This is a genomic window from Arenibacter sp. ARW7G5Y1, assembly GCF_003201775.1.
In the GTDB taxonomy this organism is placed as follows: Bacteria; Bacteroidota; Bacteroidia; order Flavobacteriales; family Flavobacteriaceae; genus Arenibacter.
This window is the reverse complement of sequence record NZ_QJJZ01000008.1, coordinates 108425-223767: the sequence shown is the minus strand read 5'-3', so window position 1 is coordinate 223767 and position 115343 is coordinate 108425. Positions and strand designations below refer to the sequence as shown.

Genomic DNA, 115343 nt, shown 5'->3' with positions numbered 1-115343 from the left:
ATCCACATTATATCCGTCGTCCACTGCATCGATTGCATTGTCCATATCGGGGCCTACCTGAATGCTTACCGTGGCCGTATCACAATTGTCCGTATTGGCCGCTTCACAGATCGTATATTCTATTGTGTAGGTGCCGTCGGCCGTTCCCGGGGCCACACTAACACTTCCATCTTCATTGATCGTAAGTTCATCCGTTGGTGTAGATGTAAGTATTACCTCCTCTGCAGTTACCAGCTCGCCGTTGATGGTATCGTTGTCCAGTACGTTGCTTCCCGGAACCACACCACTTACACCCGTATCCACACTATATCCGTCGTCCACCGCATCGATTGCATTGTCCAAATCGGGACCTACCTGAATGCTTACCGTGGCCGATGCGCAAACACTGGGATCGGGAATAACATTACATACCTGATAAACTATAGTAACAGTTGTGTTGGATTCGGATTCCACTGGAGTGTATGTCAAAAAGCCAGTTTCTTCATCAAAAGATACAATTCCCAAAGCGCTACCACCAATCATGGATAGATTTGTAATTCCCAAATTATCAGGGTCATTATTGGGCAAGTAATCATCATTCTCCAAAATATTGATTGCCACCTCTGTCAAGGCAGGGGTCGACCCTGAGTCATCCCTTGCAGTCGCTACAAGTGGATCCGGATCGGTTCCATTCGGATTTCCATCATTATCACAATCAAGAACCTCCCAATCAACAGTAGGGGTTAACGTAACACTTTCTGGATTATAATCGCAGGGATCCAATGGATCTGTGCCGTCTTCTTTCTCATCCCCGTTGGTTACCCCATCCCCGTCACAGTCCGCTTCGTCCCAACTATTGGAAGGAGCTACAGTTTGGTGGGCCAATACAAAATCGCAGGAATCCAATGGATCCGTACCATCTTCCTTCTCATCCCCATTGGTTACTCCGTCCCCATCACAGTCAACTGTTAAATAGTCGCCGCTCTGGGCCAAGGTAATATGTTCAGGGCTGTAATCGCAAGGGTCCAATGGATCCGTACCATCTTCTTTCTCATCCTCGTTGTTTACCCCATCCCCGTCACAGTCCGCTTCGTCCCAACTATTGGAAGGAGCTACAGTTTGGTGGGCCAATACAAAATCGCAGGAATCCAATGGATCCGTACCGTCTTCCTTCTCATCCCCATTGGTTACTCCGTCCCCGTCACAATCAACTGTTAAATAGTCGCCGCTCTGGGCCAAGGTAATATGTTCAGGGTTGTAATCGCAAGGGGCCAATGGATCCGTGCCATCTTCTTTCTCATCCTCGTTGGTTACCCCATCCCCGTCACAGTCCGCATTCTTCCATTCCGTTGATGGTGAGCAGTTCTGGTGGGCCAAAATAAAATCACAGGGGTCCAATGGATCCGTACCGTCTTCCTTTTCCTTTTCATTGGTTACGCCATCACCGTCACAATCCGCATTCTTCCATTCCGTTGATGGTGAGCAGTTCTGGTGGGCCAAAATAAAATCACAGGGGTCCAATAAATCCGTACCGTCTTCCTTTTCCTTTTCATTGGTTACGCCATCACCGTCACAATCCGCATTCTTCCAAGCAGTAGACGGCGCACAGTTCTGATGGGCCAAAATAAAATCACAGGGATCCAATGGATCCGTGCCATCCAACTTTTCTTTTTTATTCGTTACTCCGTCACCGTCGCAATCGGCATTCTTCCAAGCAGTGGACGGCGCACAGTTCTGATGGGCCAAAATAAAATCGCAAGGATTATTCGGATCCGTACCATCCTCATTTTCCTTATCATTGGTCACACCATCCCCATCTGAATCCACAGCTGTAGCCGATGATGAACCTATTATTGTAGTGGAAAGAGGACTACCAGGATTTAAAGCAAATGCTGAAGCCATGCCATTACCAGACAAATCAATATTACCGATAGCAAAAAGATCCCAAAATCCATTCAAAGAATTTTCCTTGATATCTGATGTTTCTTTATCATCGTCTTCATGCAATACGGGTTCCCCATGAATAGAATTAAAATTATATACATAGGTATTCCCATAGGAGGAAGAACTTCCAAAAACAAAAATAACAGCGATAAGTGAAAAATAGCGGGCTAAAGTGCTCCTATATTTCACAAAAGTAATATTCTCCATAAATGATAGTTTTATATCAACTGATCACCATGGCATAATAGGTAAAAACAAATGTAAGAAGTTGGGGCCAACTCCAAAATTACATGCAAGATATATCTAAAAAATCAATACTCATAAGGTTTTCAATCTGTAAATTATATAAAATCTGCCAATAACCGTATTACTCGACAAAGTGTTAATTATTTACAAAAATAACTTTGAAAAAAATATGTTTAACCTGTAAAAAATATTATTTGAACAACACTTGACCTAAACTTTTTCATTGGTGAAAAATACATTACAGACCTATCATTTAACAAAACCCGACGAATGGTTTTATCTATTTTGATTAAAATATACTCACTTTAATACCTAAAAAAAGGTATACAAAAATTAAGAATATTCCCAAAAATAATATGTGAATCACAAAAGGCACTGGACGGGCAAGGCAACCGTATTCAAATGTCATATAGACTTCAAGAATAAAATCGATACCACAAGAACCAAAGCCACACAAGACTCCAATTGTTACCTATACATTCAAAATATCCGCCAATTAATAATTCTTTGTTGCATTAACCCATATTTGCTGGTTGAAAAAAATTAATTTGACTTATTTTTGCCGAAATCAAAAGATCAATGAGTTTTAGGGAACAAATTGAAAGAAGAAGGACTTTCGGAATTATATCGCATCCCGATGCGGGAAAAACTACACTTACTGAAAAACTACTCCTTTTCGGGGGTGCCATTCAGGAGGCCGGAGCTGTTAAAAACAATAAGATAAAGAAAACTGCTACCAGTGACTTTATGGAAATTGAAAAACAAAGAGGTATTTCAGTTGCCACCTCTGTTCTTGCCTTTCTCTACAAGGACAAAAAAATAAATATACTGGACACTCCAGGCCACAAGGATTTTGCGGAAGATACTTTTAGAACCCTAACTGCCGTTGACAGCGTAATCGTTGTTGTTGATGTTGCAAAAGGTGTAGAGGAGCAAACTGAAAAATTAGTGGAAGTTTGTAGAATGCGGAACATTCCAATGATCGTATTCATCAACAAATTGGACCGTGAAGGAAAAGATGCCTTCGATTTATTGGACGAAGTTGAGCAAAAATTGGGACTTTCCGTTACCCCATTAAGTTTCCCGATCGGCATGGGTTATGATTTTAAAGGAATCTATAATATTTATGAAAAAAACATCAATCTTTTTAGTGGGGACAATAAGAAAAATATTGAGGACACTATAGCTTTCGACGATATTAACAACCCACAGTTAGAAGAAATTATAGGTACAAAAGCAGCCACTGAGCTCAGGGACAACCTGGAATTGGTCAACGGTGTATATCCCCCCTTCAACAAGGAAAGTTATCTCCAGGGAACGCAGCAACCCGTTTTTTTTGGTTCTGCCCTGAACAATTTTGGAGTGCGTGAACTGTTGGATTGTTTTATAGATATTGCCCCCTCGCCCCGGGCCAAAATGGCCGAAGAGCGCCTTGTAGAGGCCAATGAAAAGGAATTAACTGGTTTTGTATTTAAGATACACGCCAATATGGACCCAAAGCACAGGGATCGTCTTGCATTCATAAAAATAGTTTCGGGTACTTTTGAAAGGAACAAACCCTATTTACATGTCCGACAAAACAAAAATTTGAAGTTCTCCAGTCCCAATGCATTTTTCGCCGAGAAAAAAGAAATTGTGGATATTTCCTATCCTGGGGATATTGTTGGATTACATGATACCGGAAATTTCAAAATTGGAGATACCTTGACGGAAGGTGAAGTTCTACACTACAAAGGTATCCCCAGCTTTTCCCCGGAACACTTTAGATATATCAATAATGCAGATCCCATGAAAGCCAAACAGCTCAACAAGGGAATTGACCAATTAATGGATGAAGGGGTTGCCCAGTTATTCACCTTGGAAATGAACAACAGAAAAGTTATAGGTACTGTGGGAGCCTTACAATTTGAAGTAATACAATATCGTTTGGAGCACGAATATGCCGCCAAATGCACTTATGAAAATTTCCCGGTTTACAAAGCTTGTTGGGTAGACCCCAAGGACAGGAACAGTGAGGAATTTAAGGAATTTAAACGGGTAAAGCAGAAGTTTTTGGCCATGGACAAACGCAAGCAACTTGTTTTTCTTGCGGATTCCCAGTTTTCACTGCAGATGACCCAGCAGAAATACCCTAACGTAAAACTTCATTTTACTTCAGAATTCAATTAAATCACATATAGATTCCCGTAAAACAAAAAACCTTCTGCTAATACAGAAGGTTTTTTTATTGCTTTTAAGCTTCACCCGTTGGTCCAAAATTCAATGGAATGGGAGGCTGCTCATAATCCTTTATTGTTCCATGTGCCTTTTCGAAGCGACTCACATTATCACCAAGCGCCTTTAAGAATTTCTTGGCATGCTGGGGGGTAAGCACAATCCTACTTTTCACCTTTGCCTTGGGAGCCCCGGGCATCATGCTTATAAAATCCACTACAAACTCTGAAACGGAATGATTGATTATAGCCAAATTGGAATATATTCCCTCAGCCGTTTTCTCATCCAGCTCTATGTTGATCTGTTTTTGATTTTGATCCTTATCACTCATTATAAAAAATGATTATCTATTACTATTTAACTAAAAGCTAATGAACAAGTAACAAACAAATTGTCAATTGTCCAAAAAAAAACCCCGGTGAATAACACCGAGGTTCTTATTATTTAGAATTTCAATTCCTCTTTTCGGGCCATGATTTCATCGTATTCCTCCTTGGAACCTACAATGATATTTTCATAATCCCTCATTCCCGTACCTGCTGGTATTTTATGACCAACAATTACGTTTTCTTTCAATCCTTCCAGCGTATCTACCTTACCGCTTACAGCAGCTTCGTTAAGTACTTTGGTCGTTTCCTGGAAAGAAGCGGCAGAAATAAATGATTTGGTCTGTAAGGAAGCACGTGTAATTCCTTGTAGGATTGGTGTAGCTGTTGCCGCTACAGCGTCCCTTGCAGTAACCAAATTCTTATCGTTACGTTTAAGAATCGAATTCTCATCCCTTAATTCACGGGCACTAACAATCTGACCCGGCTTTAAGTTTTCGGAATCACCCGCATCTTCTACCACTTTCTGTCCGAAAATCTCATCGTTCTCTTGGATGAAATCATCCTTGTGAACCAATTGATTTTCCAAGAAGATAGTATCTCCCGGATCCTCTATACGCACTTTACGCATCATTTGACGAACTACTACCTCAAAGTGCTTATCATTGATCTTCACCCCTTGCAATCGATATACTTCCTGAACTTCGTTCACCAAGTATTGTTGCACCGCTGAAGGTCCTTTGATGGCCAAGATATCCTCTGGAGTGATTGATCCATCGGACAATGGCATTCCTGCACGTACGTAATCATTTTCTTGTACAAGAATTTGATTGGACAATTTAACCAAGTATTTCTTGACCTCACCTAATTTGGATTCGATAATGATCTCGCGGTTACCTCTTTTGATCTTACCAAAGGAAACAACACCATCAATCTCGGAAACAACAGCAGGGTTGGATGGGTTACGGGCTTCGAACAATTCGGTAACTCTTGGAAGACCACCCGTAATATCCCCAGCCTTAGCTGATTTACGCGGTATCTTAACCAAAATTTTACCTTCATTGATCTTGTCTCCATCATCTACCATAATATGCGATCCAACCGGAAGGTTGTAAGAACGCAATACTTCATCCTTATTGTTTTTGATCAATAGGGTAGGTATTAATTTCTTGTTCCTTGATTCTGAAATTACTTTCTCTTGGAATCCAGTCTGTTCATCAATCTCTACCTGATACGTAATACCTTGTTCAATATTCTCATATGCAATTTGTCCCGGGAATTCTGAAACAATAACTCCGTTGTAAGGATCCCAAGAACAAATAACCTGACCTTTCTCTATTTTTTCACCATTCTTAATGAACAACTGTGAACCGTAAGGAATGTTGTTGGTACTTAGTGTTATTCCAGATTTTGCATCCACAACCTTAATCTCTGATGTCCTAGAAATTACAATCTCTGATTTTTTACCATCTCCATCCTGACTGGAAACTGTCCTTAAATCTTCAATCTCAGCGACACCGGCAAATCTGGCCTCCAATTTATTTTCTTCAGAGATGTTACCTGCAATACCTCCCACGTGGAAAGTACGCAATGTTAACTGTGTTCCTGGCTCACCGATAGACTGTGCAGCTACTACACCAACAGCCTCACCACGTTGTACCATTTTATTGGTAGACAAGTTTCTTCCGTAACATTTACCACAGATACCTTTCTGCGCCTCACATGTAAGAGCAGAACGCACTTCTACTTTTTCAACTGGGGATGCTTCTATTTTCTTCACATCCGATTCCATAATTTCCTGACCTGCCTTTAAAAGCAATTCTTCAGAAATAGGATCATAAACATCATGTAAAGAAACCCTTCCAAGGATACGTTCCCCTAAAGTTTCAACAATCTCTTCATTTTTCTTAAGGGCCTCAACCTGAACCCCTCTTAGTGTTTCACAATCCTCAATATTGATAATTACATCTTGTGAAACATCCACCAAACGACGTGTAAGATAACCTGCATCCGCCGTTTTCAACGCCGTATCCGCAAGACCTTTACGTGCACCGTGAGTAGATATAAAGTATTCAAGAATGGAAAGACCCTCTTTAAAGTTGGATAAAATGGGGTTTTCAATGATCTCCCCACCTCCAGCAGTAGATTTTTTTGGTTTTGCCATTAATCCACGCATACCGGTCAACTGGCGAATCTGCTCCTTGGAGCCCCTTGCACCAGAATCCAACATCATATACACAGAGTTAAATCCTTGCTGATCCTCACGGATACGCTTCATAGCCAATTCCGTCAACATGGCATTGGTAGATGTCCAAACGTCAATTACCTGATTGTAACGCTCGTTATTGGTTATAAGCCCCATGTTATAGTTGGCCATAATACCATCTACCTGTGTATTGGCATCCGCAATCATTTCATGCTTCTCAGGCGGAATAATAATATCTCCCAAACTAAAGGACAATCCACCTTTAAAAGCGAATTCATATCCCATAGTTTTTATTTTATCCAAGAAATCGGCTGTTGTTGGAACATCGGTAACACTTAATATATTACCAATGATATCCCTAAGCGATTTTTTGTTCAATACCTCGTTAATGTATCCTGCCTGCTCTGGAACTACCATGTTGAACAATACCCTACCAACTGTTGTTGGAATGATTTGATTGACCAATTCACCAGCCTCATTAAAATCTTTGGCACGTACCTTTATACCGGCATTAAGATCTAGCCTACCTTCATTAAAGGCGATAACCACCTCTTCATAGGAATAGAACGTTAAACCTTCTCCTTTTACCGCTACCTCTGGAGTTGACTTTCTTTCTTTGGTCATATAATAAAGTCCCAAGACCATATCCTGTGATGGTACGGTAATAGGAGAACCATTTGCAGGGTTCAAAATATTATGTGATGCCAACATTAAAAGTTGTGCCTCCAAAATAGCTTCAGGTCCCAAAGGCAAGTGAACTGCCATTTGATCCCCATCAAAATCCGCATTAAATGCAGTACACACCAAGGGGTGCAAACGTATAGCCTTACCTTCAATAAGCTTTGGCTGGAACGCCTGAATACCTAGTCTGTGCAATGTAGGGGCACGATTCAACAATACTGGGTGTCCTTTTAAAACATTTTCAAGAATATCCCAAACTACAGGTTCTTTCTTATCAATGATCTTCTTGGCAGATTTCACCGTTTTTACAATACCCCTTTCGATCAACTTTCGGATAACAAAAGGCTTGTAAAGTTCAGCTGCCATATCTTTGGGCAAACCACATTCAAACAATTGCATTTCAGGTCCAACGACGATTACCGAACGAGCGGAATAATCCACACGTTTACCCAAAAGGTTTTGACGGAAACGACCTTGTTTTCCTTTCAGTGAATCTGAAAGTGACTTTAGTGGCCTATTGGATTCTGTTTTAACTGCAGATGCCTTACGTGTGTTGTCAAATAAAGAATCAACTGCCTCCTGAAGCATACGCTTCTCATTTCTAAGAATCACCTCTGGCGCCTTGATCTCGACCAATCTTTTAAGACGGTTGTTCCTTATAATAACCCTTCTGTAAAGGTCATTTAAATCCGAGGTTGCAAAACGGCCACCATCAAGCGGTACTAAAGGACGTAGTTCCGGTGGAATAACAGGAATCACCTTCATGATCATCCAATCCGGCCTGTTCTCCCTATTTTCCTGAGACTCCCTTAAGGCTTCCACTACTTGAAGTCTTTTCAAGGCTTCGGTCTTACGCTGTTTGGAAGTTTCGGTATTGGCCTTATGTCTTAATTCATAGGACAATTGGCTCAAGTCTATTCTCGCCAAAAGATCAATTAAGCATTCCGCACCCATTTTAGCGATAAACTTGTTCGGGTCAGTATCTTCCAAGTACTGATTCTCTTGTGGAATGGACTCCAATATATTCAAATATTCCTCTTCGCTCAAGAAATCCATTTTTTGGATTTCCTCACCGTCCGGTCCCTTGGCAATACCCGGCTGAATTACTACATAACGTTCGTAGTAAATAATCATATCCAATTTCTTGGAAGGCAAACCCAATAGGTAACCAATTTTATTGGGCAAGGAACGGAAATACCAGATATGGGCAACAGGAACAACCAAATTAATGTGTCCTACCCTATCTCTACGTACCTTTTTCTCCGTGACCTCTACCCCACAACGATCACAAACAATACCACGGTAACGAATCCTCTTATATTTCCCACAGGCACATTCATAATCCTTTACAGGACCAAAAATACGCTCACAGAATAGACCGTCCCGCTCAGGCTTGTGCGTTCTATAGTTAATAGTTTCAGGTTTTAAAACCTCACCTCTTGACTCTGCCAAAATAGCTTCTGGAGATGCCAAACCGATTGAAATTTTATCGAACCTTTTAATGGTATTATTATCTTTTAGTCTAGCCATAACTATAATCTGATACTAATTTAATTCTTGTTATTAGGAATAGTGTTTAAAACCAATCCTTGTTATTCTTCCAATCTAATATCCAAACCTAATCCCTTAAGTTCGTGCATTAATACGTTGAAAGATTCTGGCAAACCAGGTTCTGGCATGGTCTCTCCTTTTACGATCGCCTCGTAAGTCTTGGCCCTACCTATAACATCATCCGACTTAACGGTCAGTATTTCCCGTAATGTAGCAGAGGCTCCATAAGCTTCCAGTGCCCAAACTTCCATCTCTCCAAAACGCTGTCCACCAAATTGTGCTTTACCACCCAATGGCTGCTGCGTAATAAGTGAGTATGGTCCAATGGAACGAGCATGCATTTTATCGTCTACCATATGTCCTAATTTCAACATATAGATAACCCCAACGGTTGCAGGCTGGTCAAAACGTTGACCCGTACCGCCATCGTAAAGATACGTATGTCCAAATCTAGGAATTCCTGCTTCATCGGTATAGGCATTGATTTGCTCCAAGGTAGCACCATCAAAAATTGGGGTCGCATATTTCTTCCCTAATTTTAATCCGGCCCATCCTAAAACAGTTTCATATATCTGTCCAATGTTCATACGGGAAGGCACCCCTAATGGATTCAATACTATATCCACCGGTGTTCCATCCTCTAGGAACGGCATGTCCTCGTGACGTACAATTCTGGAAACGATACCTTTGTTTCCGTGACGGCCCGCCATTTTATCCCCAACCTTCAGTTTACGCTTTTTCGCTATGTAAACTTTGGCCAATTTCATAATACCGGCTGGCAATTCATCACCAACGGAAATAGTGAACTTGTCCCTTCTAAGGTTACCTTGAAGATCGTTCAACTTTATCTTATAGTTATGCAAAAGATCGGTTACCAAGGTGTTGCTTTCCTTATCCGTAGTCCAACTTCCACCAACCAAATGGGCAAAATCATCAACGGCATTCAACATTTTCATGGTATACTTCTTTCCTTTTGGCAAGACTTCTTCCCCAAGGTCGTTCAATACCCCTTGGGAAGTTTTGCCATTGACCAATGTAAATAGTTTTTCGACCAATACATCTTTCAATTGCTGGAATTTTACTTCGTATTCCAACTCTAATTTGGAAAGTTCTTCCTTATCCTCGGAACGCTTACGCTTATCCTTAACAGATCTTGAGAATAATTTCTTGTCTATAACAACCCCTCTAAGTGATGGGGATGCCTTTAAGGAAGCATCTTTTACATCACCGGCTTTATCACCAAAAATGGCGCGTAATAATTTTTCTTCCGGGGTAGGATCGGACTCACCTTTAGGAGTGATCTTACCGATCAAAATATCCCCAGGCTTAACTTCCGCTCCAATACGGATCATTCCGTATTCATCCAAATCCTTGGTAGCTTCTTCAGAAACGTTGGGAATATCATTGGTCAACTCTTCAGCTCCCAATTTGGTATCCCTTACCTCCAAAGCGTACTCATCAACATGGATAGATGTAAAAATGTCCTCACGAACTACTTTTTCAGAAATAACGATCGCATCCTCAAAGTTGTAACCTTTCCATGGCATAAACGCCACTACCAGGTTTCTTCCCAATGCCAATTCGCCACTTTCCGTAGCGTAGCCTTCACAAAGAACCTGTCCTTTTTTAACCTTGTAACCCTTTTTTACAATAGGTTTAAGGTTGATACTTGTTCCTTGGTTTGTCTTTCTAAACTTGACCAATTCATAAGTTTTGGAATCTTCTTCAAAGCTAACCAATCTTTGCTCTTCGGTACGGTCGTACTTAATGGTGATTTTCTGGGAATCAACATATTCTATAACCCCATCTCCTTCTGCATTTATCAATACCCTTGAATCCGACGCTACTTGACGTTCCAAACCTGTACCCACAATAGGTGATTCCGGCTTCAATAATGGAACGGCCTGACGCATCATGTTAGATCCCATCAAGGCCCTGTTGGCATCATCATGTTCCAAAAATGGGATCAAGGATGCCGAAATGGAAGCTATCTGGTTGGGTGCAACATCGGTATATTGAATTTCAGCAGGATCCACCACTGGAAAATCCCCTTCTTCCCTTGCAATTACCTTCTCTGCAGTAATGTTTCCTTTTTCATCCATAGGAATGTTTGCCTGGGCAATTTTCATTCCTTCTTCCTCTTCTGCACTTAGGTAAGTAAAGTCGTTAATGTTTACTGTACCATTGTCAACCTTACGATACGGTGTTTCCAAGAAGCCCATTGGGTTTACTTTGGCAAATACCGATAGTGAGGATATCAATCCAATGTTCGGTCCTTCCGGAGTTTCAATAGGACAAAGTCTACCGTAATGCGTATAGTGCACATCACGTACCTCAAACCCTGCTCTTTCCCTTGAAAGTCCGCCTGGCCCCAATGCCGACAATCTTCTCTTGTGCGTAATTTCGGCCAATGGATTGGTTTGATCCATAAACTGTGATAACTGGTTGGTACCAAAGAAAGAGTTGATCACCGAAGACAGGGTCTTGGCATTGATCAAATCTATTGGGGTAAACACCTCATTATCACGTACGTTCATACGCTCGCGAATTGTTCTGGCCATACGTGCCAGACCAACACCAAATTGCTGTGACAATTGTTCACCAACAGTCCTTACCCTACGGTTGGAAAGGTGATCAATATCATCGATCTCAGCTTTGGAGTTGATAAGCTCTATCAAATATTTAATAATGGTAATGATATCTTCCTTGGTCAAGACCTGCTTGTCCATTCCAATATCCAATCCCAATTTTTTGTTCATTCTATAACGTCCTACCTCACCAAGGTTGTAACGTTGATCGGAGAAAAACAATTTATCTATAATACCACGTGCTGTTTCCTCATCGGGCGGTTCAGCATTACGCAATTGACGATAGATATGTTCAACAGCCTCTTTTTCAGAATTCGTCGGATCCTTCTGTAGGGTGTTATGGATAATGGCATAATCGCTTTGTGCATTATTCTCTTTGTGCAAAAGAATAGTCTTCACATCAGCTTCCAATATCTCATTTATGTGATCTTTTTCTAAAATAGTATCACGGTCAAGGATAATCTCATTTCTCTCAATAGATACCACTTCGCCCGTATCCTCGTCCACAAAATCCTCATGCCATGTATTCAATACTCTAGCCGCCAATTTTCGGCCCAATACTTTCTTTAATCCGGCATTGGAAACTTTCACTTCCTCAGAAAGGTCGAAAATTTCCAAAATATCCTTATCCCTTTCAAAACCAATGGCCCTGAACAAGGTGGTAACCGGTAATTTTTTCTTTCTATCAATATAGGCGTACATAACACCATTGATATCCGTTGCAAACTCTATCCAGGAACCTTTAAAAGGAATCACCCTTGCAGAGTACAACTTTGTTCCATTTGCATGGAAAGATTGACCAAAGAAAACCCCTGGAGAACGGTGTAACTGGGAAACAACAACGCGTTCTGCTCCATTGATCACGAAGGTACCGCTAGGAGTCATATAAGGAATAGTTCCTAAGTACACATCTTGTACAATGGTCTCGAAATCCTCATGCTCGGGATCTGTACAATATAATTTTAATCTTGCTTTTAATGGAACACTATAAGTAAGTCCACGCTCAATACATTCTTGAATGGAATATCTAGGTGGATCAATGAAATAATCTAAAAATTCTAATACGAACTGGTTCCTTGTGTCTGTAATTGGAAAGTTTTCCATGAAGGTGTTGTACAACCCTTCATTGCCCCTTTCGTCAGATTTAGTTTCAAGTTGAAAAAAATCTTGAAATGATTTAATCTGAATGTCCAAGAAATCCGGATAATTCGGCGTGTTCTTAGCGGATGCGAAACTTATTCTTTCAGTCTGATTTGTGAACATCTATGGACAAAATTTTGATCGTGAATACTATAATTGGGTAGTGTACGCCACTATACACGGTATGTATAAAAAGGCTTAGGTCTAGCCACAAAAAGCGGAAAGACCTAAACCAAAATATTAATGGTTGTCGTTGCTATTATTTAAGCTCAACTTCCGCTCCTGCTTCTTCCAAAGATTTTTTAATTCCTTCTGCTTCGTCTTTAGAAACACCTTCCTTAACGGCTTTTGGTGCGCTATCAACGATGTCCTTAGCATCTTTCAATCCTAAACCAGTTAATTCCTTAACCAATTTAACTACTGCTAATTTAGAAGCACCAGCTGCTTTCAATATAACATCAAATTCCGATTTTTCCTCAGCAGCATCACCACCATCGGCAGCACCGCCACCAGCAGCAACAGCAACTGCAGCAGCTGCAGGCTCTATACCGTATTCATCTTTTAATATATTAGCCAACTCATTTACTTCCTTTACTGTAAGGTTAACCAATTGTTCTGCGAAATCTTTTAAATCTGCCATTTTTCTATCGTTTAATAAAATTTTAAAATATAATTGTTTTTAGTGCGTACGTATTATCTTTCTGATAATGTCTTAAGGATTCCAGCAAGTTTACCTCCACCGGATTTAAGTCCAGAAATAACATTTTTGGCTGGGGATTGTAACAATCCAATAATTTCTCCAACCATTTCCTCTTTGGACTTAATGCTTTCCAAAGCATCCAATTGATCATCACCAACATAAATTGCCTCGGCAATATATGCTCCCTTCAACAAAGGCTTATTAGACTTCTTTCTAAAAGTCTTAATCAGCTTTGCGGGTGCATTTCCGGTTTCCGAAAACATTAAAGAGGTATTCCCCTTCAACACTGTTGGAAGTTCACCGAAATCCTTATCCGAAGCCTCCATTGCTTTTGCAAGCAAGGTATTCTTAACTACAGCAAGTTTTATATCAGCCTTGTAACAAGCCCTTCTCAATGCCGAAGTAGTTTCAGCATTTAATCCGGAAATATCGGCTAAATATATAGTGGAGCTATCCCCTAACTGCGCAGTTAAATCTTGTATAACATTTAATTTCTCTTCTCTTGTCATAATAAAAATTTTTAACTACCAGTTAAACTGCTTTTGGATCCAATGCAACACTAGGACTCATAGTACTGGACATATATATAGTCTTCACATATATTCCTTTGGCTGCAGTTGGCTTTAATTTTACCAGTGTATCCAACAGCTCGTTGGCATTGTCCGCAATTTTATCAGCTGAGAAAGAAACTTTCCCGATTGCAGCATGCACAATTCCTGTTTTATCCACCTTAAAATCGATCTTACCGGCTTTTACCTCAGCAACTGCTTTGGCAACATCCATAGTAACCGTACCTGTTTTTGGGTTCGGCATAAGACCTCTTGGTCCCAAGACCCTACCTAAAGGACCTAGCTTACCCATAACACTTGGCATCGTGATGATTACATCAACATCGGTCCAACCGCTTTTAATTTTATCCAAATATTCGTCCAATCCTACGAAATCAGCACCAGCTTCCTTAGCCTCCGCTTCTTTGTCCGGTGTTACCAAAGCCAAAACCTTAACATCCTTACCAGTACCGTGGGGAAGTGTAACAACACCACGAACCATTTGATTGGCCTTTCTTGGATCAACGCCCAAACGTACCGCCAATTCAACAGATGCATCGAATTTTGTATTGGTTATTTCTTTTACTAAAGCAGATGCCTCTTCAACAGAATAGAGTTTATTCTTATCTATTTTGCTGTGGGCTTCTTTTTGCTTCTTTGTTAATTTTGCCATTCTAAATTGCTTTTAAGATTTTAAAAAGGTCTGTTGCCTGCAACTTTTAAACCCATAGACCTTGCTGTACCTGCAACCATACTCATTGCCGATTCTACCGTAAAGGCATTAAGATCTACCATTTTGTCTTCAGCGATCAACTTGATCTGGTCCCAAGATACACTTGCAACCTTGTTTCTGTTAGGCTCGCCAGATCCTTTTTTAATCTTAGCCGCTTCCATTAATTGAACTGCCGCCGGCGGTGTCTTTACGACGAAGTCGAACGACTTGTCTTTATAAACCGTGATCGCCACTGGCAATACTTTGCCTGGTTTGTCCTGCGTACGAGCATTGAATTGCTTACAGAACTCCATAATGTTGACCCCGGCAGCACCTAAAGCGGGTCCAACCGGTGGCGATGGATTCGCTGCACCTCCCCTAACTTGTAGTTTAACTACTTTACTTACTTCTTTTGCCATTGTTTAAAATTAAATTTAAAGAGTGTTAATTTGGAAGCAACACTACTTTTATCTATGTAACAGTTCTTATTAAACTTTTTCTACTTGCATATAACTGAGCTCCAATGGTGTTTTTCTTCCAAAAATTTTCACCATTACCTCCAGCTTGCGCTTTTCTTCATTAATCTTTTCTACGGTTCCATTAAAACCATTGAACGGCCCATCAATAACCTTTACAGTTTCACCGAATACAAACGGGATGGCAACACTATCGGTCTTAATAGCCAATTCATCAACTTTTCCAAGCATTCTATTCACTTCGGATTTCCTCAAAGGAACAGGATCCCCCCCTTTGGTCTCACCCAAAAATCCAATGACATTGGTAATAGAACGGATAATATGAATCATTTCACCCCCTAGGTTGGCTTTGATCATAATATATCCCGGAAAATAAACACGTTCTTTGTTTATCTTTTTTCCGTTTCTTATTTGCACCACTTTCTCAGTAGGAACAAGAACTTCTTCCAAATAGTCACCAAAACCAAGCCTAGCGACTTCCGCCTCTATATAGCCTTTAATTTTGTTTTCCTGACCACTTACGGCTCTTACAACATACCATTTCTTATCCAATACTTCTGACATACAGTACTTCTTAATTGATTATGTTATTGAAATACAGTTGTATCAACTTACCAAACAAACTATCAACACCCCAAGTCGCAAGCGCAAAAATTATAGAGAACACCGCTACGATCACCATCAAGTTGGAAGACTCCTCCCTTGTTGGCAAAGTAACATTGTTCCTAAGTTCGTCTATAGATTCCTTTATATATGTAAACATGCTGCGATATATTTATTTTCCAAACTACAAAACAAGGCCTTAAAAAAAACTGACGACACCATCCAAATCAGAAAAGAACCCATTGTATTCTGCACGGGCGGAGAGGCTCGAACTCCCGACACCTGGTTTTGGAGACCAGTGCTCTACCAACTGAGCTACACCCGTTTATATTTACATTGAAAGGTATCCCGCTTTAGCAAGACACCCTCAATGTAAAAAATACTATACTAAAATATTAATCTAATATCTTGGTAACCTGTCCTGCACCAACTGTTCTACCACCTTCACGGATAGCAAAACGCAAACCTTCACTAAGTGCGATTGGAGACAACAAGTCAACAATAATAGTAAGGTTATCCCCTGGCATAACCATCTCAACTCCACTAGGAAGATTGATAGTACCGGTAACATCAGTAGTTCTTACATAGAACTGAGGACGGTAGTTATTATGGAATGGAGTGTGACGTCCACCTTCTTCTTTTTTAAGGATATAAACCTCAGCTTCAAATTTAGCGTGTGGCTTAACAGAACCTGGCTTACAGATTACCATTCCTCTTTTTATTTGAGCTTTTTCAATACCTCTCAAAAGAATACCAACGTTATCACCAGCTTCACCTCTATCCAATATCTTACGGAACATCTCAACCCCAGTAATGGTAGAATTCAATTTTTCAGCACCCATACCAATGATCTCAACAGGATCCCCTGTGTTTGCAACTCCTGTTTCAATACGTCCAGTAGCAACAGTTCCACGACCTGTAATAGTAAATACATCTTCAACAGGCATCAAGAAAGGCTTATCAACATCCCTTGTTGGCAATTCGATCCAGCTATCAACAGCTTCCATCAATTCCATTACAGTATCAACCCATTTTTGCTCACCGTTAAGTGCACCCAAAGCCGATCCGGAAATAACAGGACCATTGTCACCATCATACTCATAGAAAGAAAGCAATTCCCTTACTTCCATTTCAACCAACTCCAAAAGCTCCTCATCATCAACCATATCCACTTTGTTCAAGAAAACAACAATTCTTGGAATACCAACCTGACGACCTAAAAGGATGTGCTCCCTAGTCTGTGGCATTGGACCATCAGTAGCAGCAACAACCAATATGGCACCGTCCATTTGAGCAGCACCAGTAACCATGTTCTTTACGTAATCCGCGTGACCTGGACAATCCACGTGAGCATAGTGACGGTTCGCGGTAGAATATTCTACGTGTGAAGTATTAATTGTAATACCTCTTTCTTTTTCCTCAGGAGCGTTGTCGATAGAATCGAAACTTCTCATTTCAGAAAGTCCTGCGTTTGCCAATACTGTAGTAATCGCAGCAGTCAATGTAGTTTTACCGTGATCCACGTGTCCAATAGTACCTATATTCAAATGCGGTTTGGAACGATCAAATGTTGCCTTTGCCATGTGTGTTAATTTTAATTCTTAGTTTATATTAGTGTACAAATAATGCCTTAATTGAGCCAATGATGAGATTTGAACTCATGACCTCTTCCTTACCAAGGAAACGCTCTACCCCTGAGCTACACCGGCATCTTTAATTTTAACCATTGGGCCAGGCCCAATCTAAAACTACAACCCTATACCCAAAGTTTAAGAGCGTTGACGAAGTTTACCCTCGGCGTCGCTCAGGACAGGATACCAAAATCTTGTCCATTTAATTTTAATTGCGCAAAGCCCCATCAAAGGAGCTTTTGCTTTTAAAATTAGAGCGGGAGACCGGGTTCGAACCGGCGACATTCAGCTTGGAAGGCTGACGCTCTACCAACTGAGCTACTCCCGCTTTTTATAATTTTTAGGCAAACCTAAAAATTAATTTCATTATTTCAAAAAAAACTTTCTGTATTCTCATACAAAGACCTTTTAAAGCCTTTTTGTGGGGAGAGCAGGATTCGAACCTGCGAAGACGTAGTCAGCAGATTTACAGTCTGCCCTCGTTGGCCGCTTGAGTATCTCCCCAAACCATATATTTTAAAGAACCCGGAAAACTAATTTTCCTTTTTTTTTGAGCCGATAGAGGGACTCGAACCCACGACCTGCTGATTACAAATCAGCTGCTCTAGCCAGCTGAGCTACATCGGCTTTTATTACTTTTTTCCTCAAAAAAAAGTCCGCTATTTCTAACGGACTGCAAATGTAGATATTTATTTATTTAATCAAAACATTTTTTGATAATTTTTTTATGCATTTAATCTTATTTTTTCTTTTCGCTTTACCAACTTCCTTTCCAAGGAACTACATGCCGTGTCCACGGCCTCTTCAAAGGACTTACATTGCTTTTTAACCACAAACTTATCTTTGGGGACCAACACCTTGATTTCCACAATTTTATTCTCCTTTGCACTTGTGTTCTCGACCTTTAGGTATACATCGGAACTAATTACCTTGTCATAAAACAGTTCCATTTTATTTAACCTTGCCTGAATAAAGTCAATTAGCTTTCCGTCTGCAGTGAAATTAACCGATTGTGCATTTACTTTCATAGAATGAAGTTTTAATAGAGTTAAACAATAAATTTAGCTAAAGACCGCACTATTTCTTACTTCTAGGATGAGCCGCCAAGTGCACCTTCTTTAATTCCGCAATACTGTTGTGCGTATAAACCTGTGTTGATGCCAAACTCGAATGCCCCAATAACTCTTTTACAGAATTTAAATCCGCGCCCTTATTTAGCAAATGGGTGGCAAAGGTATGTCTTAAAATATGCGGACTCTTTTTTACCTTGGCCGACACTAAACTAAAGTACTTATTTATAATTCTATAAACAAGGGTTTCATACATTTTATTGCCTTTGGCAGAGAGAAGAATATAGGCCTTATCCTTAATTGCTTCCAACGCGCTCCGCTCGAGATTATATTCCAAAAACAATTCCTTGGTCGCCTCTAGTAGTGGAATGATCCTTTCCTTATTTCGCTTCCCCAATACCTTTATTGTCATGGCCCCATAATCCACATCCCCAACCTTAAGCCCTATCAATTCAGCACGTCTTATCCCAGTGGTATACAGCAATTCGATTATCAACTTATCGCGCTTGCCCTCAAAATTATCTTCGAAGGGAATTTGGGAAAGAACATCATCCATCTCAGTTTCCGAAAATGGAATCTCAATTTTCTTTGAAGTCTTAAGTGCTTTGTGTTTTGCCAAGGGGTTAACCGTCAATACACCAGCCCCCAAAAGATACTTATAATAAGCCTTTAAGGACGCTATTTTGCGATTTACGGATCTATTGGACACCCCTGATTCCACCAAGGAAACTATCCAGCTCCTGATCAGGTTGTAGGATATCTGCGCTATATCCTCAATGCCAAACTGCTGCCTGCAAAAATCTTGAAATTCCAGTATATCGTTCCGATATGCTTTTGTTGTATGGGGAGAATAGTTCTTCTCCAACCCCAAATAAGAAATAAATGATTCTAAGGACATAACCCAAAGTTACGAAGATATACATCCAATATAGTACGGCACAAAAAAAAAGTCCCACTAAAAGTGGAACTTTTTAAACTATTATAAATTCAAGTGGAACTAGATTTCCTCTTTATCCCTTAGACCTTGAATATATTGAGCTTTCTGAATCTTCGCTCTGTTCTCTACAGATGGCTTAGTAAACTGCTGACGTTTTCTCAACTGTCGCATTGTACCTGTCTTGTCGAACTTACGCTTAAAACGCTTTAAAGCTCTATCGATGTTTTCTCCTTCTTTTATTGGTATTATTAACATGGGCAATAACCTCCTCTCTTTTGTGATTAAGGCTGCAAATATATACCTTAAAAATGAATTACAAATATTTATTTTAAAATTTTTCTGGCAATAACCACTTTCTGTATCTCGGTAGTACCTTCCCCAATAGTACACAACTTGGAATCCCTATAGAATTTTTCCACGGGAAAATCTTTGGTAAACCCATATCCACCGTGTATTTGCACTGCCTCATTTGCTACTTTTACACATACTTCCGAAGCATACATTTTGGCCATAGCTCCCAATTTGGTAACATTACGCCCTTCATTTTTAAGAAATGCAGCCTTGTGCAAAAGTAATTCCGAAGCTTCGATTTCGGTGGCCATATCCGCTAATTTAAAGGAAATACCTTGAAATTGGCTAATAGGCTTACCAAACTGCACCCTCTCCTTCGAGTATTTTAAAGCCGCCTGATAAGCTCCTTTGGAAATTCCCAGGGACAAAGCCCCAATGGAAATTCTTCCACCGTCCAAGATCTTCATAGACTGAACAAATCCTTCTCCGATTCCCCCCAATCTATTTGCGTCCGGAATTTTGCACTTATCAAATACCAATTCGGCCGTTTCACTGGCCCTCATTCCCAGTTTGTTCTCCTTCTTTCCACTGCTAAAGCCAGGTGTACCCTTTTCCACTACAAAGGCAGTCATACCATGGCTATCCCCTTTTTCTCCGGTTCTTGCCACCACAACCGCAATATCCCCACTCTTGCCATGGGTAATAAAATTTTTGGCTCCGTTCAAAACCCAAAAGTCCCCATCCTTGACCGCTGTGGTACTCATACCTCCTGCATCGGAACCGGTATTGTGTTCCGTAAGGCCCCAAGCCCCGATCCATTCTGCGGTAGCCAATCTTGGAATCCATTTTTTCTTTTGAACCTCATTCCCAAAACTTAGGATATGATTGGTACATAATGAATTATGTGCCGCCAGTGATAATCCTATGGAAGGATCCACTTTGGAAATCTCTTCAATAATAGCTACATATTCGTGATAACCCAGGCCTGACCCTCCTAGCTCCACAGGAACCAAAACCCCCATAAAACCCATCTCCCCAGCTTTCTTAAAAACCTCAACGGGAAAGGTTTGGGCCTCGTCCCATTCCATTACATAGGGCCTAATATATTGTTCAGCAAACTCCCTGGCTGAGGCAGCTACCATTTGTTGAGTTTCAGAGTAGTCAAAACTCATTGTAGTAGGGGTATCGATTACCATTATTAGCAATTTTTTTTATAATTGCAAATATAACTTAATTATATCTAATTTTTCCGAAGGAAAATCTTCGATTTCCATTAATTCATCAAATGAAGCTATACCACCGTTCGCCTCCCTAAAAGCCACCATACGTGCTGCCACTTCATATTTTATATAAACAAGTTTGGAGATATCCCTTGGGGACGCTTGATTGATATTGATTTTTGTAATTTGCGGCCTTTGCAAAATCTTGAAGTGCTCCAAAATCCTCGCAGTCACCTTCGGCTTCAGACCATAGACATGTCCTAACTGCTCCTCGGACAAAAAACCACCCAGGAGGTCCCTAAATTTTACAATGCGCCGGGACAACTTCTCCCCTATTCCATTAATAATCCTTAATTCTTCCGCCGTAGCAGTATTAAGATCTTTGACCTTTACATTCTTAAAGCGTTCAGGGCCCGAACTGGATCCCCAATTTCCAGGGGAAGAAGAACTATTACCAACCACCAACCCCACTCTTCTTTTATCCGTCCATTCCGGAAACTTAAAATAAGGCTGCAAACTCTCCAAAAGGGAATCCGATATCAATGTTACCTTTTGAAACTCCTCTCCAGAATTAACAAATTGGTTCCCAGCCCTAAAAGCATGAAGCCGATCTATTTCCTCTGTAGACATCCCTAAAATGTAACCCTTGTAATCTGTTATAAAATTGGGATTAAATGGATAATGACTGATAGAATCCTCCGTTTGGCTATGACATTTCAGCTCCTCTATTTTAGCTTGGTATTCCTCATCGACCAATAAGGAATTGGTATTTTCAGTTATAGGATACCATTTAAAAATAAAATACACTATTTGGAACATAACGATGAGAAACAGTAAGAAGAAAATCCCGTTTCGTTCCTGCTTATTGAACCTAAAATGGGATTTTAACGATTCTCTGTTCACGACTCAAACTTTTTGTCCTAAAAATACTTTAACATTTCTTGGATAATGCTATAGGGGGGATTACAAATCCCTATATAAAAAGCATCGCTGCAAAAGCGGCTAAGTTCAAAATGCCACCCACCCCGAATCCAGGTTGGTTATAACCTAAATATAGTAAAAATGTAATAGATTTAAAAAGTTGGCACAACCTCAATCTCCAGCCAAATCTTGGGCAATGTTCCTCCGACGGTATCAATAATTAAAAAATCCCACCTTATTCCCTATGATGGAATTTAAGGTGGGATTTGTATTTATTATCCTAAGTATTTAATTATGCCTTCCCCTTTTTTTTGTAAAGCAGATTTGCCTTAAGTTTTATCAAATAATCATCAAGATCCTTTTTCACCTCACCGGACATCAGATAAAGTCCAATAATATTCGGGAAGGACATGGCCAAAATCATCATATCCGAAAAATCCAATACCGCTCCCAAGCTCACCGATGCACCAACCACCACAAATACTAGGAATAACATCTTATATACAAATTCCACTTTTTTACTTTTCCCAAAAAGGTAGGTCCAAGCCCGCATCCCATAGTATGACCAAGAAATCATGGTTGAAAAAGCAAACAGGAACACTGCTAAGGCCAAAACATATGGAAACCAAGAAAGCACACTTCCAAAGGCATCCGAAGTTAATTGGGCTCCTGCCATTCCCTCTACTTCATGCATCCCTGTAAAGATCAAAACCAAGGCAGTCAATGTACATACCACAACCGTATCTATAAAGGGTTCCAAGAGGGCTACAAAACCTTCAGAGGGCGGATGGTTAGTCTTTGCCGTACTATGTGCAATTGCCGCTGAACCAACTCCGGCTTCATTGGAGAACGCCGCCCGCTGAAAGCCAACGATCAAAACTCCAATAACCCCCCCTTTAAGCGCACTGGGACTAAAAGCACCTTCCACAATGGCCGCAAAGGCTGGTCCTATATTTTGAATATTGATTATGATTACCGTAAGGGCGGCCAGAATATAAATGGAGGCCATGATAGGAACTACCCTCCCGGTTACATTGGCTATACTATTTATTCCACCAATTATTACCACACCAACCAAAATTGCTGTAATTATTCCAAAATAAAACCCATTGCCCTGTAAAGCAGGAAACTGTCCGGAAAGTTGTTCAAAGGATTGATTGGCCTGGAACATATTTCCACCACCAAAAGAAGCTCCCACTGCCAAAACCGCAAATAGACCGGCCAGCACTTTTCCAACCCCCTTTAAATTCCTTTTCTCAAGGCCATAGCGCAAATAGTTCATCGGACCTCCAAAAACCCGGCCGTCCGGAAGTATATTACGGTACTTAACCCCCAAAGTACACTCCACAAATTTGGAAGACATCCCAAGCAAGCCACATACAATCATCCAAAACGTTGCACCAGCGCCTCCCAAAGAAACGGCCACACCTACCCCGGCAATATTCCCAAGTCCGACCGTACCCGAAACGGCAGTTGCCAACGCTTGAAAATGGGTAACCTGGCCTGGGGCATCCGGATCGTCGTATTTACCCTTGGCCAAATCAATGGAATGCCTAAAGCCCCTTATATTGATAAAGCCCATTCTAAGTGTAAAAAAAACAGCCCCAATAACCAACCAAATCACAATAAACGGTATTGCCTTTTGCTGTGGATCCCCATTTGGATGGGTTATAACTATTGGTTCATCATATTTGACCTCTGCCAAAAAATGTGCCCCTTGCTCTATTACGTGCTCCAGGTTCTCGGAATTGTATATTACTCCTCCCTCCTTGGCCAAATGCTTTAATACTCCGTTGACGGGAGAGGTTATTGTTTCGGTAGTTCCATTACTTTTGGAAATAATTGCAATATCATCCCCCTTTTTTACTTTTTGTCCTTCCGGCTTCAACCACTGCTTTAAAATAAATTTATCCTTCAACTCTGGAGACCAACCTGGAATTCCAATACGTTTCACATCGGCATATACCACAGGATCATAAATGCCGATGGCAGCAAAAGGGTCCCAGAAAAGAACAGAGCCCAAAGCACTAACGGCAGGTGTCATTACCCCATTAAAAAATTCGGTAATGGCTTCGGCCGGCACCTTGAACTCCTTAGTAACCTGTACCCCTTTTGCATCGGTAACGGTAACCGTATAGGCAAGGCCTTCCACCAAATTAGTGGCCTGATTGGAAGTCAATGCCGTATTTTGATTACTCCATTTATACTGATAAGGAGGGGTACCTCCGTCAACCTCCAGCTTTATAACACCGTCATTGATGTTCTTGGAAGGATTGTAAATAGATTCCTTTACAACCAGTTCTTGTGAAAATAACACAAATGAAAACAGTAAAAAAATGGAAGATATATATTTCTTCATAAGTAGCTTGAAAAGATTAATTTTAGTTGGTTTAGCTTCAAATATCCCGGCAATATCCTAAAAATAATGCTCGGAATCAAATATAATTGTTTAATAACTTAATCTATATGGAACATCTCATTTAATTTTTTTATCTGTTCGGGCCTGCCCAAAACTATGACCTTCCCCTGCGGCTGCAATTTTATATCGGCCTCTGGGTTAATAATATAATTGCCATTTGGGTCTATATAACCAATGATTGTACAACCTGTCTTCTTTCTCAAATCCAGATCGCGCAGGGAATGGTTGTCAATTTTATCCATAAAACTTTCTATGGTCACCTCTTCCAAGTTGGTGGTATGTTCGCCTTCGGTTGAAAGTTTATCCATGAAAGTAATCAAATCGGGCATAACTACTAAGGAGGCCATATGATCCCCTCCTATCTTATCGGGCATAATCACTTTGTCCGCCCCCGCAAGTCTCAATTTCTTTTCGGAAGTTAATTGGGAAGCCCTGCTGATAATGAACAGTTTTTTGTTCAATTGTCTGGCCGAGAGCACCACAAAGAGGTTTGCTGCATCATCGGGCAGGGCAGTAATAAGGTATTGCGCCCTATCTATCCCAGCTTCTTCCAAAGTATCATCTTCATTGGCATCACCTTCAATAAACAAGATCTCTTCTTCGAATTTCTCAATGACTTCCCTATTTCTTTCTATGACCACAAAGGATCTATTGTATGCCTTTAACCTTTCTGCCGCCTGATTTCCATTGCGACCAAAACCGCAAATTATAACGTGGTTACTTAAATTCTTAATTTTATTTTTCACCCTTTTTTTCTTTAAAAGTTGAAGCGAATTTCGACTTAGGATATACTCGGTTATTACTGAAATTGCAAATGCAAATATAAATACACTGGTCACTATTAAAATTACGGTAAAGATTTTTGCCTCGGCATCCAAAGGCCTTACCTCTGAAAAACCCACGGTAGTTACCGTAATGATTGTCATATAAAAGGCATCGATCCAAGTATAGTCGGACAGGAACCTATATCCAAAAACTCCGAACAACAAGACCATGACCAATAGCGTCAGCGCCAAATACATTCGGGAGCGAAAAAGTCTTATCATACTTAAAGATCAAAAACAGAGGTTCTTTTGGTGTATAGCAAGTCCTTTATCCTTAACCAAAAGGCCATAAACAAATAAAGGGCAAAGCCGAAGCCCAAGGTAACGAAAGTAAGATAAATAAAGGATGTACGAACCACTCTGGTACGTATGCCCAAACGCTCAGCTATTCGCCTACAAACCTCAAATCCTCTTTTCTGAAAATAATAAAGTACTTTGTAGAAAATGTTCATGCCTTAAAATTAAGGTTTTCTATTCAATAATTGATGGCCCACAGCACATTGCAAACATTTATTTTTTATGCAATACTCATTGTACAGTTGTAAAGCGGCCTGACTCTCCTTGGCTGACGGAAATTGCAAATTAAGCATCTTGAACTTGGAAATAACGTTATTGCTTTCCGCGCCTATATTGGAAATAATAGGTAATATCTCCTCGGGCACCTCCCTTCCCATATGCTTTGCATAGCTTAATTTTATAGGAAGAACGGTATTGACAATTAATAAATCCACAAACTTCCTATTTAGTTTCTTGCCATTGCTCTTGGAGATTTTTCCAAAGTTATAATGGTTGTCCCAATATTTACTGGCAGAAACATTGAAAACCGAATAGATTTCCCCAACACTTTTGGCATTTACAACCCTACTGAACAGGTTTTGGTGCAACGCATACAAATTGGCCAATTGGGAAAGTCGTATAGTCGGGAAATTGGAAGGGCGCAGTTTAAAGAACTCTGGTTTTTGATATGGTGGATCCAGGAAATCGAACTTGGCCATAAGAAAAGCATACTCCCTTTGTAAGCTATCATAATAATTATCACCGATGATATCATTGTCCAAAAATCCGGCAAACCCGAAGAGCAAACTTTCCAATTGCAGTGTATTGGCCTGTATTTTGCGCACCACAGGGTAAGGTAGCCTACTGGCAATTTCAAAAAAGGGCCCACTATTTATTTTTAGTCCAAAATTTTTGGAAAGCAATACAAAAAATACACGCTCCCAATCGTTGTTGGAGTCTATTAAAAGTTGGGAAACCAAATCGGTTTTCCTTTCCAAACGCTCAAAAAAGAGCACCTCCAACCAATGCTGTAAAACAAAATCGGAAATATGGCCAATCTCACTTCCACAATTTATAAAGGAGCTATTTTTCCGGGAGAACAATTTTTGGTACTCCCTTAGAATATCCAACGATATATAATCCTTGAGCACCAAGGTTGGAATTATAGTGCTATCGCTCCTGAAAACATCACAATCGTGCTCCCAAACTACATGTAGTATTACATTTTGGTAATGGGGATCTATTTCGTGATTGTGGGCATACCAATCGGAAGATTTAATATGCATTTCAACCGTACCCGCCCACAACTGACCATCTATTATAATCTTGGCGTTAAAAAAATCGGGGCCGGCCAGTAGGTTGTGCGATCCTACCTCCAATATTTGGATGTTTTCGCTTTTGGACCCTACCAAACTTTCCAGCTGAAGTTTTTTGTACTTCCAAATAAAATGCAAAAGATCTTCCCGCATAAACCAATGTATAGAATAACTACTAGACCTTAAGGTTACTATGGGAACGGGTACGCACTACTGGGATTCTTCTAGGTTCTTCACCAAAAAGAATGGTTTTACAAGTAGCTTACTCTACGATCTCACCTTCCCAATTCATAAATCCACCTTCCAAATTGTAGGCGTTTTCAAAACCAAGCTTGTTCATAATGGCACAGGCCTGACCGCTTCTTTGGCCAGATCTACAATAAACGTAATAGTTTTTTGTTTTATCCAATTTCTCCAATTCGGCCACGAACTCCTGTCCCATATAAATATCAATATTGGTAGCGTTAGGGATATAACCGTCCTCCACCTCTTCCGGAGTCCTAACGTCCAATATGAAAGCATTCCCGTCGCTTTCCAATTGTGCACTCCATTCCTCTTGTGATAAATCTGCCATTTGTTTTATTATTTAAACCCCAAAAATAATGTTTTATAAAAATTCATCCAATAATTAAGGTCAAATATATAATGAAGCAGACAGCCCCAATAAACCAGGCCATTGTTGCACCTTCAATAACAAATTAAATTTTTAACAAATTTTTGGCAACGGCATTGTTGGAATACAGCATTAAAATCATACATTTGTATATACAATTGTTGTAACGACATGAATGTAGAAAAAATAATTAAAACCGAGAAACAAATTCCTTTAGCGAGCAGGACCCTCATACATTTAAGTCTAGTGGAAAGCAAGATTAATGAAATCATGACCACAGCACTTAAACCACATGGTGTCTCCCTTCAGCAATTTAATGTGCTGAGAATTTTAAGGGGACAAAAGGGCAGACCCGCCAATCTTTCCACCTTGAACGAAAGGATGGTAACCAAAATGAGCAACACCACTAGATTGGTGGACAAGTTGATCTTAAAGGGGTATGTAGACCGCATGGTGTGTCCCAGCAATCGTAGAAAGGTGGAAATAAATATCACTGTCCAAGGCGAAACCGCATTGACTGAAATGGATTTTGCCATGAAAGAGGCAGAAGAAAAATTATTAAAAAACTTTACAGTGGAGGATTTAACCACATTAAATGCCCTACTGGACAAATTTTAAAAGCAAGTATAAATAATTATAAAATTCAAAATATGAATTCCTATATCAAAAATTTGAACTGGCGTTATGCCACCAAAAAATTCGATGCTTCCAAAAAAGTGTCGCAAAAAGATTTAGACAACTTACTGGAGGCCACCTCCCTTAGTGCATCTTCTTACGGATTACAGCCCTACGAGATACTGGTTATAGAAGATGCTGCATTGAGAAAAAAATTACAGCCAGCAGCTTGGGGACAGTCACAAATAACCGAAGCCTCCCACTTAATAGTACTGGCCAACCAGTCTACTTTTGGGGAAGAATTGGTAGATGATTACTTGGACAATGTAAGTGAAACACGTGGTATTCCGTCCAATGATCTACAAGCTTATTCAGATTTTATGAAATCCAAATTAATGCCATTATCCGAATCCGCAAAAGCCACCTGGACGGCAAGACAGACCTATATCGCCCTGGGCAACCTTTTATCGGCGGCAGCGGACCTTAAAATAGACACCTGTCCTATGGAGGGTTTTGACAATGCCCAATTCAATGAAATCCTTGGACTTAAAGGGAAAGGACTTAACGCAGCAGTTCTAATCGCCGTGGGCTATAGGTCCGAGGAGGATAAAACACAACATTACAAAAAAGTGCGCAAAGCCAAAGAAAATTTAATTACACATATATAAACAGAAACAGTAACATTAACAAACATTATCTAAAATTGAAACTATGAAAAAAAATGCATTGAGTTTAGTATTGTCCGTATTTACAGGTTTAACCGCCCTTGCATCCACTCCTGTGGATAACGAAGTTAAACAAGTTAAAACATCGGAAAGCACCGTAACTTGGAAAGGATATAAGGTTACCGGTTCCCACCATGGAACCATTGCCCTAAAAGAAGGCTCCTTAATATTTGACGGTGATAAATTAACCGGGGGCGAATTTGTAGTGGATATGCCAACTTTGGTTTCAAACGACCTGCAGGGGGAATACAAAGGAAAGTTGGAAAATCACTTGAAATCCGATGATTTTTTCGGAGTTGAGGCACATCCTACCTCCAAATTGGTCTTCACTACCGTAAAGTCCACCGGAAAAAATTCCTATGAAGTAACCGGAGACCTTACCATAAAAGGGAAAACCAATCCCGTTACCTTCGATATTTCCGTCTATGGAAACAAGGCCACTGCCACAATGAAGGTAGACCGTTCGTTATATGACGTGAAGTACGGATCTGGTAGTTTCTTTGATAATTTAGGGGACAAAACCATTTATGACGAATTTGATCTGGTAGTGGATTTGGTATTCTAAACCCAACCAATTCAAGATTTTTAAAACCTCACAATTGTGGGGTTTTTTATTTTTTACGTAACACAGGTTTGTAAATTTAAAATTCCTTCTTATATTTGGCATTCAATGAAGAACATGGTATCAAATACTTGGTGGTGGAGCAACTTACGAAAAACATCGTGAGCAAAGCATCATTGTAGTATAACTATATAAAAGGCTTGTCATCACGACAAGCCTTTTTTTCGTTTATCATAGAAATTAAAGAACCCATTGGCAGAGAGTAGCAATTAAAAGAACAAACATGAAATACCAGCTAATATCACATCATAAAAAAATACTTGCGGACACCATTACCCCCGTAAGTGTCTATTTAAAAATAAGGGATCGTTTCCCCAACAGTATCCTGTTGGAAAGTAGTGACTATCATGCCAACGACAATAGTTTTTCCTATATCTGCTGCAATCCCATTGCTTCCATAAAAGTGGAAAACGAAACCATTACGAAACAATTTCCAGATGGGTCCATAGAAGAGATCAGTGTGGGCGAACAAACGGACATCCCAAGTATTTTACATGATTTTGGTCAAAAATTTGATTCCCAAAACAACAACTTTAAATTTATCAACAATGGCCTGTTCGGGTATATGGCCTATGACGCAGTAAAGTATTTTGAGGACATAGACATTTCCAAGAAAAATAACAGTATCTCCATTCCCGATATCTATTACGCCATTTATCAAAATATAGTGGCCATTAACCATTTTAAAAACGAAGCTTATATTTTTGCGCACTGTTATGAATCCCAAAATAACATTGGGGAAATAGAACAGATCCTCAACGCCAAAAACTTTGCCTCCTACAATTTCTCCAAAGAAGGAAACCCCATTTCCAATCTAAAGGATGAGGAATACAAACAGCACGTAGAGCTGGCAAAAAAGCATTGCAATAGGGGCGATGTTTTTCAATTGGTATTGTCCAGAAGGTTCTCGCAGGAATTTAAGGGCGACGAATTTAACGTCTATAGGGCGCTCAGGTCCATAAACCCTTCTCCCTATTTATTTTATTTTGACTATGGGGATTTCAAAATTTTCGGAAGTTCTCCAGAAGCCCAATTAATAGTAAAAGATGGCAAAGCCGAAATTCATCCAATTGCAGGGACCTTCAAAAGAACAGGGAATGATGAACAGGATGCCGAATTGGCCAAAAAATTAAAAATAGATGACAAGGAGAACAGTGAACACGTTATGCTGGTTGATCTGGCAAGAAACGACTTGAGCCGAAACGGCACTATGGTTAAAGTGGAAAATTACAGGGAAGTACAATTCTTTTCACACGTAATACATTTGGTCTCCAAAGTAACGGGACTAAAGAAAAAGAACATCCCTACCATGAAAGTTGTCGCCGACACCTTTCCTGCGGGTACCCTAAGCGGTGCCCCCAAACACATGGCCATGCAACTCATTGAGAAATACGAAAAAACAAGTAGGGGCTATTACGGTGGGGCCATTGGGTTTATGGATTTCAACGGGAACTTCAACCATGCAATTATGATCCGTACCTTCTTAAGTAAAAATCATCAATTGCACTACCAGGCCGGAGCCGGTTTGGTAGCAGCTTCAAATCCAGAAAATGAACTACAGGAGACTTACAATAAATTGGGGGCTCTGACCAAAGCCTTGGAAATAGCGGAAACCATATAAAAAAACTCCCATCAAATTTGCCTTGAACTTTATTGTTTAGGAAAATGCAAGAACCATTTAAGATGTTCCAAAGTGGACAACAATAGTATGAAACAGAAGACAGACAAAATAGCGAATACCAACCCCTCGACCAATCTCCAGGGAACCTCCATATTGGTTATAGACAATTACGACAGTTTTACTTATAACCTGGTCCACTATTTGGAGGATTTGGATTGCAGTGTAACCGTCAAAAGAAATGACCAAATTGATCTTGAGGAAATCGAAGCCTTTGACAAGATCGTTCTTTCCCCAGGGCCTGGAATACCCGATGAGGCCGGTTTGCTGAAAGCAATCATTTCAAAGTATGCACCAACAAAAAGTATCTTTGGTGTATGCCTTGGACAGCAAGCTATAGCTGAAGTTTTCGGAGGGTCTTTGGTCAATATAGACCAGGTCTATCACGGAATAGCTACCAAAATAAATATTGTAAAAGACGATATCCTTTTTAAAGGATTGCCTAAAGAAATAGAGGTGGGGCGCTATCATTCGTGGGTAGTGGACCCTGCACTACCAGAAGTGTTGGTAGCCACCTCCTTTGATGAAAATGGACAGGTCATGTCTTTACGCCATAAGGTATATAATGTATGTGCCGTACAATTTCACCCCGAATCCGTATTGACCCCCCATGGGAAGAAAATATTGGAGAATTGGGTAAAAAACTAGAAGTAATTAATGAGTATCAACTATTAATTTTCCTTATCGCACCCAACAATAACAACATATAGTAACAGAGAATTCCAAGTACATGGTACTTATATCTCAACACCATAGAAATAATGAAAGATATTCTAAACAAACTGATCAATCACGATGTACTTCCAAAAGAGGATGCAAAACAGGTTTTGGTCAATATTGCCAAAGGAGATTACAATACAAGCCAGATTGCCGCTTTTTTAACCGTTTATATGATGCGTAGCGTCACCATAGAGGAGTTGGAAGGCTTTAGGGACGCCTTATTGGAACTTTGTTTGGCGGTGGATCTATCTCAATACAACCCCATAGATCTATGTGGTACCGGAGGCGATGGGAAAGACACCTTCAATATTTCCACCTTGGCCAGCTTTGTAACGGCCGGAGCCGGTGTTAAGGTAACCAAACACGGCAACTATGGAGTATCCTCAAAATGTGGCAGTAGCAATGTCATGGAGTTTTTGGGTATTAAATTCAGTAATGAGGCCGGATTTCTTGAAAAATGTATAGACGAGGCAGGTATCTGTGTATTACATGCCCCCTTATTTCACCCGGCCATGAAAAATGTAGCCCCTATACGCAGGGAATTGGGAGTTAAAACCTTCTTTAATATGTTGGGCCCAATGGTGAACCCGGCCTTCCCCAAAAATCAAATGGTCGGCGTATTTAATTTGGAACTTGCCAGGATGTACGGTTATCTATACCAAAAGACCGATAAAAACTTTACAGTCCTTCATGCCTTGGATGGTTACGACGAAATTTCATTGACAGGTAATACCAAAACAATTACCAACAAATCGGAGGGAATGTTAAAGCCTTCGGATTTTGGTGTTGAAACCATCTCCGCATTGGATATTGCGGGAGGAGATAGTATAGAAAAATCTGCCCAGGTTTTTCTTAATGTACTACAGGGAAAAGGTACTGCACCGCAAAATAATGTGGTCTGTGCCAATGCTGGAATTGCCATTGCCACTGTTAAGGGAATAAGCCCTAGGGAAGGCTTTGAGGAAGCCAAAGAATCCCTGGTCAGCGGAAGAGGGTTGGCTGCATTAAAAAAATTACAGGCCTTAAGTCAATAAAAAATAAAAAATAAAGGGCCTTGCACAAGCGGGCCTTACAGTACCTATGAATATACTGGACAAAATAGTTTTGGATAAGAGAAAGGAAGTGGATCTAAAAAAATCGATTATTCCGGTTGCCCAATTGGAAGCTTCCATATTGTTCAACAGACCTACAGTTTCTTTGGCAAATACCTTGAGAAATAGCAATACTGGGATAATCGCTGAACACAAAAGGCGCTCCCCTTCCAAATCGGTCATCAACCAAAACAACAGTGTCTCCGATGTAGCGGTCGGCTATGAAAAAGCCGGCGCCTGTGGCATGTCGGTTTTAACGGATGGAAAATATTTTGGCGGATCCTTGGACGATCTATTATTGGCCAGGGCATCCGTACAAATGCCATTGCTTCGCAAAGAATTTATCATAGACCAATATCAAATATTGGAGGCCAAGGCCCATGGTGCAGATGTGATATTGTTGATTGCGGCCATATTGAGCAGGAAGGAAATTAAAACTCTATCCGAATTGTCCAAACAATTGCAATTGGATGTATTGTTGGAAGTTCACAACGAAGAAGAACTACAAAAGTCCATTATGCCCAGTTTGGACATGTTGGGAGTGAACAATCGGAATTTAAAGACTTTTGAAGTAAGCCTGGAAACCAGTAAAAACCTATCCAAATTAATCCCGGACGATTTTGTGAAGGTTTCCGAGAGCGGCATAAGTTCCGTTGAAGCCATACAAGAATTACAACCTTACGGATATCAAGGGTTCCTTATTGGGGAGAATTTTATGAAAACGGATAACCCAGGAGAGAGCGCCCTACAATTTATTAAATCGATTAAGTAACAGCATGGCCATGAAACTGAAAGTGTGTGGAATGAAATTGAATACCCAGGAAGTGGCCACCCTTCATCCGGATTATCTGGGTTTTATATTTTGGGAACCCTCCAAAAGATTTTTTAAAGGAAACATCCCCCAATTACCACCTTCCATTGAAAAAGTAGGTGTTTTTGTTGATGCCACTATTGAGGAAGTCTTGGAAAAAATTGAAACCTATAGTTTGGATGCCGTTCAATTGCACGGTAAGGAAAACCCGGAATTTTGTAGGAAGCTCAAAATAGCCAATATAGACCGTACAAATGCTATAGGTACGGCAAGCCTAAAAATCATAAAAGTGTTTTCTATTAAGGACGATTTTGATTTTGGTGTTTTAACTCCCTACGAGGAGATATGCGATTTTTTTCTTTTCGACACCAAAGGCAAATTACCTGGTGGAAATGGATTTACCTTCAGCTGGGAAGTGCTAAAGAACTATCCCTCTACCAAACCCTATTTTTTAAGTGGTGGCATTGGATTGGAGGAGGTTGAAAAAATAAGGGAATTTCAACAAAGGCCGGAATCAAAATATTGCCATGCCATTGATGTCAATAGTAAATTTGAATCGGAACCAGGATTAAAGGATATTAAAAAATTGAAGGAATTTAAAGAAGTACTGGGCAATGGGTAACCAATACTCAGTACTGAATACTATACTATAAAAACATGAATTACAACGTAGACGAAAAGGGTTATTATGGTGAATTTGGAGGAGCTTTTATTCCGGAAATGCTCTATCCAAATGTTGAAAACCTTAGACAGCAGTATCTAAAAATAATGGCGGAACCCTCCTTTAAAAAGGAATTTGATCAATTATTGAAGGATTATGTGGGTAGACCTTCGCCCCTTTATTTTGCAAAAAGGTTGTCCGAAAAGTACAACACCAAAGTATATTTAAAGCGCGAAGACCTCAATCATACCGGCGCCCATAAAGTAAACAATACCATCGGACAGATCTTAATGGCCAAGCGACTTGGCAAGACAAGGATCATTGCCGAAACAGGTGCAGGCCAGCATGGCGTAGCAACGGCCACGGTATGCGCCCTTATGGGAATGGAGTGCATTGTGTATATGGGCGAGATAGATATTGCCAGGCAGGCTCCCAATGTTGCTCGTATGAAAATGCTGGGAGCCAAAGTACGACCTGCCCTTTCCGGAAGTAGAACGCTAAAGGATGCTACCAATGAGGCCATTAGGGATTGGATCAATAACCCCGTGGATACCCATTACATAATTGGATCGGCCATAGGACCACATCCCTACCCGGATATGGTTACCAGATTTCAATCCGTTATTTCCGAAGAAATAAAATGGCAATTAAAAGAAAAGGAAGGCAGGGAAAACCCGGATTACGTAGTGGCCTGTATTGGTGGGGGAAGCAATGCGGCCGGTACCTTCTACCATTTCCTTCATGAAAAGGAAGTGGGCATTATTGCTGTAGAAGCGGCAGGACTGGGCGTGGATAGCGGCGAAAGTGCCGCCACCTCCGTTCTTGGGAAAATGGGGATCATCCATGGTTGCAAAACTTTATTGATGCAAACTGCCGATGGGCAGATTACGGAACCCTACTCCATTTCTGCGGGACTCGATTATCCAGGGGTTGGCCCCATGCACGCACATCTATACAAAACCGGCAGGGCAGAATTTATTGCGGTAACGGACGATGAGGCCATGCAGGCGGGAATGGTATTGTCCAAGTTGGAAGGGATTATCCCTGCTATTGAGTCCTCACATGCGTTTGCCATCTTGGAAACCAGAAAATTCCGACCAGAGGAGATAGTGGTCTTTAATCTATCGGGGCGCGGAGATAAGGATTTGGATACCTATATAAAATATTTCAAACTGTAAGCTATATGTACATTGCCACCCTAGTGACAATGCAAAAAATAATTTTAGAATGAACAGAATACATCAAAAATTACAAGAAGGCAAGAAAATATTGTCCCTATATTTTACCGCGGGCTACCCCACATTGAACGATACGGTAAAAATAATTCAAGATCTGGAAAAAAATGGTGTGGATATGATTGAGATCGGATTGCCCTTCAGCGATCCCTTGGCCGATGGCCCAACCATTCAGGCCAGTTCTACCCAGGCACTGAAGAATGGCATGACCACCTCGCTATTGTTTCAACAGCTAAAAGATATCCGCAAATCGGTTTCCATACCCTTGATCCTTATGGGATATTTCAATCCCGTTCTTCAATATGGCGTTGAGGAATTTTGCAAAAAATGTCAGGAAATAGGAATAGACGGACTTATTCTGCCCGATCTGCCTTTGGATGTGTATCAGGAAAATTACGAAGCCATTTTTAAAAAATATGGTCTTGTGAATATTTTCTTGATAACCCCACAAACCAGTGATGACCGTATCCGTCAAATAGATGCTGCTTCGGACGGGTTCATTTATATGGTAAGTTCTGCAAGTGTTACCGGTTCCCAAGATGGTTTCGGAAACAATCAAGAAGCCTACTTTGAGCGCATTTCGGATATGAGGTTGAAGAACCCACAGATTGTTGGTTTTGGCATAAGCAATTCAGAGACCTTTCAACAGGCCACCAAACATGCCAAGGGAGCCATAATTGGATCGGCATTTATTAAATTTCTGACACAAAAAGGGGTAGATAAAGTTGGGGAGTTCGTAAAGGGAATCCAAAAATAAATTACAACAATGGAGATTATCAATAATTGGAAAATAATTCTGCTCTTGTGCCTAACCCTTGGCTTGGCTCCTTATTTTCCTGAACCCCATATTCTGGGCAAATTGAAATGGATATCCGGTGGTGCAACGGGAATGGGACCCATGGACTGGTTCGATGTTCTTTTACATGGGTTTCCGTTTGTTCTACTCATTAGGATATTGGTCTTAAAAGCCTTAAAAAGGTAAATTTATGAAGGATATATGGATTCCTGCTTTTACAGAAATCCATTTATTCAAACCCATTTCGCCCGCCTAACATTCCCTTACAAAGGTTTAATTTGGCTGTAACTGCATTTTGCAAATTGTTTTTAAGTTGGGATAAACCATAAAACTTAATAGGAATGGGAATTAAAAACAATAAGGAAAATTTAAAGGAAAAGTGCAATAATCCTATCCTAACAATCCCTCTGGGAACTCCAATGTAGATACTAAAAAAAGAAACCATAAAAAATAGGCTCAACAAACGCCAATAATTATATGTCTGCATATGTACTGAAGTACTGTAAGATACTTTTAGAAAAATTCCCTATACTGTAAGACCCTGAAATCGATCGTATTGAATTCAGGGTTCTTGTCTTTTATCCTTTTATATTTCTCCAAGCTTCCAACCGCCCTATTGGCAGCTCCCGAAGGTGCTGTTAAGGACACTGTCTTAATTATTCTCTCCCTGCGTACCATAGTCTTTCCCCTCTTTTTCCAAGAATTATCCAACTTGGCAAAGGGAAGAACAAAGCGATGTACACGGGGCACCTCCGCAGAAACCAATTCCAGGCCAATGTCATGTTCCTTGAGATACTTTCTAAAAAAATACTCAGGACCATTTTTACTATTTCCCCCTGTAAACAATAAGGTATCCACTTTGGGACATTGTTGAATATAAGCCAACATATCCCTTAATACAATGTTTTCCATCCCCAGATCCGAAGCATCGATCTTGGAACGTTCTGCACTTTGTACTATATCACAAATCCCTATTTTTCGTTCCTTCAGAAAATCCACACGCTGCCCTATGGCCCTTTCCGTAGTTTCAAAATCCAAATTAAGTCCGAAAATTCGATCCAATATGGGCCACAATTGGCCATCCCGACTACCGTAGCAGAAATCAACGTCCCCCTCCTTTAAATCACCCGTAGTAAATCTGGGCGGCGGTAGGGTCCCTACTATTAGCTTGGTGGCATCCTCGAATATAAAGGGCTCGTACGGATGTGTATGTAAGAACATATTGGAAGACTTCATGTATTTAAAGAGCTTTGTCCTTACAAAGGTAATGCGTCTAAAAACAAAAGTTGCAGGGATATGCCCAAATATTGGCAAGTTCCCTGCAACTACATTATGTATTGTGCAATGCCAATTATTTTAACACCACCACCAAATCTTCGGAATTTACCAGGGAACCACCACTTAATTGCACCCTATCCACAATACCCTCTTCCGTGGCAGTAACGGTTGTTTCCATTTTCATGGCTTCAATAACAAACAAAGGCTGGTTCTTTTTCACCTCTTGGTTCTTGTTTACCAATACACTGGATAACAATCCCTGCAAAGGGGCACCTATCTGCTTAGGGTCTGAAGAATCCGCCTTAACATTTTCTACCTTGTCTACCTTAACGGATTTATCCTTAACAATTACGTTTCGCAATTGACCGTTTACCTTGAAGTATATACTAACATTTCCTGCCTCATCGGGTTCTCCCTTGAGCATAAGGGAAACCAGTATGTTTTTACCCCTGTCCAGCTCCACAATGATCTCTTCCCCTATTTCCATCCCATAAAAGAAATTCTTGGTCGGGATATTAACCACATTGCCATATTTTACATGGTGGTTATAGGCGTCCGTGAAAACTTTTGGATATAATTTATAGGAAAGGAAATCGGTTATAAGTAGCTCGCGTCCCATTCCTGAACTGAATTTTCTTTTGAAGGCATTAAATTCCTTATCAAAATCTATAGGCTCCAAATGTGCATTGGGCCTATCCGTAAACGGTTTTTCATCCTTCAGAACAATTTTCTGTAGCTTAGTGGGGAAACCACCAACAGGTTGGCCCAGATCCCCTTTAAAGAACCCTATAACAGATTGTGGAAAGTTAATGCTATCCCCTCTTTCAAGAACGTCCTCTGCCGTAAGTCCGTTACTGATCATATATTGTGCCATATCCCCTACCACTTTGGAACTAGGGGTTACTTTAACAATATCCCCGAACAGTTTATTTACTTCACCGTACATTTTGGTTACCTCGGGAAATTTGTCTTCCAATCCCAAAGCTATGGCCTGCCCTTTTAGGTTGGAGTACTGTCCGCCAGGTATTTCATGATTGTATACCTCTCCGGTACCCGACTTCAATCCGGATTCAAAGGTATAATAGTAATTACGGACCGTTTCCCAATAATTGGAATACTCGGCCAATTTATCGGTATTTAAAATATTCTGACGCTCGTTAAAACGCAACATCTCCACCACCGAATTGAAATTGGGCTGGGAAGTAAGCCCGGACAATCCGCCCAGGGCAACATCCACTACATCCACGCCGGCCTCTATAGCTTTAAGGTACATGGCCGATTGGGTAGAGGAGGTATCGTGGGTATGCAAATGAATAGGGATGTTGATTTCCGATTTTAAAGCAGAAATCAATTCATAAGCGGCATAGGGTTTTAGCAAACCTGCCATATCCTTTACTCCCAAAATATGGGCACCCGCATTTTCAATATCCTTGGCTAATTGCACGTAATACTTTAGGTCATACTTCGTTTTTGTAGGGTCTAAAATGTCCCCGGTATAACAAATGGAGCCTTCGGCCAGGCCGGCAGTCTTGGTTCGTACATATTCAATACATGGGGCAAGGGATTTCATCCAGTTGAGCGAATCAAATATTCGAAATACATCTACTCCAGACTTAAAGGACTCCTCTACAAACCGCTCTATCAAATTATCCGGATAAGCGGTATAACCAACTCCGTTGGAACCCCTGATCAACATCTGCAATAGTACATTGGGCATCGCTTTACGCAATAGTTCCAACCGCTCCCATGGATTTTCCTGTAGAAAACGAAGGCAGACGTCAAAGGTGGCCCCTCCCCAAACTTCCATACTAAATATCTCTGGGTGGTTCTTGGCATAGCCCTCGGCCACTTTTAACATATCTATTGTTCGCATACGCGTGGCCAGCAAACTTTGATGGGCATCGCGCATGGTAGTATCGGTAAAATGGACCTTTTTTTCATTCTTCAGCCATTGTGCAAATTGTTCAGGGCCCAATTCCGTCAACAGATCCTTTGTGCCCTTTGGAAAACCTTCCAATTTGGGAAAGGAAGGAACTTTCGGTTTGGAAAAAATATGATCCTTATCCAATTTCTTAACATCGGGATTACCGTTTACAATAGTTTCCCCCAGAAACTCGACCAATTTATTGGCTCGGTTCCTTGGTTCCACAAACTTGAAGAGTTCTGGTTCATTCTTAATAAAATTAACGGTCACCTTGCCTTCCCTAAAAGTAGGATGCTTCAAGATGTTGTCCAGGAAGGCCATATTTGTCTTAACTCCACGGATTCGAAATTCAGCCAATGCCCTGCGCATTTTTCTACACGAGCCGTCCAAAGTTCTACTAATTGCCGATACCTTGACCAGCATGGAATCGAAAAAGGGAGATATGGCCACCCCCTGATAAATACTACCGGCATCCAGCCTAATACCCAATCCGGAGGCACTCCTATAAGTAGTAACAACGCCATAATCCGGCTTAAAATCATTACCTGGGTCCTCGGTGGTTATCCTACATTGCAATGCATAGCCCGTAACCACTACGGAAGCTTGGTCTTGGATCTTAATTTGCTTATCGGAAAGCTTATACCCACCCGCTATAAACAGTTGGGCCTTGACCAGATCTATATTGGTAATCATTTCGGTCACCGTATGCTCAACCTGAATTCGTGGGTTTACTTCAATAAAATAGATACTACCGTCATCATCCACCAAAAATTCTACCGTTCCTATATTGTTATAATCAACGGCTCTACAAATGTCGATAGCATACTTGTATAAATTATTTTTTGTCTCCTGTGGCAGACCAATGGAAGGAGCAAACTCTATTACCTTCTGGTAACGGCGTTGCACCGAACAATCGCGCTCATATAAGTGCACAATATTACCGTGGGTATCCGCAACGATCTGAATTTCTATATGCTTGGGGTTTTCCACAAATTTCTCAAGGAAAACAGTATCGTCGCCAAATGCATTCAGGGATTCCCTCTTGGCCTCTGGAAATCCTTTTTTAAGTTCATCTTCCGTACGGATCACCCTCATTCCGCGACCACCACCCCCGGAAGCGGCTTTAAGCATTAATGGATAACCTATTTCCTTTGCTTCTGAAAGTGCAATATCAATAGTGGTCAAATCCTTATCACTACTTCTAATAATAGGTATATTATTGGCAACAGCAACATCCTTGGCCGTTATCTTATCGCCCAATGCCTTTAGGACTGCCACCTTAGGGCCAACGAAAATAATACCGTTGTCGTCACATTTTTGGGCAAATTTGGCATTTTCGGAAAGAAAACCATATCCTGGATGTATGGCGTCCACGTTATTGTCCTTTGCAACCTTGATAAGGGCGTCCATATCCAAGTAGGGTTTCAAGGGCTCTGTGTCCTCTCCTATTTGATAACTTTCATCGGCTTTATATCGGTGTAGGGAATATCGGTCTTCGTAAGTATATACCCCTACTGTTTTAATTCCTATTTCAACACATGCCCTGAATATACGTATTGCTATCTCTCCCCTATTTGCTACTAATACCTTTTTTATTTTCAACCTATTACGTTTTTGGAATTGCTCAATTTAACATAATTTTATAATAGTGCAAACTTAGCATATTAGGGCTAGGTCGCCAATATGTTAAAAGTAAATCTTTCAATAAATTTGTTACAAATAAAAATCATGGATCAAAACTGTTTCCATTTGAAACTTGCCAATAAGGTATTAATAAATTAACTTTAAAAAAGATAAAATACAGAGAAAATGGGAAAAGGTGATAAAAAATCGAAAAGAGGAAAAATTATTAACGGCACATATGGCACAAGACGCAAACGAAAAATTAAGAAAAGACCCAATGTGGAAGAAAAAATAAGTCCTGACAAAAAAAAATAATGACAAAATCTTATGGCAGGTTAATCCTCCATAAAGCTCAGGATAACGTCGCCCTCCTCTGAAAGATTTAACACGTAGGTGTAAAATCCATTTTCCAGTGGTGTTTCACCTACGAAATCTATAGGCTGCAAAACGTAAGTCTCCCCAGCTACCATTATATTAATGTAGGCATAGGAATAAGCAGTCTCATATTCCAGATAACCGGAATATTCTTCCGGTGCTATATTTTCATGAATCATATCGTCACTTCCTACCTGTACGGTATCAAAAGTAACACTGCTTTCATTTTTAATCCTGATGTTCACTCCTTCCAGGTCATCATCCCTATCCGTACAACCAATAAACACAGTAACAATCAAAAACAATAAAGCGAGTCGTTTCATATCAATCCCAATTAAGCAGTAGTACTTATTTGAAAATAACGCTTTTTTTTCAGAAATATTCTATCGGATAAACACGGGTTGATTTTCCTTCAGGGTATGTTCCTTACTGTACAGATATCCATCTCTGTCAAACCTCATAACATCGTCCAAGGTTTTGGCATCGGTATCCAAAATATAACGCACCATGGAACCCCTAGCTTTTTTGGCGAAAAAACTTATTATCTTTAAATTATCATTCTTCCAATCCTTGAATATTGGGGTAATTACAGGTACCTTTAGGTGCTTTTCGTCCACTGCATTAAAATATTCATTGCTTGCCAGGTTAAGAAAAAGCTCCTTGTCCTGCAATTCTGAATTTAGATAATCGGTAATTTGCTTTTTCCAAAATTCGTACAGATTCTTTTTACGTCCTATCTTTAATTGGGTTCCCATTTCCAACCTGTAGGGCTGCATAAGGTCCAAGGGTTTCAAAACGCCGTACAATCCCGATAATATCCTTAGCTTCCCCTGAAGGTTTTCCAAGGTGTTGGGTGCCAAGGTATAGGCATCGAGGCCTTGGTAAACATCCCCGTTAAAAGCATAAATCGCAGGCCTCGCATTTTCTTCTGTAAAGGGAACAGTGAACTGCTGGTTCCTTTCCCAGTTCAGTTCAGCGAGATTGGCCGAAATGCCCATTAATTTTGACAGGGCCTTTGGATTCTTTTTTGCCAAAACCTTGTTCAACTGTTCCGCCTCTTTGATAAAATAAGGCTGGGAAAATTCCTTGGTGGGTAATGGGCTTTCAAAATCCAAAGATTTTGCAGGTGATATCACTATTTTCATACTCGTTGGAATATTGTTAAGAATTAGGTCAAAAATAATGGCTGTACCTTAAATTACCTAGCCCTTTAAAATCTTGTTATCAATATTGGTATAAACGAAACCTATTCAGCTTGACTGTGCTTGGCGTAGTGCTTCCATTTTTCAATGCAGTTGGCCATATCCTCCGGTATTTCGGAATCGAACCTCATAAAATTCCCGGAAGTGGGATGCACAAACCCCAAGGTCTTCGCATGCAGTGCCTGCCTGGGTAGAATTTTAAAGGCATTATCCACAAATTGCTTGTATTTAGTAAAGGTGGTTCCCTTTAAAACTTTTTCCCCTCCATACCGCTCATCGTTGAACAAGGTATGGCCAATGTGTTTAAGATGCACCCGAATCTGATGTGTTCTTCCTGTTTCCAAGGTACAGGAAAGCAAGGTTACATATCCATAGCGCTCCAGTACCCTGTAGTGGGTAACCGCCTCCTTGCCCTGCTCCCCTTCCGGAAACACATGCATCTGCAATCTGTTTTTAGGATTCCTGCCTATATGGCCCTCAATGGTACCTGTTTCCTCCTCCACATTTCCCCATACCAATGCTATGTACTCGCGTTCGCTGGTTTTATCGAAAAACTGTTTGGCCAAATGGGTCATTGCAGCTTCTGTTTTTGCCACGACCAACAGGCCAGAGGTATCCTTATCTATACGGTGCACAAGTCCGGGACGTTCATCACTGTTCTTTGGCAAATTTTCAAAATGATAGATCAAGGCATTGATCAAGGTTCCCGAATAATTTCCATGGCCAGGATGCACAACCATCCCTGCTGGTTTATTTACCACCAAAAGCACATCGTCTTCATATACAATGTCCAAAGGTATGTTCTCCGGTATAAGTAAATTTTCGTGGGGAGGATGCGCAAACATGACCCGGATATGGTCACCTGCCTTTACCTTGTAATTTTGTTTTACCGTTGCACCGTTTACCCATACATTTCCATCCCTTGCGGCCTGTTGAATTTTATTTCGGGTGGCGTTTTCAATAAAATTCATTAAAAACTTATCGATCCTTAATGGATCCTGCCCTTTGGAAGCCTTAAAACTATGATGCTCAAAAAGTTCCTCTTCATTTATTTCAAACTCGTCCTGTGCTTCCATAATTATTCGGACCCCGCCTTTACTTCTGCTCTTGAGGTAATATTACCGTTGCCACATATCAACTCTATCTTTGATGTTTTTGGCAGTTTGTCCCCTGGGACAATATATTTTCCTTTATACTTAATGTTGTAGACCATATCCTTTCCCAATTCATCCACATAGGTAACCCTTTCCACATCCAAGCCCACCGCTTTGAGCATAGAGCTGGCATTTCTTTGTGTTACCTGAATAATATTGGGTATAGTAACCTTTTTATACCCGGATGGGTTAACAGTAATATAAATTTTCCTGTTCTCCTTAACCTTGCTCCCGGCACGGGGCGTCTGATCTATGATTGAAAATCTGGGATAAGTTGGATTGTAGTTGGCCGAATCCAATACCTCATATCTCAATTTTGATCGATCGATAAGGGATCTCATCTCAGTTACCGATAATTTGGATAGATCCGGAACTTCAACAAACTTACCGTGATTGGTAGTGGCCTTTAGATATTGCATTGCCCCAACTACCAACAAAATGGAAACCAACAAGGCCAATACCAACTGAATCAAAAATGATTTACTTGTTAAAAAATTAAAAAAATTTCGCATAGTATAATTTCTTGTGTCGCAAAGATAGAAAACCGAACGCTTTTTCTTTACTTTGAATGCATGATATTTATTTATTGATTTTGACCCGTGGAATGCCCAATGGAATTTTCACTTAAAAATTGGGGAATACCATAAAACCTCTTGTAGGACAATGACTTAAATAATTATCCAAAGAACCAATTATTAAAAATTAGATATATCCAATGAAAAAAAATATTGCAATTATAATGGGCGGTTACTCTAGCGAGTATAAGATCTCCTTGACTAGCGGAGGGGTGGTATACGATTATTTGGACAAGGAAAAATTCAACGCCTATAGAATACATATTTTCAAGGACAAATGGGTCTATGTAGACCCAGACCAAAAGGAGTACCCTGTTAACAGGCATGATTTCACCATTGAATTGGTCTCTGAGATCATAAAATTCGACTGCGTATTTAATGCGATTCACGGCTCACCTGGTGAAGACGGCCTTATGCAGGCCTATTTTGAACTTTTGGGAATTCCGCAAACATCCTGCGATTACTACCAGGCCTCTTTGACCTTTAACAAACGAGACCTACTGAGTGTTCTGAAACCATATGGTATTAAATCGGCCCCTTCATACTATATCAACTTGGGAGACCCTATTGACGAAGATGGAATTATAGCAAAAGTAGGATTGCCCTGTTTTGTAAAAGCCAACAAAGCTGGCAGCAGTTTTGGTATTTCCAAGGTCTATACAAAGGAAGAATTGCCGAAGGCCATAGAAAATGCCTTTAAAGAGGACAATGAAATACTTATAGAATCCTTTTTAAACGGAACCGAAGTATCGGTCGGGGTCATAAAATACGAAGGGAAGACAAAAGTATTACCGATCACCGAAATTGTATCGGAGAACGATTTTTTTGATTATGAAGCCAAATACGAAGGTAAATCCCAAGAAATAACACCAGCAAGAATTACAAAGGCACAAGAGAAAAAGGTGGGCCAAATAGCGCAGAAAGCCTATGAAGTGCTGAAAATGAAAGGATTTTCAAGAAGTGAATTCATATTTGTAGATGACGAACCGTTTATGCTGGAAATGAACACCACACCTGGCCTTACCACAGAAAGTATATTGCCACAGCAGGCAAAAATAGCAGGCATTTCGCTTTCTGAACTCTTTGAAAGTGCCATTTGGGAGGCTTTGGGAGAAAATAAGTAATTTTAGACCCATACCCAATTACAACAGAATGGGTATTTTAGCCAACATTATATTTCCGGCCACATTTTTGGACCCCCGGGGATTGACAACTTTAATTTTGCAATAATGAAAACAAGACGCGCTATATTTCCAGGTTCTTTTGATCCATTGACCTTAGGGCATTATGACATTATTAAAAGGGGAATAACCCTTTTTGATGAACTAATTATAGCCATAGGGGTAAATACAGATAAAAAATACATGTTCAGTCTCGAGGAGCGCAAAAGATTTATTTCCGATTCATTTAAGAATGAACCGCAAATAACCGTCCTTACCTATCAGGGATTAACCGTTGATTTTTGCAAAAAAGTTAACGCAGCCTTTATTTTGAGGGGTTTAAGAAACCCTGGGGACTTCGAATTTGAAAAGGCCATAGCCCATACCAATCGCAAGCTTTCCGAAATAGAAACGGTATTCCTGCTTACCTCTTCGGGCAAATCATACATTAGTTCCTCCATTGTTAGGGATGTTATTAGAAACGGTGGCGATTACTCCGGCCTGGTTCCCGATTCCGTCAGAACAAAATAAAACATATTCCCTGTCTTGAACCTTCAAAAAATCCAACGCAAATATGGCCTTGGACACCAATTGCTGCCAAAGGTCCACTACATTTTCCCAGTTGAATAATACCAAACAAATGGGAAAATGACCTAAAATTTCCTTATATTACAGTTACACAACTAATTTTGTCCAATTCACAACAATCTATTCGTTGTATTAAATAATCGGACTACTATTGTAGGAAAATGCGACAGATGATTATGAATACCCCCATCATATCAAACCAATTCCTGATAAAACAGTTGCCAAAACCAACTGTTTTTATTAATAAGGAATTTAAGGTGGTGCTCGCGTCGGACAAGTGGGCTGAAGATTTTGGTTTCCAAGGTCAGGATTATATTGGAAAATCCATTTATGACCTATTGGATAAAACAAGTACTAAATGGTCCAACAACTTGTTGGCCTGTTTTGATGGTAAATTCCCGGAGTCGGAATTACAGGCCTATCTGGATAAAGACTCTAAAGAGAAGTGGTTCGAATGGACAAATATTCCATGGTACGATGAACAGGAAAACATAGTAGGGGCAATCCTCCAAACCGAAGATGTATCGGAAAAGGTTAAAAAAGAATTAAAAATCGAGAAACTGGAATTCCTGCAAAAGGAAACAGGACAGCATGGAAAAATAGGGAATTGGGAATATCAAAAATCGAAAGATAAGTTTACTTGCTGTGAAATGATCAGGCGTATTTTTGAGGTCGATGACGATTTCGAGATCAACATAGACAACTCTGTAAATTTCTACAAGACCGGTTATAGCAGGAACACCATTTCCATGGCCATTTTTTCCGCCAACCAGAAAAAAACTCCTTGGAACGAAAAATTGCAGATCATTACCGCCAAAGGAAATGAAAAGTGGGTGAATGTTTCCGGAAAGCCATTATATAAGAATGGCGAATACGTGGGGCTCATAGGAATTGTACAGGACATTACGGATTTTGTAGAGAAAGAACAAAAGACCAAAGACAACGAACATTTATTAAAGACCCTGATAAACAACCTACCCTTACAGATTTATATTAAGGATACCCAATCCAGGAAGTTGCTCGCAAATAAATCCGAACTTCAATTTCTTGGTATTGAAAACGAGAGGGATATTATCGGCAAGGATGATTTTGACCTATACGACAGGGACACGGCCCAGAAATTCAGGGATGAGGACATTGAAGTCATGATCTCTCAAATTCCTATGCTGAACAAGGAATTAACGCGCACCAACACCAATGGTTCGGTTATTACATTTCTATCTTCCAAAATCCCTCTAATAGGGGAGAATGGGGAGGTTACAGGACTTGTAGGAATTAGCATGGACATTTCCGAACAAAAGCAAAAGCAAAAAGAACTTAAAAATCTTATATCAGTAACCTCGTCCCAGAATAAAAAACTGATTAATTTTGCACATATTGTTTCGCACAATTTAAGGTCCCATTCTGCCAATTTTGCCATGCTCTTGGATTTCTTGGGCAACGAAAAGGATGAAAATGAAAGACTAAAAATAATGGGAATGCTTATGGATTCCTCTAAAAACCTTATGGAAACACTTCATAATTTAAATGATATCGTGGCCATCAATACCGAGTCCAACATTATTAAGAAAGAGGTCAACTTCAACAAAAAGTTAAACTCCGTACTTAAACAAATCAATCCCCAGCTTAACAAGGCCAAGGCCACAGTAATTAGTGAGGTATCCGATGATCTTAACATAAACGTAGTACCTGCCTACTTAAAAAACATATTGACAAATATTATTACCAATGCCCTAAAGTATAAAAAACCGAATGTTGACCCAATAATAAAGATAAGCGTAAACTATGTTCAAAATTATACGGTCATAAGTATCGAAGACAACGGCGTAGGGCTGGATTTAAAAAAATACGGAACCAAGTTATTCGGAATGTACAAAACCTTTCATGGCAATTCGGACGCAAAAGGTCTAGGGCTGTATATTACAAAAAATCAAATTGAGGCCATGCATGGTAAAATAAGTGCTACAAGCCAAGTAGGTATAGGAAGCACTTTTAATTTATATTTTAATGACAAAAATTAATTCAATTTTTATTGTCGATGATGACACTATAACGATTTACGAAATTAAAAAAATATTAACTTCTGTTGCCTCCTGTAAGGACATTTTTGAATTTAAAAATGGTCAAATAGCAATGGACCGTATAAAGAAAATGATAATTGAAAAATCGGAACTGCCCGATTTAATTTTTCTGGACATCAACATGCCAATAATGGATGGATGGGAATTCTTGGAAGAATTCATAAAATTGCCCATTCACAAAAAAGTCAATATAAACATTGTAACCTCCTCCATTGACCAATTTGACATGGACAAGGCCGAGAATTTCAGATCCCTGACACATCACACCGTTATTTACAATAGCAAACCTATCAGAAAGGCCGACATAGAAAAAATTACCGCAGCCATTGCCGTGTAATACCCAAGTTTTAGCTAACTTTGATTTCTAGAAGATGATTTTGAACCTCTATTTAAAAAGTTCAAAACCTATTTATATCTCATTTTCCAATTGGACTTCAAGGTCTTTTTTTTGAGTTTTAAACAAATTATAACCTAGCATGAAACTTCTGGTAAGACTTTTTTTACTGCTTTGTCTTATTTCTTGCGAGACCGAAAAAGAAAGAAAAATTGAAAACATTAAAACTGTTTTTGAGCGCAGTAACGGGGAAGAAACGGCAACCTATCTCCAAATCATAGATTTCTACATTCAACTTGCCAAGGAATTTCCAGAAATAAATATACAGATCATTGGCAATACCGATAGCGGTAACCCCCTACATGTTGTAACCTACAACCCGGACGCCGATTTTAATTTTCAAAAAATTGGCAGGGATAAGAGTATTTTATTAATAAATAATGGCATACATCCAGGAGAAAGCGATGGCATTGATGCCACCATGCTATTATTTAGGGATTTGGTACTAAAAAATATAGAAGCCCCCAAAAACACGGTTGTGGTTACCATACCCGTTTACAATGTTGGCGGAGCCTTGAACAGAAATTCAACATCCAGGGTAAATCAAAATGGTCCTAAATCCCATGGTTTTAGAGGCAACGCGAAAAATTATGACCTTAATCGCGACTTTATAAAAGTAGATACAAAGAACGCCCACACTTTTTCCAAAATTTTCCACTTGATAAAACCGGATATCTTTATAGACAACCATGTTAGCAATGGAGCGGATTATCAATACACCCTTACCCACCTGTTTACCCAGCACAACAAATTGGGAGGTGAATTGGGCCAATACCTTCACGAAGAGATGGTTCCCGCACTTGAAAATTCGCTCAAGGAGGCGGACTGGGATATTACGCCCTATGTGAATGTTTTTAATCAAGTACCCGAAAAAGGCTTTTCCCAATTTATGGATTACCCCAGATACTCCACAGGATATACCACTCTTTGGAACACCCTGGGCCTAATGGTGGAAACACATATGCTTAAGCCATACAAACAAAGGGTAGAAGGCGTATACGCCTTAATGACCAAGATTTTGGATATTTCAGAGAAAGATTACAAGAAGATTAAAAATTTAAGGGAGAATGCTTTTGAAGTTTACCTAGAGAAACAAAACTACCCCCTACAATGGGCCATCGATACAACCAAAAGTACTATCCTGGAATTCAAAGGATATGAAGCCGATGAATTTAACAGTGAAATAACAGGGCTTCCCAGGCTTAAATATGATAGAAACAGACCGTTTACCAAAGAAGTGGAGTACCAAAATTTTTTTAAACCAACACACGAGGTGGAAATTCCCAAAGCATATGTCATAAAGAAGGGTTGGGACAGAATAATAGATTTATTATCCGTAAACCAGATAAGCTTTAAAACCTTAAAACAAGACACTTCCATAGCGGTGGAGACATATAAAATAGACAGCTACAGTACTGCCGAAAATTCGTATGAGGGACACTACCCACATTATAATACCAAAGTAAAGCGCAGTAACCAAAAAGTTGATTTTACGGCGGGGGATATCTTGGTACCAACCAATCAAAAGGGCTTGCGCTATTTATTGGAAACCTTGGAACCGGAGGCTACGGACTCTTTCTTTAACTGGAATTATTTTGATGCTATTTTACAACAAAAGGAAGGTTTCTCTCCTTATGTTTTTGAAGATATCGCTTTGGAAATCCTTCAGGACAGTCTGGAAATGAAGACCCAGTTCAATCTTAAAAAAGAAATCGACAGTACTTTTGCAAGCGATTGGTATGCCCAGCTGGATTGGATTTACAAACGGTCCAAATACTATGAACCGGAACATTTGCAATATCCCGTTTATAGAATCCTAAAGGAATAATCCCTCAATCTTCAAACAGAATTCTAATATTGGCATAGGAATTTTCCAATGCTTTTTTGATTTTTTCCGGACCTTTCCATTTTACTTTTTCTATTCCTTCAGAGGTTTCGCCCACTAAAACTCCCTTATAATTGGTTTTCATGGCAAACCAATGCACTTCCTTTAATTTATAGGTCCCATTCCTCTTAAAGAGATGGTAGGTAGTCCTTAAAAAATTTTCGATCTTCAGCCCCTTTACCCCTGTTTCCTCTTCCACTTCGCGCAGTGCACATTCCTCAATGCTCTCCCCTTTGTCCAATTTTCCTTTTGGAAGGTCCCATTTATCATTGCGGTAAATAAAAAGTACCTTCCCTTCCTTGTTGGTAACCACTCCACCAGCAGCGACAACTAGTGGTATTTTTTTCGAAAATTTCTTTAATATCTCTTCACTATTCGGGTGATAAATAAAAGCTTCACTAAGTTTTTTGCTTGCCAAAGCGTCTATGGCCTCATTAATGGCAGACCCGTTCAACAAAAAATATTTATTATTTGCCGTATCCGATAATTTATTTGTCAAAATCAGAGGTGACTCATTAACAAAAACTTTATACATTTGCGTCATGGTTTTAGACAAAGACACTGCCAAAAGAACTGCAGAGCTTCTGCTGCAAATTAATGCAATTAAGTTGAAACCTGAAAATCCATTTACATGGGCTTCAGGGTGGAAATCTCCAATTTATTGCGATAATAGGATAATACTCTCATACCCAAGCATTAGAAATTATGTTCGGGAACAAATGGGAAAGCAAGTGGAAAGCCTTTACGGGAAACCGGATGTAATAGCCGGAGTGGCCACAGGGGCCATTGGTATAGGTATGCTGGTTGCCGAGTATTTGGGACTTCCCTTTATTTATGTACGGCCCGAAGCCAAGTCCCACGGGCGGCAGAACCAGATAGAGGGCCGTTTGGAGGCCAATCAGAGCGTAGTCGTCATTGAAGACTTGATCAGTACCGGTAAAAGCAGTTTAAATGCTGTGGATGCTTTAAAAAACAATGGTGCAAACGTAAAGGGAATGCTGGCCATCTTTACTTATGGCTTTGATGTAGCCAATGAAAATTTTAAGAAATACGGTTTGGATCTACATACTTTGAGCAATTACGATTTTTTAATTCAGCAAGCTTCTGATACCAATTATATAAAAGAGAATCAATTAAAAACCTTACTAGAGTGGAAAAGTAGTCCCTCTACCTGGCAATCTTAAATTATGTATTTAGAAACACCTAAGAAAAAAGTTAACAAAAGCAGTAAGGAAGTTTTTGATTTTCTGAACGATGTGAAGAATTTTAAAATCTTAATGCCCGAAAACATTAGTAAGTTCGAACTTATTAATGAGGATAGATTTTTGTTTGCACTTAAAGGAATGCCCGAAATTGTATTGCAAAAAAAACAGCAAACTCCACATTCGCAATTAATTCTGGGAGCGGCAAGTGATAAATTACCCTTTACCCTCACTGCCGATATTGTAGCAATAAATGAGAATGAAAGCGAGGTAACCTTAAGCTTTGAAGGGGAGTTTAACGCCATGATGGCCATGATGATAAAATCGCCGATCAATAATTTTATAGGTACACTGTCCGAGAATCTTTCCAAAATATAGGTTTAGGCTATTTTTCGGATATAATGTTCAATACAGTAGCTTCACCTCTTTTAGGTTGAATTCCTGTAATATGTCGTCTTCCATTAAAATCTTTAGTTTTCCGGCGCTGGAAACGCCTTTTATAAAGCCCATGAACATTTCGTCGTCACGGTTTTTAAAGGTAGACGGCTTATCCTTTCTAAAAAGGGCAGACTCGTAACGTCCAAAAAGATTTCCCCTATCCGCCTTCCCCTTGTTCCCTATCAACTTTTTTAAATTTTCAACAACACTGTATAGCAATTCATCCAGATCCACCGATCTACCTAAAATTAGCTTTAAGGAGGACACATTGGGAAGCTTATTGAAACCCAATTGATTTACATTTAAGCCAATTCCAACAACGGAGGCCTGAATATGTTGTCCGGATAAAATATTTTCAATGAGAATTCCACAAATTTTGGAATGTCCTGACATAATGTCGTTAGGCCATTTAATCTTTAAATCAGGTACTTGAAGTTGGGTTAAAGTGTCATAGATTGCCAGAGAAACATAAATATTCAAAAGAAACTGATCCGAGACCTGACATTCCAAAGATTTCACTAAAATACTAAAAGTCAAGTTCTTACCAGGCTCGGAGAACCAACTTGTCCCCATTTGACCCCGTCCCTTCAATTGGGTATGGGCCATTACCACTGTAAAATCGTCCAGCTTATTATGGAACATCAATTCCTTTAAATAGGCATTTGTTGAGTCCGTGGCACTAAGTTTGATTAATTGCATTTACAATCTTATGATTAATATATAATGTATTGTTAAAAACAATAGTTAAAAAAACAAAAAAATAATAACTTTGTAAAAATTTAAAATTTTTGAATGCAGAAAAGGAAAAGTAGCGCAGATGAGTTAATTGCCTTAATTTTAAGTGGAATAGAAGAGGTTAAAGGACATGACATAAATTTACTTGATCTTAGAGACATTGAGAATACTGTTTGTGACTACTTTATTATTTGTAATGGTACTTCCAACACACATGTAAACGCCATTGTAGGCTCCATCCAAAAAACCGTAAGTAAGGCAATTCAAGACAAACCTTGGCATGTTGAAGGTTCCGATAACGCGGAATGGGTTTTAATGGACTACGTAAACGTAGTAGTACATGTATTTCAAAAACAAGTTAGAGAATATTATGATATAGAAGGACTTTGGGGAGACGCCAAAGTAACTTCAGTTGAAAGTAGCTTCAATCAGTAAAAAAAAATAATGGCAAAAGAAAATAATACAGGTCCCAAAAAACCCAAATTCAATACTTGGTGGATATATGGCGTAATAGCAATATTATTAATTGGTTTTCAATTTTTCGGTAGCGGAAACTTCGCGAATACCAAAAAAGCCAGTACCTCCGAGCTTCAAGAGTATTTAAGAAATGGGGATATCCGAAAAATATTGGTCATAACCAATACCAGACAGGCAAAAATATTCCTTACCGAAGAGGCCTTAAAAAAGGAGGTCCACAAGGATGTATCGGACCAGCCCTTTTCCTTGACGGCCACTGCTACGCCACAGTACGTAGTAAACTATGGGGATCAGCAGAACTTTGAAAACGAGATCAATGACATTAAAAAGGAAAACAATTTAGACACGGAACTTACGTACGACCAAGAATCGAATGTACTCACCGAACTCCTGTTGACCTTATTGCCATTTGTACTCATCATAGGTATATGGATCTATTTAATGCGCCGTATGTCTGGTGGGGCCGGTGGTGGGGCCGGTGGTCAGATTTTCAATATTGGAAAGTCCAAAGCCAAATTATTCGACGAAAAAACCGATACAAGAACCTCGTTCAAGGATGTTGCCGGTTTGGAAGGCGCCAAGGAAGAAGTGGAGGAGATTGTGGAATTCTTGAGAAATCCGGACAAGTACACCTCATTGGGTGGAAAAATTCCTAAAGGAGCCTTATTGGTAGGACCTCCGGGAACTGGCAAAACCTTATTGGCCAAGGCTGTTGCCGGCGAAGCGAAAGTTCCATTCTTTTCACTTTCCGGTTCGGATTTTGTGGAGATGTTCGTAGGGGTAGGAGCTTCCAGGGTAAGGGATTTATTTAAACAGGCCAAAGACAAATCACCTGCCATTATTTTTATTGATGAGATCGATGCCATTGGTAGGGCCAGGGGCAAAAATAATTTTACGGGATCCAATGACGAGAGGGAAAATACCTTGAACCAGTTATTGACCGAAATGGATGGTTTTGGTACCAATACCAACGTTATTGTCTTGGCAGCGACCAACCGTGCCGATGTTTTGGACAAAGCATTAATGAGAGCGGGGCGATTTGACAGACAGATATACGTGGATCTTCCGGACATCAGAGAGAGAAAAGAAATTTTCGAAGTCCACCTAAGACCTATAAAAACGGCCGAAACATTGGATTTGGATTTCCTGGCCAAACAAACTCCTGGTTTTTCGGGTGCCGATATTGCCAATGTCTGTAATGAGGCGGCATTGATTGCTGCCCGTAAGGAGAAAAAAGCTGTTACCAAGCAAGACTTCTTGGATGCGGTAGACAGAATTGTTGGAGGTCTTGAGAAAAAGAATAAAATAATTACTCCTGGGGAAAAGGAAACCATTGCATATCACGAAGCCGGACATGCCACCGTAAGTTGGATGTTGGAACACGCCGCACCCTTGGTGAAAGTAACTATAGTACCCAGAGGGCAATCGTTGGGTGCCGCATGGTATTTACCGGAAGAACGCCTCATTGTTCGCCCGGAACAAATGAAGGATGAAATGTGTGCTACCCTTGGCGGTAGGGCTGCCGAAAAAGTTATCTTCAACAAGATATCCACTGGTGCACTAAGCGATTTGGAAAAGGTAACCAAACAGGCCAGGGCCATGGTAACCATTTATGGCCTGAACGAAGAGATTGGCAATATTACCTATTACGACTCATCCGGTCAAAATGAATATGGTTTTTCCAAACCCTATAGCGAACAGACCGCATTGACCATAGACAAGGAGATTTCCAAGCTCATTGAGGAGCAGTATAGAAGAGCCGTTGAATTATTGTCCAACAACAAAGATAAACTTACAGAATTAGCTGAACGTTTATTGGAAAAAGAAGTTATATTTAAGGACGATTTGGAAAAGATTTTCGGCAAGCGTCCTTTTGACAAAGACAAAAGACTTGAAGCTGAGGAAGCAGCGGAAAAAGAGGAAAAAGCCAAGAAAGATCTTCCAAAATCAGAAACAGAAAAATAAAACAATAAATAATTCGTTGTTCCTAAACAACTAGGGGCTTAAAGACTCCATTTAGATATTAATGGGATTATTTGATAAACTTTTCGGGGGAGGAAAAAGAAAGGTTTCCAAGGAAACTGTGGAAACGAGAGGGCAACATATGCCCGACTTAAACATTCCTGTTGACGAAAAGTTTACCATTAATTTTAAACATAATGGTGGCAAGTTCCTATATTGTGATTCCATAAATGAGGTGTTCAACAATTTGGACAATATTATCATTGAAAATCAATGGCAGGACCAAACCTTTTTTTCAATGGATAAAAGATTGGAGGAAAAATTCTCCAAACAAGAGATAAATTTCACCAACCTACCCAATAATAGCGAAATATTTTTCACCACCTGTGAACATTTAGTTGCACAAAATGGTTCCATATTGGTTTGCTCCAATCAATTGAAGGAAAGAAAACTACACGAATTACCTTCAAATGTTATTGTTTTTGCCACTACCAGCCAAATGGTCGAATCTATTGGAGAGGGATTAAAGACAATTAAAAAGAAGTATAAAAATGTAATTCCGGCCAACATTACTACCATAAAACATTTCCAACCAACGGCTGAAAATTCAGACGATTTCTTAACTTACGGAAGTAGTTCTAAAAATCTTTATCTTTTACTTCTGGAAGACTTATAACATGAAAGAAATTTTAAGGCGCTTACTTACAGGTGCGGTATATGTAATTCTGTTACTTTCCGCCGTATTCCTAAGTTCCGATGCGTTTGATTTTTTATTTATGACCTTTGGACTCGCCTGCCTTTACGAGTACAAACGCATGATAAAACTTCCTGGCTACCATATTTTTATAGCCTACTTGGCGCTGTGGTGGGCATTTATTTACCTTATTGATGATAAGGTTCTCATCAATATTCTAATGTTCATTACCATATCGATTAATTTTATATTGCTGTATTACCTCTTTTCAGGAAAAGAAAAACCGTTCAACAATTTGCAAAAGTTTATTATTGGCTTATTTTATATAGGCGGAGGGTGTATTTTCCTTACTATGATACCTTATAAGGACAATGAATTTGCAAAACTGCTGATCATGGGGATATTTATCCTTATTTGGGTAAACGATACCTTTGCATATTTGGTAGGAAAAAGTATTGGCCGTCATAAATTGTTCCCCTCCATTTCCCCGAAAAAAACAATAGAGGGAGCCGTTGGAGGTTTTGTTTTTGCCTTGGCTGCGTCCTATTTTTTATCGAAATATGAGACCAATATCTCTTTGGGACAATGGTTGATACTGGCCACTGTGATAGTAATTACAGGAAGTTTGGGCGATCTTATAGAATCAAAATTTAAAAGGGCCGCCGGTGTTAAGGATAGTGGAGCTATTTTACCAGGGCACGGTGGCATGCTGGACAGATTGGACAGTTTGGTTTTTGCCGCACCTTTCGCATATTTAACTTTAATTATTTTTTCCCATGTTTCATAAAGAAGGACAAAAAATTATTATAACAACCTTTATTATAGTTTGTTCCATTGTGGTATTGGCCAATTATTTTATAGATATAACTTGGCTTAAATTTGGACTTCAAATAGTTTCCTTGCTTATCCTTATTTTGATCCTACAATTTTTTAGAAATCCCAAAAGGAAGGTTTCCAAGAATTTTGATGAAATATTGGCTCCGGTAGATGGTAAGGTAGTAGTTATTGAGGAAGTGGAGGAAACGGAATATTTTAAGGCAAAGCGGATCCAAGTGTCCATTTTCATGTCTCCCATAAATGTACACGTAACAAGATACCCCGCCAGTGGACTGGTTAAGTTTTCAAAATACCATCCCGGAAAATATCTAGTGGCATGGCATCCCAAATCCAGTGAAGAGAATGAAAGAACCACTGTAGTTATAAACACTCCCAAGTTTGGCGACATCCTCTACCGACAGGTGGCTGGGGCCATGGCACGTCGTATCGTAAATTACGCCGAAGTTGGTGAAAGTGTACAACAGGGAGAAGATGCAGGATTTATTAAATTTGGCTCTAGAGTAGATTTGTTCTTACCTTTGGATAGTGCAATTACAGTAAAATTGCACCAAAAAGTAACTGGGGCAAAAACATGTATTGCAACTACAAGGGTTAAAAAAGAAAATGAAGACTGATAAACTAAAACAAGATTTTATAGCTGCGGTCGATTTTGTCAATGATTATACAGACCCTTTGCCTGCGGATCTTTTATTAAAACTATATGCCTATTTTAAAATTGCGAACCGCAATTTTAGCCATCCGGGAAGCAGGACCCCTTTAATAAATGCCTTTAAGGCCAACGCCCTTATCCAAGCTAAAAACGTAAGCATTGAAGAAGCTATGCAGCGATATATAGCTTTGGTAGACAAAGAAATTAGGAACCACAAATAGTTTTTTGTACAAATCTGCCCTGATTTGCTTTTCAAAGTTTAAATGGCCCCATAAGCAGACCGGACTAAAAACTTATATTTTCCATGCTCCCCTTTTCCTAATGAATGCCAATCCAAAATATTTTAGTTGAAAACTTAATACTTATGAAGCCAATCGCAGTCCGGTTTCCCCATTTTCAAAATAAGTAAAATATATACTGGCAAAAATGGTAATTAGGAAATAGGCCACAATCCATAGATCGGCCTGGGGAAGGTACGCATTGAGGCCAAACCAGTCTCCTAAATAAACTATCCATATTATTCCGGCCACCCCCCTGACAACCTCTATCCCCACAGCATATTTTTTCCTATCCATCAAAGTGGTATATCCAAAGATGCCAATAAAAATAAATCCACTAAATATAAGTAGACCCTCAAAACCAATTTGAGTATAGTTGTAGAACATAAACATCATTAATCCCAAACTTATGAGCATTTGAAAAACCACATAAAGTTTCAGACCCTTGGTGGCGCTAGGTGCATATCTTTTAAAATTGTAAACATCCCCAATAATAGCAATAGGATACTTTTCCTTAACATCATCGGGCCTCCAGCCCGTAGGCATAAACCAAATGCGTATTTTATCCCAAAAACTCCTGGTTCGCCAGGCGTCCTGCAATAACCGCCATAAATGCTGAAAATTAATAATTATCGGATTCCAGCTACCCGCAGGCTTCAACACCCCATATTGTGGAGGAACCTGATCCAATTCTTCCTGAAATGTACCAAACATGCGATCCCAAACGCACAATATTTGTCCTAGGTTTTTATCTATGTATTCCGGATTTATGGCATGGTGTACCCGGTGCTGGGATGGGGTGACCAAAATATATTCCAACCAACCCATCTTTCCTATATGTCTGGTATGGTACCAGAATTGTGCAAACAAATGTATGGGGGCCAAAACAGCTATTACCTTGTGGGGCACTCCCAAAACCGCTGCTGGGAGCAGGAATAGGGAAAAATAACCCACTAGGTTGCTGATGGGCTGCCTAAGGGCACAGGCAAGATTAAATTCTTCACTGCTATGGTGGATTACATGCTGATTCCAAAAAATATTTATTTTATGGCTGAGCCTATGGTTCCAATATCCCGCAAAGTCCAGAACAACAAAGGCAACGCCCCATACCAACCAATTGGCTTTAATTTCCGTTATAGCCAAATGTTCCAACAGAAAAGGATAGGAAATTACGATCACTGCCAGCCCCAAGGTATCCTTAATTATATTGGTCAACCCAGAACTTATACTGGAAACCGTATCCATAACCTTATGCATTTGTTTTTTTACAAAATAGCCATAGGTTATTTCTATAGTTAAAAGGATTACAAAAAATGGGATGGCATATAAAAGCGCTGTAGCGTAGGTCTCCATAAAGCAAAGTAAATTCTGAAGTCTGTAACAAATATAATGAAATTCGTTATTTTTTCATTACCACCTGTTTTAAAACCAAAACCATACCCACCTTAAGTAGTCAATAACAAAATCCAAATATGTGGAAAACAATTGGATTCTTGTATTAAAACCGTATTGGCATTCCGATAAAGCTTTGCTTTCAATTTAAATAAAGTATAAATTAGTTGTATATCCCTTATATTCGCTTTTACATGAATTTAAGACATTCCATAGTTACCCGATTTGCGCTTTTCTTCACAGGCCTAATCATTTTCTCCATTCTTTTATCCGGGTACTTGGTCTTTAGAAAGGCTTCACAAGTTATTACGGCCCATTCAAAAGAACGTATTATGCATGGCTCTCAATTGGCAGAACAGTCCTTTTATGCCTTACTCAACGAGGTTACCAATGACATTGCCGTAATAGCCTCGAGTCCAACCCTACAGCAACATATATTTCACCCCTCAGAAAAAACCATCCACGATATTGATCAGCTTTTCCGAATTATATTGGAAAACAAAGAAACTTATTTTCAGATCAGGCTACTGGAGGCCGATGAAAACGGTAAAGAGATTATTCGTTTCAACAAATTGGACGGACAAGTACTGAAGTCGGACAATCTACAACAAAAAGGGGACCGGGAATATTTTAAAGAGGCCGTTCAAATAAATAAAGGAGAACACTATTTTTCCAATATCAATTTGAATGAGGAATACGGTGTAATAAGCACCCCCTACACCCCTACCCTGCGTGTTGCCAGTCCTATTTTTGACCATGGAAACAGAAAAGTTGGTATTTTGATAATCAATATAAACCTAAATCCGCTATATCTAAGCCTCGATCAAATTGCCGGTAACGACAGTCGGTTCTATTTAATAGATGCAGAGGGCCAGTATTTATATGCACATGACAGGTCTCTTCAATTTGGTCAACAGACCCGGAAATTTCAAAATTTTTATACCGATTTTAATGTCAGTAATAGTTCCCAAGAACCTCCAAAAAATGGTTTTCAACAGTTAGTAGGGCAAAATGACGGCCGTTATTTGAGTTATTTTAAGGAGTTGTCCTATTTCGATGGAAAGCGAAAAATATATCTGATTTCCAATATAGGCCAAAATATATTGCTGAAAAATGCCCTTAAGGTTCGCGCCGAAAGTATTCAGACATTGCTATGGGTATGCCTCTTATCCATTCTCCTGTCGTGGTTCTTCACCAATTTATTTTCAAAAAAAATCAACAAAATTACCAGAGCGATCAGCAACTATGACCAGGGCATTCCCGATGATCATACCCTACCCACCAACCGAAAGGACGAAATAGGGATCTTGGCGAATACCTTTACCAAAATGAAGGTGAAAATTGATCAACATGTCCATGAGTTGAACACTGCCCTGGAGAAAGAACAGCTGGCAAGAAGACAACGGGATGAATTTTTACAAAATATGAGTCACGAAATGCGCACACCTTTAAATGCTATTTTGGGGCTAACAAAGTTGTTGTACAAAAATGCCTCGGAGCCACAACTACCCATAATCCATTCCCTGGAAAGAAGCAGCAATAGCTTGGCCGGCCTGGTATACGACGTTCTGGACCACCAGAAATTAGTGGAAGGCAAACTGCATATCCAATTGGAACCTACCAATATTGCGGAGCTTTTAAGGGACATCCACTCTACTTATTTGTACGAAGCCGTTCAAAAAGGGCTTACTTTCAATTTAAGTATAGACGAAAAGCTCGAAACCACCCTATTTCAGACCGATGCTTTAAGATTGACCCAGATAGTTACAAATCTTGTGGTAAATGCCATAAAATATACCAAAAAAGGTATTATTAGCCTCTCCGCTACAGTTAACGGCTCGGAAAATGAAACACTATATATAAAAGTGACCGATACCGGGGTTGGGGTACTCCCCAAAAATCTTGATAGGATAAACGACCGTTTCTTTATGGAAAAAAATGATCTCTCCGGCAGGTATGGCAGCTATGGTCTTGGCCTTTCCATTGTAAAACAGTTAACAACGCTTTTTGGAGGTACTTTAGTGGCTTCTTCAGAAAAAGGGGTGGGCTCCGAATTTACGATCCGAATCCCAACCATATCCACTTCTACCCAAAGGGTTATAAAACCCGTGCAAACAGCAACACTGCCCCTTCCAAAACTAAGCGGTAATTACACCATCCTGCACATAGAGGATGATGTATCCACTATGGAACTGTTAAAACATATTCTAAATTTCGACCAGATTACCTTACTTCAGACCAAATCTTTGGACGAGGCCTTGAAAAGTATAATTTCAGATACACCCGATTTGATCATAAGTGATTTAATGCTCGAAAATGAAAAAATAAACACCAGATTGAAGGATTGGATCAAAACCAAAAAGATAAAATGCCCCCTTATTATTATATCCGCCCTGGATGCGTCGGAAGCCAATACTCCGTACAGTGAATATTTTCAAAAACCCTTCCAAATAGACCATTTAAAAGATACCGTTTATAAAATTTTGGGCAGCAAGGAATTTAAGGCTCCGGATTTTTCAAATATCTATAACAATTATGACCATGAGATCCCTAAAATAAACAAGGTCCTGAAATTACTGGAGAAGGAATTTGAAAATTATCTAACGGGAATAAACAAAATTGGTTTGAACAGGGATCAAGTGAAATGGGAAGCGATAATACACAAATTAATAGCCAATATCCACAATCTTAAATTGACCGAACTGGAGGAGGTACTCCCAGACAAAATATCAGATTTAAACACAGATCACCTCAACCAAATAAATAACATTTTTGCTTATTATTTGTGCTGCATTAGAGCGGAAATACACCTTAATTTAAAAGCTGGATCTTCCTGAGCAATTCAGTGGCATATCGTTGACTAACAGGGACGTGTTCCTTATTTATTTCCACGGCACCTGTATGTATCACGTCTATCATATTGAGATTAATGATATAAGAGCGATGTACACGTTGAAAGAAATCGGGAAGTTTAGGTTCAAGATCTTTTAGGGCCATAAGTGTCAACACCTTCTTGTTTTTAAAAACTATGGCAATGTAATTTGCTTCCGCTTTAAAATAGGCGACCTCCTTCAATTTTATTTTTACCAGTTTACCACCTTCCTTTATAAACAATCTAGCATCCTTTTCGGGCACTTTTCTATTATTGGAAATGAATTCCTTCGCTTTTAAAACTCCCTTATAAAACCTGGAGAAATCCAGGGGTTTTACCAAAAAATCAACAATTTTGGGATAGTTATAGGAATCCAATGCAAAATCTTTGTTGGAAGTAACCATTATAACGGCGGAATCGGAATTGAGGTCCAATATATCCCTGCCCGTAATATCGGGTAGATTGTAGTCCAAAAAAATAAGATCAAAGGAGGTACTATTAATAAGGTTAATGGATTCAAAACCGGATACCGTTGTAGTGACACCAGCTATCTCATTGATCTTACTGCAAAAATGCTCAAGCAAATCACAAATCAACGGATCATCATCAACAATTAAACATTTCATGATCTTATCCAATATATTACCAGTTTCATCAAGCAATATAATCATTTCGTATAAAAAATAATTTTCACTTCATCTAAAATTCTACTATTGTTATTAATAAAACCAACTACCATGTACTACCAAAGACTTCTCTTACCTATACTTTCCCTATTATTTTTTGCATTGATGGGCTGTAAGGAGCAATCCAAGACTTCCAAAAATTTGGGGGACAATCTGATGGCCATGGCCGATGAACCACGGGGGAAGGACAACGTAGCTTACCAATGGGCCTATATGGCCCTGGAAGGAACTGCTTTGGATACAGATCGCTTTAAGCCTAGGCCCACGGTTACTTCAAGATATCTTGGACTCATATGCACTGCCATGTTCGATGCCTGGACACGATTTGATGACAAGGCACAACCCTTGTACCTAAAAGACGTAGAGCGCTTTCCTGAAAACAAAAGAACACTTAAGAATAAGGAAATTGCCGTTAGTTATGCCGCGTATAGGGCCTTGAAGGAATACTATTATTCCGACAGTACAATGTTCAGGGAAAAAATGATCGCTTTGGGCCTTGACCCAGATAATCAATCCAAGGATGCTAGTACCCCGGAAGGAATTGGAAACTTGGCTGCAGCTATGGTGATCAATGCCCGAAAAAATGATGGCTCCAACCAATATGGGGAAGTTGAAGGTTCCAATGGTCAGCCCTACTTTGATTATACCAATTACTCACCGGTAAATGACATTGACAAGAATATTGACCTCAACAGATGGCAACCAAAGTATTTTATAGATGAGGACGGCAATAAGTACAATCCAGGCTGCCTAACGCCATATTGGCAAAAAGTAAAACCTTTATTATTGGAGACGGCGGATCAGTTTAGACCTGGACCACCTCCTATGGTGGGTTCCGAACAATTGGAAAAAGAAGTTCAGGAGGTAATTGACCTGCAAGCCAATTTAACCCCAGAAAATAAAGCCTTGGTAGAGTTTATGCGAGATGGACCCAAATCTGTTCAACAGGCCGGGCATTGGTTGAAATTTGCACAAGACGTATCTGCCCGGGACAACAATACCTTGGACCAAGACGTAAAAATGTATTTTTTGGTTGAATCCGTTGCCATGGATGCCTTTATCTCTTGCTGGGATTCCAAAATGTTCTATGATTATACCCGCCCTTATGCTTTGGTACACGATTACTATCAGGACAAGGTAATTAAAGCTTGGGGTGGACCCGATAAAGGTATGGTAAAAATGAAGGGAAAGGATTGGAGGCCTTACTCCCCCGATGCCTTTCTTTGCCCTCCTTTTCCCAGCTACGTTTCCGGCCACAGTACCATTAGCGGAGGATGCGCCGAGGCCCTGCGCTTATTTACCGGGGACGACCATTTTGGGGCAGAAGTTGAACTGGTTCCGGGAGCACTTACAGAGCCCAATAATCTTGACGACCCGGTTGTCATAAAATTCCCAACTTTTACCGAAACAGCCGAAATGGCAGGAATTTCCAGAGTAATGGGAGGATATCATATCCAGGCCGATAATGTGGCAGGATTGGAACTGGGCAGACAAGTAGCTAGGCACCATTATAAGAAATACCTAAAGCTTATAGGGGAAGGTGAAACAGCGGTCAACCAATAGACACCAAGCTTATAAAACCCGTTTTTCTTATCAAGGACATTCGCAATCTAACTGAATAAAACCAATACCAACAAACCGTAATAAATGATAAGATTGACCAAAAATGGAAGAATGCTAAGTATTAGCATAGGGATAGTATACCTATGGTTTGGATTTCTCAAATTTTTCCCTGGATTGAGTCCGGCGGATTTGCTGGCAAAACAGACCATTTCACTGTTGACCTTTGATCTCCTTCCTGAGAATATCGGGATATTATTACTTGCCATATTCGAAGTTGTAATTGGTCTATGCCTAATTTTTAACCTTCAACTCAAAAGAATTATCATTGCGGCCATAATACACCTTGTACTCACTTTTATTCCAGTAGTATTCTTTCCCGAAATTTCCTTTTCCAAGGCACCATTTTCCCTCACTTTGGTAGGACAGTACATAATTAAGAATATCGTAATTATCAGTGCCCTACTTTTGATTTATCAAAGGCCGTACAATAAGGTTTCCTAATGCTGCGTAGAGGGTTTCGGTATCGTACATTGTAAAATGTCCTATAATTATAATGGTAGCATGGAGCATGTTTCAAAGGGTGATAAAACTTCCTTTATTAATTGGATCTAGCCCTATGGTATCATAAAGATTTTTAGAAGAAAACAATTACTTAAATTCCTTTCCATGAAACTAAAATGCGTATGCCGTACAAAAAGCATTCTTTTAATTGCCTTTGTATTAGGTACCGCAAGAATGAGTGCCCAAGGATGTGTAGCTATTAGACACTTTTCCTCCTGTGTAGGGAACAGTCTGGAAAACAACCTTTTAGGCAAGGGGAACCTTCAGGTTGGCATGAATTATAGATATTTCAAATCCTTTAGGCATTTTAGGGGTACGGAAGAGGAGGCCGATAGGGTTGCCAACAATACAGAGGTAATTAATTATTCGCATGCGTGGGACTTTTCACTTACCTATGGTATATCCAACCGTTTCTACACCAGTATCACCATACCCACCGTAATAAATTCCAGATCGTCCCTTTACGAGCACGGTAGGGAGGAAAGAAACAGTACTTTTTCCAGGGGGTTGGCCGATATAAGGGCTGGTGTTGGATATTGGCTATTAAATCCAGTTTTGAACCCCAGTAAGAACATTGCAATTGGTTTAGGGGTAAAGCTACCCACCGGGAATTATAATGCAACCGACGTATTTTACAATGTAGGGCCAGAAGGCAACCCTGAAGTACGCCCTGTTGACCAATCCATTCAACCTGGTGACGGCGGTTTCGGACTTTCCATCGATTTTCAATTTTATCAGAAAATTAGTACCGGGCTATTTGCCTATGGCGGTGGTTTTTACCTCTTCAACCCAAGGGAAGTCAACGGCATCAGAACCTTTAGGGAAACGCTTAGCCCTATTTTGGAAAATGAGGCTATCATGGCTGTACCTGACCAATATTCCGTTCGTACAGGCCTTAGCTATAGTTTGTCCAATGTTATTTCCACGTCCTTGGGTGCCCGGTTCGATGCCGTACCTGTGAAGGACATTATTGGTGGCAACCAAGGCTTTCGTAGACCTGGAAATGTCCTGTCCATAGAGCCTGGCATAGCCTATATGTATCAGAATTTTACCTTAAATCTAAATCTACCTATTGCCGTACGCAGGGATAGACCACAAAGTGTTACGGACAGACAAACCGAAATAAGTACCGGAAGTCCCCGAAATGGAGATGCCGCCTTTGCCGATTATTTAATAAATTTTGGAGTATCCTACCGCTTCGCCAAAAGCAAAACAGTGGAAATAGACCCTTCCCTGAAGGATGCTTTTAATTAAAAGACGGATTACCAGTCTATGGGACGATAATCCTTTAGAAACTTACCACACCAATGTTTACCGGTATTAATGCCATCTATCAAAGGATCCAACACCCTAGCGGCACCATCAACAATATCCAAGGGCGGTTGAAAATCATGGACTTCCTCCTTTCTTTTGGACAACTCTATGGGATCCTCATCCGTTACCCAGCCTGTATCCACAGCGTTCATATAAACACCATCTTTGGCAAAGTCCAAAGCCGAAGTGTGTGTCATCATATTTAACGCAGCCTTGGCCATATTGGTATGGGGATGCCTATCCTCCTTGTAAAACCTATGGAATTTTCCTTCCATGGCCGATACGTTAATAATATGTTTCTTACCTGTATTTTCCTGACGCATAAGCTTTGACAAGCGATTACAGAGTACAAAGGGTGCAATGGCGTTCACCAATTGCACTTCTATCATTTCCGGAGTCTCTATCTCGCCCAATTTTAATCTCCAGCTATTGGTTTTCCTCAGATCCACTTGCTGAAGATCGGCATCCAATTCGCCTTCGGGAAAAACTTCCTTGGCAGAAAGGGAGCTATCAAAACTGTAGGGAATCTGGGATAGCTTTGCAGACGCCCTTATACCAATACCGGGTTCCGGTGCATGCCAATTAACGGGCAAGGCATTATTTTGGGCACTCGCTGTACCTTGGCCCAGGTTATTTAGTTCCTGCAAGCAGAAATCATGATCGGACAACACTTCCCGTGCGCGTGGAGGTAATTCCTGAAAAGGAACTCCCTCATTTTTCATTAGGTGTTGGTAAAAGCCTGCGGGCCTTCTCACCGTTTGGGCCGCATTGTTGATCAAAATATCCAATCGGTGGTATTGTTGTTCTATAAAATTGCAAAAGATTTCAACACTAGGGATATGTCTTAGGTCCAGGCCATGGATTTTTAGTCTATGTCCCCATTCGTGAAAATCCTCTTCCTTGGAAAAACGCATTGCGGAATCTACTGGGAATCTTGTAGTTGCTACCACAGTTGCACCAGCCCTTAGCAAGATTAAGGTAATATGATAGCCGATTTTTAGTCTGGACCCGGTAACTATGGCTACCTGCCCACTAAGATCGGCCGTCTGAAACCGTTTTGCATAATTAAAATCTCCACATTCTGGACACATGGCGTCATAGAAATGATGTAACTTGGTATAAACAGTTTTACAGACATAGCAGTTTCTAGGGGATTCCAATTCCAGCTCTTCCGAAGATTTCTTATTGGGCGCTGCCAACAATTTTGGGGCTACAAAAACTGCTGCTTCCCTGGCACTTCTTATTCCTGTTTCCTTCCGCGCATGTTTATCGCGCTCTATCATTTTGCGTTTTGCGGCCTTGGCCGCATCCTTCTTCCGTTGTTTAAATTCATTCTTGGCCGGCCTGGATAATTGTCCGGCTGCCTTTAACAACGCCACTCTTTTATCCTCTGGAAGTTCAAAAACCTTATGCCCGTTACAAACCAACTTATTTAGCAGGGAAATACACTGATCTATCTCCTCCGAGCTTATTGTCTCCTCAACATTCTCCCACCTATCTGCCAGATTATTACTACCCATTTTCCCAAAAATTAAAATCCTGCAAATGTAAGGTTTAAATTAGATTGCAACAACAGAACCATTTAGCATAAAAACAAGGCAAGTGCAAGCCTGTTCCAACATGGACGATTCTGTACAAACAGATGAAGGCCATCCTAGTTTTAATAAACTGCTTTAAATATATTTATATCAAAACGGAACAATTGGACATGATTCAAAATATGCCCAAAACAGGAGCGCAGACCTGAATTGTTTTTAATGGAAGTAGCGTTTTAATCAAAAGGCCCCACCATAATGTGCGCCCTATGCGTTCCTGGATCCATTAACCAGGGCATCCCAGGGGCATGGGGCTTGTCCGGCAATCCTGTAGATTCCGTGGTGGCAAACGGAGTGTAAATAACATATCTAAATTTACCGTTCTGCAGCGCTCCGGTAGTAATATCATAATCCTCGGATTTCCCATAATATACGTACATCATACTTGGCTCCTTGGGCATTTTCAATTTACCAGTACCCACTTCCTTTTCTCGAATTTTTTCCCGCTCCTCCCCGGTAAGGCCTTTCGCGGACAGCTCTCTTCCACGGGCCATGAAGGGTTCCAGTTTTTTGGAATAACATGCCACATTGATTCCATCCTTATTGGGGTTGTCCCCTATACAAATTAGATTATTGGTTCCCTTTCGCAAAACAACCAGTTCCCCGGAACTATTATATCCATAAACCATAGCACCATCCTTTTTTTCATCCGGGGCGGGCAAAACAGCAGTTTTGATTTGAATCTCCTTGGGAGGAACTTCTTTGTTAGTTTCTTGCGCCATAAAAGGAAGCACCGTTAATAGCAGCATACCTAGAATTAGTTGTTTCATGAGTGATTTTTTTATTTTCTGATTAATATTGTTAATGGACCCCTACCAGCAATACGGAATACCAAATTGAATTTCCTGCAATTCCCTAAAGATAAAAAATTTGTATCCAACCCATTTGGGAATCTATTGAATAATTTACTTCACAAATCCAACTTAATTCTTAATGGGATAATCTAAATTTACCTGCTAAACTAAAATCCCATCCAACTATGACGGTTTACGAATTTTTAGACACCCTGAGAAGGACTCCCGAGGAGATAACCTTTGGGGACACCATTGGTATTATTGACACCTTTTATAATTTTTCCCCTACAAGATTTTCCAATGGGGAAATTATTAATGAGGCAGGCCAAAATTCAGGATCCTGTAAAGTATTCTCTTTTGCACAACATCACAAATTGAGCAAAGAGCAAACCTTGGCCTGCTTTGGTTCCTATTACAGAAAAGACGTTCTGGAACACCCAAAGGGTACGGACCACCAAAACATTCGTAATTTTATGATCAGTGGTTGGGAAGGTATATCTTTCGACCACGAGGCCCTCAGCATAAAATAACACCAATGAAAATCTTGTCCGGACCTTTGATCCTATCAAGGATTGGGACAGATATGCATGACTGATTATTTTATCATGGATGCCGAACCTTTATCCAAAAACAGGACGGATTCGGGGTGGGTCCTTAGTATGGAAGCCGGACAGTTGGTACTGATAACCCCATAAAGGCTATTATAAACGGCCTGTGCCTTTCTTTCGTCGGGTACTACACAACTAATGGCCTTACAACTCATAATGGCGGTAATGGTAAGCGTAAGGGCCTCTTTGGGCACATCGTCAAAAGTTGGAAACCAGCCCTCTCCAAGTTGTTGGTTTCTACAAGCCTCGTCCAACTCTACCACCTTTACCAATTTGGGGTCTTTAAAGTCGGCCACTGCGGGATCATTAAAGGCTATATGTCCATTTTCACCTATTCCAATGCAGGCAATGTCTATTGGATGTGCCTGCAACGCCTCTTCATAGTTTTTGATTTCCAATTCCAAATTTGGTGCATCGCCATTTAAGAAATATATCTTTTTAGGTGCTACCCTATTCAAAATACGTTCTTTAAGATACTTTCTAAAACTAGCGGGATGGGCTTCGGATATGCCTTTGTATTCATCCAAGTGAAATACCGTTATCTTTCCCCAATCAATTTCCTTGGTCTGCAGCGCCTCTAAAAACGAAAACTGGGATGCTCCCGTAGCCAATATAATATTGGCTGCACCCTTTTTGTTTATGGCCGCCCGTAATTTTCCAGCCACATAATCGGCCGCAGCTGCTCCCATGGCCTTTGTTTCCCCATAGGTTTTTACTGCTAAATTTTCGATTTGAAATGATCTTTCCATTGTTACTTTTTTAAATAAATTCTGCAATTGCAAACCAGGTGGTAAGCAGTGAAAATAGGATTACGGCCACTAGGCCTAAATTAAGCTTGGTACCAGCCTTGTTATTGCCCATCAATTTATGTCTGTTTATCAAAATAAACATAGGTACCGCTACGGCTGGCAGGATACAAGCCTGAAAAGCCTGGGAAAACACCATAAGCGCCGGTGGCCTTTCCTCTAAAAAAACGGTCCCAAAAGCAAACACCAAAGCGCCGAATATCAGCATTCTGGACGAGGTGGAATGAATGTTTCTTGGAGTCCCCCTATAATCGGCAACTAGCCATGGGGCTATTAGCACAATCGGAAATATAGTGGAAAGTCCGGCTCCTGTAATCCCTATTATAAGAACAAAAGCTGCCAATTTGCCCCCCAAAGGCTCAAAGAGGGATATCATCTCTACCGTATTGTCTAGTTTCATGCCCGAAATGTGCAAGGTTCCCGCGGCAACGGCCATGATGACACCGCTCAATAAAAGCATCATAAAAGCCGAGACAAAAGCATCGGTTTTTTCCTTTTTTAGATCATTTATACCCCATCCCTTTTCCGCCACCACCGTACTTCTCATTACAAAAACAGCCGCCGAACAAGTGGTTCCCGTAATGGCAGCAATAAGCCCCAAGGCACCTGGTGTGTCCGGAATACTCGGAACCATGCCGGACATAATATCGGCCATATCGGGACGGACCATTATAAAAACGACTACAAAGGACAGTCCCATCAAAATAACCAAAACCGTCAATACTTTTTCAAAGGCCTTATACCGGCCAAACCATAAAAAGAATGACAGGATTATCACAAAAAACAGGATGATCCACCCTCTTTGAATTACCACTCCGTTATACGCCAAGCGCACCCCTTCCTGCACCAAATCGGCCACAATTCCCATTACCCCCATAAGAGCCAATAATTCGCCAATTATGAGCACTAGTATAATATAAAGCGAAAGTATCCAGCCCCATTTAAACTCCTGTTTAAAATTAAACAGGGCAGTCCTTCCCGTAACCAAGGTAACCTTGCCATAGGCAACCATTAAAATATAGGTAAAAACGCAGGACAGTACCAATGCCCAAAAAAGGCTCATACCGTATTCGGCACCCGTCTTGGCCATTGTGGTAACACTACCCGTTCCAATATTATACCCAATAAGAAAAAGCCCCGGGCCTACCGCGCTTAGTCCCAATAGAATTTTCTTAATCAATGATTTATTGCCCATATACTGCTTTTAAATAATCAATTTTTAAACAAGTCCCTCTAAATCGAACATTATGGAAGACAACAAGGAACTACTCCTTGGAATAAACCAATTCTCCGGACACAAATGTTTTATATATAACCACCTTCTTATCTTCAAGCTGAAAAAGTATAAGGTCTGCCCTTTTTCCTTGTCCTATTTCGCCTAGGTCATTTAATGAGAACAATTCTGCGGGATTTGTACTTGCCATTTGAATGGCATCTTTAAGAGTGCATTGTGTATAATCCATAATTACACCTACACAGGCACTAATTGGTGATGCCGCCCCGGCCAGTACATTTTCCTTGGGCAATTTCACCACATTGGGGGTCAGCAATAGGGTACGTTCACCTCGGGTATATTCTCCTGGTGGCAAGCCTGCCAGATCCAAGGCATCAGATACCAAAATAGTTTTATTGGGGCCTTTTACCTTATAAAAACTCCGTACTTCCTCCTTGGTCAAATGAAATCCGTCCGCTATAATACTGGGCGTAATCCTATCATCGGCCAACTGCGGCCAAAGCGGATTATGATGTCTGTTGATCTCGTTGGCACAACCGTTGCCCAAATGGGTGGCCATTTTAGCCCCTGCATCTATGGCACGTTCTATATCTTTGGCACTTCCATTGTGATGGCCAAGTGCCACTATAATACCATTGGCTACACAATTGCGGATAAAGGGAATGGCACCTTCCAATTCAGGGGCCAAGGTTATTAACTTTATACCGTTGTTGGCCGCCCTTTGTAATTCCTGAAATTCTTCCCAGTCCGGATTTTTTATGTACTTCTCCAAATGCGCTCCCCTAAATCCCGGCAGTGGAGATATGTAAGGACCTTCCAAATGAAAACCGGGAATGGAAGCTCCTATTTCCGGATCTTTTTGTGCCTGTGCCAGAATGGCAAAATTCTTTTTCATCCTCTTGAAATCGCTCGTAATGATAGTCGGGAAATAGGTGGTGACCCCAACCTTCCACAAAGCCTTGGTAGCCTTCCGTATTCCTTCAACGGTAAGATCGGGACCAGAAAAATCGACCCCCATAAAGCCATTGATCTGGACATCGATCAAGCCAGGGGACATATACATTTTTGAAACATTGGCCTCTTTGTCAAGGCGGTTTATTCCCGAAATCTTTCCTGTATTGGTAGAAAGGGAAACCCATCCTTCATCGGAATACAAAACACCCTCTATTGCCTGGGCATCCTTGGATTGTGATATTGCCATATTACTAAAAAAGAACAGCACTATAATGGGTGTATATTTAAATTTCATAACTATTTATTGATTTTACACTTAACTGACCAGAATCAATTTTATCTAAAAACTAATCAACCTATTTAATTCTACGAATCTTGATATTCCTAAACCAGGCATCGTCCTTATGGTTTTGTAGCACAATATGGCCATTTCTCTTATCCAAAAACCCTGGGATATCGACATATTTGCTCTTTTTAAACAAGGAATCCAAATGCTGGGACCCAAATTCATAAGAAACTACCTTTTTTCCGTTTAGCCAGTGCTCCACGTGTTTGTCATTGATCAATATGCGACTAGAGTTAAACTCCCCAATTGGTCTTACCATTGCGTTTTCAGCTGCAATCAAATCATAAAGGCTCCCAGTGTATTGGGAAGGCTTTAATTTGCCTGCATAAAGGGTATCCGAATCATCCAGCAATTGGTATTCAAACCCAAGGGCAGCATATTGGGAACCGAACTTTTGCGACATTTCCTCGGACACATTGTACTTTAAGCCTGTGTTCCCCGCTTTTAATATTTTCCATTCAAAATACAATTCATAATTCTCAAAAGTATCCACGGTCATTAAATCGCCACCCTCCATGGGTTGGCCATCGGGCATGGAAGGAACCTCGCCACTATTCAGTTTTCGTATGGTACCATCCTCAACTTTCCACAGTTCGCTTTGAACATCCTCTCTACCCAAACCTTGCCAACCATTCAGGGATACTCCGTTAAAAAGCAGCTCCCAGCCCTGCTCCTTCTCCAAATCTGTTAGACTATTATTAAGTACAATGGGCGTCCCTGACTCCTTTGCTATCTTTGTCTTTTTGTTCTTGCACCCAAGAAACACCAAGGCGCATATTATAGCCACTGTCCAAAACAATGGATACGACTGCTTATTATACATCATCATCCTAGTTCTACGGATTCCCACTTACCGGAAATTATGGATTTTTGAAGCGCTTCCAGAACGGCAATACCATGTATGATACTCTCATGGCTGCGGGGTTCCTTACCGGTACTGAACATGGTTACCATGTCTACATAATTTTTATCGGGACCAACGGTTTTCACTCGCGACTTTAATTCCACCACTCCTTCCTCGGTTTCAACAAAGGTCTGCCACCCGTACTTTTTGGTAGTAATTACCAAAGTAGCCATCCTTCCGTTTTCAAATATCAAGCTGGCAGTACTGTTTAGGTTTTCCTTTTCATTTTTGTTGAACTTCGCGGAAACAATTTTCTCGTCAAAAAGATAGATAAGAGGTTCTACCAAATGTACCCCGTAAAAGAAAAAGCCTCCATAAATAGAATTAATATCTGCCTTCCCATAACAGGTAATTTGATTTATTTCCTTCATTTCTTCCAATTGCTTCCTCATATCATCCGTACCGTGGCTATGCGCTATGGAACTATAGGATGTTACCGGAGTACCGACAGATCTCGCCATTTCCAGAAACAATTTTGCGGCCTGACTGCTATAACAAAAAGGCTTGTCCACAAAGGTGGGGATTCCCGCCTTTACAAAGGGTAGGGCCGCATCCAGATGAAGGTCGCCATGTCTATGGTCTACGATCAACGCGTCTATCTTGCCCATCATTTCCAAAGGATCCTTTACTATAATAGGAATACCCCCCTCATCTTTAGCCAGTTGGGCATACTCGTCTTTTTCCCCCCAAACGAATTTAACTTCCCATCCAGGAAACTCCTTATCTTTATTGAACATTTTCCCAAAACCTCTAGTATGCGAGTTTTCAGCACCAATAATTCCAATAATTTTTGTTTTCTTTTTCAGGTTTTCTCCTGATTTCAATTGTGAAAACATAGTTGTGGGTACGGACAGGGCCAATGTTGAAAAGGCTGCCCCTTTGCCCAACTTTTCCAAAAACGATCTTCTATTTGCCATATTTATATTTTATAATTTCATTTCCCATCCTTTTTCATAAGAACGGCTCCATAATTTTTGAGCATCATTATCCTCCAGAATATGTCCATTCCTGGAATCTATATTCAACGACCTACCGGTACGCTGTGCTATATTTCCCAGCTGCACCAACAAGGTACTTTTATGTCCCGAGTCTATATCAGCATTCAGGCTGGACCCGCTCAAAATGGCGTCGAACATGTTTTGTATGTGCAAGGCATCCAAAAGTTCGGCAGGATTGGAATTGTTTCTAGGATCTATTTCTTGGGTATTTTTCACTTCTTTTACCAGTTTTCCCTCCAAATCGAAAATGGAATAGCTATTGCCTCCAGGGATAAGCATACTACCGTTTTCCCCATAGAACATTACTCCTACAGCACTACCTTCTATAGGGTTTCCGTTACAGCTTCTACCTTCCCACGACATGGACATTCCGTCTGCAAAATCCAAATTAATCACTTGGGTGTCCGGCGTCTCCCAATCGTCCTGGTACCTATACCTACCACCGTTGGAACTCACCTTTATCGGATAGTCCACCTGCATACCCCAACGCAGTAAATCTATCATATGGGTACCGTTATTAAGGGCTTCCCCCGTACCCCAATGCCATAGCCAATGCCAATTGTAATGCACAATATTGTCCTTATAATTTTTTCTAGGGGCCGGACCTTGCCAAAGATCCCAGTCCAACCACTTGGGAACCTCAACCTCCTTCCCTATTCCAATGGATTGCCGGTTATTGGTATACCAACCCTTACCAAAATATACCCGTCCTATGGCACCGGACTTCAAGGCATTTATACCTTCGACCACATTGGGCCAAGAGCGGCGCTGGTTCCCCATTTGAATCACCTTTCCATATTTCTTTGCGGCCTGCACCAAAATTTCTCCCTCATTGGGGTTGTGGCTACATGGTTTTTCTACATACACATGTTTTCCTGCCTCCATGGCCAGGAGCGATGCCGGAGCGTGCCAATGATCGGGTGCGGCAATTACCATGGCGTCTACATCCCTACTTTCCAAGGACTTGCGGAAATCGGCATAAGTTTTCGGATCCCTTCCCTGCCTTTTTTTAACGGCGGACACACAATTCATTATAGCCCTACTATCCACATCACAGACATGGATTACCTCACTGTTCTTTTGGCTTGCAAAATTTTGCGCCAATGCCTTTCCCCTACTATTGACCCCCATCATGGAGACATTAATTCGGTCGTTGGCACCTAGAATTCGCGCATAGCTTTTAGCGCTAAATTGAGGTAGCATTCCTGCGGCCGCAATTAGGGCCGAACTGGCAGCCGTTTTTTTTATAAAACTTCTTCTCGAGTTTGAATTTGTTTCCATGCTATCCAAATATGATAATTTATTGTATTGTTTATCTCCTATTTACTTAAAAAGGGCTAGTACAGATTGGAAAATTCCAGCCCAAGTTTATTGATTTCCTCGTTGGAAACTTCCCCCGAACACACTAAGGTGCGAAACGCGAAACGAACAGAATCGCCCTTCTTTAAGCTCAGGTTCATTGATTCCTTGCCGTCCGAAAATACATGCTGCCCCAATGGGTTTACGGCAAAAAGGCCATAGCCTCGGGCATGCCAATAGGCCGGATAACCCGGATTCTTTTTATGGTCCAGAATCACCACGGCAACTTTTTCGTCTTTATATTTTCCAAAAAGTTTCATCCATTTGGCGCGGGTACCCCAAACATCCCCACCGGTAATTCCTTCACTGCTTAGATAATCTCCCGAAACCACATCATTATTAATTACTTTGATAGTTTCAGGATTTCCATGTGCATCCGTTAGCATTAGTGGATCGTCCGATGGCAGTTCCAGTTCACGACTCACCCTAATGGCAAACATACCTTCCTTGGTATCTTTGAATAAAATATCCTCTTGGGCCGTCCATGTACTTATCCAATCAATGATCCTGACCTTGCCCCTATCCATAAAGTGAAGATCTATGTCTTCCGTAATTTGGGTCCGACCGCCAGCTTCCCACTTGGTTTTGACGCGAATGGTCCCTTTGCTATCATCAGCCTTGGTCCCAACCACCTCTTGATGCCTAATTACGCCACTAAATTCCTTCCTATCTTTCGGGGTAGCCTCTGAATGCCCCCAATAATCAATACCGTTTACATCTCCGTAATTCATCCACATTCCAATGTGGTGCGGATGATCTGCACGCTCTCCGGCTACGCTCTTCAAGGGATATTTTCGCGTAATTTCCGTACCTTCCGATGTCACTATGGGCCACAAACACGGCTTCATAATATTATCAGGGTAGATGTAGGAAGTAAATAATTCATCCCCAAAGTAGACATCCACTTTTTGTTCGGACACTTTATTTTCCACCCTAATAGCTGGTTTTTCCACTTCTTGCGCAGAATCTGCCTTGTTCTTATTGGACTTACTATTTCCACAAGAACCGAGCAACAACAGCAAAAGCGTGCAAACGGGCAACCCCAATTTAATTTCTTTTTTCATTCCTTAGGCTTATTGAAAATTAATATAATAATCTACGTTTTCCTTAATAATTATATCCAGAGGCACATACTGTACAGCGGCGGGCGATTTTTTATACACAAAAAAATCGAACAAAGTCTTGACCGCCGTTACCCCTTGAAAAACAGGTCTTTGAGAAATAATATAATCGATATTTCCATTCTTTAATTCAGCCACATTTCCAGGGACAGTATCAAACCCCACCACCTTTATGTCCAATTCGTGCAGGGCGTGGTACCTAGAAATTAGATGTGCCCTGGAATTACTTACAAACACTCCTTTGGTTCCTGGATTTTTAATATAGTATTTGGTAAGCTCCCTATTCACTTCTGCTTCCAGGGTTGTGGGTATGGTAATCGAATTTATTTTCCTGCTGTTTAATACCGTGTTGCTTTTAAAGAACTCCCTAAACCCTTTTTCCACAGTTCCTGTGTGGGCACTATTCTCCAGCCCCTTTACCAAGTTTACAACAAGAATATCCTCGGTGGGACCTAAAATTGAATTCAATAATTTTCCCGCTATATATCCACTACCCTTTAAGTCGGGGCCAATATAACTTAGGTTTTTCTTATTGGGGATGTTGGCATCAATAAAGACATAAGGAATATTCCTTTCCTGGAGCTTATTCACAAACCACAAACTTTCCTTTTCAAAAAGTGGGGCCAAAATTACACCACTTGGATTTTTCCCAAGGATGGTCTCGGCATTTTTGACAAAACTGGATTCGTCGAACAAACTGTACTCATAGGAGCCCAGCTCCAATCCAAAATCCCTATAAACCTCCACTCCCTGATCTACCCCTATTTTCGGCAAAGTCCAATAACTTTGGGAAGAAGTTGCTTCCGGAAACAGACTAAAAATTGTGAACTGCCTACCCAAAGCCAATGTTCTTGCGAGGAGATTGGGATTAAAATTCAATTTCTCAATGGCCTCTTCCACTTTTTTTCTTTTGGCCAAAGAGACCTTCCCCCTATTGTGCAATACCCTGTCAATGGTTCCAATGGAAACATTGGCATAGTCCGCCAGATCCTGTATAGTGGTCTTTTTATTTTTTACCATTGTAAATTGGCCCTGTCAAATACATGATATTTAATAATTAAAAAAAGTGTGTAGGCACACAAATATAAAAATTATAATGATATTCGCACTAAATTATACAAAAATAACAGCAAATTACATAATAAATACACAAAAGTGTGTAAGCACACACCATAGGGGTTAGTCCTATTTGTTTTTAAATAACAAGGGCAAAATGTTGAGAAGTGACTACCTTATAGCGCCTTCCTAATGGCGATAAACAAAAAAATAAATATAGAGTAAACAATAAAAAAAGGTACAATGTAATCTGCCCACCCCAAAACAAGCAATACACTTATTATTAAGAGTTGAAACCCAAGCCCAAAGGTGGAAACGGCCGTCATTAGCCAATTGGGCAAACGCCTATCGTTCGCCGCCTCCGAATCGAGATTATAGATAACAAGATCAAAGCTTCCATAAAGTATTTTATACCACCAAAACAGAACGTCCACATTCCGTTGGCGCTCCCCAAGCATTGCTACCGGGGTCCCGGATTCAAAAATCCTACTAGTAACATCCCCCTGAAACCTATTCCGTAAAATTACATAGTAATAGTTATAAAGTGTTCCTTGAAGCTGAAGCCCTAAAAATGCCAGCAACGTTAAACCAAAATCGGCCGTGGTTATCCTCCAGAGCACCAGGAATATCAGCATATTCAATACAATATCCGATACCGAATCAAAATATCGCCCGGTATAGGACGGTGTATCCTTTATCCGTGCCAACTCACCATCGGCAGCATCCAAAATAGATTTCAAAATAAGAAACAAGGCGGCATACCAATTATATCCATAATACATAAACGCAACAGCTATGACTCCTGAAATGAGGAACCCAAAAGTAACGTGGATTGGCGTAATTGGGGTTGTTTTAAGTGCGCTGGCAATACGCCTAGCTATCGGCCTCCCATAATCCGATAGGTCTAAAAACTTGTGGTCTTCCGGCAATTTAGACATTGTTCGCTTTTTTAATGGAGCATTTTTAATGACTTAGTTACCTAAATTTTAAAACAGCACACTATTTTGTTGTTATTTAAAGATACGATTAATTAAACAGGGTCTTCCGACCACTATCCAAAATCCAAGGAGTGAACCTATTGCCTGCCCTGGAAAGGGAGTGACTCCCAATAAAATTAAAATATCCGGACCGCCATCAAAACCAGTTTACCCTTCCAGAATCCCCAATTGTAATATAATATCCTTTTCGGAAATGGGGTATGGAACCCCTTCAACAAGGCACTTATACACATCCTCAAACAAATTAAGATAGGATGCCTTAGCCGATTGAATTTTTTCGATTTGTTTTTCCCCTTCCCCACCAATTGTAGTGAGCACACCATATTTATCGGCCTCTTCCAGTCCAAATAAAGGATCGCTAGGACTCATCCCCGTCAACAACTGCTGCTCTTGAATATCGGTTCGGGACTTAACAAAGGTACCTTTGGTTCCATTAAGGACAAAGGCAGCCTGTGGCTGTACCACCAACATGCTCATTGTTATAAACACCTGCACTCCCTTGGGATACAACAAATGTATATGCGCATAGTCGTCCACCTGGGTTTTAGGCCTAAACTGCCCTGTGTGCTTACTCCATTCCAAGGGGTATCCAAAAAGTGCCATGGCGGCGTCCAACAAGTGAGGGCCAAGATCGTACATGAGACCACTACCGGGTACCGGGGTTTCTTTGGCGACCTTAGGGCCAATATGATGCCGGTACCGATCGTACCGCATATGTGCTTCTACCAACGATCCAAGTTTACCGGACTCCAACACCTTTTTAACGGATAGAAAATCACTATCATATCTCCTGTTCTGATAAGGCAGAATACGACGACCCACTTTTTTTGCTACCGCAAAAAGTTCCTTAGCCTCTGAACTGCCAACACAAAATGGCTTTTCCACCAATACGTGCTTTTTAGCTTTGAGCGCTTTTAGGGCAAATTCAAAATGTGTATAATTGGGCGTATTTACCACCACCAGATCAATATCGTCATCTGCTATAAGCTGGTCAACGGTATCGTAACTAGTAATATTGGGATAACTTATGTGGGCCGATTTTTTACTTCTTTCAACAACTGCCGTCAACTCAAATCCCGGATGCCCGTACAAAAATGGGGCATGAAATAATGTGCCCGACATTCCGAATGAAAGAATACCTGTTTTTATCGTTTTTTTCGCCATAGTCAAGCTGCTTTCATTAAATCTTGTATATTTTTCCCCAACCGAAAGCGTCTTAACTACAGGGATCGCATACAGCTACCCCAAACTGGCCAGGCTTTTCTCCAAAGTTTCTATCTTGGCAAGAGCGTCCGCCTCCTTTTGCCGCTCCAAGGCAATTACCTGTTCAGGAGCGTTGTTCACAAAACGCTCGTTGGAAAGTTTCTTTCTTACCGAAACCAAAAAGCCCTGGGTATATTCCAATTCTTCCTCCAATTTTTTAATTTCCGCCCCAATATCAATGGCACCCACCATTGGAACAAAATATTCGTTGGATTTCACCCTAAACGTCAATGCTCCATCCACTGCGCTGTCTACATAATCAATAGTCGACAAATTGGTCAACTTGGCAATAACCACATCCCAATTTGGAGAAATATCCCCATCGTTCAATACCGACAGTTGAAGTGCTTCTTTCATAGGAATGTTCTTTTCCTTGCGAATCGTTCGGACTCCTGCAATTACTTCCGAGGAAAAATTGAAGCCCTCGATCAGATCCTCATCAACCGCTTGTACCCTTGGCCATTTGGCAATCACCAAAGCCTCTTCAGGGGTTCGATCTGCAATATGTTGCCAAACTTCCTCCGTTAGGAAAGGCATAAATGGGTGCAATAATTTTAAATTTTCCTCGAAAATATGGATTACCGCGTCAAATGTAACCCTATCTATAGGCTGTTGGTAGGCAGGTTTTATAATCTCCAATAACCAAGAGCTATAATCGTCCCAAACCAATTTATAAATAGCCATTAATGCATCCGAGATACGGTACTTACTAAAATGATCTTCTATTTCCGCAAGGGTTTTGTTGAATTTTGCGGTATACCATTCAATTCCCAACTTGGAAGCCTCTGGCTGTGGCAGGTCGGCCACCTCCCATCCTTTTACCAATCGGAATCCGTTCCAAATCTTATTGGCAAAGTTTTTTCCTTGTTGACATAAAGCCTCATCGAACATTAAATCATTCCCTGCTGCGGAACTCAACAACAAACCAACACGTACCCCGTCTGCGCCGTAGTCTTCTATTAATTGCAGGGCATCAGGTGAATTTCCAAGGGATTTGGACATTTTACGTCTTTGTTTATCCCGAACCAAACCGGTGAGATATACGTTTTCGAACGGTTTTTCCTGGCGGTATTCATAGCCTGAAATTATCATCCTGGCCACCCAAAAGAACAGAATATCCGGTCCGGTCACCAAATCATTGGTTGGGTAGTAATATTCTATTTCCTTATTATTGGGTTCCAAGATCCCGTTAAAAACACTTATTGGCCAGAGCCAAGAAGAGAACCAGGTGTCCAAGGCGTCTGCATCCTGTTTTAGGTCTTTCAATGATAACTTGGAATTTTTGGATTTTTTCTTGGCCAGTTCCAAGGCTGCTTCCTTGGTCTCCGCTACCACAAAATCGTCCTGACCATCCCCAAAGTAATAGGCCGGAATTTGTTGCCCCCACCATAATTGTCGGGAAATATTCCAATCCCGGATGTTTTCCATCCAATGTCGATAGGTATTTTCAAATTTCTTCGGAAACAACTTAATATCTTCATCCTCCAAAACCGCCTTTATGGCCGGTTTGGCCAATTGCTCCATACTTAAAAACCACTGATCGGACAATCTTGGCTCTATCACCGCCTTGGTTCTTTCCGAAGTACCAACTTTATTTATATGTTGCTCTGTCTTTACCAAAAATCCCTTTTCTTCCAATTCCTTGGAAATGGCCTTACGAACCTCAAAACGGTCCTTGCCCTCATAATGCAATCCAAAACTATTTAAACTTGCATCCTCGTTAAAAATATCAATGGTCTCCAGATGGTGTTTCTCCCCTAAGGCCTTGTCATTAATGTCGTGTGCCGGGGTCACTTTTAGGCAACCTGTCCCAAATTCAACATCTACATATTCATCCTCAATTATTGGGATTACCCTATTACATATAGGTACAATGGCATTTTTGCCCCTTAAATGGGCATAACGACCATCATTGGGGTTAATACATATTGCCGTATCCCCTAAAATGGTCTCAGGTCTGGTAGTGGCAATGGTTACGGTTTCATCAGAGCCTTCTATTTTATATGCTAAATAATATAATAGACCCTGTCTTTCTTCATAAATAACCTCTTCATCGGACAAGGTGGTCTTTGCCTCGGGATCCCAATTCACCATTCGGCAGCCCCTATAGATCAATCCTTTATTGAACAAATCCACAAAAACCCTGATAACAGATGCGGACATATTGTCATCCATGGTAAACTTGGTGCGTTCCCAATCACAGGAGCATCCCAATTTTTTTAATTGTTCCAAGATAACCCCACCATATTCATGGGTCCAATCCCAGGCATGCTTCAAAAATTCCTCTCGGGAAATATCCTTTTTATCTATTCCCTGTTCTTTCAATTTGGCAACCACCTTGGCCTCCGTGGCTATGGAAGCATGATCGGTTCCCGGCACCCAACAGGCATTTTTCCCCATTAAACGCGCCCTCCGTATCAAAACATCCTGTAGGGTATTGTTCAACATATGGCCCATATGCAATACTCCGGTAACATTGGGTGGCGGTATAACTATGGTATAAGGCTCCCTGTCATCGGGGATGGAATGAAAATACTTATGCTCGGTCCAATAGTCGTACCATTGGCTCTCTACCTTGTGAGGTTCATATTTTGAAGGAATTTCCATTATTTGGAACAGTTTTTGTTTACCCAATACGGGCGATTACTAAATGAGTACAAAATTAAGGTTAAACTTGAAGTAATTCTAAGGTTTTTGTCCATTTAGAAATACGAAACAAAAATAAGTAACGTTATTACATAACAAAAGAATTTTGGAGGTTGATTAAAAACATTTACTTTTGAAATTCAACAAAAACTAAAAATAATGAAAAAAATAGTACTAGTTCTATTTGTTGGTCTCTTAGGTTTTGGCCTAACCGCTCAAGAAAATGCAGCGAAAATTAATTTCAAAACGGAAACCGTTGATTATGGCGAAATCGCTAAAGGTAGTGATGGTGTGCGGGTATTTGAATTTACCAATACCGGTAATGCACCGCTAGTGATCAGCAAAGTAAGCTCTAGCTGTGGTTGTACCATTCCCAAAAAACCGGAAGGTCCAATTTTACCAGGTAAGACTGGCCAGATTCAAGTAAAATACGATACTAACAGGGTTGGACCGATCGCAAAGGCGATTACGGTAATTTCCAATGCTGACACCCCAACGAAGGTGTTGAAAATTAAAGGAAAGGTATTGCCGGCAGAAGGCAAATAATTTCCATTCATAAATACATAAAGCTTGTTAAGTCCTTTGTAGGGATTTAACAAGCTTTTTTTTTAAGGGCCTTACAAAAAACAGTTGAACAAAACCCTCCCATTTGGCAGGATTTCCAGACACCTCTTATTTGAACATATCCTTAAGAACATAAGTGATTAACATGTCCTTTTGATAACGTTCTATAAGCAACCTAACCTTCTTCCCGTCCTTTTCATTGAGCATGTGCAGGATTTGTTGAAGTTTATAGCGGTGCACCTTTTTACCATTTACAGACAGTATTACATCCCCCTCCTGCAAACCGGCTTTATGCCCAGGGCTTCCAGCACGAATACCGGAAACTATAATTTCCGGGACCATGCTTAACCTGGTGAGGTTCTCGAAGAGTATCTGCACATTCCCAAACGATTTCCCACTCCCCTTCAACACCATTCCTTTGTTCTCGGCTATACTCTCGGAAATATAACGCATCCCGTTGTGCTGGATATCTATCCCACTCATATTAAAGTCGAATGGATGGTTAAAAAGAGCATTTTTACGCAGACTCAGGGTACGGTTACCGTAGTTGAATACCAATGTAAATCTTTTCAAGACCTCTCCGCCCAAGCTACCGTTCCTATTGCCCATAGAGGTGATGGAATTAAAATACTGCAGATCAGGAAATGCAGTTTTGGCCTCCCTCAATTGAAAGCCGCCCAAATTGATGCCATCTATCTTTGTCCTTTTCCCATAAATGCTTCCACTTAGCCCTTGCCCCAGAAAATCCTCATAGTTGTTCTTCGGAATCCCCAAACCTTTATCCAAATCCTCAAAAAGCCAAACCGCATCGGAACTACCCGAATCCACCAATAATTCCACAGCTATACTCCGTTTATTCTTCATTAGCACATGACCTTGGACATAGGCTTTATTTTGAACAATGCGCAAAGGAATTGTTCGGATCTTGGAGCTTTTTTTGGGCTTGTATAAACCAGGGGCATGAAGTTTTAAATATTTGGAAGAATAATTCACCTCAACAACAAAATCCCGAAATAGGTCATAACCAATGATTCCATGGACCGGTAAACCCAACCTAGGGGAAAGATTCAATTCCGTGTCCATGACCACATAGAGCAATTGATCCTTATTGACAACATTCCCTATTTTAAAAACGTTGCCCCTAGAACTCAAAGCATCAATAGGCTCCCCATCCCCAAGGCCCTTGATGGCAATTTCGGACACATTGTTTATTTGGATGGAATCCTTATCCGACAAATTGAAAAGAATGGGCTTATTTACTCCGGAATCCAAAATAAATGAAAGTTCCGCACCATTGACCTCTATAGGGATAATAATGAGATTGTTGACCAATTCAAACTTTACCTTTTGAAACTTTTCCCCAAATGGCAATTCGAAATTTTGGGATAAGGTCAAAAAGGGAAAGCAGCAAATAAGGAAAAACATATGTCTTGGGAGAGCCATTTTATTTCCATTTAAAGTAACCTAACTCTCTAATTTACACACAAAACCCTAAACATCAGAATCATTTAACATATTAATATGGAATCAAAAAAGACTGTTTTATTGTTTTGTCCGTATTGATTTCTCATTTTTGCCTAAAATTAAAATCCATATGCCATCAATTTCAAGGAGAGGCGAAACAATGCCGGAATCTCCCATAAGAAAACTAGTTCCTTTTGCCGAAGCTGCCATAAAAAGGGGAGTCAAGATTATCCATTTAAATATTGGCCAGCCCGACATAAAAACACCTAAAGTTGCCTTGGATGCTGTTAAAAACAATACCTTGGAGGTCTTGGCCTATAGTAGAACGGAAGGTTCCGAATCCTACAGGAAAAAGATAGCCCAATATTACGCCAAGAACGACATTCATGTTGATGCGGGCAATATCATTGTCACCACAGGTGGTTCGGAAGCATTGTCCTTTGCCTTGGGAAGTATAGCCGATAATGACGACGAAATTATTATCCCCGAACCCTTTTATGCCAATTACAACGGCTTTGCCAACGCAAACGGAATAAAGGTAGTACCTGTTGTTTCCAATATTGAAAATAATTTTGCACTGCCTCCCATTGATGAATTTGAAAAACTGATAACAGCCAAGACAAGGGCCATCCTTATTTGCAATCCAGGTAATCCAACCGGCTATTTATATACCAAGGAAGAAATTAAAAAACTTGCCTCAATAGTAAAAAAACACAACCTGTTCCTGGTAGCCGATGAGGTATACCGCGAATTTATCTATGACGGCAGGGAACATTATTCCATTCTTCAGGAAAAAGGCTTGGAAGAACATGCCATCATCATAGACTCGGTTTCCAAAAGATATAGTATGTGCGGGGCGCGAATTGGATATTTGGTCTCTAAAAATAAGGAGGTGATCCAGACCGCCCTAAAATTTGCACAGGCTCGTCTTTCCCCTCCTACCTATGCGCAGATTGCAAGTGAAGCTGCCTTGGAAACCCCACAGTCCTATTTTGACGATGTAAAAAAGGAATACGAGGGGCGCAGAAACATACTGATCACAGAATTGAACAAACTTGATGGGGTGGTAGTGGCCCAGCCACAGGGTGCGTTTTACTGTATTGCCCAATTGCCAATAGACAATGCCGACACTTTTGCCCAATGGTTATTGGAGGATTTTCAATGGAATGGGGAAACCGTTATGGTAGCGCCTGCAGCAGGGTTCTACGCAACCAATGGCCTGGGAACAAACCAGATCAGAATTGCCTATGTACTGGAAAAGGACGATTTAATAAGGGCAGTTCACATACTAAAGGAGGCCTTAAATGTATATGCCCGTTAATGGAAATACAACAAGACATATCCCTTAAAAAGTACAATACTTTTGGAATAGATGCCAAGGCCAGATACTTTTGCGAAATAAATTCGATCGCCGAACTAAAAAAGGCCCTTTCACTTAAGGGATATCCCAATTTATTTGTTCTTGGGGGTGGTAGCAATATGCTCATCACAAAAGATTTGGAAAATCTGGTACTGCACATCAACTTAAAGGGAATTGAGCTAATAACCGAAAATGAGGACGAGGCTATAATAAAGGTAAGTGCGGGTGAGAATTGGCACAATATGGTATTGTGGACCTTGGACCATGGTTATGGCGGCTTGGAGAATTTATCCCTCATTCCAGGAAATACAGGTACCGCTCCAATTCAGAACATAGGCGCCTACGGTGTTGAACTTAAAGACACTTTTGTAGATTGTGAAACCATGGAAATTGCCACCGGGGAACTTGTTACCTTTACCAAAGACCAATGCCAGTTTGGCTATCGCGATTCCTATTTCAAAAGGGAAGGTCTTGGGAAGTACATAATCACTTCGGTGAGTTTTAAATTGACCAAACGCAACCATAAGCTAAATGTAGACTATGGGGCCATTGTTTCCCAATTACAGAATTGCGGCATTACCAATCCCGGGATTAAGGACGTCTCCGAGGCGGTAATTGCCATTAGAAAAAGTAAATTGCCGGACCCAAGGGAATTGGGCAACAGTGGAAGTTTCTTCAAAAACCCGGTTATAGTTAGGCAACGATTTGATAAATTTACCAAGACATATCCAGATGCCCCCTTTTATAAGGTGTCTGAAAATGAATTCAAGATTCCTGCTGGTTGGTTAATAGAGCAGTGCGGTTTTAAAGGGAAGCGGTTTGGGGATGCCGGAGTGCATACAAATCAGGCATTGGTATTGGTCAATTACGGTAATGCCTCGGGTGCGGATATAATAGCATTGGCAGAAACCATTATAGAAACGGTAGAGCAAAGGTTCGGAATTGTGATCAGCCCGGAAGTCAATATCATAAAATAACCCCTGACATATAATGCCAGGGGCTATACCAAACCAAACTAACCAAAAATTAAATGCACAGTTACCAGCTGTCCATTTATCCAATTAAAACGCTAAGTATAACAATCAATTTTATAATTTAGCGTTTGTGTATATACGAGAAGAAACAAGGTCTTGGATGATTGCCAAACATTTTTTTTTGAGAACACACTAATTCTATGAGCATATTACTGGAAAATCATATTGTTGAGCTACTTCAAGAGCGAAATGACAAAGCTATTTCCCTTCTCTATGAACACTACGGGGATACTTTATACGGTGTAGCCTACAAGGTAGTACGCGATGAGGAATTGGCCCAGGATGTTGTACAGGAAAGCTTTATCAAAATTTGGAAGAAATCGGATTCTTACGACCCTGCAAAGGCTAAATTGTTTACTTGGCTTTTTAGGATTACGCGTAATACGGCCATCGACAAATTAAGAAGTGCCAACAACAAATCCGACAAGGAAATCCAAATGGACGTTTCGGACGTATATAAATTAGGAAATGAAGGTATAATTCCCGAATTGATAGACGTTCAGGATAATTTGGATAAAATAGATTCAAAATATCAAATTGTATTGGACGCCTTGTTTTTCCAAGGAATGACCCAACAGGAAGCAAGCGAAGAATTGGACATACCACTAGGCACCATTAAATCTAGATTAAAGATAGGGCTTAGGGAATTAAAGAAGATATATGGTTCAACAATGGTCTTTGCCTGTTTACTAAGTTTGTTTATGAATTAAAGCACAACCTTGATGAATACCGGGACCTAAAAACTAAGCTGAAGTTACAGCATAGCCGACCAAATTGTGCAGCAAATAATATAGCCATGAAAGAAAAGATTAAAATATTTTTAGAAACAGACCTACTGGAGAAATATCTATTGGGCACCACTTCCCAGGAGGAGGCATTACAGGTTGAAAGGTATATAGCCATGTATCCGGAAGTAAGGAATACCTACATTGAGCTTCAGGAAAACCTTGAAATCTTTGCCAAGTTACATGCCATTAAAACTCCGGAAGGCCTTAAGGATAGAATTCAAACTAGAATCAAAAAGGAAAATTCAGGACGATCAAAATTCTTTAGGTATGCCATTGCAGCCAGTTTTGCCGCTCTGATCTTTGCAGGAGCATCCTATTTCTTTTGGAACCAAAACCAGAATTTACAGGAGGAAAATGTTATTGTCAACAATAAGATTCAGAACCTGGAAGAGAATATGCGTTTACAGTTGGAGGATGTAAGGAATCAATTTATTGTCCTTAACAATCCCAAAACGAGGCGACTTACGGTGAAAGGCAATAATAAGGCCAAGGAACTTAAGGCCGTGGCCTATGTTAACCCTGTAAAAAAGCTCTCCTATATCAATGTAAGCAAATTACCTCACCTACCGGAAAACCAATGCTACCAAATGTGGGCAGAGGTCAACGGACAAATGCTTAATCTGGGCGTAATACAGGAGGCCAGCAACAGTGAAAAACTAATGGCCCTTCCCTATGGTGAAAATGCCGTTGGATATATCACCATTGAGCCAACAGGTGGGAATTCAAAGCCTACCATAGAGAATATCGTGGCCAATATCACCTATTGAATTAAGGTCTTAAAGTAATCCTAATCCTTCTTGGGAAGGTTATAAATTTCATATCTTTGCATTAAATTATGCAGGGATATGAAATTATTATTTTTAACAATAGGGCTACTAGCACTTGCTTTTGCGGGTATTGCGATAAAAATATGGTCTAAAAAGGATGGTAAATTTGCGGGAACATGTGCCAGCCAGAGTCCCTTTTTAAACAAGGATGGAGAAGCTTGTGGCTACTGTGGAAAACTCCCTACAGAGCAGGACTGCAGAAAGGATTCCGTTACACCATAGAAACCCGCCTATTATCACCATTTACATATTCTTATCTTGGACAAATCCGAAGAACCACTTCCACAACTCATTGAAAAGGCCAAATTAGGCAGCCAAATAGCCTTCAGTGCACTATTAAACAGCTTCTGGAACGATGTCTACGGATTTCAATTGATCAGGACCAGAAACGAGAACGATGCCGAGGACATTACCATCCAGACATTTTCAAAGGCCTTTGACAAGATACATACCTTTAAAGAGGACTACGAATTTAAGACGTGGCTGATCGCCATTTCAAAAAATTTGCACATCGACCTAATTCGCAAGAGCAAAAGAAATATCCTACAGGGCAATCAGGAAAGTAGTAGCGAAGCTATTAAAAAGGTTTTGGATGATGCCCCTTCCCCCGAGGACAGTTTAATTACAGAACAAAATTTGGCCGCCTTATTGGAATACATAAAAAGGCTTAAACCGCATTACCAGGAAGTAATAAACCTAAGGTATTTTCAGGAACTGCCCTATGCCGAAATTGCCGTAAAGCTAGGCGAACCAGTGAATAATGTAAAAGTTAAATTACTAAGGGCAAAAAGGCTGCTGGCAGAAATTATAAATAACAACAGTTAATTCCGATAGTTCCACTCGTATTTAACCGAACCGCAGTTCAATTGAAGAAAGAACCGGCATACCAGGTTTTGGATGTTGGCCGATAGCTGCCCGAAACTAGTTGTTGGAGCTGGCAAAGGAAGTCTTTACTTCTGTACGAATACACCTTTCCTACTTTTGTGAATCAACCTTCAATTATCGGTCCCGTAGTTACCACCAGTATCCACACAACCTTCCTTAGCACTGAAAATCAAACCATTAAATTTAAGGGCCGCCAATTGATATTGTACCATTGGCATACTTTGCCGCCAATTGGTATTTTAACTATCTACCATTTCGTATATTTGTACAAAATTGTGGAATGAGTATCGAAACTATAGACAGTGTGATCCCGCCAAAAGGCAAACCCAAATGGTTACGGGTAAAACTTCCGACTGGCAAAAAATATACCCAGTTAAGGGGATTGGTGGACAAGTACAACCTTCACACCATTTGTACCTCGGGCAGTTGTCCAAATATGGGCGAATGTTGGGGGGAAGGTACCGCTACTTTTATGATTTTAGGCAATGTTTGCACCCGTTCCTGTGGATTTTGTGGTGTAAAAACGGGCCGACCGGAAGATGTAGATTGGGCTGAGCCGGAAAAAGTGGCCAGATCCATTAAAATAATGGATATTAAACATGCCGTTATTACTTCCGTGGATCGCGACGACCTTAAGGATATGGGATCTATAATATGGGCAGAGACCGTAAAGGCCATCCGAAGAATGAACCCCCAAACTACCCTGGAAACTTTAATTCCTGATTTTCAGGGCATCCATACCCATTTAGATCGAATCCTTGCTGTAGGACCTGAAGTTATATCGCACAATATGGAAACGGTAAAGCGACTAACACGGGAGGTCCGAATACAGGCAAAATATGAAAGAAGTCTTGGCGTACTTTCCTATTTAAAAGAGCACGGCGCCAACCGTACCAAGTCGGGAATAATGCTGGGACTTGGTGAAAGGGAAGAAGAGGTAATCCAAACCATGGAAGACCTAAGGGCGGCCAATGTAGATGTGGTTACTATTGGCCAATACCTACAGCCTTCCAAAAAACACTTGCCGGTAAAGGAGTTTATTTTACCGGACCAGTTCAAGAAATATGAAGAAATAGGCCTACAATTAGGTTTTAGGCATGTAGAAAGCGGGGCTTTGGTCCGTTCTTCCTACAAGGCACACAAACATATAAAGTAAGTACCGCTTACACCCCATATCTAGAATATCAATCCGTAATTATACGGATAAATTGGCTTGACCCTATTTATGAAACAAATTAATATTGGTATTAACGGCTTTGGTAGAATTGGCCGTACCCTATTTAGACTTCTAAGCGAACAACCCCACTTAAGGGTGGTGGCCATTAACGATTTGGCAGATGCACCTACTTTGGCCCATTTATTAAAATACGACAGCATCCACGGGGTATTTCAAAAAGAAGTATCCCACAGTGATAATTACATTATCGTAGAAAACAATAAGGTTGCCCTCTTAAACCACAAATCTCCCGAGGACACCCCTTGGTCCGAGCATCAAGTGGACATAGTTGTTGAGGCAACTGGAAAATTTAAGGAGAGGACCATTCTGGAACACCACTTAAAAAATGGGGCAAAAAAGGTTATTCTTAGTGTACCTCCAACCGAAGATGACATAAAGATGGTGGTATTCGGAATAAACCACGAAACCCTTGACCAAAGAGATGACATTATTTCCAATGCCTCCTGTACCACCAATAACGCAGCACCCATGATCAAGGTAATTCAAGATCTTTGCGGAATTGAGCAGGCATATATAACCACTATCCATTCCTATACCACAGATCAAAGTCTTCACGACCAACCGCATAAGGATTTAAGAAGGGCCAGGGCGGCCTCACAATCCATTGTTCCCACCACAACAGGGGCGGCCAAGGCCTTGACCAAAATATTCCCAGAACTATCCGATGTTATCGGAGGTTGCGGCATAAGGGTTCCCGTTCCCAATGGCTCTTTGACCGATATCACTTTTAATGTAAAAAGGCAGACCACTATAGAGGAAATAAATGATGCTTTCCTTAAAATATCGCAAAAAGAACTTAAAAACATTCTATATTACACAAAAGACCCCATAGTTTCTATTGATATAAACAATACTTACTTCTCTTGTACGTTTGATTCTCTGATGACATCTGTAATCGGCAAAATGGTTAAAATTATTGGATGGTATGATAATGAAACAGGGTACAGCAGTAGAATTGTAGATTTAATTAACTATATTATAAGTAAACGATACGTTTGAGACCAATATTCCTACATATAAAACTGAACAGAAAATTATGGCTCCTAACGGCTTTATTCTTTTTTTGCTTTGGCCATTCCTATACTCAGGAAAACAAGGCTTCAGGGAAGGACATAGAATTTTATTTTGACAAAGCGAGGGAAATGGGCAATAAGAATCAAATAGAACCCGCCCTTGAGGACTTGAATATTGCAATGGAGATTGCCTTCAAGAACAATGACCAAAAGGCTCTCATAGACACTTATCACAAATTCGCCATATTGTATTTACAACTGCAAAAGGACGATAGCGCGGAGTATTATGCGGACCGATCGAAATCCCTTTTAAAGGATATTTCCTATCCCTATGGAGAAGCTACCCATAAATATATAGATGCCATTATTGCCTATAGGGACGGTAAAAATTTCTTGGCAATTTCCATGCTGAACGAGGCCAAACAGATCAATAACGACAGGAATTTACTGAACAATATCCTTTTTGTAGAGGGAATTATTTTCCTAAACCTGGAAAAATACGAAAGTGCCACAAAAAATTTCAATGCCCTCGCCGTAAATACGGATATTTACGAAAAGGACTACCTAGCGGCCAAAGCCCACATTAAATTGGCCGAGATCTATAATAAAACAGAAAATTACGAGGAGAGCATTAAAAATGCACAGAGTGCCTTAAAATTGGCCAAGGCGAACAATTTTTACCTGGAAGTACTTCAGGCCAATGAGCTGCTAACAGTGACCAATGAAAAACTTGGCTTTTTTGAATCGGCCCTATCCTACAACAGGAATCTAGTAAACCTCAAGGACTCTATATTTACCCTTGGAAAAATTTTGGCGGAAACCAAAACGGCCGACAATATCCAGACTAAATTCATGAAGGATGAAATCGGTCGGCAGGAGGCTAAGATAGAAGAACTTAACCAATCCAAAAACAGAACGGAAATAACGGCTATTTTAACCGCTGCCTTTCTTATAGTAATCTCCATATTGGCAATTTCCCTGTACCGCAACAATCAGATCAAATTAAAGACCAACGATCTACTACATACAAAAAATAACGAATTACAGGCCGCAAGGGATGCTGCTGTAATGGCTATGGAAGCCAAGACCAACTTCCTTTCCACGGTTAGCCACGAATTGCGAACGCCGCTTTATGCTGTTACCGGGCTAACACATTTATTACTTGAGGAAAACCCAAGTGAAAATCAAAAAGAACACCTAAAATCGTTGAAGTTTTCTGGTGATTACCTATTGAATTTCATCAATGACATTCTTCAGATCAACAAAATAGACGCAGATAAACTGGAAGCCCTGCAGATCGATTTCAATCTTAAAAAGATCCTCTCCGAAGTCATAAATTCCCTTCATCAAAGTGCCAAGGCCAACAAAACAAAAATTGAACTGGAATTTGACGAGAATATTCCATCCCACCTATTGGGAGATCCACTTAAACTTTCCCAAATCTTTATAAACCTTATAGGCAATGGTATAAAATTTACCAAAGGGGGACAGGTGACCGTTATAGCCAGGCTCGCTAAAAAAGTGGAAGAGAACCTGACCATTTATTTTGAAGTAAAGGATAATGGTATTGGTATTGACAAAGAAAGACAGCTTACCATTTTTGACAGCTTTGAACAGGGCTCTATCCAAATTAACAGGGAATATGGAGGTACCGGTCTGGGGTTGACCATTGTTAAAAGCCTATTGGGACTATTTGGCAGTAAAATTGGGCTTAAGAGTGAAAAAGGCAAAGGAAGTTCCTTTTTCTTTGAATTGGATCTTAAAAGTAAGGATGACCTTATTGATGATATCCCCTTCGAAATTACCGAGGTGGAATATGATTTTGCCGGACTCCATATATTGATTGTGGAGGATAACAAAATCAATCAGGTGATTACAAAGAAAATGCTGAACAAGAAGGAAATTACCTGTGATATTGCCAACAATGGCCTGGAGGCTGTGGCCATGGTCCGCAAAACCGATTACGACTGTATCCTAATGGATATCCATATGCCTGGTATCAGCGGGGAAGAAGCCACTATAGAAATAAGAAAATTCAATAGATTGGTGCCCATTATAGCTCTAACAGCGATTTCCTTGGATGACAGTCTGGAGAGTTTTTATGCCGCAGGATGTAATGACGTTGTTACCAAACCTTTTAAACCGGAGGTATTCTACGCCAAAATTGGAGAGAACATCTTTGATGTGAAAAAAAAAATTGAGGCCTAGGGGGCACTAAGGTTTTCATTCATTAAATGCAATAGTACCTCTTCGCCCCTATTCATAAATTTGTGACTTATCCCAATATAACATAGGTTTTTTATTTTGCCTTCCAGCCTCACATAATCCTTTTCGGTGGTTAGTACCATTTCCTTTGTATTGAACAAAGCAATTTCCTTCTTTGTAAAAAAATGGTGGTCAGGGTATGCCAAATGCTCAAAATCAATCCCTTGAACGTTTAGGAAGCTTTCCAACTGCTTTGGATTGGCTATTCCTGTCACCAAGGTCAATTTTTTACCTTTAAGTTCGTCCAAGCCCATCTCCCCCAAACTACCTTTTAAAGTAGTTTCATACTCCAAGAAGCTAAAGACCACTTTCTGTCCTGGCCCGGGATTCAATTTTTTTCGGATTGCCCCTTGCTCCTCCATACTCAAATTAGATGGGCACTTGGTAACTACAATTATATTGGCCCGCTTTGCTTCCCGTTTGCTATCCCTCAAATTCCCACTAGGCAAATACCAATCATCCACATATAAATTGGAATAGGAGGTTAATAGCACATAGTGGTCACATCTTACTTTTCTATGCTGAAAGGCATCATCCAACAAGATAATATCGGGTGCCACCGTTTGCTCCAAATTGGCAATACCACGTTGCCTGTCCGCATCCACAGCAACAGTGGCCTTGGGAAATTTTTTGTGGATCTGAAAGGGTTCGTCCCCTAAATCGGCAACACCTACCCCAGGTTTCGCCAACAAATAACCTTTGGATTTCCGGCCATAACCCCTACTTAATACCGCTATTCTTTCTTGCTCCTTAACATTGGCCACAAAAAATTCTATCATTGGGGTTTTGCCGGTTCCCCCTACACTCAGATTCCCAACACATATAGTATTGGTTTTAAAGGTTTTGGAAGGAAAGACCCCCAAGTTGTACAGATAATTGCGCAGATATACCACCAGGGCATATATCAGTGAAATGGGAAAACTTAATTTTCTTAGTAGCTGCATTAGAACGAAAATATAATATTTTATCTTTGGAAGACCATAAATTTTAAAAATGATCATAAAACAAGTTATAGATACCCTGGAGGAATTGGCGCCACTGAATTATGCCGAAGATTTTGACAATGTGGGACTTTTGGTGGGGAATGCAAATAATAAGCTAAGCGGTATCCTGGTAACATTGGACACCTTGGAAAATGTAGTAGAGGAAGCTGTAGCCAAAAAATGCAATCTAATTGTTAGTTTCCATCCCATTATTTTTGGGGGCTTAAAGAAAATAACCGGCTCCAATTATGTTCAAAGGGTCGTAATAAAGGCCATTAAACACGATATAGCCATATACAGTATGCATACGGCCCTTGACAATAGCCATAAAGGGGTCAATGCCAAAATATGTGAGGTCTTGGGACTGCAAAATACAAACGTTCTAATCCCACAGGCGGGCACTATTAAAAAATTGACCACCTATGTCCCCCAAGAAAATGCCAACGCCCTTAAAACCGCTCTGTTCCATGCCGGAGCAGGCCATATTGGCAATTACAGCAACTGCAGTTTTACCGTGGACGGAACCGGGAGCTACCAAGCCAATGCCGGGGCCAATCCATATTTAGGTAAAATTGGGGAGACCCATTATGAGAAAGAATCCCAGATAAGCATTACCTACAGTAAGTCCCATGAAGCAAAAATTTTAAAGGCCCTTTTTAGCAACCACCCCTACGAGGAGGTTGCCTATGAGATACAAACTTTGGAAAATAAAAACCAAAATATTGGGATGGGTATGGTAGGAAATCTGGAAAAATCAATGGACGAGCCCGGATTTTTCGAATTTTTGAAGAAAAAAATGAATGTTTCCTGCATAAGACACTCAGATTTTCTAGAAAAAAAAATAGAGAAAGTTGCCGTTTTGGGAGGAAGTGGCTCCTTTGCCATATCGGCGGCAATAGCGGCCAATGCTGATGTTTTTATAACATCGGACTTAAAATACCATCAATTCTATGAAGCGGAAGGCAAAATACTTTTGGCAGATATTGGGCACTATGAAACCGAGCAGTTTACAAAAAATCTCTTAGTTGATTATCTTACGAAAAAAATTCCTAATTTTGCAGTCTCTTTATCGGAGAGCAAAACAAATCCCATCAAGTATTTTTAAATATGGCAACAAAGACAGAAACAACAGTAGAAGAAAAGTTAAGAGCACTATATGATCTGCAACTAATTGATTCTAGAGTTGATGAGATAAGAAATGTTAGAGGAGAACTTCCTCTAGAAGTAGAAGACTTGGAAGACGAGGTACTTGGCCTTAAAACAAGAATGGATAAGCTTAAAACCGATGTTGAAACCATTAACTACGAGATAGGCGCCAAGAAAAATCTTATTGATGAGGCCAAAGTCTTGATCAAAAAATATGCGGAACAACAAAAGAATGTCCGTAATAGCAGGGAATTTAATTCATTGACCAAGGAAGTGGAATTCCAGGAACTGGAAATTCAGTTGGCCGATAAAAATATAAAGGAATTCAAAGCCCAGATAGAGCAGAAAAAAGAGGTTATTGCCGCTACCAAAGAACGATTGACCGAAAGGGAATTGCATCTTAAGCACAAAAAAGGGGAATTGAACGCTATTTTGGCCGAAACGGAAAAGGAAGAAAAAGCCCTTTTGAAAAAATCCGAAGAGTATCAATCCCAGATTGAAGAGCGATTGGTAAAGGCCTACAATAGAATCCGAAACAACGTAAAAAACGGTTTGGCTGTAGTTCCTATTGAAAGAGGTGCTTCAGGTGGATCTTTCTTTACCATTCCACCGCAAGTTCAGGTGGAGATTGCTTCCCGCAAAAAAATCATAAGCGACGAACACAGTGGAAGAATTTTGGTAGACCCGGTTTTGGCCGAGGAGGAACAAGAGAAAATGCAAAAGCTTTTTTCTAAATTATAGTAAAAGCCACCAATAAAAAACAAAAGCCATCTTTCCAAGATGGCTTTTGTTTTTTCTATACTTCGTACTTCTCCTTCCCATCCAAAAGACTTAATATCTTTTGGTCTACCTCCACACTGTCCCAAATCTCATCTATATTGGGGATTTGCATTATTTGCTTCATTATTTCTTCCTGTGCATCCCCATTGGCCAAAGCTTCCACATAGGGCTTATTTGAAAACGTTACCCGCGAATAGGCAGGAACCCATTTATCCGGGTATTTTTTGGCAAAGCGTTTTTCAATCTTTTTCTGCAAGATAAAATTGGGGTCGGCCGTCATACTGCTCATTTCCACAAAATTGCGGTAACTGAGCTCTGCTATGGCGTCGGCGTTGGGCTTGCGTTCTGTTTGATAGGTACTAAAGATCTGTTCCCAATCGTCCCCGTATTGAGCAATAATCTTGTTAAGGGCATGAATATCCTCAAAGCCCGCATTCATTCCCTGCCCATAAAATGGCACAATGGCATGGGCCGAATCGCCAACCAGAGCCACTTTATCCCAATACGTCCATGGGTAGCACTTAATGGTCACCAAGGCACTGGTGGGGTTATTGAAGAAATCTGTGGTCAAGTCCTCAATTGCCGGGGTAACATCCGGAAAATTGGTATTAAAAAAGGCTTTGGCCTCTTCCTTGGTATTTATCTTCTCAAAGGAAACCTCCCCTTCAAAAGGAAGGAACAGCGTACAGGTAAAACTACCGTCCAAATTGGGCATGGCTATAAACATAAACTTCCCCCTTGGCCAAATATGAAAGGAGTGTTTGTCCAATTTATGGGTACCATCCCCATTGGCCGGAATAGTAAGCTCCTTATAGCCTACATCTATAAATTCCTGAACGTAATTAAACCTACTTCTTCGTTGCATTTTGTGCCTAACCCTGGAAAAAGCGCCGTCACAGCCAAAAACTATATCGTAATGATATTCCTTCCATTTCCCCCTCTCCGTTGCGCCAGTATATATTTTACCTTCGGAAAGATCTACATCCCATACCTTTTCCTCAAAACGAAAAAGGACCCCTGCCTCTTCGGCCAGATCAATCATTCTCCTATTTAACACACCCCGTGAAATAGACCAGATGGCCTCTCCTTCCTTTCCGTATTTTTGATAATACTCTGGCTGGCCCACAACATGAATGGCTCGTTTGTCCAAGGGAATGGCAATTTTTTTTACTTCATTTTCTATACCCACCTCCCTCAAGGCCGTCCAACCCCTATTGCTCATCGCCAAGTTGATGGATCTTCCGGAAAACTCAACATTTCGGATATCGGGTCTCCGATCGTAAACCGTTATTTGGTGGCCTAACTTCCGTAGGTAAATTGCCAAAAGGGATCCTACCAATCCTGAACCGATAATAGCAATTTTTTTAGGAGTTTGTGTCATACTGATTTTAATAGGGAAAAGTAAATGTTAAAGTAATAAATGTAATAAAATAAAGTAACTTAGATATAGAAGGGGCAAAAACATCACATAATGTCCACAGTGGTTACACGCAGGCGCCAAACCTAACCTCAGATCCAAAAAAATGCATTTTTACAAATAAATTTCTTTCCCAAACATCCAAACACCATGTTCTATCCGTATATATAACACATTCCGCTTAGGCGTCCATATATAAAAAGTCCTTCACATTAAGATTGTGAAGGACTTTTCCTTTTTATGTAAGTTTCGAACTATGAATTGTGTTGAACAAGCTGCGACAGGGTTATTCCAGAATTCCGTCTACTATACCATAGGCTATGGACTCCTCTGCGTTCATCCAATAATCCCTATCAAAATCCTTCATAACCTTTTCAAAATCCTGACCACAGTTTTCCGCCAATATTTTGGCGCTAAGTTCACGGGTCTTAATGATTTCCTTGGCCTGGATCTCTATATTCGAGGCCTGCCCCCTGGCACCGCCACTGGGCTGATGGATCATCACTTGGGCATGTGGCTGAATAAAGCGTCTTCCCTTCTCCCCAACCGATAATAAAATGGACCCCATAGAGGCTGCCAAACCGGAGCAGATGGTAGATACCGGACTCTTTAATGATTTAATGGTATCGTACATGGCAAAACCAGAAGTAACATAACCTCCAGGGCTATTTATGTACAGTTGGATTTCCTTGTTGTTTTGCATATCCAAATACAACAAACGATCGATTACATGTTTAGCGGTATCATCATCCACCATCCCCCATAGAAATACTTTTCTTTCGCCCAGCAATTTTTCGTCTATTGCCTCTTGTATCTTTCCTTTCTTTGAACTCATTTTTTGATTTCTTATTAAGTTTCAAAAATAATGAATTTATTGGGAATTATGGCAGCTAAATTATTTGATAAGCCATTCCTGTCCACAGGTACTATAACAAGACCCCCCATATTCCCAAATTGTAATTCCTACGCATCCGATGATCGGCTATGGACAAACCGGATTTAGCCAACAAAACAAAGCCGTAGACGCTCTTATTTGGAGCTGCATCAACAATGTAGTTGCCAACGATAAGGATTTTGCCAAAAACCTATTATCTTTGATAAAAACCAAACATGAAAAAATCAGTATTGGCCACTTTTTGCCTTGCGCTAATCCTAGGCGGCTGTAAAACCGATAAAAAAACCGAAGTGGCCACCCAAAAAATGGAACTCTCCATTTTGGACAAGATAGCCAATGCACACGGATTTGATCAATTCCGAAATGTAAAGGAAATAGCCTTTACGTTCAATGTAGATCGCCCGGACAGCCATTCCGAGCGCAGCTGGGTGTGGAATACGGTCACCAACGATATTGTGTCTATCAACAAAGGAGATACCATTTCTTATAACCGCAATACCATGGACAGTACGGCAACAAAATTAAACGGTGGTTTTATTAACGACAAATATTGGTTGATGGCTCCCTTTAATCTGGCCTGGGATAAAAACAACATCACCTACGACCACAAAAGTGATGTGCCCGCCCCTATCAGCAAAAACCCGATGCAAAAACTCACCATTGTTTATGGAAACGAAGGAGGTTACACACCCGGTGACGCCTATGATTTTTATTTTGGCAACGATTATATGATAAAGGAATGGGTATTTAGAAGATCAAATCAGCCTGAACCCTCCCTAATCACGACTTGGGAAAATTATGCGGATATCAACGGCTTAAAAATTGCCGAGATGCACCAGAATGAAGATGGTAGTTTTAAATTGTATTTCACCAACATTAAAGTCACTTCCAAAAATCCGTAAAACTTAGTGGAACAATTATTTCCCTCTTTTATGTAGCCTTAAAGTGGCGCCAAGTACTACAATAGTGCAGACCATCAAGATTACAAAGGTATACTTGAGGGAAAAACTCTCGGCCACGAACCCTAGCACTACCGGACCGATCAAGAAACCGGAATAGCCCGTACCGGCTATAAAGGATACCCCCTGGGAAGAATCCACCCCCTTGACCGTACCGCCTATCCTAAAGAGCTCCGGTACAATTACCGAAAACCCAAGTCCTGTCAATGCAAATCCAACAATGGCCATATAGGTGTAGGTAGTAAGGACAAAAACAAAACCTAAAATAGCAATTGCTGCTCCCAAGGCCACTATTTTAATGGGCCCAATAGCGGCACTGATACTATCTCCCAAAAACCTTCCCAAGGTCATCATCACTGAAAACGCCAAAAACCCGGTTCCTATCAAGGTTTCCGGTGCCATGCTTATTTCCTTTAAGAACAAGCCGCTCCAATCCACAATGGCCCCTTCTCCCCCCATTACCACAAAGGAAATAATTCCAAGGACCAAGAGCGGCTTAAAAAGTTTAAGACTAAACGGTTCCTTTTCAACCGGGGCGGCCACAATATGACTATAGTGTTTATGGAATATAAAATTTACTACCAGTACCAAAATAACGGCATAGAGCATATGCAATGCCGGATTATTGATCTTAAATATCAGAAAACTGCCCAGACCGGCAATGACGCCGCCCAAGCTAAAAAAGCCATGCGAGGCCGACATAAAATTTTGCCGATCTTCCTTTTCAATTTCCGTGACCAAGGTATTCATGGCAATATCCGTAAAGCCATTGCCGGCCCCCAATAAAAAAAGCCCTGCCATTAAAGAGTAATAATTGGGCGCCAACAAAGGGAACAATGCCGCTACACTACTGAAAATTATTCCGTACCATGTTGCCTTACCAACCCCTAGTCTATTAATTATTTTGGCCGCCACGGGGAAGACGATAAACACCCCCAGCGACAGGAAGAATAGGGCAATACCCAAATCGGCCTTATTGATGTCCAATTGATCCTTGACCGTAGGGATATAAATGGCCCAAGTACCAAACAAAATATTAATACTGGCAAATACCCATGAAGGTCCAAAATATCTAGGGTTGGAAAGAATAAGACGTAGTGACTTCATAAATGGTTCTGCAATTAAAGTGCTTGGAGGTTTAAGGCCGGAAATTTAGCAATTAAAAAAATAGTAGGGACAGCGAAGGTTAACCTAGCCCTTGCCCTGGATTCCTGATTTCAGGATTTGGCCAAAGTTGTACATATCCGTAAAGGAACAATAAAAAGGTGCAGGTGCCAGTCTAATTACATTGGGCTCACGCCAATCTGTAACAACTCCATTTTCCATTAGAAAAGTGAACAATTCCTTTCCCTGCCCGTGCAAAAACACAGAGAGTTGACAGCCACGGTCCTCCGGAGTGATAATCTCAAAAGACCCATCGGTCTCCTTATCTATCTCTTGGAGAATAAATTCCAAATAGGCCACAATGAGCTTTCTTTTGGAAATCAGGGTTTCCATTCCTACCTCTTGGAACATTTCCAGGGAAGCCAGGTAAGGAGCCAGGGACAGCACGGGAGGATTGCTTACCTGCCATGCATCCGCATTTTCCATAGGCTCGAACTCGGGCTTCATCAAAAACCTGGTCTCTTTCTTTGTTCCCCACCAGCCTTCAAATCTTGGAATCTCGTTGTTATCTAGATATTTCTCGTTTACAAAAATCCCTGAAGCGTTTCCAGGCCCACTATTCATATATTTATAACTGCACCAGGCCGCAAAATCAACACCCCACTCGTGAAGGTTTAGGGCAACATTGCCTGCCGCATGGGCCAAATCCCATCCTACGAATGCTCCCTGTGCCTTGGCGGCCTTGGTAATGGCTTCCATATTAAAGACCTGCCCATTGTAGTAATTAACCCCACCTATAAGCACAAGGGCCAGTTCATCCCCTACCTCATTAATTTTATCAATAACATCCTGGGTATGCCAAAAATTTTCCCCGGGTCTTTTCTTAACCTCCACAATAGCGGTATGTGGATCAAAGCCGTGAAATTCAACCTGACTCTTTAACATATATTGATCTGAAGGAAATGCCTTTTCCTCACAAATAATTTTAAAGCGCTTCTGGGTAGGCCTGTAAAAGGAGACCATGAGCATGTGAAGGTTTACGGTAAGGGTATTCATAACAGATACTTCCGAGGTCTTGGCACCAACCACTTTTGCCAAGGGAGCCGCCAACCTCTCGTGGTAATCCCACCAAGGCTTTTCTGCATGGAAATGACCTTCCACGGCCAAGTCCTTCCAATCGCACATTATTTCATCTACAAACTTTTGTGTGCGTTTAGGCTGTAATCCCAGGGAATTTCCAGTAAAATAAATAACCTCCTTGCCCTTTACCTTGGGAAAATGGAATTCGTCACGATATTTTCTAAGAGGATCAACAGTATCCAATTGTTGGGCAAACACTAACGAATTTTTAAATTCCATATGCTAAATTTTATGTAAAAATACAATTTACGGTTAGAAGTGGTAATGGGTACATTCAATTTTTGGTCAGTCAACATGTACCCTCATTTCCAGAAGATGCTTTTTAAAACCTACCTTCCCATAAGCCCTGATGGCAGGTTCATTATCGTTGTAAACCGTAAGTCTAACCTCTTGGATACCCTTGGATTTTGACCATTGCATCAGGGCGTTAATAATTGCCTTATTAACCCCCTTGCCCCGTTGGTCCTTTTCGGTATACATAAATCCAAGATAACTGTATTTTTTATGGTTTAAATACGGTTTTGCGTCCCGTATCAAAGCATAACCGGAACCAATGATCCTGGAGTGGAGCTCCGCCACCATTACCTCGGCCTCATCGGACAATATCAGTTGCCTAAGGTCATAATAGCTGATCGGATCTTCATCCAATGTTTCGTCAAAAGGTCTTTCTGCACGAATAATTTCCTGCTCAAAGGACAATAGAATATTTAAATCGGCCAAAGTGGCCGTTCTTACTGTAAATTGTTGCATGATCATTATATTTGAGGGCTTAAATATACAAAGTAATAATCATGCATTTTTTATCTTCCGTACTGGAACAATATATAGCGGGCCATTCGCAATCGGAACCCGAATTACTCCAAAGACTCACTAGGGAGACCCATTTGAAGGTGATTCAGCCAAGGATGATCACCGGGCATTTTCAAGGTAGGGTGTTGAGCCTTTTATCCAAAATAACCCAACCAAAAAACATATTGGAAATAGGCACCTATACGGGTTACTCTGCCATATGCCTTGCCGAAGGCTTGCATAAGGAAGGTTCATTGCATACCATTGATATCAATGAAGAACTCCACGCCATGCAGAGGCGGTATTTTGACGAGAGTGGCTATGGGCCGCAAATAATACAGCATACAGGGGATGCCCTGAAAATAATACCACAGCTGAACATGGTTTTCGACATGGTTTTTATTGATGCCGAAAAAGTTAGTTATGACCATTACTATGAGGCCGCCATAAAAAAATGTCGTCCCGGTAGCGTAATTCTATCGGATAATGTGCTCTGGTCCGGGAAGGTTGTGGAGCCCTTGGACCCCAAGGACAGGGCAACCAAAATTTTGGTAGATTACAATAAGAAGTTGCGGGACGACCCCAGGGTAGAAACGGTATTGTTACCAATTAGGGACGGACTAACACTTAGTAGGGTGTTATAAGGGTTGCCACCTCCCCCTATTCCACTTCCCAGGGAGGGGAATACTACCTAGAGCAGCACATTCAAGTCGAGTTGCAAATTACATTCCCTCCCCTTGGGGGAGGGATAGGAAGGGGACCAAACACTTTACTACACCCTACCTATCATTACAGAAACATAGGGTATAATTAAACTTAGAAAGATTTTTAAGTATGGGCCAACTTTGAAAGTCCTCCCCCTAAACCCCCTCCCAAGGAGGGGGAATACTTCCTAGAGCAGCACATTCAAGTCGAGTTGCAAATTACATTCCCTCCCCTTGGGGGAGGGATAGGGAGGGGACCGAACACTTTACTACACCCTACCTATCATTACAGAAACATAGGGTATAATTAAACTTAGAAAGATTTTTAAGTATGGGCCAACTTTGAAAGTCCTCCCCCTAACTCCCCTCCCAAGGAGGGGGAATACTACCTAGAGCAGCACATTCAAGTCGAGTTGCAAATTACATTCCCTCCCCTTGGGGGAGGGATAGGGAGGGGACCAAACACTTTACTACACCCTACCTATCATTACAGAAACATAGGATATAATTAAACTTAGAAAGATTTTTAAGTATGGGCCAACTTTGAAAGTACTCCCCTAAACCCCCTCCCAAGGAGGGGGAATACTACCTAGAGCAGCACATTCAAGTCTAGTTGCAAATTACATTCCCTCCCCTTGGGGGAGGGATAGGGAGGGGACCAAACACTTTACTCTGCACCTCTAACTTTAGGGTACAAACGGTAGAAAAAGATGGCGAAAAGAATTCCCACTAAAGAACCAACGATCAAATCCAAAGGATAATGTACGCCAACATAAATGCGACTCAAAGCAAATAAAATTGGCCAGATAAAGAAGACCCAAGACCACTTCCATTTATTCTTAAGAAATAGAAAGATACTGGTAGTAATACTAAAGGAACTGGAAGAATGGCCCGAAAAAAAACTATATCCACTGGGACTTTTAAGAATCCGGATCAGGGTGTTGATTTCCTCCGTATTGTTTGGCCTTAGCCTAGCAACCCATTCCTTAACAACACCCGTGCATATTAGCACTACGGTCAGGGTGAGGAAAACGGTTCCCAAAACCCAAAAGGCTTCCTTTTTAGGGTATGCCCTAAAAATAAGAACTACAAACAGAACAAATAAGGGAGTCCAAGTAGCAAAATCGGTTACATAAGACCAAAAGACATCAAAATTTTCGATGCCCAAACTGTTTAGATAAATAAATGCATCCCGGTCCCACTGTAACAGTTGGTCCAGCATATTACTTTCTTTTTACAACGCCGGTTACCTCATCAACGTTCTGCTTCACTTTATTGATTTCGTTCTTGATGTCCTCTGTAAAGCTGGTATCTATACCCTGCTTCTCGGCACTTTTCTGTATCTCTTTCTTGATATCCTCCGTGGCATCCTTCAGTTGTCGCATGCCCTTCCCCAATCCCTTGGCTATACCAGGAATTTTGTCGGCGCCAAAAACCATTACCACGATAAACATGATAAAAAAGATTTCACCTCCGCTAATAAATAGAATTATCGTACTTAACATAACACAAATATAATGAGAAGTTTGACAGCTGCATAAAAAATATGGTTAACTTTTTTCAGGGCATTATAAGCTTATAAAATAATGCCAAAACCAACATTTAAAACACTGACACTAAACCTCATACCTTTTAATTCCGAGAATGAAAGGCGCTCCCTATGGGTAGTCCCCCGGAAGAATAGCGTACATAAACCAAGCCCCGATACCCGCTTGGCCGTTAGGCAATCCGGTATCGGGGCTTTAATTAAATTTGGGCAGCAGTCTTAGATTTGCTGCCAGTTTTGGACAAAATCAAACAAATTATTTCCCTTTGATATTCTCCTTAAAGATTTCAAAGTCGGATTTAACCTCTTTGGTAGGCCATGAATTATTGGTGGTGTCTATATCGGCAGTTTCTGCCTTAGGGTCTACCACAATTCCTATCAGTTCCTTGGTAGAGGCAACGACCCTTTTAACTTCTTGGTCATTTTTTCTCCATATTTCCGGTGGGTAGGTAACATTTTCCTTGGAACCATCCGCGTAGGTATACTCTACGATCAGAGGCATTGGAATGCCACCTGGCTTGTTAAAGGTAACTTCATAGAAATATTTGGGTTCCTCTATGGCATTTCTCTCGGCCACGGACAGATTGTCCATCATAAACTCCTTTAAAGTTTTGGAATTTTCCGATGGTGCCTTCCCTTTTAATTTGGCATCGGCATCTTCCGATTCTTCTTCCTCCAAATACACCAAGGGAGGTAAATCCTCTTCCTTAATATTCCTTGCCGCCATAATTTCCCTCATTTGTTTGGAAGGCTTGTTGGAAACATAATATTTTTTAACTCCCTTTACCCCAATATCCACATAATCTGTAGTATAGAACCAGCCTCTCCAATACCAATCCAAATCTACGGCCGAAGCATCTTCCATGGTCCTAAAAAAGTCCTCCGGGGACGGATGCTTAAACATCCAACGTTGTGCGTAGGTTTTAAAGGCATGATCAAAGAGCTCCCTTCCCATTACGGTTTCCCTAAGAATATTTAAAGCGGTAGCAGGTTTTGCATAGGCATTGTTACCCAATTGATAAACATTCTCCGGGTTGGACATAATGGGTGCAATGGTACTTTGATCCCCGGACATATAAGGTATTATCTTGGAAGGCTCTCCCCTTCCCGATGGATATTTGCTATTGGGGGCAATGGCCTCAGGATAGGCTTCCCCAAATTCCTGCTCTGCCATGTATTGCATAAAAGTATCCAAACCTTCATCCATCCAACCCCACTGGCGTTCATCCGAATTAACGATCATCGGGAAAAAGTTGTGACCCACTTCATGGATAATTACGGAAATCATCCCGTATTTCACCCTATCGGAGTAGGTACCGTCTTCATTGGGCCTACCGTAGTTCCAACAGATCATGGGGTATTCCATTCCCTGGTTCTTGGCGTGGACCGATATTGCCTTGGGATAGGGGTAATCAAAAGTATGATTGGAATAGGAGCGCAAGGTATGGGCCACCGCTTTAGTGGAATACTCCTCCCATAGCGGATTGCCTTCCTTGGGATACATGGAAATGGCCATAACATCCCTATCGCCTATTTTCACTGCCTGCATATCGTAAATAAATTTACGGGAGGTAGCAAAACCAAAATCCCTTACATTTTCTGCCTTCAGCTTCCAAGTTTTCTTTTTCTCCGAAAATCCTTTTTCGGCTTCTTCGGCTTCGGCCTGACTCACAATAATTACAGGCTTGTCATAGGATTTTTTAGCCTTTTCATATCTACGCATCATTTCCTTGGAGAATACTTCCTTCCTGTTCTGAAGCTCTCCGGTACCATCCAGAATATGATCTGCAGGAACGGTAATGTTTACCTCGTAATTGCCAAAAGGAAGGGCAAACTCCCCGCTGCCCCAGAACTGATGGTTCTGCCAGCCTTCTATATCGCTATAGACTGCCATTCTAGGGAAAAACTGGGCAATAACATAAGCCCTATTGCCATCCTTTGGGAAATACTCATAACCAGAGCGCGCCCTATTAACCGTATGGTCCGGAATATTGTACCACCACTTTATGGAAAAAGAAACCTGCCCCTTACTTTTTAAAACCTCGGGAAGATCTATCCGCATCATGGTCTGGTTAATGGTATATGGCAAGGCCTTTCCATTGGCATCCCTAACATATTCTATATTGAAGCCTCCATCAAAAGGCTCTGTCATATATTTACTGGCAAAACTGGCCACGGGCTCGGCCACGGGTACGCCCTGACTATCGCGCATGGGCGATTTAGAAGTTTTGGATCGTACGTTCTGATCCAATTGCAGCCATAAAAACGAAAGGTCATCCGGCGAATTATTGGTATAGGTTATGGTTTCGGATCCATAAATTTTGGCATTCTTATCATCGAGCTCAATATCCATCTTATAATCTGCCTGTTGCTGATAATAATCCGGCCCCGGTGCCCCGGAAGCTGACCTATACGTGTTTGGGGTAGCAAATTCTTCATAAAGTTGCTTAAATTTATTCTGATTAAGATGCCCGGGCTCCCGTTCATTCTTTACTTCTTCCTGGGCTACGGACACGGCCGCACAAAGGAACAATAGCGAAGCAAAAACATGTTTCATTCTATTCATATTTGAATTATTTTTTTAGCGCGGGAATTTAACAATTATATGATACATTGTTATTAATTACTTTAAGTTTAACATTCCTTTATTATTCTCGCGGATAAGGACAAAACTCTTTTTTTGGTTCCCGAGTTTAAAATGGACCACATTCTTCTGCTCCATAAACATATCCATCAATACTTCGTTCTGCACGGAAATAGTGCTAATGGAGTTGAAATCAATTTTGGGGACTTCCAAGTAAAGGATCATAATATCGTTATCATATTTTTTACCCAAAACATCATAGCTAACATTCTGGCCGTTTACCTCCAGGGAAAACTTGGCCTTTAAATATTTTCCTATAAATTCATTGACTTGGGGCGACTCGTCCTTGGTGGCCAAATTGCCCTGAATGCCGTACCTTTCCTGTAACATTTTTTCAAAATCGTCTATAAATACCCTAGTGGTAATCTGCAGTGCCCTGTCCTTATCGGAGTATTCAACACTGGTTACACTGATGTAGAATTTATGGGCCACTGTGAATGCCAAGAGCGGTATCAGTAGTATTAAAAAGGTCTTCTTAATTAATTGCATGTCTTTATTTATCCATCAAAAATAAGCAATGACTGTGCCATTTGCGAGACTATTTATGTGAAATTTTAGACGTTCGGATACTATACAGTGGAGAAGCCACCTTGCCCTCCCGCGGAAAACGCGGGACAGGCCTGCCTAGGGGAAGGAGCTTTTTTTGTTTGGTGCCGAATATTGGACTTTATTGCCCAACAAGACTTCTCGATACAAAATGCCTATCGCCCGTCACTTCAACATATATCCTTTTTTCAAGCTCCCTATAGCCATCGGGAATAAAGTGGCGCATACTTGGTTTAGCCACTTGTGTGATTTAGCTCATGACGTTTCTTTTTTACAGATATTCGTGAACCTTCGGTTTCCCACTTCCGTTCAAAATGACTCCTCCCCCTTTTAACTGCCAACTGTCACTGTTCACTGCTCAATGACAACTGTTTATTGTCAATCCGCCATCGTTCCTCACTCCATCCCATTATTCTTCCTATAGATGACGCTTTTTTGTTTAATAAATTCCCAAATGGCAAATAAATCCTTGCTGTCCACCACAGGGTTAAAATTGGAATCGACCTCACAGAAATACAGGAAATCGTCTATTTTTTCCAAGGGGATCTTAAGTTGCAGTACATATAGACTATCGGCGAATTGGGTGCGCAATTGTTGGGATTTGTTGTACTTAATATCCCGTGCCACGCGTTTCTTCAACATTTTGGTGCGACCGGTTATGGCATTGATCATAGGATTAAAGGGGATACTCGTTAGCATACCTATGGAAAAGGGACCCATGGATGCTTCCCTGAGCAGTCTTTCGCTCTGCATCAAAGGCTTTACATGGGCATTGGGCAGTCCCAAACTGGTGGCAGAAATTACAGGTCCCACATCCATATTGTTCATATCCCTGCCCAACTCCCCCGTAAGGTTATAGGGCATAACAATAACCTCGTCCAGGGCAATATTGGATTCCTCCAAGGGAACGGATAAAAATTTACTCTCCAGGATACTTACATTCACTACAATCTCTTTGCGTTTATATTGTACCGCGGAAAAAACCAGGGTATCGTTTAGGTTTGCAACAATGGAGAAAAATCCGTTGATATCCGTAATGGCGGCTTTTTTGGTGGTGGTGTTGAGTACATGGATGGCAGCCACATCCCCATCGTCGCTATACACCTTTCCTTCCAAGGTCCTGGAAAGATCCTGTGCCATTAGCGACTGGGCAAATACACTGTAGAAGATAAAAACCAAATATATCGGAACAATGCGCACTACTTTCTGTTTATGGTGGATTATTTTCCCAACTCAATCTATTTGGAATTGAGATGCTGGATATTAGATGTTAGACTTTGAATATTGATCTTTAAACCTGCCATCAGGCAAATAGGTGGCTTTATACTACATAGTACAATAAAACTGTTTAAAAATTAGGTACCCCGGACAAATCCTGTTCTCGATACAAAATGCCTACCGGCATTCCCCTCGAAATAACGTTGGTCCTTTTTCCGTCACTTCAACATCTGCCCTTTTTCAGGCTCCCTATAGCCATCCGGAATAAAGTTGCATAACTTGGTTATAGCCACTTAGGTAATTTAGCTCATAACCTTTCTATTTTACAGATATTCGTGAACCTTCGGTTTCTCTCTTCCGTTCAAAATGACTCCTCCCCCCTTTAACTGCCAACTGTTCACTGTTCACTGACAACTGCCTACTCCATTTGTTCCAGATAGGTCTTGCTATGGGTGACCAAAAAATCTATGAGCTGAAATTCATTGCGCTTTTGCAACAGGGATCTTTCCGGCAATTGGGCATCGCAATACAACAGAAAGTCGTCTATTTTATCCTGTGGCAATTTAAGATCCAGCACAAAAAATTCGTCATCATATACCTGCCGCAGCACCTCACTTACCTTTAAGGGCTCGCGCTCCACTTCGGTATTATTCCCTTTGGCAGCCAACATCAAGGCCTTAAAAATATTCACAAAATTAAGTCCGTCCTTCATCCCCTTGTCCGCATTGGACATGGCTATATTTTCCACCTCCGTTAAACGGTCCGTTTCGTATTCGTATTCCTTTTCCAGGAATTCCTTGTTTTGGGCCTGAAGAAATTTCTCCTGATTTTCAGGGGTTACCACTACCTCGTCCAATTCGGTCACCTTTTCGGTAACCTCTACTACCAACCTATTCTTTTCCAGAATTTCACTGGTAATATCCACTACCATCATCTGGTAATTAATGGCCGTAAACACCAATTGGTCGCCCTCTTTTACCATGATCCCGAACTCTCCCTTTTCATTGGTGATCGTAGCCCTTTCCGTGGTAACATTAATAACATTCTCATTGGGAACGTTCACATTTCTATACAGTACCTGCCCCCTTAAATACTGGCGATCATCATCTTGGGAATAGGAGATAGCGACACATAAGAAGAAAAGCAGGAAGAGAATTCTATTTTGCATTTTTTTATTTAAAATTAGATAAATTAAGCGTCAACTATCCTATTTTTCTCAAAGAAGTGTTTTTAACTTTACAAATTGGCTAAAAAATCGCCTCAGTCCATAAAGTTTAAACCACTTCAAAGAAATAAAAGGTATTAAACCTCAAGGCAGGCCTGCCTTTGTCGGCAGACAGGCCCTGAACCCAATAATAGGAATCGACCCTAGGGTCGAGGTATTGAACCTAGGTCCCGCCGAAAAAGGCGGGATTAGTTCAACTTGCAATTTTAAGTGCGTCTTACCGACTTCCCAAAATTGAGTTTCACTAATAAACTTAAGTGCTGCTTTTACCCCAATATCGGATAAAGAAAAAACAACTTAGGTTCATAAAAAAGATAAAGACCTTTAAACTTTTGTTAATTTGTATTCACTTCACCCGGCACGGGCGGATAGGAAACCCTGCCTAACGAACAGGCGGGCCCGATGTAGAGGCATAGTGAAAACTTTAGATTGAACTAGAAACAAGTAATTACCACCATATGAAACAAATATTATTGGCAAGTACCTCTACCCTGTTTGGACAAGGGTATTTGGAATATCTTTTGGAAGAATTGGAGTCCTTTTTCAAGGAGCGTTCCACCATTACCTTTATCCCTTACGCCAGACCTGGCGGTATTTCCCATGATGATTATACCGCCCTGGCGGCAATGGCCTTTTCCAAAATAAATAAAACAGTGGTGGGACTCCATACTTTTAAAGATCCGCTTGAAGGCCTTGCCCAAGCAGAAGGTATTTTTACGGGCGGGGGAAATACGTTTCTCTTGGTACAACAATTGCACCAGCTGCAGCTTATGGCCCCTTTAAAGCAAAAAATAGAAACTGCCACCCCCTATCTAGGCAGCAGTGCGGGCAGTAATATTGCCGGTCCCAATATGAAGACCACCAATGATATGCCCATAGTGTACCCACCCAGTTTTGACACCTTGGGCGTGGTCAATTTTAATCTTAACCCCCATTATTTGGATCCGGACCCCAAAAGTCAGCACAAAGGGGAAACCAGGGAGACCAGGATCCGTGAATTCCATATCTTTAATACCACCCCGGTCATAGGCCTTCGGGAAGGCAACTATATTTTAGTGGACGGAGACCATAAAAGTCTTAAGGGAGAGGGTACGGCCCGTATCTTTGAAACTGGAAAAAAACCTTATGAAAGTAAGAATATTCCCTTTTAACAAGGATTCATTTCAGTTCACCTAGTAGTAACGTATTTTACCCGATAAAACTGTAAATATCTTACGATAACTTTACTTTTGATAGCCCATAAATTAAAAGTATAGGCATCCTATTTTTATAACGTATGGATTTAGGTATAAATCCGCCGGTTATGGATGCAAAATACTTTGGTCTTTGAACTTTAAAACAACACAATAGGAGAACACTAAAAAAAAATTGAAAATGAAATATATCCACTTCTTTTTTTGCCTGCTATTGGGAATGGCTGTGCAGGCCCAGATAAAGATCGGGGACAACCCGCAAAATATAGACCCTAGTTCGGTATTGGAGTTGGAGAGCAGCTCCAGGGTACTCGTCATAACGCGTGTAAACACTGCACAAATGAACGCCATTACGCCATCGGCAGGCGCCATGGTGTACAATACGGACATAGAATGTATCCATTATTATACAGGGGCGGAGTGGAAGGACATCTGCGATGCCGTGGCCGGTTCCATCACCTTTACCTCGGACGATGGCACGGTTGTAATTACTTCCACAGGGGGCAATAACTACGACCTAAAGGTAGGAGAGATTACCGGGATGAATATAGTTAACGAAACTGTATTCGGTGCCGATATTGCAACGGCCACTATTGGGGAGCGACAATTGGCGCCCAATTCCGTTGGCACCTCCGAACTACAGGACAATACGGTAGGAAAAACCGAAATACAGGAAGCTGCAGTAGGTACTTTAGAGATAATTGATGGCAGTATTAAACCAGAGGACGTAGAACCCGGGGCCTTTGATCAGCTATTGACGACCGATGCCGGCGGCAATGTGGTATGGCTCAACAAGAACGAGTTGGGGGCTACCCAGGCAGACCAGACCACCATTACGGGAGCAGGTACGGCAACGGATCCCATTAAGGTGGCCGATACCGTGATTGGGGATATTCTTGCCAATGCCAACAGTATTACCGTGAACGCCAACAATATTGCACAGAACAGTACGAACATTGCCACCAATGTTGCTACACTACTCACCAAGGAAGATCTTTCCAACAAATCGGATGATACGGCCCTGGGAAATTCAACTACCCTCTACCCCACCCAGAATGCGGTAAAGACCTATGTGGATTTGGTGTCTGGGGCAGCCAGCACCTTGAACGATGGGAATATTTTTGTGGGCAATGCCGCCAATGTAGCTACAGGGGTTGCCATGGGCGGGGATGCAACCATTGATAATACGGGAGCGGTAACCATTGCCGATCTGGCCATAAGTTCCCCAAAAATAGCACTGAATGCCGTGGGGGAACCACAGCTCGCCAACAATTCCGTTACCTCGGGGATTATTAGGGATGGCGAGGTAAGGACCGGGGACATTTTAAATGGAAATGTTACCGACGCCAAATTGGACAAGGCCAATATTCCCTTGAGTGGTTTTGGGCCTGCTGCAGCCGATGTAAGCTTGGGCAACAATAGAATAATCAATTTAGACGACCCACAAGACCCTCAGGATGCCGCTACCAGAGCCTTTGTTCTTACCCAGGTGGGTGCGGTAAGCGGAACCGGGGACATAACGTCCTCTGATCTAACGATCACAGGAGGCACCAATGCGGCCTTTACTGATGTGGGGCTAGAAATAACTGCAGGGGCCGTTGGTACTGCCGAACTTGCAGACGACTCCGTTAGCTCTGCCAAGATTGACGATGGAGCAATATTAGCGGAAGATCTTAATGATATGGGAGCCGCCGACGGACAGGTACTCAAATGGAACAATACAACATTGACATGGGAACCGGCAGCCGATGAAAATACCGGCACACCAACTCTAAATAATGCCAACATTTTTATTGGAGACGCGGCCAACTCCCCACAGCCTCAAACAATAAGTGGGGATGCAACTTTGGATAATGCAGGTATCCTTACCATTGAGGATGATGCAGTGACCTCCGCCAAGATTGATGATGGAGCAATATTAGCAGAAGATCTTAATAATATGGGGGCCACTGACGGACAAGTACTCAAATGGAACAATGCGACATTGACATGGGAACCTGCTGCAGATGACAACACAGGCACACCAGTCCTAACCAATGCCAACATTTTTATTGGGGATGCGACCAACGCTGCACAACCACAAACTGTTAGCGGGGACGCAACTTTGGATAATACAGGAGTCTTGACCATCGAGAACGATGCCGTGACTTCCTCCAAGATAGAGAATGGGACAATATTAGCTGAAGACCTAAATCAAATGGGAGCAGCTGATGGACAAATCTTAAAATGGGACATTACTGCAAATGGAGGTCTGGGAGGATGGATTCTTGCAGAGGATCGTACAGACGGAACCGGTATACCTAGCTTAACAGACGGAACATTCCTTATTGGTGATGGTGCAAACCTTCCCCAGGAACGTACGATAAACGGAGACGCCACTATAGACAATTTTGGAGTTTTGACCATTGAGAACGATGCCGTTACATCTGCCAAGATAGCAAACGCAGCCATTCTTGCAGAAGACCTAAATCAAATGGGAGCGGCCAACGATCAGGTCCTAAAATGGAACGGAACCAACTGGGCCCCGGCAGCCGATGCCGAAGGGTCAACCATCACCCCTGGCATAGGACTTACCCTTAACGGTACGGATTTCGATGTCGATGACCTAGCGGGCGAGGTTACCGGACCCACAAGTGCAACCGTTATCGCC

103 protein-coding genes, 5 tRNA genes and 1 pseudogene (1 of these 109 cut by a window edge) are annotated in these 115343 nt (G+C 40.8%); 47 read left to right on the top strand and 62 right to left on the bottom strand.

From position 1 onward, the window contains the following. Positions 1-2130, bottom strand: partial view of a gliding motility-associated C-terminal domain-containing protein gene (locus C7972_RS13440; protein WP_110356683.1) — the 5' portion only. 861 nt of this gene lie to the left of the window's left edge; the window shows 2130 of its 2991 coding nt (coding positions 1-2130); the start codon lies at positions 2128-2130; its stop codon lies beyond the left edge, outside the window. A gap of 618 nt (positions 2131-2748) precedes the next feature. On the opposite strand from C7972_RS13440, the gene C7972_RS13435 reads away from it, so the two are divergent. Beyond that, positions 2749-4338 (top strand): peptide chain release factor 3, encoded by a 1590-nt coding sequence (locus C7972_RS13435; protein WP_110356682.1) that lies wholly within the window; start codon positions 2749-2751, stop codon positions 4336-4338. A gap of 64 nt (positions 4339-4402) precedes the next feature. Here the strand turns inward: C7972_RS13435 and C7972_RS13430 are convergent, their stop codons facing one another. The 25 genes from C7972_RS13430 to C7972_RS13310 all read right to left on the bottom strand — a co-directional run bounded on the left by C7972_RS13430 (position 4403) and on the right by C7972_RS13310 (position 27393). Then, complete coding sequence (locus C7972_RS13430) at positions 4403-4714, bottom strand: DUF3467 domain-containing protein (protein ID WP_072863284.1); 312 nt, start codon at positions 4712-4714, stop codon at positions 4403-4405. Positions 4715-4827: 113 nt separating this feature from the next. Beyond that, on the bottom strand, positions 4828-9126 hold the full coding sequence (gene rpoC / locus C7972_RS13425; protein ID WP_110356681.1) for a DNA-directed RNA polymerase subunit beta': 4299 nt from the start codon (positions 9124-9126) through the stop codon (positions 4828-4830). Between the two features lie 62 nt (positions 9127-9188). Beyond that, positions 9189-12998, bottom strand: coding sequence for a DNA-directed RNA polymerase subunit beta (gene rpoB, locus C7972_RS13420; RefSeq protein WP_110356680.1), 3810 nt, complete (start codon positions 12996-12998; stop codon positions 9189-9191). Between the two features lie 136 nt (positions 12999-13134). After that, positions 13135-13515, bottom strand: coding sequence for a 50S ribosomal protein L7/L12 (gene rplL, locus C7972_RS13415; RefSeq protein ID WP_110356679.1), 381 nt, complete (start codon positions 13513-13515; stop codon positions 13135-13137). A 53-nt stretch (positions 13516-13568) separates the two neighbouring features. Further along, positions 13569-14084, bottom strand: a complete 516-nt coding sequence (gene rplJ / locus C7972_RS13410; RefSeq protein WP_103477258.1) for a 50S ribosomal protein L10 — start codon at positions 14082-14084, stop codon at positions 13569-13571. Positions 14085-14106: 22 nt separating this feature from the next. After that, entirely contained in the window at positions 14107-14796 is a 690-nt protein-coding gene (gene rplA / locus C7972_RS13405; protein ID WP_110356678.1) for a 50S ribosomal protein L1, read from the bottom strand. A gap of 20 nt (positions 14797-14816) precedes the next feature. Further along, entirely contained in the window at positions 14817-15254 is a 438-nt protein-coding gene (gene rplK, locus C7972_RS13400) for a 50S ribosomal protein L11 (RefSeq protein WP_031444830.1), read from the bottom strand. 69 nt (positions 15255-15323) lie between these two features. Beyond that, on the bottom strand, positions 15324-15875 hold the full coding sequence (gene nusG / locus C7972_RS13395; RefSeq protein WP_110356677.1) for a transcription termination/antitermination protein NusG: 552 nt from the start codon (positions 15873-15875) through the stop codon (positions 15324-15326). 10 nt (positions 15876-15885) lie between these two features. Then, positions 15886-16074 (bottom strand): preprotein translocase subunit SecE, encoded by a 189-nt coding sequence (secE, locus tag C7972_RS13390; RefSeq protein WP_110356676.1) that lies wholly within the window; start codon positions 16072-16074, stop codon positions 15886-15888. 92 nt (positions 16075-16166) lie between these two features. Further along, a tRNA-Trp gene (locus C7972_RS13385) sits at positions 16167-16239 on the bottom strand. A 70-nt stretch (positions 16240-16309) separates the two neighbouring features. Continuing rightward, the gene (gene tuf, locus C7972_RS13380) at positions 16310-17497 is read right to left on the bottom strand and encodes an elongation factor Tu (RefSeq protein WP_110356675.1); all 1188 of its coding nucleotides are present in this window, start codon (positions 17495-17497) and stop codon (positions 16310-16312) included. A gap of 54 nt (positions 17498-17551) precedes the next feature. Further along, positions 17552-17623: transfer RNA gene (locus C7972_RS13375), tRNA-Thr, on the bottom strand. Between the two features lie 177 nt (positions 17624-17800). Beyond that, a tRNA-Gly gene (locus C7972_RS13370) sits at positions 17801-17873 on the bottom strand. A 94-nt stretch (positions 17874-17967) separates the two neighbouring features. Further along, positions 17968-18049: transfer RNA gene (locus tag C7972_RS13365), tRNA-Tyr, on the bottom strand. A gap of 49 nt (positions 18050-18098) precedes the next feature. Next, a tRNA-Thr gene (locus tag C7972_RS13360) sits at positions 18099-18172 on the bottom strand. A 98-nt stretch (positions 18173-18270) separates the two neighbouring features. Beyond that, positions 18271-18573, bottom strand: coding sequence for a ribosome hibernation-promoting factor, HPF/YfiA family (hpf, locus tag C7972_RS13355; RefSeq protein WP_031444834.1), 303 nt, complete (start codon positions 18571-18573; stop codon positions 18271-18273). Positions 18574-18622: 49 nt separating this feature from the next. Continuing rightward, a complete protein-coding gene (locus C7972_RS13350; RefSeq protein ID WP_110356674.1) occupies positions 18623-19513 on the bottom strand; it encodes a tyrosine-type recombinase/integrase in 891 nt (296 codons plus the stop codon). A 99-nt stretch (positions 19514-19612) separates the two neighbouring features. After that, the gene (gene rpsU / locus C7972_RS13345; protein WP_031444836.1) at positions 19613-19807 is read right to left on the bottom strand and encodes a 30S ribosomal protein S21; all 195 of its coding nucleotides are present in this window, start codon (positions 19805-19807) and stop codon (positions 19613-19615) included. A gap of 68 nt (positions 19808-19875) precedes the next feature. Continuing rightward, positions 19876-21015, bottom strand: coding sequence for an acyl-CoA dehydrogenase family protein (locus tag C7972_RS13340; RefSeq protein ID WP_110356705.1), 1140 nt, complete (start codon positions 21013-21015; stop codon positions 19876-19878). Positions 21016-21054: 39 nt separating this feature from the next. Continuing rightward, positions 21055-21966 carry a helix-hairpin-helix domain-containing protein gene (locus C7972_RS13335; RefSeq protein WP_258364862.1) on the bottom strand — a complete coding sequence of 304 codons (912 nt, stop codon included), beginning with the start codon at positions 21964-21966 and terminating at the stop codon, positions 21055-21057. 310 nt (positions 21967-22276) lie between these two features. Next, entirely contained in the window at positions 22277-24343 is a 2067-nt protein-coding gene (locus C7972_RS13330) for an amino acid carrier protein (protein WP_110356672.1), read from the bottom strand. 98 nt (positions 24344-24441) lie between these two features. Beyond that, a complete protein-coding gene (locus C7972_RS13325; RefSeq protein ID WP_110356671.1) occupies positions 24442-25449 on the bottom strand; it encodes a TrkA family potassium uptake protein in 1008 nt (335 codons plus the stop codon). Between the two features lie 2 nt (positions 25450-25451). Beyond that, positions 25452-25679, bottom strand: a complete 228-nt coding sequence (locus C7972_RS13320; protein ID WP_110356670.1) for a PspC domain-containing protein — start codon at positions 25677-25679, stop codon at positions 25452-25454. A gap of 9 nt (positions 25680-25688) precedes the next feature. Next, positions 25689-26972 carry a DUF2851 family protein gene (locus tag C7972_RS13315; RefSeq protein ID WP_110356669.1) on the bottom strand — a complete coding sequence of 428 codons (1284 nt, stop codon included), beginning with the start codon at positions 26970-26972 and terminating at the stop codon, positions 25689-25691. A gap of 109 nt (positions 26973-27081) precedes the next feature. Continuing rightward, entirely contained in the window at positions 27082-27393 is a 312-nt protein-coding gene (locus C7972_RS13310; protein ID WP_110356668.1) for a rhodanese-like domain-containing protein, read from the bottom strand. Positions 27394-27603: 210 nt separating this feature from the next. Between C7972_RS13310 and C7972_RS13305 the strand changes: the two genes are divergently transcribed. The 11 genes from C7972_RS13305 (at position 27604) to C7972_RS13255 (ending at position 36572) form a co-directional block, all read left to right on the top strand. Further along, positions 27604-28050, top strand: coding sequence for a MarR family winged helix-turn-helix transcriptional regulator (locus C7972_RS13305; protein WP_110356667.1), 447 nt, complete (start codon positions 27604-27606; stop codon positions 28048-28050). Between the two features lie 32 nt (positions 28051-28082). Next, a complete protein-coding gene (locus C7972_RS13300; RefSeq protein ID WP_110356666.1) occupies positions 28083-28715 on the top strand; it encodes an NAD(P)H-dependent oxidoreductase in 633 nt (210 codons plus the stop codon). A gap of 43 nt (positions 28716-28758) precedes the next feature. Next, complete coding sequence (locus tag C7972_RS13295; RefSeq protein ID WP_110356665.1) at positions 28759-29337, top strand: YceI family protein; 579 nt, start codon at positions 28759-28761, stop codon at positions 29335-29337. A 280-nt stretch (positions 29338-29617) separates the two neighbouring features. Continuing rightward, positions 29618-31015 (top strand): anthranilate synthase component I family protein, encoded by a 1398-nt coding sequence (locus C7972_RS13290; RefSeq protein WP_110356664.1) that lies wholly within the window; start codon positions 29618-29620, stop codon positions 31013-31015. A gap of 87 nt (positions 31016-31102) precedes the next feature. After that, entirely contained in the window at positions 31103-31720 is a 618-nt protein-coding gene (locus C7972_RS13285; protein ID WP_110356663.1) for an aminodeoxychorismate/anthranilate synthase component II, read from the top strand. 113 nt (positions 31721-31833) lie between these two features. Continuing rightward, the gene (gene trpD / locus C7972_RS13280) at positions 31834-32826 is read left to right on the top strand and encodes an anthranilate phosphoribosyltransferase (protein WP_110356662.1); all 993 of its coding nucleotides are present in this window, start codon (positions 31834-31836) and stop codon (positions 32824-32826) included. A gap of 46 nt (positions 32827-32872) precedes the next feature. Further along, positions 32873-33655, top strand: coding sequence for an indole-3-glycerol phosphate synthase TrpC (trpC, locus tag C7972_RS13275; protein WP_110356661.1), 783 nt, complete (start codon positions 32873-32875; stop codon positions 33653-33655). A gap of 10 nt (positions 33656-33665) precedes the next feature. Continuing rightward, on the top strand, positions 33666-34316 hold the full coding sequence (locus tag C7972_RS13270; RefSeq protein WP_110356704.1) for a phosphoribosylanthranilate isomerase: 651 nt from the start codon (positions 33666-33668) through the stop codon (positions 34314-34316). Between the two features lie 35 nt (positions 34317-34351). After that, positions 34352-35533, top strand: coding sequence for a tryptophan synthase subunit beta (trpB, locus tag C7972_RS13265; RefSeq protein ID WP_110356660.1), 1182 nt, complete (start codon positions 34352-34354; stop codon positions 35531-35533). 49 nt (positions 35534-35582) lie between these two features. Then, a complete protein-coding gene (gene trpA / locus C7972_RS13260; protein ID WP_110356659.1) occupies positions 35583-36347 on the top strand; it encodes a tryptophan synthase subunit alpha in 765 nt (254 codons plus the stop codon). Positions 36348-36356: 9 nt separating this feature from the next. After that, positions 36357-36572 (top strand): hypothetical protein, encoded by a 216-nt coding sequence (locus C7972_RS13255; protein ID WP_110356658.1) that lies wholly within the window; start codon positions 36357-36359, stop codon positions 36570-36572. Between the two features lie 327 nt (positions 36573-36899). Here C7972_RS13255 and C7972_RS13245 read toward each other — a convergent pair whose 3' ends face one another. Both C7972_RS13245 and C7972_RS13240 read right to left on the bottom strand, forming a co-directional pair. Then, positions 36900-37607 (bottom strand): uracil-DNA glycosylase family protein, encoded by a 708-nt coding sequence (locus tag C7972_RS13245; protein WP_110356703.1) that lies wholly within the window; start codon positions 37605-37607, stop codon positions 36900-36902. 130 nt (positions 37608-37737) lie between these two features. Continuing rightward, positions 37738-41190 (bottom strand): pyruvate carboxylase, encoded by a 3453-nt coding sequence (locus C7972_RS13240; protein WP_110356656.1) that lies wholly within the window; start codon positions 41188-41190, stop codon positions 37738-37740. A 207-nt stretch (positions 41191-41397) separates the two neighbouring features. On the opposite strand from C7972_RS13240, the gene C7972_RS13235 reads away from it, so the two are divergent. Next, a complete protein-coding gene (locus C7972_RS13235; protein WP_110356655.1) occupies positions 41398-41526 on the top strand; it encodes a 30S ribosomal protein THX in 129 nt (42 codons plus the stop codon). A gap of 20 nt (positions 41527-41546) precedes the next feature. Here C7972_RS13235 and C7972_RS13230 read toward each other — a convergent pair whose 3' ends face one another. The 4 genes from C7972_RS13230 to C7972_RS13215 all read right to left on the bottom strand — a co-directional run bounded on the left by C7972_RS13230 (position 41547) and on the right by C7972_RS13215 (position 44454). Continuing rightward, a complete protein-coding gene (locus tag C7972_RS13230; RefSeq protein WP_110356654.1) occupies positions 41547-41909 on the bottom strand; it encodes a hypothetical protein in 363 nt (120 codons plus the stop codon). Between the two features lie 60 nt (positions 41910-41969). Next, positions 41970-42731 carry a peroxide stress protein YaaA gene (yaaA, locus tag C7972_RS13225; RefSeq protein WP_110356653.1) on the bottom strand — a complete coding sequence of 254 codons (762 nt, stop codon included), beginning with the start codon at positions 42729-42731 and terminating at the stop codon, positions 41970-41972. Between the two features lie 101 nt (positions 42732-42832). Continuing rightward, a complete protein-coding gene (locus C7972_RS13220; RefSeq protein WP_110356652.1) occupies positions 42833-43864 on the bottom strand; it encodes an RluA family pseudouridine synthase in 1032 nt (343 codons plus the stop codon). A 2-nt stretch (positions 43865-43866) separates the two neighbouring features. Further along, a complete protein-coding gene (locus C7972_RS13215; protein WP_110356651.1) occupies positions 43867-44454 on the bottom strand; it encodes a PASTA domain-containing protein in 588 nt (195 codons plus the stop codon). 203 nt (positions 44455-44657) lie between these two features. On the opposite strand from C7972_RS13215, the gene C7972_RS13210 reads away from it, so the two are divergent. The 5 genes from C7972_RS13210 (at position 44658) to C7972_RS13190 (ending at position 50568) form a co-directional block, all read left to right on the top strand. Next, positions 44658-45641, top strand: coding sequence for a D-alanine--D-alanine ligase (locus C7972_RS13210; protein ID WP_110356650.1), 984 nt, complete (start codon positions 44658-44660; stop codon positions 45639-45641). A 105-nt stretch (positions 45642-45746) separates the two neighbouring features. Continuing rightward, entirely contained in the window at positions 45747-46208 is a 462-nt protein-coding gene (gene coaD, locus C7972_RS13205; protein WP_110356649.1) for a pantetheine-phosphate adenylyltransferase, read from the top strand. 218 nt (positions 46209-46426) lie between these two features. After that, positions 46427-48286 (top strand): PAS domain S-box protein, encoded by a 1860-nt coding sequence (locus C7972_RS13200; protein WP_258364860.1) that lies wholly within the window; start codon positions 46427-46429, stop codon positions 48284-48286. Continuing rightward, a complete protein-coding gene (locus C7972_RS13195; protein WP_110356647.1) occupies positions 48273-48683 on the top strand; it encodes a response regulator in 411 nt (136 codons plus the stop codon). The genes C7972_RS13200 and C7972_RS13195 overlap by 14 nt, the downstream gene beginning before the upstream one ends. 139 nt (positions 48684-48822) lie before the next feature. Next, positions 48823-50568: a M14 family metallopeptidase gene (locus tag C7972_RS13190; RefSeq protein ID WP_110356646.1), complete on the top strand. Its 1746-nt coding sequence runs from the start codon at positions 48823-48825 to the stop codon at positions 50566-50568. A gap of 4 nt (positions 50569-50572) precedes the next feature. On the opposite strand, the gene C7972_RS13185 is transcribed toward C7972_RS13190, so the two are convergent. Continuing rightward, positions 50573-51160, bottom strand: a complete 588-nt coding sequence (locus C7972_RS13185; protein ID WP_110356702.1) for an NUDIX hydrolase — start codon at positions 51158-51160, stop codon at positions 50573-50575. A 7-nt stretch (positions 51161-51167) separates the two neighbouring features. Between C7972_RS13185 and pyrE the strand changes: the two genes are divergently transcribed. Together pyrE and C7972_RS13175 are read left to right on the top strand one after the other, a co-directional pair. Next, positions 51168-51809 carry an orotate phosphoribosyltransferase gene (gene pyrE / locus C7972_RS13180; protein WP_110356645.1) on the top strand — a complete coding sequence of 214 codons (642 nt, stop codon included), beginning with the start codon at positions 51168-51170 and terminating at the stop codon, positions 51807-51809. Positions 51810-51812: 3 nt separating this feature from the next. Further along, positions 51813-52205 carry an SRPBCC family protein gene (locus tag C7972_RS13175; RefSeq protein ID WP_110356644.1) on the top strand — a complete coding sequence of 131 codons (393 nt, stop codon included), beginning with the start codon at positions 51813-51815 and terminating at the stop codon, positions 52203-52205. Positions 52206-52232: 27 nt separating this feature from the next. Here C7972_RS13175 and C7972_RS13170 read toward each other — a convergent pair whose 3' ends face one another. Next, positions 52233-52964: a biotin--[acetyl-CoA-carboxylase] ligase gene (locus C7972_RS13170; protein ID WP_110356643.1), complete on the bottom strand. Its 732-nt coding sequence runs from the start codon at positions 52962-52964 to the stop codon at positions 52233-52235. A 93-nt stretch (positions 52965-53057) separates the two neighbouring features. On the opposite strand from C7972_RS13170, the gene rsfS reads away from it, so the two are divergent. The 6 genes from rsfS (at position 53058) to C7972_RS13140 (ending at position 57840) form a co-directional block, all read left to right on the top strand. Further along, a complete protein-coding gene (rsfS, locus tag C7972_RS13165; RefSeq protein WP_072863361.1) occupies positions 53058-53435 on the top strand; it encodes a ribosome silencing factor in 378 nt (125 codons plus the stop codon). Positions 53436-53444: 9 nt separating this feature from the next. After that, entirely contained in the window at positions 53445-55442 is a 1998-nt protein-coding gene (ftsH, locus tag C7972_RS13160) for an ATP-dependent zinc metalloprotease FtsH (protein ID WP_110356642.1), read from the top strand. Between the two features lie 61 nt (positions 55443-55503). Beyond that, positions 55504-56115, top strand: coding sequence for an LUD domain-containing protein (locus C7972_RS13155; protein WP_110356641.1), 612 nt, complete (start codon positions 55504-55506; stop codon positions 56113-56115). 1 nt (position 56116) lies between these two features. Next, positions 56117-56920 carry a phosphatidate cytidylyltransferase gene (locus C7972_RS13150; RefSeq protein ID WP_110356640.1) on the top strand — a complete coding sequence of 268 codons (804 nt, stop codon included), beginning with the start codon at positions 56117-56119 and terminating at the stop codon, positions 56918-56920. After that, complete coding sequence (locus tag C7972_RS13145; protein ID WP_110356639.1) at positions 56910-57584, top strand: phosphatidylserine decarboxylase family protein; 675 nt, start codon at positions 56910-56912, stop codon at positions 57582-57584. The genes C7972_RS13150 and C7972_RS13145 overlap by 11 nt, the downstream gene beginning before the upstream one ends. Beyond that, on the top strand, positions 57574-57840 hold the full coding sequence (locus C7972_RS13140) for an acyl-CoA-binding protein (protein ID WP_110356638.1): 267 nt from the start codon (positions 57574-57576) through the stop codon (positions 57838-57840). The genes C7972_RS13145 and C7972_RS13140 overlap by 11 nt, the downstream gene beginning before the upstream one ends. 141 nt (positions 57841-57981) lie before the next feature. Here C7972_RS13140 and C7972_RS13135 read toward each other — a convergent pair whose 3' ends face one another. Next, positions 57982-59250, bottom strand: a complete 1269-nt coding sequence (locus tag C7972_RS13135) for a sterol desaturase family protein (RefSeq protein WP_110356637.1) — start codon at positions 59248-59250, stop codon at positions 57982-57984. Between the two features lie 233 nt (positions 59251-59483). On the opposite strand from C7972_RS13135, the gene C7972_RS13130 reads away from it, so the two are divergent. Then, on the top strand, positions 59484-62126 hold the full coding sequence (locus tag C7972_RS13130) for an ATP-binding protein (protein ID WP_110356636.1): 2643 nt from the start codon (positions 59484-59486) through the stop codon (positions 62124-62126). Here C7972_RS13130 and C7972_RS13125 read toward each other — a convergent pair. Beyond that, the gene (locus C7972_RS13125) at positions 62101-62832 is read right to left on the bottom strand and encodes a LytTR family DNA-binding domain-containing protein (protein WP_110356635.1); all 732 of its coding nucleotides are present in this window, start codon (positions 62830-62832) and stop codon (positions 62101-62103) included. The genes C7972_RS13130 and C7972_RS13125 overlap by 26 nt on opposite strands. 66 nt (positions 62833-62898) lie before the next feature. Here C7972_RS13125 and C7972_RS13120 point away from each other — a divergent pair, with 66 nt between their 5' ends. The 3 genes from C7972_RS13120 to C7972_RS13110 all read left to right on the top strand — a co-directional run bounded on the left by C7972_RS13120 (position 62899) and on the right by C7972_RS13110 (position 66225). After that, positions 62899-64410, top strand: coding sequence for a vanadium-dependent haloperoxidase (locus C7972_RS13120; protein WP_258364859.1), 1512 nt, complete (start codon positions 62899-62901; stop codon positions 64408-64410). A 111-nt stretch (positions 64411-64521) separates the two neighbouring features. Then, positions 64522-64911 carry a doxx family protein gene (locus tag C7972_RS13115; protein ID WP_258364858.1) on the top strand — a complete coding sequence of 130 codons (390 nt, stop codon included), beginning with the start codon at positions 64522-64524 and terminating at the stop codon, positions 64909-64911. A gap of 165 nt (positions 64912-65076) precedes the next feature. Further along, entirely contained in the window at positions 65077-66225 is a 1149-nt protein-coding gene (locus tag C7972_RS13110; RefSeq protein ID WP_110356633.1) for a hypothetical protein, read from the top strand. Positions 66226-66233: 8 nt separating this feature from the next. Here the strand turns inward: C7972_RS13110 and C7972_RS13105 are convergent, their stop codons facing one another. Together C7972_RS13105 and C7972_RS13100 are read right to left on the bottom strand one after the other, a co-directional pair. Then, complete coding sequence (locus C7972_RS13105) at positions 66234-67805, bottom strand: SDR family NAD(P)-dependent oxidoreductase (protein WP_110356632.1); 1572 nt, start codon at positions 67803-67805, stop codon at positions 66234-66236. Positions 67806-68056: 251 nt separating this feature from the next. Next, on the bottom strand, positions 68057-68650 hold the full coding sequence (locus C7972_RS13100; protein ID WP_110356631.1) for a hypothetical protein: 594 nt from the start codon (positions 68648-68650) through the stop codon (positions 68057-68059). A 209-nt stretch (positions 68651-68859) separates the two neighbouring features. Between C7972_RS13100 and C7972_RS13095 the strand changes: the two genes are divergently transcribed. Beyond that, positions 68860-69204 carry a HopJ type III effector protein gene (locus C7972_RS13095; protein ID WP_110356630.1) on the top strand — a complete coding sequence of 115 codons (345 nt, stop codon included), beginning with the start codon at positions 68860-68862 and terminating at the stop codon, positions 69202-69204. A gap of 65 nt (positions 69205-69269) precedes the next feature. Here C7972_RS13095 and C7972_RS13090 read toward each other — a convergent pair whose 3' ends face one another. From C7972_RS13090 to C7972_RS13040, 11 genes are all read right to left on the bottom strand, one after another. Beyond that, positions 69270-70031, bottom strand: a complete 762-nt coding sequence (locus C7972_RS13090; RefSeq protein ID WP_110356700.1) for a glucosamine-6-phosphate deaminase — start codon at positions 70029-70031, stop codon at positions 69270-69272. Between the two features lie 10 nt (positions 70032-70041). Further along, positions 70042-71283: an Nramp family divalent metal transporter gene (locus C7972_RS13085; RefSeq protein WP_110356629.1), complete on the bottom strand. Its 1242-nt coding sequence runs from the start codon at positions 71281-71283 to the stop codon at positions 70042-70044. A 70-nt stretch (positions 71284-71353) separates the two neighbouring features. Beyond that, entirely contained in the window at positions 71354-72571 is a 1218-nt protein-coding gene (nagA, locus tag C7972_RS13080; protein ID WP_110356628.1) for an N-acetylglucosamine-6-phosphate deacetylase, read from the bottom strand. A gap of 61 nt (positions 72572-72632) precedes the next feature. Next, a complete protein-coding gene (locus C7972_RS13075) occupies positions 72633-73472 on the bottom strand; it encodes a DUF1080 domain-containing protein (protein WP_146216321.1) in 840 nt (279 codons plus the stop codon). Beyond that, complete coding sequence (locus C7972_RS13070) at positions 73448-74443, bottom strand: Gfo/Idh/MocA family oxidoreductase (protein WP_110356626.1); 996 nt, start codon at positions 74441-74443, stop codon at positions 73448-73450. Before C7972_RS13070 ends, C7972_RS13075 begins: the two co-directional genes overlap by 25 nt. Before the next feature lie 9 nt (positions 74444-74452). Next, positions 74453-75805 (bottom strand): Gfo/Idh/MocA family protein, encoded by a 1353-nt coding sequence (locus tag C7972_RS13065; protein WP_110356625.1) that lies wholly within the window; start codon positions 75803-75805, stop codon positions 74453-74455. Between the two features lie 56 nt (positions 75806-75861). After that, positions 75862-76947, bottom strand: a complete 1086-nt coding sequence (locus C7972_RS13060; protein WP_110356624.1) for a PmoA family protein — start codon at positions 76945-76947, stop codon at positions 75862-75864. A gap of 9 nt (positions 76948-76956) precedes the next feature. Continuing rightward, the gene (locus C7972_RS13055; RefSeq protein WP_110356623.1) at positions 76957-78024 is read right to left on the bottom strand and encodes a LacI family DNA-binding transcriptional regulator; all 1068 of its coding nucleotides are present in this window, start codon (positions 78022-78024) and stop codon (positions 76957-76959) included. Positions 78025-78236: 212 nt separating this feature from the next. After that, the gene (locus C7972_RS13050; protein WP_110356622.1) at positions 78237-78998 is read right to left on the bottom strand and encodes a CDP-alcohol phosphatidyltransferase family protein; all 762 of its coding nucleotides are present in this window, start codon (positions 78996-78998) and stop codon (positions 78237-78239) included. 207 nt (positions 78999-79205) lie between these two features. Beyond that, positions 79206-80222, bottom strand: coding sequence for a Gfo/Idh/MocA family oxidoreductase (locus C7972_RS13045; RefSeq protein ID WP_110356621.1), 1017 nt, complete (start codon positions 80220-80222; stop codon positions 79206-79208). A 75-nt stretch (positions 80223-80297) separates the two neighbouring features. Further along, entirely contained in the window at positions 80298-82928 is a 2631-nt protein-coding gene (locus tag C7972_RS13040; protein WP_110356620.1) for a valine--tRNA ligase, read from the bottom strand. 198 nt (positions 82929-83126) lie between these two features. Between C7972_RS13040 and C7972_RS13035 the strand changes: the two genes are divergently transcribed. Continuing rightward, a complete protein-coding gene (locus C7972_RS13035) occupies positions 83127-83513 on the top strand; it encodes a DUF1573 domain-containing protein (RefSeq protein ID WP_110356619.1) in 387 nt (128 codons plus the stop codon). A gap of 126 nt (positions 83514-83639) precedes the next feature. Here C7972_RS13035 and C7972_RS13030 read toward each other — a convergent pair whose 3' ends face one another. Beyond that, entirely contained in the window at positions 83640-84974 is a 1335-nt protein-coding gene (locus C7972_RS13030; RefSeq protein WP_110356618.1) for an aspartyl protease family protein, read from the bottom strand. A 151-nt stretch (positions 84975-85125) separates the two neighbouring features. On the opposite strand from C7972_RS13030, the gene C7972_RS13025 reads away from it, so the two are divergent. The 9 genes from C7972_RS13025 to C7972_RS12985 all read left to right on the top strand — a co-directional run bounded on the left by C7972_RS13025 (position 85126) and on the right by C7972_RS12985 (position 94347). Then, the gene (locus tag C7972_RS13025; RefSeq protein ID WP_110356617.1) at positions 85126-86316 is read left to right on the top strand and encodes a pyridoxal phosphate-dependent aminotransferase; all 1191 of its coding nucleotides are present in this window, start codon (positions 85126-85128) and stop codon (positions 86314-86316) included. Then, the gene (murB, locus tag C7972_RS13020; protein WP_110356616.1) at positions 86316-87332 is read left to right on the top strand and encodes a UDP-N-acetylmuramate dehydrogenase; all 1017 of its coding nucleotides are present in this window, start codon (positions 86316-86318) and stop codon (positions 87330-87332) included. Before C7972_RS13025 ends, murB begins: the two co-directional genes overlap by 1 nt. Before the next feature lie 197 nt (positions 87333-87529). Beyond that, complete coding sequence (locus tag C7972_RS13015) at positions 87530-88099, top strand: RNA polymerase sigma factor (protein WP_110356615.1); 570 nt, start codon at positions 87530-87532, stop codon at positions 88097-88099. Between the two features lie 86 nt (positions 88100-88185). Further along, positions 88186-88944: an anti-sigma factor domain-containing protein gene (locus tag C7972_RS13010; RefSeq protein ID WP_110356614.1), complete on the top strand. Its 759-nt coding sequence runs from the start codon at positions 88186-88188 to the stop codon at positions 88942-88944. 78 nt (positions 88945-89022) lie between these two features. Next, entirely contained in the window at positions 89023-89226 is a 204-nt protein-coding gene (locus C7972_RS13005) for a membrane or secreted protein (protein ID WP_110356613.1), read from the top strand. Positions 89227-89262: 36 nt separating this feature from the next. Then, positions 89263-89829, top strand: coding sequence for an RNA polymerase sigma factor (locus C7972_RS13000; RefSeq protein ID WP_110356612.1), 567 nt, complete (start codon positions 89263-89265; stop codon positions 89827-89829). A 340-nt stretch (positions 89830-90169) separates the two neighbouring features. After that, positions 90170-91045 carry a lipoyl synthase gene (gene lipA / locus C7972_RS12995; RefSeq protein ID WP_110356699.1) on the top strand — a complete coding sequence of 292 codons (876 nt, stop codon included), beginning with the start codon at positions 90170-90172 and terminating at the stop codon, positions 91043-91045. A 69-nt stretch (positions 91046-91114) separates the two neighbouring features. Further along, positions 91115-92125, top strand: a complete 1011-nt coding sequence (gene gap, locus C7972_RS12990; protein WP_110356611.1) for a type I glyceraldehyde-3-phosphate dehydrogenase — start codon at positions 91115-91117, stop codon at positions 92123-92125. After that, positions 92122-94347 (top strand): response regulator, encoded by a 2226-nt coding sequence (locus C7972_RS12985; protein WP_110356610.1) that lies wholly within the window; start codon positions 92122-92124, stop codon positions 94345-94347. Before gap ends, C7972_RS12985 begins: the two co-directional genes overlap by 4 nt. On the opposite strand, the gene lpxK is transcribed toward C7972_RS12985, so the two are convergent. Beyond that, positions 94344-95348: a tetraacyldisaccharide 4'-kinase gene (lpxK, locus tag C7972_RS12980; protein WP_110356698.1), complete on the bottom strand. Its 1005-nt coding sequence runs from the start codon at positions 95346-95348 to the stop codon at positions 94344-94346. The two genes, C7972_RS12985 and lpxK, sit on opposite strands and share 4 nt — an antisense overlap. A 49-nt stretch (positions 95349-95397) precedes the next feature. Between lpxK and C7972_RS12975 the strand changes: the two genes are divergently transcribed. Both C7972_RS12975 and C7972_RS12970 read left to right on the top strand, forming a co-directional pair. Then, positions 95398-96492 (top strand): Nif3-like dinuclear metal center hexameric protein, encoded by a 1095-nt coding sequence (locus tag C7972_RS12975; protein ID WP_110356609.1) that lies wholly within the window; start codon positions 95398-95400, stop codon positions 96490-96492. A gap of 2 nt (positions 96493-96494) precedes the next feature. Further along, a complete protein-coding gene (locus C7972_RS12970; RefSeq protein ID WP_110356608.1) occupies positions 96495-97274 on the top strand; it encodes a zinc ribbon domain-containing protein in 780 nt (259 codons plus the stop codon). Between the two features lie 55 nt (positions 97275-97329). Here C7972_RS12970 and C7972_RS12965 read toward each other — a convergent pair whose 3' ends face one another. Both C7972_RS12965 and C7972_RS12960 read right to left on the bottom strand, forming a co-directional pair. Continuing rightward, positions 97330-98694: an NAD(P)/FAD-dependent oxidoreductase gene (locus tag C7972_RS12965; protein ID WP_110356607.1), complete on the bottom strand. Its 1365-nt coding sequence runs from the start codon at positions 98692-98694 to the stop codon at positions 97330-97332. Between the two features lie 322 nt (positions 98695-99016). Next, a complete protein-coding gene (locus C7972_RS12960; RefSeq protein ID WP_110356606.1) occupies positions 99017-99565 on the bottom strand; it encodes a ClpP family protease in 549 nt (182 codons plus the stop codon). 275 nt (positions 99566-99840) lie between these two features. Between C7972_RS12960 and C7972_RS12955 the strand changes: the two genes are divergently transcribed. After that, the gene (locus tag C7972_RS12955) at positions 99841-100527 is read left to right on the top strand and encodes a hypothetical protein (protein ID WP_110356605.1); all 687 of its coding nucleotides are present in this window, start codon (positions 99841-99843) and stop codon (positions 100525-100527) included. Between the two features lie 15 nt (positions 100528-100542). Here the strand turns inward: C7972_RS12955 and C7972_RS12950 are convergent, their stop codons facing one another. The 3 genes from C7972_RS12950 to C7972_RS12940 all read right to left on the bottom strand — a co-directional run bounded on the left by C7972_RS12950 (position 100543) and on the right by C7972_RS12940 (position 103578). Next, positions 100543-101691 carry a sugar MFS transporter gene (locus tag C7972_RS12950; RefSeq protein WP_110356604.1) on the bottom strand — a complete coding sequence of 383 codons (1149 nt, stop codon included), beginning with the start codon at positions 101689-101691 and terminating at the stop codon, positions 100543-100545. Positions 101692-101775: 84 nt separating this feature from the next. Continuing rightward, a complete protein-coding gene (gene kynU, locus C7972_RS12945) occupies positions 101776-103047 on the bottom strand; it encodes a kynureninase (protein WP_110356603.1) in 1272 nt (423 codons plus the stop codon). 66 nt (positions 103048-103113) lie between these two features. Next, complete coding sequence (locus C7972_RS12940; protein WP_110356602.1) at positions 103114-103578, bottom strand: GNAT family N-acetyltransferase; 465 nt, start codon at positions 103576-103578, stop codon at positions 103114-103116. Between the two features lie 41 nt (positions 103579-103619). Between C7972_RS12940 and C7972_RS12935 the strand changes: the two genes are divergently transcribed. Next, positions 103620-104261: an O-methyltransferase gene (locus C7972_RS12935; protein WP_110356601.1), complete on the top strand. Its 642-nt coding sequence runs from the start codon at positions 103620-103622 to the stop codon at positions 104259-104261. Positions 104262-104988: 727 nt separating this feature from the next. Here the strand turns inward: C7972_RS12935 and C7972_RS12930 are convergent. The 6 genes from C7972_RS12930 to C7972_RS12905 form a co-directional block, all read right to left on the bottom strand. Then, entirely contained in the window at positions 104989-105543 is a 555-nt protein-coding gene (locus C7972_RS12930; protein WP_110356600.1) for a phosphatase PAP2 family protein, read from the bottom strand. A 1-nt stretch (position 105544) separates the two neighbouring features. Next, positions 105545-105826: a twin-arginine translocase TatA/TatE family subunit gene (locus C7972_RS12925; RefSeq protein WP_110356599.1), complete on the bottom strand. Its 282-nt coding sequence runs from the start codon at positions 105824-105826 to the stop codon at positions 105545-105547. A gap of 297 nt (positions 105827-106123) precedes the next feature. Continuing rightward, positions 106124-108433, bottom strand: coding sequence for a M1 family metallopeptidase (locus C7972_RS12920; protein WP_110356598.1), 2310 nt, complete (start codon positions 108431-108433; stop codon positions 106124-106126). A gap of 57 nt (positions 108434-108490) precedes the next feature. After that, positions 108491-109000 (bottom strand): DUF6702 family protein, encoded by a 510-nt coding sequence (locus C7972_RS12915; protein WP_110356597.1) that lies wholly within the window; start codon positions 108998-109000, stop codon positions 108491-108493. A gap of 453 nt (positions 109001-109453) precedes the next feature. Beyond that, positions 109454-110197, bottom strand: coding sequence for a carboxypeptidase-like regulatory domain-containing protein (locus tag C7972_RS12910; protein ID WP_110356596.1), 744 nt, complete (start codon positions 110195-110197; stop codon positions 109454-109456). A 496-nt stretch (positions 110198-110693) separates the two neighbouring features. Beyond that, entirely contained in the window at positions 110694-111443 is a 750-nt protein-coding gene (locus C7972_RS12905) for a carboxypeptidase-like regulatory domain-containing protein (RefSeq protein WP_110356595.1), read from the bottom strand. A gap of 515 nt (positions 111444-111958) precedes the next feature. Here C7972_RS12905 and pepE point away from each other — a divergent pair. Beyond that, the gene (pepE, locus tag C7972_RS12900; protein WP_110356594.1) at positions 111959-112651 is read left to right on the top strand and encodes a dipeptidase PepE; all 693 of its coding nucleotides are present in this window, start codon (positions 111959-111961) and stop codon (positions 112649-112651) included. Between the two features lie 223 nt (positions 112652-112874). Beyond that, positions 112875-115343 (top strand): annotated as a pseudogene (locus C7972_RS23850) (hypothetical protein); the annotation flags it as partial.

Bases quoted from the DNA above. Each gene is read 5' to 3' on its own strand.
- C7972_RS12925 (WP_110356599.1), bottom strand. From the start codon at position 105,826: ATGTTAAGTACGATAATTCTATTTATTAGCGGAGGTGAAATCTTTTTT.
- C7972_RS13095 (WP_110356630.1), top strand. From the start codon at position 68,860: ATGACGGTTTACGAATTTTTAGACACCCTGAGAAGGACTCCCGAGGAG.
- C7972_RS13015 (WP_110356615.1), top strand. From the start codon at position 87,530: ATGAGCATATTACTGGAAAATCATATTGTTGAGCTACTTCAAGAGCGA.
- C7972_RS13045 (WP_110356621.1), bottom strand. From the start codon at position 80,222: ATGGCGAAAAAAACGATAAAAACAGGTATTCTTTCATTCGGAATGTCG.
- C7972_RS13290 (WP_110356664.1), top strand. From the start codon at position 29,618: ATGAAATACCAGCTAATATCACATCATAAAAAAATACTTGCGGACACC.
- C7972_RS13055 (WP_110356623.1), bottom strand. From the start codon at position 78,024: ATGGTAAAAAATAAAAAGACCACTATACAGGATCTGGCGGACTATGCC.
- C7972_RS13115 (WP_258364858.1), top strand. From the start codon at position 64,522: ATGCTAAGTATTAGCATAGGGATAGTATACCTATGGTTTGGATTTCTC.
- C7972_RS13140 (WP_110356638.1), top strand. From the start codon at position 57,574: ATGAAGACTGATAAACTAAAACAAGATTTTATAGCTGCGGTCGATTTT.
- lpxK (WP_110356698.1), bottom strand. From the start codon at position 95,348: ATGCAGCTACTAAGAAAATTAAGTTTTCCCATTTCACTGATATATGCC.
- C7972_RS13220 (WP_110356652.1), bottom strand. From the start codon at position 43,864: ATGGAAGCACAGGACGAGTTTGAAATAAATGAAGAGGAACTTTTTGAG.
- pepE (WP_110356594.1), top strand. From the start codon at position 111,959: ATGAAACAAATATTATTGGCAAGTACCTCTACCCTGTTTGGACAAGGG.
- C7972_RS13185 (WP_110356702.1), bottom strand. From the start codon at position 51,160: ATGTATAAAGTTTTTGTTAATGAGTCACCTCTGATTTTGACAAATAAA.
- rplJ (WP_103477258.1), bottom strand. From the start codon at position 14,084: ATGACAAGAGAAGAGAAATTAAATGTTATACAAGATTTAACTGCGCAG.
- C7972_RS13105 (WP_110356632.1), bottom strand. From the start codon at position 67,805: ATGGGTAGTAATAATCTGGCAGATAGGTGGGAGAATGTTGAGGAGACA.
- trpB (WP_110356660.1), top strand. From the start codon at position 34,352: ATGAATTACAACGTAGACGAAAAGGGTTATTATGGTGAATTTGGAGGA.
- C7972_RS13270 (WP_110356704.1), top strand. From the start codon at position 33,666: ATGAAACTGAAAGTGTGTGGAATGAAATTGAATACCCAGGAAGTGGCC.
- lipA (WP_110356699.1), top strand. From the start codon at position 90,170: ATGAGTATCGAAACTATAGACAGTGTGATCCCGCCAAAAGGCAAACCC.
- C7972_RS13350 (WP_110356674.1), bottom strand. From the start codon at position 19,513: ATGTCCTTAGAATCATTTATTTCTTATTTGGGGTTGGAGAAGAACTAT.
- C7972_RS13145 (WP_110356639.1), top strand. From the start codon at position 56,910: ATGTTTCATAAAGAAGGACAAAAAATTATTATAACAACCTTTATTATA.
- C7972_RS13325 (WP_110356671.1), bottom strand. From the start codon at position 25,449: ATGATAAGACTTTTTCGCTCCCGAATGTATTTGGCGCTGACGCTATTG.
- C7972_RS13085 (WP_110356629.1), bottom strand. From the start codon at position 71,283: ATGGGCAATAAATCATTGATTAAGAAAATTCTATTGGGACTAAGCGCG.
- C7972_RS13175 (WP_110356644.1), top strand. From the start codon at position 51,813: ATGTATTTAGAAACACCTAAGAAAAAAGTTAACAAAAGCAGTAAGGAA.
- kynU (WP_110356603.1), bottom strand. From the start codon at position 103,047: ATGGAATTTAAAAATTCGTTAGTGTTTGCCCAACAATTGGATACTGTT.
- C7972_RS13245 (WP_110356703.1), bottom strand. From the start codon at position 37,607: ATGTTCTTACATACACATCCGTACGAGCCCTTTATATTCGAGGATGCC.
- rpsU (WP_031444836.1), bottom strand. From the start codon at position 19,807: ATGTTAATAATACCAATAAAAGAAGGAGAAAACATCGATAGAGCTTTA.
- C7972_RS13025 (WP_110356617.1), top strand. From the start codon at position 85,126: ATGCCATCAATTTCAAGGAGAGGCGAAACAATGCCGGAATCTCCCATA.
- C7972_RS13120 (WP_258364859.1), top strand. From the start codon at position 62,899: ATGTACTACCAAAGACTTCTCTTACCTATACTTTCCCTATTATTTTTT.
- C7972_RS13030 (WP_110356618.1), bottom strand. From the start codon at position 84,974: ATGGCTCTCCCAAGACATATGTTTTTCCTTATTTGCTGCTTTCCCTTT.
- C7972_RS12920 (WP_110356598.1), bottom strand. From the start codon at position 108,433: ATGAATAGAATGAAACATGTTTTTGCTTCGCTATTGTTCCTTTGTGCG.
- coaD (WP_110356649.1), top strand. From the start codon at position 45,747: ATGAAAACAAGACGCGCTATATTTCCAGGTTCTTTTGATCCATTGACC.
- C7972_RS12930 (WP_110356600.1), bottom strand. From the start codon at position 105,543: ATGCTGGACCAACTGTTACAGTGGGACCGGGATGCATTTATTTATCTA.
- C7972_RS13065 (WP_110356625.1), bottom strand. From the start codon at position 75,805: ATGGAAACAAATTCAAACTCGAGAAGAAGTTTTATAAAAAAAACGGCT.
- C7972_RS13170 (WP_110356643.1), bottom strand. From the start codon at position 52,964: ATGCAATTAATCAAACTTAGTGCCACGGACTCAACAAATGCCTATTTA.
- C7972_RS13215 (WP_110356651.1), bottom strand. From the start codon at position 44,454: ATGCGAAATTTTTTTAATTTTTTAACAAGTAAATCATTTTTGATTCAG.
- nagA (WP_110356628.1), bottom strand. From the start codon at position 72,571: ATGAAATTTAAATATACACCCATTATAGTGCTGTTCTTTTTTAGTAAT.
- C7972_RS13300 (WP_110356666.1), top strand. From the start codon at position 28,083: ATGAATTCCTATATCAAAAATTTGAACTGGCGTTATGCCACCAAAAAA.
- trpD (WP_110356662.1), top strand. From the start codon at position 31,834: ATGAAAGATATTCTAAACAAACTGATCAATCACGATGTACTTCCAAAA.
- rplK (WP_031444830.1), bottom strand. From the start codon at position 15,254: ATGGCAAAAGAAGTAAGTAAAGTAGTTAAACTACAAGTTAGGGGAGGT.
- rpoC (WP_110356681.1), bottom strand. From the start codon at position 9,126: ATGGCTAGACTAAAAGATAATAATACCATTAAAAGGTTCGATAAAATT.
- C7972_RS13135 (WP_110356637.1), bottom strand. From the start codon at position 59,250: ATGGAGACCTACGCTACAGCGCTTTTATATGCCATCCCATTTTTTGTA.
- C7972_RS12935 (WP_110356601.1), top strand. From the start codon at position 103,620: ATGCATTTTTTATCTTCCGTACTGGAACAATATATAGCGGGCCATTCG.
- C7972_RS13315 (WP_110356669.1), bottom strand. From the start codon at position 26,972: ATGCGGGAAGATCTTTTGCATTTTATTTGGAAGTACAAAAAACTTCAG.
- C7972_RS13255 (WP_110356658.1), top strand. From the start codon at position 36,357: ATGGAGATTATCAATAATTGGAAAATAATTCTGCTCTTGTGCCTAACC.
- C7972_RS13090 (WP_110356700.1), bottom strand. From the start codon at position 70,031: ATGGAAAGATCATTTCAAATCGAAAATTTAGCAGTAAAAACCTATGGG.
- gap (WP_110356611.1), top strand. From the start codon at position 91,115: ATGAAACAAATTAATATTGGTATTAACGGCTTTGGTAGAATTGGCCGT.
- C7972_RS12910 (WP_110356596.1), bottom strand. From the start codon at position 110,197: ATGGCACAGGATCTTTCCAGGACCTTGGAAGGAAAGGTGTATAGCGAC.
- C7972_RS13340 (WP_110356705.1), bottom strand. From the start codon at position 21,015: ATGAGTTTTGACTACTCTGAAACTCAACAAATGGTAGCTGCCTCAGCC.
- C7972_RS13035 (WP_110356619.1), top strand. From the start codon at position 83,127: ATGAAAAAAATAGTACTAGTTCTATTTGTTGGTCTCTTAGGTTTTGGC.
- pyrE (WP_110356645.1), top strand. From the start codon at position 51,168: ATGGTTTTAGACAAAGACACTGCCAAAAGAACTGCAGAGCTTCTGCTG.
- C7972_RS13295 (WP_110356665.1), top strand. From the start codon at position 28,759: ATGAAAAAAAATGCATTGAGTTTAGTATTGTCCGTATTTACAGGTTTA.
- C7972_RS13005 (WP_110356613.1), top strand. From the start codon at position 89,023: ATGAAATTATTATTTTTAACAATAGGGCTACTAGCACTTGCTTTTGCG.
- C7972_RS13100 (WP_110356631.1), bottom strand. From the start codon at position 68,650: ATGAAACAACTAATTCTAGGTATGCTGCTATTAACGGTGCTTCCTTTT.
- C7972_RS13320 (WP_110356670.1), bottom strand. From the start codon at position 25,679: ATGAACATTTTCTACAAAGTACTTTATTATTTTCAGAAAAGAGGATTT.
- C7972_RS13010 (WP_110356614.1), top strand. From the start codon at position 88,186: ATGAAAGAAAAGATTAAAATATTTTTAGAAACAGACCTACTGGAGAAA.
- C7972_RS13200 (WP_258364860.1), top strand. From the start codon at position 46,427: ATGCGACAGATGATTATGAATACCCCCATCATATCAAACCAATTCCTG.
- C7972_RS12915 (WP_110356597.1), bottom strand. From the start codon at position 109,000: ATGCAATTAATTAAGAAGACCTTTTTAATACTACTGATACCGCTCTTG.
- C7972_RS12955 (WP_110356605.1), top strand. From the start codon at position 99,841: ATGAAAAAATCAGTATTGGCCACTTTTTGCCTTGCGCTAATCCTAGGC.
- C7972_RS13190 (WP_110356646.1), top strand. From the start codon at position 48,823: ATGAAACTTCTGGTAAGACTTTTTTTACTGCTTTGTCTTATTTCTTGC.
- C7972_RS13125 (WP_110356635.1), bottom strand. From the start codon at position 62,832: ATGATTATATTGCTTGATGAAACTGGTAATATATTGGATAAGATCATG.
- rsfS (WP_072863361.1), top strand. From the start codon at position 53,058: ATGCAGAAAAGGAAAAGTAGCGCAGATGAGTTAATTGCCTTAATTTTA.
- C7972_RS13310 (WP_110356668.1), bottom strand. From the start codon at position 27,393: ATGGCAGATTTATCACAAGAGGAATGGAGTGCACAATTGGAAAGCGAC.
- C7972_RS13305 (WP_110356667.1), top strand. From the start codon at position 27,604: ATGAATGTAGAAAAAATAATTAAAACCGAGAAACAAATTCCTTTAGCG.
- C7972_RS12960 (WP_110356606.1), bottom strand. From the start codon at position 99,565: ATGAGTTCAAAGAAAGGAAAGATACAAGAGGCAATAGACGAAAAATTG.
- C7972_RS13430 (WP_072863284.1), bottom strand. From the start codon at position 4,714: ATGAGTGATAAGGATCAAAATCAAAAACAGATCAACATAGAGCTGGAT.
- C7972_RS13040 (WP_110356620.1), bottom strand. From the start codon at position 82,928: ATGGAAATTCCTTCAAAATATGAACCTCACAAGGTAGAGAGCCAATGG.
- C7972_RS12970 (WP_110356608.1), top strand. From the start codon at position 96,495: ATGGCAACAAAGACAGAAACAACAGTAGAAGAAAAGTTAAGAGCACTA.
- C7972_RS13435 (WP_110356682.1), top strand. From the start codon at position 2,749: ATGAGTTTTAGGGAACAAATTGAAAGAAGAAGGACTTTCGGAATTATA.
- secE (WP_110356676.1), bottom strand. From the start codon at position 16,074: ATGTTTACATATATAAAGGAATCTATAGACGAACTTAGGAACAATGTT.
- C7972_RS13155 (WP_110356641.1), top strand. From the start codon at position 55,504: ATGGGATTATTTGATAAACTTTTCGGGGGAGGAAAAAGAAAGGTTTCC.
- C7972_RS12965 (WP_110356607.1), bottom strand. From the start codon at position 98,694: ATGACACAAACTCCTAAAAAAATTGCTATTATCGGTTCAGGATTGGTA.
- C7972_RS12940 (WP_110356602.1), bottom strand. From the start codon at position 103,578: ATGCAACAATTTACAGTAAGAACGGCCACTTTGGCCGATTTAAATATT.
- C7972_RS13050 (WP_110356622.1), bottom strand. From the start codon at position 78,998: ATGTCTAAATTGCCGGAAGACCACAAGTTTTTAGACCTATCGGATTAT.
- ftsH (WP_110356642.1), top strand. From the start codon at position 53,445: ATGGCAAAAGAAAATAATACAGGTCCCAAAAAACCCAAATTCAATACT.
- C7972_RS13110 (WP_110356633.1), top strand. From the start codon at position 65,077: ATGAAACTAAAATGCGTATGCCGTACAAAAAGCATTCTTTTAATTGCC.
- trpA (WP_110356659.1), top strand. From the start codon at position 35,583: ATGAACAGAATACATCAAAAATTACAAGAAGGCAAGAAAATATTGTCC.
- C7972_RS13130 (WP_110356636.1), top strand. From the start codon at position 59,484: ATGAATTTAAGACATTCCATAGTTACCCGATTTGCGCTTTTCTTCACA.
- trpC (WP_110356661.1), top strand. From the start codon at position 32,873: ATGAATATACTGGACAAAATAGTTTTGGATAAGAGAAAGGAAGTGGAT.
- C7972_RS13210 (WP_110356650.1), top strand. From the start codon at position 44,658: ATGAAAAAAAATATTGCAATTATAATGGGCGGTTACTCTAGCGAGTAT.
- tuf (WP_110356675.1), bottom strand. From the start codon at position 17,497: ATGGCAAAGGCAACATTTGATCGTTCCAAACCGCATTTGAATATAGGT.
- rpoB (WP_110356680.1), bottom strand. From the start codon at position 12,998: ATGTTCACAAATCAGACTGAAAGAATAAGTTTCGCATCCGCTAAGAAC.
- yaaA (WP_110356653.1), bottom strand. From the start codon at position 42,731: ATGAAAATAGTGATATCACCTGCAAAATCTTTGGATTTTGAAAGCCCA.
- C7972_RS13230 (WP_110356654.1), bottom strand. From the start codon at position 41,909: ATGAAACGACTCGCTTTATTGTTTTTGATTGTTACTGTGTTTATTGGT.
- C7972_RS13285 (WP_110356663.1), top strand. From the start codon at position 31,103: ATGAAACAGAAGACAGACAAAATAGCGAATACCAACCCCTCGACCAAT.
- rplA (WP_110356678.1), bottom strand. From the start codon at position 14,796: ATGGCAAAATTAACAAAGAAGCAAAAAGAAGCCCACAGCAAAATAGAT.
- C7972_RS13070 (WP_110356626.1), bottom strand. From the start codon at position 74,443: ATGGCAAATAGAAGATCGTTTTTGGAAAAGTTGGGCAAAGGGGCAGCC.
- C7972_RS13235 (WP_110356655.1), top strand. From the start codon at position 41,398: ATGGGAAAAGGTGATAAAAAATCGAAAAGAGGAAAAATTATTAACGGC.
- C7972_RS13195 (WP_110356647.1), top strand. From the start codon at position 48,273: ATGACAAAAATTAATTCAATTTTTATTGTCGATGATGACACTATAACG.
- C7972_RS12975 (WP_110356609.1), top strand. From the start codon at position 95,398: ATGATCATAAAACAAGTTATAGATACCCTGGAGGAATTGGCGCCACTG.
- C7972_RS13150 (WP_110356640.1), top strand. From the start codon at position 56,117: ATGAAAGAAATTTTAAGGCGCTTACTTACAGGTGCGGTATATGTAATT.
- murB (WP_110356616.1), top strand. From the start codon at position 86,316: ATGGAAATACAACAAGACATATCCCTTAAAAAGTACAATACTTTTGGA.
- hpf (WP_031444834.1), bottom strand. From the start codon at position 18,573: ATGAAAGTAAATGCACAATCGGTTAATTTCACTGCAGACGGAAAGCTA.
- C7972_RS13060 (WP_110356624.1), bottom strand. From the start codon at position 76,947: ATGAAAAAAGAAATTAAATTGGGGTTGCCCGTTTGCACGCTTTTGCTG.
- nusG (WP_110356677.1), bottom strand. From the start codon at position 15,875: ATGTCAGAAGTATTGGATAAGAAATGGTATGTTGTAAGAGCCGTAAGT.
- C7972_RS13330 (WP_110356672.1), bottom strand. From the start codon at position 24,343: ATGAAGAAATATATATCTTCCATTTTTTTACTGTTTTCATTTGTGTTA.
- C7972_RS12905 (WP_110356595.1), bottom strand. From the start codon at position 111,443: ATGCAAAATAGAATTCTCTTCCTGCTTTTCTTCTTATGTGTCGCTATC.
- C7972_RS12950 (WP_110356604.1), bottom strand. From the start codon at position 101,691: ATGAAGTCACTACGTCTTATTCTTTCCAACCCTAGATATTTTGGACCT.
- rplL (WP_110356679.1), bottom strand. From the start codon at position 13,515: ATGGCAGATTTAAAAGATTTCGCAGAACAATTGGTTAACCTTACAGTA.